At 45.9% G+C, this 115,343-nt stretch carries 108 protein-coding genes and 1 tRNA gene (1 of these 109 running past the window's edge); 70 read left to right on the forward strand and 39 right to left on the reverse strand.

The genetic code is table 11. The features are described 5' to 3' along the window. Positions 1 to 155: 155 nt before the first annotated feature. The 14 genes from ACO0KV_RS03930 to ACO0KV_RS03995 all read right to left on the reverse strand — a co-directional run bounded on the left by ACO0KV_RS03930 (position 156) and on the right by ACO0KV_RS03995 (position 15,269). Positions 156 to 1,718 (reverse strand): DHA2 family efflux MFS transporter permease subunit, encoded by a 1,563-nt coding sequence (locus tag ACO0KV_RS03930; RefSeq protein ID WP_423040101.1) that lies wholly within the window; start codon positions 1,716 to 1,718, stop codon positions 156 to 158. Continuing rightward, a complete protein-coding gene (locus tag ACO0KV_RS03935) occupies positions 1,718 to 2,947 on the reverse strand; it encodes an efflux RND transporter periplasmic adaptor subunit (RefSeq protein WP_423040103.1) in 1,230 nt (409 codons plus the stop codon). Before ACO0KV_RS03935 ends, ACO0KV_RS03930 begins: the two co-directional genes overlap by 1 nt. Further along, positions 2,947 to 4,467, reverse strand: a complete 1,521-nt coding sequence (locus ACO0KV_RS03940) for an efflux transporter outer membrane subunit (protein WP_423040105.1) — start codon at positions 4,465 to 4,467, stop codon at positions 2,947 to 2,949. The genes ACO0KV_RS03935 and ACO0KV_RS03940 overlap by 1 nt, the downstream gene beginning before the upstream one ends. Before the next feature lie 56 nt (positions 4,468 to 4,523). Then, on the reverse strand, positions 4,524 to 4,994 hold the full coding sequence (locus tag ACO0KV_RS03945) for a MarR family winged helix-turn-helix transcriptional regulator (protein ID WP_423040107.1): 471 nt from the start codon (positions 4,992 to 4,994) through the stop codon (positions 4,524 to 4,526). Positions 4,995 to 5,112: 118 nt separating this feature from the next. Then, positions 5,113 to 6,846: a PhoH family protein gene (locus ACO0KV_RS03950; RefSeq protein ID WP_423040109.1), complete on the reverse strand. Its 1,734-nt coding sequence runs from the start codon at positions 6,844 to 6,846 to the stop codon at positions 5,113 to 5,115. 116 nt (positions 6,847 to 6,962) lie between these two features. Continuing rightward, the gene (locus tag ACO0KV_RS03955; RefSeq protein WP_423040111.1) at positions 6,963 to 7,439 is read right to left on the reverse strand and encodes a peroxiredoxin; all 477 of its coding nucleotides are present in this window, start codon (positions 7,437 to 7,439) and stop codon (positions 6,963 to 6,965) included. A 44-nt stretch (positions 7,440 to 7,483) separates the two neighbouring features. Next, the gene (locus ACO0KV_RS03960) at positions 7,484 to 8,419 is read right to left on the reverse strand and encodes a polysaccharide deacetylase family protein (RefSeq protein WP_423040113.1); all 936 of its coding nucleotides are present in this window, start codon (positions 8,417 to 8,419) and stop codon (positions 7,484 to 7,486) included. Between the two features lie 26 nt (positions 8,420 to 8,445). After that, complete coding sequence (locus ACO0KV_RS03965; RefSeq protein ID WP_423040115.1) at positions 8,446 to 9,486, reverse strand: bifunctional UDP-4-keto-pentose/UDP-xylose synthase; 1,041 nt, start codon at positions 9,484 to 9,486, stop codon at positions 8,446 to 8,448. A 61-nt stretch (positions 9,487 to 9,547) separates the two neighbouring features. After that, on the reverse strand, positions 9,548 to 10,468 hold the full coding sequence (locus ACO0KV_RS03970; RefSeq protein ID WP_423040117.1) for a formyltransferase: 921 nt from the start codon (positions 10,466 to 10,468) through the stop codon (positions 9,548 to 9,550). Between the two features lie 46 nt (positions 10,469 to 10,514). After that, on the reverse strand, positions 10,515 to 11,480 hold the full coding sequence (locus ACO0KV_RS03975; RefSeq protein WP_423040119.1) for a glycosyltransferase: 966 nt from the start codon (positions 11,478 to 11,480) through the stop codon (positions 10,515 to 10,517). An 18-nt stretch (positions 11,481 to 11,498) separates the two neighbouring features. Next, positions 11,499 to 12,626 (reverse strand): DegT/DnrJ/EryC1/StrS family aminotransferase, encoded by a 1,128-nt coding sequence (locus ACO0KV_RS03980; protein ID WP_423040121.1) that lies wholly within the window; start codon positions 12,624 to 12,626, stop codon positions 11,499 to 11,501. 180 nt (positions 12,627 to 12,806) lie between these two features. Further along, on the reverse strand, positions 12,807 to 13,178 hold the full coding sequence (locus tag ACO0KV_RS03985) for an EamA family transporter (RefSeq protein ID WP_423040123.1): 372 nt from the start codon (positions 13,176 to 13,178) through the stop codon (positions 12,807 to 12,809). A gap of 13 nt (positions 13,179 to 13,191) precedes the next feature. Further along, positions 13,192 to 14,895 (reverse strand): glycosyltransferase family 39 protein, encoded by a 1,704-nt coding sequence (locus ACO0KV_RS03990; protein ID WP_423040125.1) that lies wholly within the window; start codon positions 14,893 to 14,895, stop codon positions 13,192 to 13,194. Then, on the reverse strand, positions 14,892 to 15,269 hold the full coding sequence (locus tag ACO0KV_RS03995) for an Mth938-like domain-containing protein (protein ID WP_423040127.1): 378 nt from the start codon (positions 15,267 to 15,269) through the stop codon (positions 14,892 to 14,894). The genes ACO0KV_RS03990 and ACO0KV_RS03995 overlap by 4 nt, the downstream gene beginning before the upstream one ends. A gap of 416 nt (positions 15,270 to 15,685) precedes the next feature. Here ACO0KV_RS03995 and ACO0KV_RS04000 point away from each other — a divergent pair, with 416 nt between their 5' ends. The 3 genes from ACO0KV_RS04000 (at position 15,686) to ACO0KV_RS04010 (ending at position 19,687) form a co-directional block, all read left to right on the forward strand. Next, positions 15,686 to 16,915, forward strand: a complete 1,230-nt coding sequence (locus ACO0KV_RS04000) for a pyridoxal phosphate-dependent aminotransferase (protein ID WP_423040129.1) — start codon at positions 15,686 to 15,688, stop codon at positions 16,913 to 16,915. Positions 16,916 to 16,938: 23 nt separating this feature from the next. Continuing rightward, positions 16,939 to 18,249, forward strand: coding sequence for a homoserine dehydrogenase (locus tag ACO0KV_RS04005; RefSeq protein ID WP_423040131.1), 1,311 nt, complete (start codon positions 16,939 to 16,941; stop codon positions 18,247 to 18,249). Positions 18,250 to 18,442: 193 nt separating this feature from the next. Continuing rightward, positions 18,443 to 19,687, forward strand: coding sequence for an MFS transporter (locus ACO0KV_RS04010; RefSeq protein WP_423040133.1), 1,245 nt, complete (start codon positions 18,443 to 18,445; stop codon positions 19,685 to 19,687). Between the two features lie 13 nt (positions 19,688 to 19,700). On the opposite strand, the gene ACO0KV_RS04015 is transcribed toward ACO0KV_RS04010, so the two are convergent. From ACO0KV_RS04015 to ACO0KV_RS04025, 3 genes are read right to left on the reverse strand one after another with little or no spacing between them, the layout of a single operon-like run. Further along, positions 19,701 to 20,444, reverse strand: coding sequence for an NRDE family protein (locus tag ACO0KV_RS04015; protein WP_423040135.1), 744 nt, complete (start codon positions 20,442 to 20,444; stop codon positions 19,701 to 19,703). Continuing rightward, positions 20,435 to 20,722, reverse strand: a complete 288-nt coding sequence (locus ACO0KV_RS04020; protein ID WP_423040137.1) for a DUF4936 family protein — start codon at positions 20,720 to 20,722, stop codon at positions 20,435 to 20,437. Before ACO0KV_RS04020 ends, ACO0KV_RS04015 begins: the two co-directional genes overlap by 10 nt. Before the next feature lie 59 nt (positions 20,723 to 20,781). Further along, entirely contained in the window at positions 20,782 to 21,807 is a 1,026-nt protein-coding gene (locus ACO0KV_RS04025) for a YgfZ/GcvT domain-containing protein (RefSeq protein ID WP_423040139.1), read from the reverse strand. A gap of 515 nt (positions 21,808 to 22,322) precedes the next feature. On the opposite strand from ACO0KV_RS04025, the gene mltG reads away from it, so the two are divergent. The 16 genes from mltG (at position 22,323) to ACO0KV_RS04105 (ending at position 40,765) form a co-directional block, all read left to right on the forward strand. Next, entirely contained in the window at positions 22,323 to 23,309 is a 987-nt protein-coding gene (gene mltG, locus ACO0KV_RS04030; RefSeq protein ID WP_423040141.1) for an endolytic transglycosylase MltG, read from the forward strand. 23 nt (positions 23,310 to 23,332) lie between these two features. Beyond that, positions 23,333 to 23,977, forward strand: coding sequence for a dTMP kinase (tmk, locus tag ACO0KV_RS04035; protein ID WP_423040144.1), 645 nt, complete (start codon positions 23,333 to 23,335; stop codon positions 23,975 to 23,977). Then, positions 23,977 to 25,011, forward strand: coding sequence for a DNA polymerase III subunit delta' (gene holB / locus ACO0KV_RS04040; protein ID WP_423040146.1), 1,035 nt, complete (start codon positions 23,977 to 23,979; stop codon positions 25,009 to 25,011). Before tmk ends, holB begins: the two co-directional genes overlap by 1 nt. A 17-nt stretch (positions 25,012 to 25,028) precedes the next feature. Further along, complete coding sequence (locus tag ACO0KV_RS04045; RefSeq protein ID WP_423040148.1) at positions 25,029 to 25,409, forward strand: PilZ domain-containing protein; 381 nt, start codon at positions 25,029 to 25,031, stop codon at positions 25,407 to 25,409. A 6-nt stretch (positions 25,410 to 25,415) separates the two neighbouring features. Continuing rightward, complete coding sequence (locus ACO0KV_RS04050) at positions 25,416 to 25,919, forward strand: GNAT family N-acetyltransferase (protein WP_423040150.1); 504 nt, start codon at positions 25,416 to 25,418, stop codon at positions 25,917 to 25,919. 180 nt (positions 25,920 to 26,099) lie between these two features. Beyond that, positions 26,100 to 27,026: a 23S rRNA (adenine(2030)-N(6))-methyltransferase RlmJ gene (locus ACO0KV_RS04055; RefSeq protein ID WP_423040152.1), complete on the forward strand. Its 927-nt coding sequence runs from the start codon at positions 26,100 to 26,102 to the stop codon at positions 27,024 to 27,026. Between the two features lie 352 nt (positions 27,027 to 27,378). After that, positions 27,379 to 29,031, forward strand: a complete 1,653-nt coding sequence (locus tag ACO0KV_RS04060; RefSeq protein WP_423040154.1) for a 3-(methylthio)propionyl-CoA ligase — start codon at positions 27,379 to 27,381, stop codon at positions 29,029 to 29,031. 200 nt (positions 29,032 to 29,231) lie between these two features. Further along, positions 29,232 to 30,467, forward strand: a complete 1,236-nt coding sequence (locus tag ACO0KV_RS04065) for a branched-chain amino acid ABC transporter substrate-binding protein (protein WP_423040156.1) — start codon at positions 29,232 to 29,234, stop codon at positions 30,465 to 30,467. A 205-nt stretch (positions 30,468 to 30,672) separates the two neighbouring features. After that, a complete protein-coding gene (locus tag ACO0KV_RS04070; protein ID WP_423040158.1) occupies positions 30,673 to 31,620 on the forward strand; it encodes a branched-chain amino acid ABC transporter permease in 948 nt (315 codons plus the stop codon). A 3-nt stretch (positions 31,621 to 31,623) separates the two neighbouring features. Further along, the gene (locus ACO0KV_RS04075; protein WP_423040160.1) at positions 31,624 to 32,910 is read left to right on the forward strand and encodes a branched-chain amino acid ABC transporter permease; all 1,287 of its coding nucleotides are present in this window, start codon (positions 31,624 to 31,626) and stop codon (positions 32,908 to 32,910) included. Then, complete coding sequence (locus tag ACO0KV_RS04080) at positions 32,907 to 33,674, forward strand: ABC transporter ATP-binding protein (RefSeq protein ID WP_423040162.1); 768 nt, start codon at positions 32,907 to 32,909, stop codon at positions 33,672 to 33,674. The genes ACO0KV_RS04075 and ACO0KV_RS04080 overlap by 4 nt, the downstream gene beginning before the upstream one ends. Next, complete coding sequence (locus tag ACO0KV_RS04085; RefSeq protein WP_423040163.1) at positions 33,671 to 34,384, forward strand: ABC transporter ATP-binding protein; 714 nt, start codon at positions 33,671 to 33,673, stop codon at positions 34,382 to 34,384. The genes ACO0KV_RS04080 and ACO0KV_RS04085 overlap by 4 nt, the downstream gene beginning before the upstream one ends. 308 nt (positions 34,385 to 34,692) lie before the next feature. Next, positions 34,693 to 36,771, forward strand: coding sequence for a 3-hydroxyacyl-CoA dehydrogenase NAD-binding domain-containing protein (locus ACO0KV_RS04090; RefSeq protein WP_423040164.1), 2,079 nt, complete (start codon positions 34,693 to 34,695; stop codon positions 36,769 to 36,771). Positions 36,772 to 36,993: 222 nt separating this feature from the next. Continuing rightward, positions 36,994 to 37,677 (forward strand): GAF domain-containing protein, encoded by a 684-nt coding sequence (locus ACO0KV_RS04095; RefSeq protein ID WP_423040166.1) that lies wholly within the window; start codon positions 36,994 to 36,996, stop codon positions 37,675 to 37,677. Positions 37,678 to 37,725: 48 nt separating this feature from the next. Next, a complete protein-coding gene (locus tag ACO0KV_RS04100) occupies positions 37,726 to 38,976 on the forward strand; it encodes a voltage-gated chloride channel family protein (RefSeq protein WP_423040168.1) in 1,251 nt (416 codons plus the stop codon). A gap of 187 nt (positions 38,977 to 39,163) precedes the next feature. After that, complete coding sequence (locus tag ACO0KV_RS04105; protein ID WP_423040170.1) at positions 39,164 to 40,765, forward strand: ABC-F family ATPase; 1,602 nt, start codon at positions 39,164 to 39,166, stop codon at positions 40,763 to 40,765. Between the two features lie 59 nt (positions 40,766 to 40,824). Here the strand turns inward: ACO0KV_RS04105 and ACO0KV_RS04110 are convergent, their stop codons facing one another. The 4 genes from ACO0KV_RS04110 to ACO0KV_RS04125 form a co-directional block, all read right to left on the reverse strand. Next, entirely contained in the window at positions 40,825 to 41,433 is a 609-nt protein-coding gene (locus tag ACO0KV_RS04110) for a hypothetical protein (protein WP_423040172.1), read from the reverse strand. A 389-nt stretch (positions 41,434 to 41,822) separates the two neighbouring features. Beyond that, positions 41,823 to 43,712, reverse strand: coding sequence for a ferrous iron transporter B (gene feoB, locus ACO0KV_RS04115; protein WP_423040174.1), 1,890 nt, complete (start codon positions 43,710 to 43,712; stop codon positions 41,823 to 41,825). Beyond that, the gene (locus ACO0KV_RS04120; RefSeq protein ID WP_423040176.1) at positions 43,712 to 44,005 is read right to left on the reverse strand and encodes a FeoA family protein; all 294 of its coding nucleotides are present in this window, start codon (positions 44,003 to 44,005) and stop codon (positions 43,712 to 43,714) included. Before ACO0KV_RS04120 ends, feoB begins: the two co-directional genes overlap by 1 nt. A gap of 173 nt (positions 44,006 to 44,178) precedes the next feature. After that, positions 44,179 to 45,273, reverse strand: coding sequence for a DNA-binding protein (locus ACO0KV_RS04125; protein WP_423040178.1), 1,095 nt, complete (start codon positions 45,271 to 45,273; stop codon positions 44,179 to 44,181). 258 nt (positions 45,274 to 45,531) lie between these two features. On the opposite strand from ACO0KV_RS04125, the gene ACO0KV_RS04130 reads away from it, so the two are divergent. The 7 genes from ACO0KV_RS04130 (at position 45,532) to ACO0KV_RS04160 (ending at position 53,468) form a co-directional block, all read left to right on the forward strand. After that, a complete protein-coding gene (locus tag ACO0KV_RS04130) occupies positions 45,532 to 46,542 on the forward strand; it encodes a site-specific integrase (protein ID WP_423040180.1) in 1,011 nt (336 codons plus the stop codon). Positions 46,543 to 46,919: 377 nt separating this feature from the next. Continuing rightward, positions 46,920 to 47,465, forward strand: coding sequence for a GspH/FimT family pseudopilin (locus tag ACO0KV_RS04135; RefSeq protein ID WP_423040182.1), 546 nt, complete (start codon positions 46,920 to 46,922; stop codon positions 47,463 to 47,465). Beyond that, positions 47,462 to 48,061: a type IV pilus modification protein PilV gene (pilV, locus tag ACO0KV_RS04140; protein WP_423040184.1), complete on the forward strand. Its 600-nt coding sequence runs from the start codon at positions 47,462 to 47,464 to the stop codon at positions 48,059 to 48,061. The genes ACO0KV_RS04135 and pilV overlap by 4 nt, the downstream gene beginning before the upstream one ends. Positions 48,062 to 48,079: 18 nt before the next feature. After that, positions 48,080 to 48,976 (forward strand): PilW family protein, encoded by an 897-nt coding sequence (locus ACO0KV_RS04145; RefSeq protein ID WP_423040186.1) that lies wholly within the window; start codon positions 48,080 to 48,082, stop codon positions 48,974 to 48,976. Positions 48,977 to 48,978: 2 nt separating this feature from the next. Continuing rightward, positions 48,979 to 49,644, forward strand: coding sequence for a pilus assembly PilX family protein (locus ACO0KV_RS04150; protein WP_423040188.1), 666 nt, complete (start codon positions 48,979 to 48,981; stop codon positions 49,642 to 49,644). A gap of 13 nt (positions 49,645 to 49,657) precedes the next feature. Further along, a complete protein-coding gene (locus ACO0KV_RS04155) occupies positions 49,658 to 52,993 on the forward strand; it encodes a pilus assembly protein (RefSeq protein ID WP_423040190.1) in 3,336 nt (1,111 codons plus the stop codon). A gap of 34 nt (positions 52,994 to 53,027) precedes the next feature. Next, entirely contained in the window at positions 53,028 to 53,468 is a 441-nt protein-coding gene (locus ACO0KV_RS04160; protein WP_423040192.1) for a type IV pilin protein, read from the forward strand. A 92-nt stretch (positions 53,469 to 53,560) separates the two neighbouring features. On the opposite strand, the gene ACO0KV_RS04165 is transcribed toward ACO0KV_RS04160, so the two are convergent. Further along, entirely contained in the window at positions 53,561 to 54,136 is a 576-nt protein-coding gene (locus ACO0KV_RS04165) for an SAM-dependent methyltransferase (RefSeq protein ID WP_423040194.1), read from the reverse strand. Between the two features lie 310 nt (positions 54,137 to 54,446). On the opposite strand from ACO0KV_RS04165, the gene ACO0KV_RS04170 reads away from it, so the two are divergent. The 5 genes from ACO0KV_RS04170 (at position 54,447) to ACO0KV_RS04190 (ending at position 58,105) form a co-directional block, all read left to right on the forward strand. Further along, a complete protein-coding gene (locus ACO0KV_RS04170) occupies positions 54,447 to 54,926 on the forward strand; it encodes an FKBP-type peptidyl-prolyl cis-trans isomerase (RefSeq protein ID WP_423040196.1) in 480 nt (159 codons plus the stop codon). A 222-nt stretch (positions 54,927 to 55,148) separates the two neighbouring features. Next, positions 55,149 to 55,427: a DnaJ domain-containing protein gene (locus tag ACO0KV_RS04175; protein WP_422998658.1), complete on the forward strand. Its 279-nt coding sequence runs from the start codon at positions 55,149 to 55,151 to the stop codon at positions 55,425 to 55,427. After that, a complete protein-coding gene (locus ACO0KV_RS04180) occupies positions 55,424 to 56,020 on the forward strand; it encodes a hypothetical protein (protein ID WP_423040198.1) in 597 nt (198 codons plus the stop codon). The genes ACO0KV_RS04175 and ACO0KV_RS04180 overlap by 4 nt, the downstream gene beginning before the upstream one ends. Positions 56,021 to 56,028: 8 nt before the next feature. Then, positions 56,029 to 56,787 (forward strand): hypothetical protein, encoded by a 759-nt coding sequence (locus ACO0KV_RS04185; protein ID WP_423040200.1) that lies wholly within the window; start codon positions 56,029 to 56,031, stop codon positions 56,785 to 56,787. Positions 56,788 to 56,881: 94 nt separating this feature from the next. Continuing rightward, the gene (locus ACO0KV_RS04190) at positions 56,882 to 58,105 is read left to right on the forward strand and encodes a hypothetical protein (protein ID WP_423040201.1); all 1,224 of its coding nucleotides are present in this window, start codon (positions 56,882 to 56,884) and stop codon (positions 58,103 to 58,105) included. Positions 58,106 to 58,220: 115 nt separating this feature from the next. Here the strand turns inward: ACO0KV_RS04190 and ACO0KV_RS04195 are convergent, their stop codons facing one another. The 3 genes from ACO0KV_RS04195 to ACO0KV_RS04205 form a co-directional block, all read right to left on the reverse strand. Then, the gene (locus ACO0KV_RS04195; protein ID WP_423040203.1) at positions 58,221 to 59,381 is read right to left on the reverse strand and encodes an iron-containing alcohol dehydrogenase; all 1,161 of its coding nucleotides are present in this window, start codon (positions 59,379 to 59,381) and stop codon (positions 58,221 to 58,223) included. 100 nt (positions 59,382 to 59,481) lie between these two features. Continuing rightward, positions 59,482 to 60,237 (reverse strand): SAM-dependent methyltransferase, encoded by a 756-nt coding sequence (locus ACO0KV_RS04200; protein ID WP_423040205.1) that lies wholly within the window; start codon positions 60,235 to 60,237, stop codon positions 59,482 to 59,484. A 96-nt stretch (positions 60,238 to 60,333) separates the two neighbouring features. Then, a complete protein-coding gene (locus ACO0KV_RS04205; protein WP_423040207.1) occupies positions 60,334 to 60,945 on the reverse strand; it encodes a Maf family nucleotide pyrophosphatase in 612 nt (203 codons plus the stop codon). Positions 60,946 to 61,085: 140 nt separating this feature from the next. Here ACO0KV_RS04205 and ACO0KV_RS04210 point away from each other — a divergent pair, with 140 nt between their 5' ends. The 16 genes from ACO0KV_RS04210 to ACO0KV_RS04285 all read left to right on the forward strand — a co-directional run bounded on the left by ACO0KV_RS04210 (position 61,086) and on the right by ACO0KV_RS04285 (position 73,931). Continuing rightward, positions 61,086 to 61,610 (forward strand): YceD family protein, encoded by a 525-nt coding sequence (locus ACO0KV_RS04210; protein WP_423040209.1) that lies wholly within the window; start codon positions 61,086 to 61,088, stop codon positions 61,608 to 61,610. A 124-nt stretch (positions 61,611 to 61,734) separates the two neighbouring features. After that, positions 61,735 to 61,917: a 50S ribosomal protein L32 gene (rpmF, locus tag ACO0KV_RS04215; RefSeq protein WP_162018712.1), complete on the forward strand. Its 183-nt coding sequence runs from the start codon at positions 61,735 to 61,737 to the stop codon at positions 61,915 to 61,917. A gap of 247 nt (positions 61,918 to 62,164) precedes the next feature. Beyond that, positions 62,165 to 63,241 (forward strand): phosphate acyltransferase PlsX, encoded by a 1,077-nt coding sequence (plsX, locus tag ACO0KV_RS04220; RefSeq protein WP_423040211.1) that lies wholly within the window; start codon positions 62,165 to 62,167, stop codon positions 63,239 to 63,241. Next, positions 63,238 to 64,224 carry a beta-ketoacyl-ACP synthase III gene (locus ACO0KV_RS04225; RefSeq protein ID WP_423040213.1) on the forward strand — a complete coding sequence of 329 codons (987 nt, stop codon included), beginning with the start codon at positions 63,238 to 63,240 and terminating at the stop codon, positions 64,222 to 64,224. Before plsX ends, ACO0KV_RS04225 begins: the two co-directional genes overlap by 4 nt. A 30-nt stretch (positions 64,225 to 64,254) precedes the next feature. Then, a complete protein-coding gene (gene fabD / locus ACO0KV_RS04230; protein ID WP_423040215.1) occupies positions 64,255 to 65,187 on the forward strand; it encodes an ACP S-malonyltransferase in 933 nt (310 codons plus the stop codon). After that, entirely contained in the window at positions 65,184 to 65,936 is a 753-nt protein-coding gene (gene fabG / locus ACO0KV_RS04235) for a 3-oxoacyl-ACP reductase FabG (RefSeq protein ID WP_423040217.1), read from the forward strand. The genes fabD and fabG overlap by 4 nt, the downstream gene beginning before the upstream one ends. A 149-nt stretch (positions 65,937 to 66,085) precedes the next feature. Then, positions 66,086 to 66,325 carry an acyl carrier protein gene (gene acpP / locus ACO0KV_RS04240; RefSeq protein WP_423040218.1) on the forward strand — a complete coding sequence of 80 codons (240 nt, stop codon included), beginning with the start codon at positions 66,086 to 66,088 and terminating at the stop codon, positions 66,323 to 66,325. Between the two features lie 35 nt (positions 66,326 to 66,360). Beyond that, positions 66,361 to 67,602, forward strand: coding sequence for a beta-ketoacyl-ACP synthase II (gene fabF, locus ACO0KV_RS04245; RefSeq protein WP_423040220.1), 1,242 nt, complete (start codon positions 66,361 to 66,363; stop codon positions 67,600 to 67,602). Positions 67,603 to 67,674: 72 nt separating this feature from the next. Beyond that, positions 67,675 to 68,172 (forward strand): protein YgfX, encoded by a 498-nt coding sequence (locus ACO0KV_RS04250; RefSeq protein ID WP_423040221.1) that lies wholly within the window; start codon positions 67,675 to 67,677, stop codon positions 68,170 to 68,172. 98 nt (positions 68,173 to 68,270) lie between these two features. Beyond that, a complete protein-coding gene (gene rpoE / locus ACO0KV_RS04255; RefSeq protein WP_423040223.1) occupies positions 68,271 to 68,873 on the forward strand; it encodes an RNA polymerase sigma factor RpoE in 603 nt (200 codons plus the stop codon). Between the two features lie 41 nt (positions 68,874 to 68,914). Further along, positions 68,915 to 69,601 carry a sigma-E factor negative regulatory protein gene (locus ACO0KV_RS04260; RefSeq protein WP_423040225.1) on the forward strand — a complete coding sequence of 229 codons (687 nt, stop codon included), beginning with the start codon at positions 68,915 to 68,917 and terminating at the stop codon, positions 69,599 to 69,601. 5 nt (positions 69,602 to 69,606) lie between these two features. Further along, the gene (locus ACO0KV_RS04265; RefSeq protein WP_423040227.1) at positions 69,607 to 70,623 is read left to right on the forward strand and encodes a MucB/RseB C-terminal domain-containing protein; all 1,017 of its coding nucleotides are present in this window, start codon (positions 69,607 to 69,609) and stop codon (positions 70,621 to 70,623) included. A gap of 42 nt (positions 70,624 to 70,665) precedes the next feature. After that, positions 70,666 to 72,135: a DegQ family serine endoprotease gene (locus tag ACO0KV_RS04270; protein ID WP_423040229.1), complete on the forward strand. Its 1,470-nt coding sequence runs from the start codon at positions 70,666 to 70,668 to the stop codon at positions 72,133 to 72,135. A 140-nt stretch (positions 72,136 to 72,275) separates the two neighbouring features. Beyond that, positions 72,276 to 72,527 (forward strand): glutaredoxin family protein, encoded by a 252-nt coding sequence (locus ACO0KV_RS04275; RefSeq protein ID WP_423040231.1) that lies wholly within the window; start codon positions 72,276 to 72,278, stop codon positions 72,525 to 72,527. Position 72,528: 1 nt separating this feature from the next. Then, the gene (gene rnhB / locus ACO0KV_RS04280; RefSeq protein ID WP_423040233.1) at positions 72,529 to 73,125 is read left to right on the forward strand and encodes a ribonuclease HII; all 597 of its coding nucleotides are present in this window, start codon (positions 72,529 to 72,531) and stop codon (positions 73,123 to 73,125) included. Then, positions 73,122 to 73,931 (forward strand): TrmH family RNA methyltransferase, encoded by an 810-nt coding sequence (locus ACO0KV_RS04285; protein ID WP_423040235.1) that lies wholly within the window; start codon positions 73,122 to 73,124, stop codon positions 73,929 to 73,931. The genes rnhB and ACO0KV_RS04285 overlap by 4 nt, the downstream gene beginning before the upstream one ends. Before the next feature lie 96 nt (positions 73,932 to 74,027). On the opposite strand, the gene ppsR is transcribed toward ACO0KV_RS04285, so the two are convergent. After that, positions 74,028 to 74,876 carry a posphoenolpyruvate synthetase regulatory kinase/phosphorylase PpsR gene (gene ppsR / locus ACO0KV_RS04290; RefSeq protein WP_423040237.1) on the reverse strand — a complete coding sequence of 283 codons (849 nt, stop codon included), beginning with the start codon at positions 74,874 to 74,876 and terminating at the stop codon, positions 74,028 to 74,030. A 439-nt stretch (positions 74,877 to 75,315) separates the two neighbouring features. On the opposite strand from ppsR, the gene ppsA reads away from it, so the two are divergent. The 4 genes from ppsA (at position 75,316) to ACO0KV_RS04310 (ending at position 79,733) form a co-directional block, all read left to right on the forward strand. After that, positions 75,316 to 77,733, forward strand: coding sequence for a phosphoenolpyruvate synthase (ppsA, locus tag ACO0KV_RS04295; protein WP_423040239.1), 2,418 nt, complete (start codon positions 75,316 to 75,318; stop codon positions 77,731 to 77,733). A gap of 266 nt (positions 77,734 to 77,999) precedes the next feature. Continuing rightward, a complete protein-coding gene (locus ACO0KV_RS04300) occupies positions 78,000 to 78,479 on the forward strand; it encodes a hypothetical protein (RefSeq protein ID WP_423040241.1) in 480 nt (159 codons plus the stop codon). A 61-nt stretch (positions 78,480 to 78,540) separates the two neighbouring features. Continuing rightward, complete coding sequence (locus ACO0KV_RS04305) at positions 78,541 to 79,263, forward strand: kelch repeat-containing protein (RefSeq protein ID WP_423040243.1); 723 nt, start codon at positions 78,541 to 78,543, stop codon at positions 79,261 to 79,263. 95 nt (positions 79,264 to 79,358) lie between these two features. Continuing rightward, positions 79,359 to 79,733 carry a galactose oxidase early set domain-containing protein gene (locus tag ACO0KV_RS04310; protein ID WP_423040245.1) on the forward strand — a complete coding sequence of 125 codons (375 nt, stop codon included), beginning with the start codon at positions 79,359 to 79,361 and terminating at the stop codon, positions 79,731 to 79,733. Positions 79,734 to 79,946: 213 nt separating this feature from the next. On the opposite strand, the gene ACO0KV_RS04315 is transcribed toward ACO0KV_RS04310, so the two are convergent. Next, complete coding sequence (locus ACO0KV_RS04315; RefSeq protein WP_423040247.1) at positions 79,947 to 81,416, reverse strand: pyridoxal phosphate-dependent decarboxylase family protein; 1,470 nt, start codon at positions 81,414 to 81,416, stop codon at positions 79,947 to 79,949. Positions 81,417 to 82,381: 965 nt separating this feature from the next. On the opposite strand from ACO0KV_RS04315, the gene ACO0KV_RS04320 reads away from it, so the two are divergent. Then, positions 82,382 to 83,146, forward strand: coding sequence for a hypothetical protein (locus ACO0KV_RS04320; RefSeq protein WP_423040249.1), 765 nt, complete (start codon positions 82,382 to 82,384; stop codon positions 83,144 to 83,146). Between the two features lie 339 nt (positions 83,147 to 83,485). Here ACO0KV_RS04320 and ACO0KV_RS04325 read toward each other — a convergent pair whose 3' ends face one another. Next, on the reverse strand, positions 83,486 to 83,929 hold the full coding sequence (locus ACO0KV_RS04325) for a hypothetical protein (protein WP_423040251.1): 444 nt from the start codon (positions 83,927 to 83,929) through the stop codon (positions 83,486 to 83,488). A 29-nt stretch (positions 83,930 to 83,958) separates the two neighbouring features. Continuing rightward, positions 83,959 to 84,480, reverse strand: a complete 522-nt coding sequence (locus ACO0KV_RS04330) for a hypothetical protein (RefSeq protein WP_423040253.1) — start codon at positions 84,478 to 84,480, stop codon at positions 83,959 to 83,961. Between the two features lie 666 nt (positions 84,481 to 85,146). Here ACO0KV_RS04330 and ACO0KV_RS04335 point away from each other — a divergent pair. Then, positions 85,147 to 85,875, forward strand: coding sequence for a hypothetical protein (locus ACO0KV_RS04335; RefSeq protein WP_423040255.1), 729 nt, complete (start codon positions 85,147 to 85,149; stop codon positions 85,873 to 85,875). A 192-nt stretch (positions 85,876 to 86,067) separates the two neighbouring features. On the opposite strand, the gene ACO0KV_RS04340 is transcribed toward ACO0KV_RS04335, so the two are convergent. The 4 genes from ACO0KV_RS04340 to ispD all read right to left on the reverse strand — a co-directional run bounded on the left by ACO0KV_RS04340 (position 86,068) and on the right by ispD (position 88,437). After that, positions 86,068 to 86,589 carry a DUF4124 domain-containing protein gene (locus ACO0KV_RS04340; RefSeq protein ID WP_423040257.1) on the reverse strand — a complete coding sequence of 174 codons (522 nt, stop codon included), beginning with the start codon at positions 86,587 to 86,589 and terminating at the stop codon, positions 86,068 to 86,070. A 98-nt stretch (positions 86,590 to 86,687) separates the two neighbouring features. Next, positions 86,688 to 86,960, reverse strand: a complete 273-nt coding sequence (locus tag ACO0KV_RS04345) for a DUF4404 family protein (RefSeq protein ID WP_423040259.1) — start codon at positions 86,958 to 86,960, stop codon at positions 86,688 to 86,690. 211 nt (positions 86,961 to 87,171) lie between these two features. Then, on the reverse strand, positions 87,172 to 87,672 hold the full coding sequence (gene ispF / locus ACO0KV_RS04350) for a 2-C-methyl-D-erythritol 2,4-cyclodiphosphate synthase (protein ID WP_423040261.1): 501 nt from the start codon (positions 87,670 to 87,672) through the stop codon (positions 87,172 to 87,174). 60 nt (positions 87,673 to 87,732) lie between these two features. Further along, complete coding sequence (ispD, locus tag ACO0KV_RS04355; RefSeq protein WP_423040263.1) at positions 87,733 to 88,437, reverse strand: 2-C-methyl-D-erythritol 4-phosphate cytidylyltransferase; 705 nt, start codon at positions 88,435 to 88,437, stop codon at positions 87,733 to 87,735. A 128-nt stretch (positions 88,438 to 88,565) separates the two neighbouring features. Between ispD and mfd the strand changes: the two genes are divergently transcribed. From mfd to ACO0KV_RS04375, 4 genes are all read left to right on the forward strand, one after another. Further along, positions 88,566 to 91,997, forward strand: coding sequence for a transcription-repair coupling factor (gene mfd / locus ACO0KV_RS04360; protein WP_423040265.1), 3,432 nt, complete (start codon positions 88,566 to 88,568; stop codon positions 91,995 to 91,997). A 53-nt stretch (positions 91,998 to 92,050) separates the two neighbouring features. Then, positions 92,051 to 92,911, forward strand: coding sequence for a phosphoserine phosphatase SerB (serB, locus tag ACO0KV_RS04365; RefSeq protein WP_423040267.1), 861 nt, complete (start codon positions 92,051 to 92,053; stop codon positions 92,909 to 92,911). Positions 92,912 to 93,122: 211 nt separating this feature from the next. Continuing rightward, entirely contained in the window at positions 93,123 to 94,199 is a 1,077-nt protein-coding gene (locus ACO0KV_RS04370; RefSeq protein WP_423040269.1) for a phosphotransferase family protein, read from the forward strand. Between the two features lie 112 nt (positions 94,200 to 94,311). Then, a complete protein-coding gene (locus ACO0KV_RS04375) occupies positions 94,312 to 95,571 on the forward strand; it encodes an acyl-CoA dehydrogenase family protein (protein WP_423040271.1) in 1,260 nt (419 codons plus the stop codon). A 96-nt stretch (positions 95,572 to 95,667) separates the two neighbouring features. On the opposite strand, the gene ACO0KV_RS04380 is transcribed toward ACO0KV_RS04375, so the two are convergent. Beyond that, a complete protein-coding gene (locus tag ACO0KV_RS04380; protein ID WP_423040273.1) occupies positions 95,668 to 96,525 on the reverse strand; it encodes a DMT family transporter in 858 nt (285 codons plus the stop codon). Between the two features lie 172 nt (positions 96,526 to 96,697). Between ACO0KV_RS04380 and ACO0KV_RS04385 the strand changes: the two genes are divergently transcribed. From ACO0KV_RS04385 to ACO0KV_RS04415, 7 genes are all read left to right on the forward strand, one after another. Then, complete coding sequence (locus tag ACO0KV_RS04385) at positions 96,698 to 97,390, forward strand: glutathione binding-like protein (protein WP_423040275.1); 693 nt, start codon at positions 96,698 to 96,700, stop codon at positions 97,388 to 97,390. Between the two features lie 135 nt (positions 97,391 to 97,525). Next, positions 97,526 to 98,752, forward strand: a complete 1,227-nt coding sequence (locus ACO0KV_RS04390) for a DUF2863 family protein (protein WP_423040277.1) — start codon at positions 97,526 to 97,528, stop codon at positions 98,750 to 98,752. A 291-nt stretch (positions 98,753 to 99,043) separates the two neighbouring features. Further along, positions 99,044 to 100,234 carry an acyl-CoA dehydrogenase family protein gene (locus ACO0KV_RS04395; protein WP_423040279.1) on the forward strand — a complete coding sequence of 397 codons (1,191 nt, stop codon included), beginning with the start codon at positions 99,044 to 99,046 and terminating at the stop codon, positions 100,232 to 100,234. 10 nt (positions 100,235 to 100,244) lie between these two features. Next, positions 100,245 to 101,384, forward strand: coding sequence for an acyl-CoA dehydrogenase family protein (locus ACO0KV_RS04400; protein WP_423040281.1), 1,140 nt, complete (start codon positions 100,245 to 100,247; stop codon positions 101,382 to 101,384). A 65-nt stretch (positions 101,385 to 101,449) separates the two neighbouring features. Next, positions 101,450 to 101,914 (forward strand): MaoC family dehydratase, encoded by a 465-nt coding sequence (locus tag ACO0KV_RS04405; protein ID WP_423040283.1) that lies wholly within the window; start codon positions 101,450 to 101,452, stop codon positions 101,912 to 101,914. 9 nt (positions 101,915 to 101,923) lie between these two features. Further along, positions 101,924 to 102,376 carry a MaoC family dehydratase gene (locus tag ACO0KV_RS04410; RefSeq protein WP_423040285.1) on the forward strand — a complete coding sequence of 151 codons (453 nt, stop codon included), beginning with the start codon at positions 101,924 to 101,926 and terminating at the stop codon, positions 102,374 to 102,376. A 333-nt stretch (positions 102,377 to 102,709) separates the two neighbouring features. Continuing rightward, positions 102,710 to 104,008 (forward strand): MFS transporter, encoded by a 1,299-nt coding sequence (locus ACO0KV_RS04415; RefSeq protein ID WP_423040287.1) that lies wholly within the window; start codon positions 102,710 to 102,712, stop codon positions 104,006 to 104,008. A gap of 94 nt (positions 104,009 to 104,102) precedes the next feature. On the opposite strand, the gene ACO0KV_RS04420 is transcribed toward ACO0KV_RS04415, so the two are convergent. Further along, positions 104,103 to 104,567, reverse strand: coding sequence for a CYTH domain-containing protein (locus tag ACO0KV_RS04420; protein WP_423040289.1), 465 nt, complete (start codon positions 104,565 to 104,567; stop codon positions 104,103 to 104,105). A 173-nt stretch (positions 104,568 to 104,740) separates the two neighbouring features. Further along, positions 104,741 to 105,868 carry a M14 family metallopeptidase gene (locus ACO0KV_RS04425; RefSeq protein WP_423040291.1) on the reverse strand — a complete coding sequence of 376 codons (1,128 nt, stop codon included), beginning with the start codon at positions 105,866 to 105,868 and terminating at the stop codon, positions 104,741 to 104,743. 337 nt (positions 105,869 to 106,205) lie between these two features. On the opposite strand from ACO0KV_RS04425, the gene ACO0KV_RS04430 reads away from it, so the two are divergent. Continuing rightward, positions 106,206 to 106,282, forward strand: a tRNA-Pro gene (locus ACO0KV_RS04430). Positions 106,283 to 106,544: 262 nt separating this feature from the next. Here ACO0KV_RS04430 and ACO0KV_RS04435 read toward each other — a convergent pair. Then, positions 106,545 to 107,264: an IS6 family transposase gene (locus ACO0KV_RS04435; RefSeq protein ID WP_423040293.1), complete on the reverse strand. Its 720-nt coding sequence runs from the start codon at positions 107,262 to 107,264 to the stop codon at positions 106,545 to 106,547. 314 nt (positions 107,265 to 107,578) lie between these two features. Between ACO0KV_RS04435 and arsA the strand changes: the two genes are divergently transcribed. Both arsA and ACO0KV_RS04445 read left to right on the forward strand, forming a co-directional pair. Then, entirely contained in the window at positions 107,579 to 109,348 is a 1,770-nt protein-coding gene (gene arsA / locus ACO0KV_RS04440) for an arsenical pump-driving ATPase (protein ID WP_423040295.1), read from the forward strand. A 34-nt stretch (positions 109,349 to 109,382) separates the two neighbouring features. Beyond that, on the forward strand, positions 109,383 to 110,534 hold the full coding sequence (locus ACO0KV_RS04445; RefSeq protein ID WP_423040297.1) for a hypothetical protein: 1,152 nt from the start codon (positions 109,383 to 109,385) through the stop codon (positions 110,532 to 110,534). Positions 110,535 to 110,629: 95 nt separating this feature from the next. Here ACO0KV_RS04445 and arsH read toward each other — a convergent pair whose 3' ends face one another. Continuing rightward, positions 110,630 to 111,385 carry an arsenical resistance protein ArsH gene (gene arsH, locus ACO0KV_RS04450; RefSeq protein ID WP_423040301.1) on the reverse strand — a complete coding sequence of 252 codons (756 nt, stop codon included), beginning with the start codon at positions 111,383 to 111,385 and terminating at the stop codon, positions 110,630 to 110,632. 545 nt (positions 111,386 to 111,930) lie between these two features. On the opposite strand from arsH, the gene ACO0KV_RS04455 reads away from it, so the two are divergent. The 3 genes from ACO0KV_RS04455 to ACO0KV_RS04465 all read left to right on the forward strand — a co-directional run bounded on the left by ACO0KV_RS04455 (position 111,931) and on the right by ACO0KV_RS04465 (position 114,589). Further along, positions 111,931 to 112,518, forward strand: a complete 588-nt coding sequence (locus tag ACO0KV_RS04455) for a DUF4399 domain-containing protein (protein ID WP_423040303.1) — start codon at positions 111,931 to 111,933, stop codon at positions 112,516 to 112,518. 445 nt (positions 112,519 to 112,963) lie between these two features. Continuing rightward, a complete protein-coding gene (locus ACO0KV_RS04460) occupies positions 112,964 to 114,160 on the forward strand; it encodes a hypothetical protein (protein ID WP_423040305.1) in 1,197 nt (398 codons plus the stop codon). 15 nt (positions 114,161 to 114,175) lie between these two features. Further along, on the forward strand, positions 114,176 to 114,589 hold the full coding sequence (locus ACO0KV_RS04465) for a hypothetical protein (protein WP_423040307.1): 414 nt from the start codon (positions 114,176 to 114,178) through the stop codon (positions 114,587 to 114,589). A gap of 277 nt (positions 114,590 to 114,866) precedes the next feature. On the opposite strand, the gene fabR is transcribed toward ACO0KV_RS04465, so the two are convergent. Continuing rightward, positions 114,867 to 115,343, reverse strand: the 3' portion of a protein-coding gene (gene fabR / locus ACO0KV_RS04470; protein ID WP_423040309.1) for an HTH-type transcriptional repressor FabR. The gene runs 177 nt beyond the window's last position; the window shows 477 of its 654 coding nt (coding positions 178-654); its start codon lies beyond the right edge, outside the window; it ends in the stop codon at positions 114,867 to 114,869.

Below are 115,343 nucleotides of genomic sequence, written 5' to 3' on the forward strand. Positions count from 1 at the left end.
TTTTCTGTCCCATACCCCGATCAATGTACGCCCTAACCACCTTAATTCGAAATTCCTTTGTATATTTGGTCATAAAAAATGCCCCCGAAAAATTTGGAACAATGTCCAACTTTTCGGGGGCACTTCATATTCGATCACCCCTTTTTTTTGAGTACTTAGTGCGCGCCGCCCGCGTCAATAGGGGCAGAAGATTTTTTCGGTTTAGTGAGCCAAACAAAGCCAATCAGTCCTAAAAACATAAAGGCGGCGAGATAAAAAATATCCGTAGCTGCCATGGTGCTTGCCTGCACCGAAATGACCCGATCAATTACTGCGTAAGCGCCAGATTCTGGTATGCCTTGTTGCCCGAGAGATTGCACCGTCTGCACAAATGCAGGAAAGCTGCTACCGGTGCTCTCAGTGATTTGGGCGTGATGTAAAGTGCTACGACTATCCCATAGGGTGGTCATAATCGACGCCCCCATACCGCCACACATAATCCTTACGAAATTTGACAATCCTGAAGCTGCTGGAATTCTGTCTGGCTTTAGACCCGACAGGATGATGGAGGTCAGCGGAATAAAGAACATTGACATTGCCGCACCTTGTATCAAGGTTGGAATCAACAAGCTAATGGTATCGACGTCCGTCGTAAATCTGGCCCTCAGGAAAAACACCAGTGCAAACAGAATAAACGCCGTTGACGCAACTTTTCTGGCATCAACCTTAGGTAAAGTTTTACCGATCACTGGTGACAGAATAATCGCAAAAATACCAACCGGCGCCATAATTTTACCGGCTTCCGTCGCTGTGTATGACAACTGTGTTTGTAACCATAGCGGCATGATGACCAGGCTGCCGAAGAATAAGCCATAACCGATTGAAATGGCTAATACGCCAGCAGAAAAGTTCCTCCCACTAAACAGTGTAAGATCAACTACCGGATGTTCCTGACCTCGTTCCCAAATAATAAAGTAGATCAGACCAACAACTGCAACGACCGTTAACAGGATGATTTCGCCAGAATTGAACCAGTCTAATTCTTTTCCTTTATCTAGCATAATCTGCAATGAGCCGACCCAGATCACCAATAAGAATAGTCCCACCTTATCAATAGGCAGAATTCTGATTTGAGACTCCCGCGTCTTGTAAAGAGCCCACGTCGCATATGCGGTAAACAAACCAACCGGTACGTTGATATAAAAAATCCACGGCCAAGAGTAATTGTCGGAGATCCATCCGCCAAGTAGAGGCCCCATAATTGGTGCAACTAGCGTTGTCATCCCCCATAGGGCAAGCGCCATTGAACTCTTTGAGGGCTTATAACTACCCAAGAGGAGCGACTGCGATAATGGAATCATTGGTCCAGCGACGGCACCTTGCAAAACACGCGCCGCAATCAGCATTTCGATATTCGGAGCCATCCCGCATAACCATGAGGAAAATACGAAAAGCAGGATGGAAGTCATGAATAACCGGACCTGACCAAATTGCATCGTAAGCCATCCGGTGAGGGGCACTGAGATCGCGTTGGCAACTGCGAAAGACGTAATAACCCAGGTTCCTTGCTGTGGGGAGACGCCTAGATTGCCTGAAATGGCAGGAATCGACACGTTGGCAATCGACGAATCTAGCACGTTCATAAACGTGGCAAGAGACAGTACTATGGTCCCTAATGCCAGTTTGGCACCCTCCAGAGGAGGGTGAGGTGCATTCGGCGTACTTTTTCCAGAGCTCATTACTTCGCCTTTGGTGAAGCTGCTGTTGTTGCCAGATTTGCATTGATGATCTGTGCAATACGCTGATCAGCATCTTTGGCCGCTTGTTCAAAAACGGTTGTCTGATAAACGGGTGTATCACCCACTTTTGGTGTAGCAGCGATAGGTGCGCCTTGTTGCTGTGAGATATTTACCTGTACCTGCATCGAAACACCAATGCGTAATGGGTGCTCAGATAATTCTTTTGGATCAAGTGAGATCCGGACTGGGACCCTTTGAACAACTTTAATCCAGTTGCCACTAGCATTTTGTGCTGGCAACAAAGCAAACGCAGAACCTGTGCCAGCCGACATGCCTAACACTTTGCCGTGAAATTCTACATCACTACCGTACAAATCAGAGTGTAAAACGACATCTTGTCCAATGCGCATGTGAGCTAACTGTACTTCTTTGAAATTGGCATCGACCCATAATGAGTTGAGTGGCACGATCGACAGTAGTGGGGTTCCAGGGGCAATGCGTTGACCAACCTGTACTGCGCGTTTAGCGATGTAACCAGTTAACGGCGCTGGTAAATTAGTACGGCTGTAAGTCAGCATCGCTTCGCGTAACTTGGATGCTGCACGCAGCACGTTAGGATGTTGTGTGACGTTTGTGTTTTCCGTCAATGCATGATTGGACGCTAATTGTTCGCGAGCGGCAATCAGGGCTGCTTCCGCAGTTTTGAGTGTGCTGCGGGCATGTTCCAATTCTTCAGAAGAGATTGCACCAGTACTTAGGAGCTGTTGACGGCGTGCCAGATCGGACTTGGCGCGGTCGACATCAGTATTGCGTAGGTCAATATTTGCTTGCAAGCTTGCATTGTTGGCAAACAGCACCTTCACTTCACGTACCGTTTGCGCTAATTGTGCTTCTGCTTGATCAAGAGTGACCTTCGCATCAGTTTTGTCCAGATCAATCAGTGGTTTTCCGGCTTGCACCAGATCTGTGTCGTCAGCATGAATAGCGACCACGGTCCCCGCGACCTGCGGCGTAACCTGAACTACGTTGCCAGCGGCATAGGCGTCTTCCGTATGTTCATAATGGCTTCCTACGAGTGTCCACCAAACTCCATAAACGATAATGGCGAGCACAAGTAACGTCGTAACGATGATCAATAATCCACGACGCTTATTGGAATCCGGCGCGGCTTCGATCGTCGGTGCAGTTGAGGATGGAGTATTTTGTGTATGTTGAGATGGAGCGTTCATTACGCTGCCTCCGGTTTGTTAGATGCAGGGGTTGCTGGGGTCGTTTGAGAATTGATTTGGTCGGTTTTGCTGTCGTAGCCACCACCAAGCGCCTTAATGAGGTTGAGGTGGCTCTCGGCACGACGGAAGGTAATATCAATGGTTTGTTTTTGCTGTGTGAGCAGGGCGCTTTCAGCCGATAATACTGGCAACATATTGGCAGTGCCCGCTTTCTGGCGCTGCTGAGCTAGTTGCAAATTAATCTTTGTTGCTTGTTCAGCCTTGCCCTGCTCATTGAGCTCAATTTCACTGGCTTTGATTGTTTGGATCTGATCAGCCACGTCATGTAAAGCATCGGTCAGACTTTGGTTGTACGTAGCTACCGCCACATCGTAGCCAGCAACTTTATTTTTCAATTGGGCGCGAAGGCGACCACCTTCAAACACCGGCAGGTGTATTGAGGGGCCTGCACCAACGATCAGGCTGCTGCTTTTAAACAAACGCTCAAGTCCGGCACCAGGGCCGATATCTGAAAGTCCTGCGAAACCAATGATATTGATGTTTGGATAAAACTGGGTTTTTGCTGCTTCAATATCACCTTGACTCGCTTCAACGCGCCAACGCGCTGCCACGATATCCGGACGCCGACTAATGAGCTCTAGGGGGAGATTTTCGGGTAGCTGAGTGTTCTGCGTTGGATGATATTGCGGACGGGGGATCATTAATCCTTGCGTCGGATCTTGTCCCATGAGCGCAGCTAGTTGGTTGCGCGTCAGTGCAATGGCAGATTCCCAAGACGAAATGTCATTTTTTAACGCGGAAACCTGAATCAGTCCTTGCTGGATGTCAGACTTGGTGTCTAGGCCTGCTTTGACCCGTTGGGCAATCAATGCATCGAATTTTTCGCGCACAGCTAATTGCTGTTTGCTTAGATCGAGTTGTGCATATTGACGGGCGAGTTGTACCCAGCTGCGTGCAACAGCGTTACTGAGCATCAGGCGCGCGCTTTGCTGCTCAGCCGCAGCGACTTGCTCCTGAGAGAGTGCACTACGCATTTCTGCTTTGTGCTTGCCCCAAAAGTCGACATCATATGAAGCGCTGAGCGTTAGTTCATTATCTGAATAGTAATTTCCAGCCAGCGGCGGCGGAATCAGACCATTTTCAGTGAAACGCTGATACGTATTTTCAAAACCAGCATTGACACTTGGTAATCTGTTGGCGCCGACATAATCACTGGCGGCGCGTGCCGCGTTGATTCTCGCAGCCGCGACCTGTAACGATGGACTATTTGTTAACGCGTTATCAATTAAGTCCTGCAGATCTTTTCCACCGATTTTTTTTGCCCATTGATTGTCTGGCCATTGACCTTTTTGTTGACCGTAGATGTCGATATTTGCAGCCTGAGATAAAGAATTGAGTTTAGCGCTGCTTTCGATTCCGCTAAAACTGACGCAACCGCTTAACATGGCAAAGGTGACAGCGCTGACAGCAAACCGCAGCAAACCGTGCGAATTTAATTGATGTTTATATTTTGGCTTCATATTGGATCATTCAACATTCAAATGTTGATGTTAAATTAATTGTCGGAGCAACGATGTTAGCGTGTTTCTAATAACCCACGATTTGCGAGCAGTTTTCTTAATAAACATTTTAGAAAACCAATTTCTTCTTGAGTAAAACCAGTGAACCCGATATCTAGTACTTCTCTGTAAATAGCGGGCAGTTTCTGCGCCAGCGCTTTTCCTTTCATGGTCAACTCAAGCTTATTGAGGCGTTTGTCGCTTGGATCAGTAATCCGCTCAATGAACCCTTTCGATTCCAACTTATCTAGAGTGCGTTTCATTGCGGCGGAGTCTATATAAAGATCACGGGACAACTCCGCTGCCGTGTTGCACTTTCCGATTGACAGCATCATAAAGACGCTGCCCTGAGAGTGAGTAATGTCCAAGGAACGAAGTGATTCGTCCACTCCTCGGGAAATCATGGTTCGTGATCTTGCGAGTAAATAGCCAACGCTATCTTCGACCTGGGTCACATCAAACGGTAAAGGAGGAATATCAACATTCATAAATACAAATTAATCGTTGCCTAGGCAATAGTCTACAACAGCTAATTTTTTTTTGCTGAACGTAAAAAAAGCGCTGCAATGCAGCGCTTTTGGTGATGATTAAAGCTTCGTTGTGTCGTTATAAAATTTCACTTGCGTGATCTGCCAAGCGAGAGCGTTCTCCTCTTGCGAGAGTCACATGGCCACTGTGTGCCCATCCCTTGAAACGATCAACGACATAGGTTAAGCCACTGGAGCCTTCTGTGAGATAAGGCGTGTCAATCTGGGCAATGTTACCTAGGCAGATGATCTTGGTGCCTGGGCCTGCACGTGTGACGAGTGTTTTAACTTGTTTTGGCGTCAAATTTTGCGCTTCATCAATAATCAAAAACTTATTGACAAAGGTGCGGCCGCGCATAAAGTTCAGCGATTTAATCTTGATTTTGGAACGAATCAGATCTTGCGTTGCTGCTCTTCCCCAATCGCCCGCATCATTGTCGGATTTGTTTAGTACCTCAAGGTTGTCGTCGAATGCCCCCATCCAAGGAGACATTTTTTCTTCTTCCGTACCTGGTAAGAAACCAATGTCTTCACCGACTGGCACCGTCACGCGGGTGACGATGATTTCATTGTAGGTTTTAGTTTCTAGTACTTGCGCTAAACCAGCTGCCAGCGCGAGCAACGTTTTTCCTGTGCCAGCCTGACCCAGCAAGGTCACGAAATCGCATTCAGGATCCATTAAGAGATTGAGCGCAAAATTCTGTTCGCGATTGCGGGATGTAATACCCCAGACGCTATGCTTGATATGGCCGTAGTCACGCAAGGTTTGCAATACGGCCGTTTTGCCATTGATCTGGCGTACTTGACCATAAAACGATGCTTCGCCATTTTTTGGTTCTAGGTAGACGAATTGATTCACCAACAAGCTAGGAATGATTGGACCCGTGATACGATAAAAAGTGCTACTCAGCCCATTTTTATTCTCTTGCCAGGTCTCGATCCCTTTGCCGTGCTTATTCCAGAAGTCATCCGGTAACTGAACGATGCCGGAGTAGAGGAGGTCGGAGTCTTCCAGTACGTGATCATTGAAATAGTCTTCTGCAGGTAAGCCCATTGCACGCGCCTTAATGCGCATGTTGATGTCTTTGGAGACTAAAACAATTGGGCGTCCAGGGAATTCGTTTTCCAGCGCGCGTACGACGGCAAGAATTTGATTGTCTGCTTTGCCCTGTGGCAGCCCCGCTGGTAACGTGCCTATTTGTAATTTAGTCTGAAAATACAGATGGCCGCCAGCGTCCTTGTTGCCCAATTTGGAAAGCGCAATACCTTTTTCAATGTCTTGGTGAGAAATGTCACCAACCAGTGCATCCAGTGAGCGTGAAACCTGACGGGCATTACGTGCGACTTCAGACATCCCTTTCTTATGGTCGTCCAGCTCTTCCAATGTAATCATTGGCAGATAGACGTCATGCTCCTCAAAACGGAATAAGGATGTTGGATCGTGCATTAATACGTTCGTATCGAGTACGAAAAGTTTAGTGACGCCCGACTTATCGGCGGCACGACTCGTGCCAGACTTGTTTGGATTTGGAGTGAGTTTGTTTTTTGCTGCTGCTACGATCGCAGGTGCGATTGCAGATGATGTGCTCACTGTGGCGACTGGTTTTTCGGTAACAGTCGGTACATGCTTAGCGATCTCCGTGGAGGTGGCGACCGCCTGTTTCTTTCTCGGCGTGCTTGCAGCGTTATCTGCTTTAGTTTTTTCAGGCAATGCAGCTTTAAGCGCTTTGGTGGGCTTGCCTTTTTCTGCTTTCGGATATTCTTTTGGCGAAAGCAAAGCGGCGGGTTTTGTCGGCATTTTTGGCAATGGCATAAAAACCTCAATCAAAAAGTGAGAGCTAAAAAAATTAAAAGCCGCTATGGCATTACCAGCATGAAGCTGGCTTTGCCATGGGCGGCTTTATTCAATATAAATTCTGGCGAGTTCAATTAGGTTTGGGCGCTCACAAATTCAAGTACGTCATCAACGTGTCCTGCTACTTTGACGCCTCTCCATTCTTTCACCAATCTACCCGTGACGTCAATCACAAACGTGCTACGTTCCACGCCGCGAACTTGTTTTCCGTACATATTCTTCATCTTCATGACATTGAACATGGTGCAGAGGGTCTCATCTGGGTCTGAAATAAGTTCAAAAGGTAGTGCCAGTTTATTTTTAAAACCTTCGTGAGAACGAAGGCTATCGCGGCTTACACCAAAAACAACCGTATTTTTCTCTAGGAACTGCGGATGTAATTCACGGAAAGCGATGCTTTCTGTAGTACAACCCGGAGTGTTGTCTTTTGGGTAAAAATAGATGACGATATTCTTGCCAGCGTATTCTTGTAGTTCAAATGCTTTGCCGCCGGTCATGGTGGCAGAAAAATCCGGTACTAAACAATTCAACGCAGAAGGGGTATCAGCCACTGTGATCTCCTTGATTATAGAGTGGAGAACTCGCTGCTCACCGTTCAGACCAGGGCGACCAGCTCTCCGGAACGTCCTGGTAAACTAGCCCAGGACAGCGAATGTACAGGTAAATCGGTGTTTTGAATGGTCTCGTAATAGGATGCCATTGAGAGACATTGATATCCTTGTTCACGCCAACCAATCAGCAATTCTTCGAATATGGGGGCGAGTTTCTGCCCTTCAAGTTCAGCATGCAGAGTAAACACATGATCTCTAGGGTCTTTTGTCAGGCTAAGGATGTGTGCAGCGATATTCGAGGTAGTAATCTCTTTGCCTGCCACCGTACGACCCAGCAATTCGTCGAGCGTTGGAAGGGTGGTCGGCATCTGAATGCACGAACAAACCTTTTCTCCGATTTTCAGCCGGTACGGACCGTAGGCAACGTCTGCAAGACTTCCATTGTCATTGAGCATGGCGCGTCCATCAGAGGCGTATTGCATGTCAAACTGATCTAGTTGCTCGAAAGCGTACTGGTTCATTTGCCAGCCAGCGGCACCATGCGTTTTTGGCGCAAAGCCAAAAATCTGCTTGAACTTTGCATTCGCCTGTTGCAACTGGTGTTGCGTCCATTCTGCGCCACGTTGACGGACATTGTCCTGCCAGACGACGTGATCCCATGTGTGAATGCCACATTCGAAACCTGCGTCCTGAACAGCGCGCATTTCAGTCACACACGATCCAATATCTGGCGCAGGCAACAGAACCCCATACATCAGGGTCTTAAAGCCGTAATGTTCAACGACCGAAGTGCGGGAAACTTTCTGAAAGAAACCTGGCCTGAAGGCCCTGCGCAATGCCCAGCCGGTGTGGTCTTTGCCTAACGAGAATAGGAAAGTAGCACCAGCTTGGTGTCGTTTTAAAAGGCGCACCAGATTTGGTACGCCTTCTTTTGTGCCGCGAAATGTATCGACATCAATCTTTAATACGATAGAAGGCATGTATGATTTATTGTTGTCGATACCAATTAATCCATCAGCGCGCGGGCTTCAGCAACTTGTGAGCGATACGCATCAAAAATATTGCGCATTGTATCTTTCATTGTTGTTACTGGTTTCCAGCCGAGCTCTTCGCATGTGTTTGTGATTTTTGGAACACGGTTCTGAACGTCTTGGTAGCCTTTGCCGTAGTAAGCTGCAGAAGTTGTTTCTGTCAGTTGTACCTTTTTAACGGATTCTGCGTATTCAGGATATTCAGTCGCCAGATCGAGCATCATGTGCGCCAACTCACGGATAGAGAAATTGTTGGTCGGATTGCCGATGTTGTAGATTTTGCCGGAAGCGATACCATCTTTGTTATCGATGATGCGCATCAGAGCGTCGATACCGTCATCGATGTAAGTGAAAGCACGTTTTTGCGCGCCGCCATCGACCAGGGAGATGTTCTCGCCGCGAACGATATGGCCGAAGAACTGCGTCACAACACGTGAGCTGCCTTCTTTTGGTGTGTTGATGTTGTCTAGGCCAGCACCGATCCAGTTGAATGGACGGAACAAGGTGAAGTTTAAGCCTTCCATGCCATAACCCCAGATCACGCGATCCATCAGTTGTTTCGCGCAAGAGTAGATCCAGCGCGGTTTATTGATTGGGCCGCAGATCAGTTCGGATTCTTCTGGGTCAAATTCTTCATCGTGGCACATGCCATAGACTTCAGAAGTAGATGGGAAAACCAGATGCTTGCCATACTTGGCTGCAGAGCGGACGATTGGCAAGTTCGCTTCGAAATCGAGTTCGAAAACGCGCAATGGTTGTTTAACGTAAGTGGATGGTGTTGCGATGGCAACCAATGGCAAAATGACATCGCATTTTTTAACATGATACTCAACCCATTCTTTATTGATGGTAATGTCACCTTCAAAAAAGTGCATACGTGGATGGTTGATCATGTCGCCTAAACGCTCGGTTTGCATGTCCATGCCATAGACTTCCCAGTCAGTGGTTTCGAGAATGCGTTTGGACAAGTGGTGACCGATAAAACCGTTCACGCCGAGAATGAGGACTTTTTTCATGGTGAGTTCTTCTTAAGTAAATGTTGATTGCTGTAATGCGTTGACGTTGGTGTTTTTGCTGTTATCCAGCTACGTGTGTCAATTGCTGCAATTCTTCTGCTGAGACGATGTTGCCATCACAGCGTAATTCGATTATTCGCAGTGCACGACCATCGCCGCACACACCGTAAATGACATTATCTACTACATGTAAGCCTGTCGGCAAATTTGCGGCGGATAAATCTGACAAACGTGCTTTTTCGATAATAAAATGATATCCGAATTGCTCAAAAAAGGCACCTGGATAGGGTGGTGCAACTGCGCGATGCAAGTTGTACACTTGATTTGCGCTCTGAGACCAGTCAATGCGACCATCCTCTGGCTTACGACCACCAAAATAGCTACCATTCGCCAGATCATTTGGTAATGGCGTGAATGTGCCACTCATGAGCTGCGGCAAAGCATGCCACAATGTTTGCTCTGCAGCAACTGTTAGCTTGCCAAAAACTTCGAATGCAGTGTCGTCTGCCAAGATTGGGACGGACGTTTGCGCAATAATTGCCCCGGCATCCGGCTTTGCAGCCATCTCGTGCAGCGTTGCGCCGGTTTCTGTTTCTCCATGTAAAACCGCCCAGTTGACTGGCACGCGTCCGCGGTATTTCGGCAGCAGAGAGCCATGCAAATTGTAGGCACCCCTTTTAGCTAACGCAAGTAAGCTCACTGGCAGCATGTGTCTGTAGTAGAAACTAAAAATAAAGTCCGGTCCGATTGCTGCTACTTTGGCAGCGAGTTCTGGTGTTGATGGATCACTTGGGGTGACTGTTTCGATACCATGTTCTTTACACAAAGCGGCTACTGAGTCGAACCAGATCGTTTCTGCTGGGTTGTCTTCATGGGTTACCACCAACTTGATCTGAATACCTCGGGCAAGTAATGTCTTAATGCAGCGGACGCCGACGTTATGGTAGGCAAATACGACAGCAGATACGGGGGGGAGATTCATGAATTATTCTTTAAAAAAGTATTTGGTCGTGATATGAGTTTGCTGATCAGCCTTTTTCTGGCTGATCATCGCTCAGATCTTGCAAAATCGTCTGTACGACGTAGCGAGGTCGGCCACGGACTTGCTGGTAAATACGTCCGACGTATTCTCCGAGCAATCCAATACCAAAAAGAATGACGCCCATCATAAAGAAAGCAATCGCAAATAGCGTGAATAATCCCTCTGCTTCTGCGCCGAAAATAAAACGACGAATTAACAGTAAGCCGACCAGACCACCTGATAGAATTGACAACACCATACCTAGCATTGAAAACCATTGTAATGGCATGATGGAAAAACCAGTCATCAGGTCAAAATTGAGACGGATCAGGCTGTAAATCGAATATTTCGATTCGCCAGCCGAGCGTTCTTCATGCTCTACGGTAATTTCTGTTGGCTTACGTGAAAATGTGTATGCAAGGGCTGGGACGAAGGTGTTGACCTCGCTGCACTGGTTCATCAAATCAATAACATTGCGGCCATACGCGCGCAGCATGTTGCCTTGGTCGGTGATTTTAATGCGCGTAATTTTCTCACGGAAGCGATTCATCGCCTTTGAAGCATAAGTCCGCCATGCGCTATCTTGCCGTTTGCGGCGAATAGAGCCAACGTAATCGTAGCCTTCGCGCATTTTGTCTACCAGAGCGCCAATTTCCTCAGGCGGGTTTTGGAGATCCGCGTCCAGTGTGACGACGATCTCTCCACGTGTTGCCTCAAACCCGGCCAGTATGGCCATATGCTGACCATAATTGCCATTGAATAAAACGACCCTAGTTACGTCTGGACGCAAACGGAACTGATCGGATAAGATCAGTGCCGTGTTGTCGCGACTACCGTCATTAACAAAGACGATTTCGTAGCTGACACCGCGTGCGGCCAGCGCGTCGAGCGCAGGATAGAGTCGCGCAAAAAGCTTCGCGAGACCAGCTTCTTCATTGTAGACAGGGATGACGACGGAGAGTTCGGGTTTCATTATATGGGCTTGCAAATTTCAAAGAAGGCGGGATTTTACCGCAGACACGACTCTTTCGACATCTTCCTTTGTCATTGACGGAAACAAAGGTAAGGTGACGATCTGTTTACCGATGCGTTCAGCGATTGGAAACATGCCATCTGTAAAGCCGCGTTCTCGGTAGTAGGTGAATAAATGGATAGCGCGGTAGTGGTAGCCTAGACCAATCTTTACATCCAGCATTTGCTGCATAAAAGTCGCACGATCAATTCGCTCAGGTAAGACAAGGTGGAACATGTGCCAGTTTGAGTTTTCAAAGTCAGCTACAGGTAATTCCGCACCAGATTGTGCTTCAAAATCAGTACCGAATTGTTCAAAATAATATTTTGCTAATTCAAGACGTTTGGCATTAAATTCTGGCAAACGTTTCATTTGTCCCAGCCCGATCGCTCCGGCGATATCCGTCATATTGAATTTACCGCCAAGGACATCTACATCGATGCCGTCGAGACCGCTACGAGTAACGCCTTGCAAACGATATTTTTCAGCAAGACGGACTTCTTCTGCATTATTCAACACCAGACAGCCACCTTCACCAGTCATGATGTTTTTATTGACCTGAAAACTGAAAGAAACGAAGTCACCAAACGAACCAATGCGTTTTCCATTCCAGCTAGATCCAATTGCTTGCGCAGCATCTTCAATGACACGCAAATTGTATTTCGCAGCGATCTCGTAGAGCTTGTCCATGTTGCAGGGCAGTCCGCACATGTGCACTGGGATAATCGCTTTCGTACGTGGCGTAATGACGGCCTCGACTTTTGCCAGATCAATGTTGTGCGTCTTTGGGTCGATATCAGCGAAGACGGGTGTGGCGCCTGTTTCAATGATCACATTTGCGGTCGCTACCCAAGAATTTGGAGTCGTGATGACTTCGTCACCTGCTCCAATACCCGCAACGCGCAACGCAATTTCCATTGTGCACGTACCGGAATTAAATGTACGAACTGGACGGCCACCGAAATATTCTGACAATTGTGCTTCTAACGCCTGTACTTTAGGGCCGCTTGTCATCCAGCCAGAGCGCATCACGTCCGCAACGGCGGCGATGGTCTCTTCATCCATGGTAGGTTTAGTGAAAGGCAAAAATGCTAATGCGTCGCTCATAACTTTCCTTATTTGCTTATGTCCTGTGCACAGCGGGGGCGCATGGGAACTGGTTAATTCGTTTAGTTCTAACTCGTTTCCTTTCCTTGACTACACATTGCAAGGTAGGAAAAGTCAGGTATTTTTAAATCTCAATTGCAACGGGTTTTCGGTGTAGATTAACCCTTTATGGCTACTTTTTTAGCTTTTTACAAGCAGTACGACACCGGAGATGATGACGCAAATTGCCAAAATCCGTTGCATCGATAAGACTTCTCCGAGAAAATACCAAGCTCCAACCGCCGCGACAATATAGCCAATAGACAGCATCGGGTAGGCAATGGAGACATCAACGCGCGACAGTCCGATAATCCACACTACAACAGAAATGACATAGCAGGTTAGACCGCCAATAATTGGTAACTGTGTTGCTAATTGCAATCCAATCGAAAACCAATTTTCTGCATTTAAATGAATAGCGCCGACTGCTTTAGTGCCAGCTTTTAATAGAACTTGCGCGACGGCATTAAGTAAAATGCCAGTGAGAATAAAGCCAAAAGTAGTGAGATTCATGATCGGAATAGTCTTATTGTTGTGAGTTAGGCGTCAGCGTAGCGATGATTACCCGCCTAGGATCTTGTCCAATAACCCGCATTGGCAAATGTCGCTGCTGAAAGTCTTGGTAGATGTCGGTGCGTACGATGGCGACGGCTGATTCATGATTAGCCTGATGTTTTAGCCATTGCTGTACAAAATCATTCCGCTTAGGAATCCACAATTCTGGTTGTTGCTCTAAGCCGAATTCCATTTCGTCTGGAAATTCAACCAAAGTCATCGTCCGTTGCAGATAAAACGGTAGGGCTTGTTCGTAACGTCCGACTGCATAAATTGGTGTCGTCGGCGTCTTCAATTCTGCCTTAATCGCGGTAACGTGAGAGATACCAGCAATATATTGACCAAACGGATTGTGTCCCAAGAATGCCACTTGTCCAGCAAGAAAGCCGCCGAAAGCCAAGCATAGAATGGCAATATCTTTACCAGACTTTTCTCTTCCGGCGAAAACCCACGCGCTAACTCCGCCAATGACGGCGATAGCACTTGCCGTCGCAATCCATGGGGCAGCATTGGCGTAGAGTGGGATATCATAAGCATCTTTACCCAAGTGGGCAATTTTACTGATGCTCGCCAGACCAATGACGCCTAATAGACCTAATAAACCAGCAGCGAGTTTGAGTGCATTTGGCTTGCAGTTCTCAATGTAGACGGCGATCATCAGAGCCAATGCTGGGAAAATTGGCAGAATATAGCCGGGTAATTTTGAGTGGGAAATGCTAAAAAAGAAAAAGAAAAAAACCGCCCAGATCAATAACATGGTCAGCGGTTGAAATCCGCTTTTCTTCTCTTTAATCCCTGTCCATATACCCTGAAGCAGCAATCCTAACCACGGAACAATACCAAGGACTAAGAATGGAAAAAAGTAATACCACACCCCTGAGCGATGATGAACATCGCTAGTGAATCGCTGGAAGTGTTCGTGAATAAAGAAAAAATGCGGATGTTCTGGGTTGCGTATGGCAATCAGAATGAACCATGGTGCTGTGATTGCGAAAAAAAGCAGGAGTCCTCGACCAAAATACAAACGTGTCCAAAGTAACCAGTCACGTGTGACCAACGTGTAAATAACCAGAACAGTCCCCGGCAACACAAAACCAATTAAACCTTTAGACATCGTTGCCAAGGCCATTCCTGCCCAGCACACTAGCATGGCATTGCGTCGATCTGACGCGCTAAGCGATTCGTGCTGACTCAGTAATAAGCCGCACATGGTGATCGCCAGCATACCGGACAACCCCATATCTAAAGAGTTGACGTGTCCCATCCCAGCCCAGTAAAAACTGGAGCCAAGGACGATGGCCGCGATCGTACCAATCCGAGCGCTAAAAATCTTACGGCCAGTATAAGCAACAGAAAAAACGCCAATTAAGCCACATAAACCAGTCCATAGCCTAGCCTGCCAGTCCCCTAAGCCGAAAGCGGCAAAGGTAAGGGCGTTCATCCAGTTTTGCAGAGGCGGCTTTTCAAAGTATTTAATGCCGTTTAAACGCAGCGTGACCCAATCCCCAGTTGCTAGCATTTCGCGCGCCATTTCTGCGTAGCGACCTTCATCTGTCGGAACGAGGGTTCGTGCACCAAGCATATAAAACCAGATACATAAAAAACTGATAGCGACAGTCCAGAGTATTGTTGGCGAGTCAAGTGGAAGTGACGTCGATTTATTTGTCTGGCTCATGCAGTTTCCATCACTAGGGCGAGTGCCACTTTGCGACCTTCGGCCATCAAAATATTGTAGGTACGGCAGGCTGCCTGATTATCCATACATTCAACACCAATCCGGCGTGACGTGAGGGCCGCGATCAGTCTTGGGTGAATAAATTTCTGTTTATTGCCTGTCCCAAGAATGACGACGTCTGGTTGGGTTTGTTCAATCTGGGTAAAGTGGTCGGTTGTCAGCGTTTCAAAGCTGATGATCGGCCATTCAATAGGCTTCGTTTCTGGGAGTACGATCAGACTATGCTTAAACGTCACCGCGTTAATTTCTACGCTGTCGGTTTCGTAGCCTGTAATGGTTTGATACTGTTGTGTTTGCGTTGAGTGCAACTTCATAATTCTGGCTCTATGCTAAGTAATGTGCCTTGCGAGTGCGGCATTGTAACTTTTTTTCTGCGATTGCCAAGCAACGGGTACGCAAACGTTGCGACTGAAAGCAGTCAAAATGCCGATTTTCAACAAATTTATTGCGTTGATCTATTAATTGCGGATGTTGTTATATGTCGCTTACCACTTGCAATCAACATAAACCAACACGCAATTCGGGCTCTTTATGCGCTATCAATATAAGTTTATAGCCTAAAAGCATAATGTTTCGTCAAAATTGCGTTTGAAAGAGAAATATTCCCAAAACAATTTGATTAAACAGCATTCCTTGTGCAAAATGCTTTGTTCGGCAGTGCAGCATACTTGTAGCGTTGTCTCTTGTAGTCTGACTATTGACATGCCCAATGATAAGAAGGAATCTGCTAGTGCGACCTATACAAAAATCACAAAAATTAGCTGACGTTTGTTATGACATTCGTGGTCCTGTGCTCGAAAAAGCCAAACAGATGGAAGACGAGGGTCATAAGATCATTAAATTAAACATCGGTAACCTAGCGGTGTTTAATTTCGATCCGCCAGACGAAATTGTGCAAGATATGATTCGCAATATGCATAATGCTGCTGGTTACACTGATTCCAAAGGCATGTTTGCTCCGCGTAAAGCAATTATGCATTACACCCAGGAAAAGAGAATTCATGGTGTAACGATCGAGGACATCTACATCGGTAATGGTGCCTCTGAATTAATTGTGATGGGGATGAATGCACTTCTCAATAATGGCGATGAAGTACTAGTTCCTGCTCCTGACTATCCTTTGTGGACGGCAGCGGTGAGCCTATCAGGGGGGAAGCCTGTACATTATGTTTGCGACGAGACTGCAGACTGGATGCCTGATATTGAAGATATCAAAAGTAAAATCACGCCAAACACAAAAGCGATTGTTGTCATTAATCCTAATAATCCGACGGGTGCTCTGTATCCGGTGTCCGTGTTACAGCAAATTGTCGAATTGGCCCGTCAGCATCAGCTCATCGTATTCGCTGATGAAATTTACGATAAAACGTTGTACGATGAAGCAGAGCATGTATCGATCGCCTCACTGGCAGATGACGTATTATTTTTGACATTAAACGGTTTGTCTAAGAATTATCGTTCATGCGGTTACCGCGCAGGTTGGATGGTGATCTCTGGTGAAAAACGGCATGCCAGAGACTATATCGAAGGGTTGAATATGTTAGCCTCGATGCGTCTGTGCGCGAATGCTCCTGGACAATTTGCAATTCAGACTGCCTTGGGCGGTTATCAGAGTATCCAAGACCTCGTTGGTCCTGGAGGTCGCTTGCTTAAGCAGCGTGATCTCGCCCATAAACTGCTGACGGCGATCCCTGGTGTCACTTGCGTGAAGCCCAAAGCGGCGTTGTATATGTTTCCGAAACTGGATCCAGAGATCTACCCGATTAAGGACGACCAGGAATTTATTCACGAGCTATTAACCGAGCAACGTGTTTTATTGGTACAAGGAACAGGTTTTAACTGGATCAAACCTGATCATTTTAGGGTGGTTTTCCTGCCAAATACGGATGATTTGACTGAGGCATTTGGCCGTATCGATCACTTTCTTGAGAGTTATCGAAAGCGCCACGGCACTAATTAATTTAATTTTACTGTTTAAAAGATATGAAACCAATCAAAGTAGGTCTGTTAGGCATAGGCACTGTCGGTACCGGCACCTTCAATGTATTAAAGCGGAATCAGGAAGAGATTATTCGCCGCGCCGGACGCCCGATTGAGATTGTGATGGTCGCAGCCCGAAATGTAGAGCGTGCACGCGGTATCGTTGGCGATGCCGTCGACGTGGTGAGCGATCCGATGCTGGTCGTTAATCACCCTGATATTGACATCGTTGTTGAAGTGATCGGTGGCTGTGGTATTGCTAAAGATCTGGTGTTGCAGGCGATCGCGAATGGCAAACATGTCATTACAGCCAACAAGGCACTGCTGGCAATTCATGGTAATGAAGTATTCTCTGCCGCCCTCGATAAAGGTGTGATGGTGGCGTTTGAGGCGGCTGTTGCCGGTGGCATTCCTATTATTAAGGCGTTACGTGAGGGGTTGACTGCAAATCGTATTGAATGGATCGCCGGGATCATCAATGGTACGACTAATTTCATTTTGTCGGAAATGCGCGATAAGGGTCTAGATTTTGCGACTGTGTTAAAACAAGCGCAGGAGTTGGGGTATGCTGAGGCTGATCCAACATTTGACATCGAAGGTGTTGATGCGGGTCATAAAGCAACAATCATGGCGTCGATTGCCTTCGGTGTGCCAATGCAGTTTGATAAGGCTCATGTTGAGGGTATTACAAAATTAGAAGCCAATGACATTCGCTACGCTGAAGAGCTCGGGTATCGCATCAAGTTGCTGGGTATTGCCAAGCGCACCGTCGATGGAATTGAACTTCGCATCCATCCGACATTGATTCCGGCTAAGCGACTCATCGCGAATGTTGAAGGCGCGATGAATGCGGTGTTGGTTCAGGGCGACGCAGTAGGGGCGACGTTGTATTATGGTAAAGGTGCAGGCTCTGAGCCAACAGCTTCCGCAGTGATTGCTGATCTGGTCGATATCACTCGACTAGCGACCGCCGATCCTGAGCATCGTGTACCGCATTTGGCATTCCAGCCCGGTTCTATCAGTGATTTACCGATTTTGCCGATGTCAGAGATAGTTACAAGTTATTATCTGCGCATGCATGTCGAAGACAGGCCGGGCGTATTAGCCGATGTAACCCGTATCTTGGCTGATTTAAATATCTCTATTGATGCGATGCTGCAAAAAGAACCTGGTGATGGTGAAACCCGTACTGATATCATTATTTTGACTCATCAGACGAAAGAGAAAAATATTGTTGCCGCCATAGAGAAGATTGAAGGTTTGCCAGCAATTTTTGGACAGGTAACAAAGTTACGTCTAGAAGAATTAAGCTAATTTATTGCATCGATTTAGCTCAAGGTATTAGATCAGTGGTTTATGTTGATATCCACGGAACCGATCTCTACACATAGTTATCGCAAGAAAACAAAAAAAGCGCGTTCATGGAATAATGAATGCGCTTTTTTTATACCCACTTATTTTTTTCTGCCGTTTGGCGATAGCAGCATTCCTTTGAAGGCATTTGGCAATGACTCAGTTGACGTTTTCACGTTTATTAGCTTACGGCCTGCTTGCTTTTCCGCTGGCGTTTGTCGCATTGCCCATTTACGTCTATGTCCCACAGTTTTATGCTGAACGTTTTGGCATCTCCTTAAGTTATATCGGAAGTGCGCTATTGATCTCGCGTGTTGCGGATGCTTTTTTTGATCCCTATATTGGCGGGTTGATTGACAAGCGTCCACAAGGGCAGGGTTATGCACGCTATATCATTTACGCAATCCCCCTTTTAATTGTGGGTTTTGGTGCACTATTTCATCCGCCTGAACTCAAAGGCGTGATGATTTTTATCTGGTTTTTCGTATCATTGGTTATCGTGTATGCGGGATTTAGTTTGGCAAGCATTGCATACCAGTCTTGGGGCGCTGCGCTGACACAATTACCCGGACAGCGATTGCGCCTGACTTCGGTCCGTGAGTGCTGCGGCTTGTTCGGTGTGTTAAGTGCAGCATTAATGGGGCAGCTTTTAAATTTTACGTGGCTTACTTGGATGCTGACGATTGGCCTTATTGTGGGGGTAGCTTGTTTGTTGCGATGGACGCCTGTAATCCGACATCAAAAGATGTCGGAGGGGCCTTCGTTGCGTTGGGTTGTGATGTTTGCCAATCCAGTATTTCGTAGTTTATTTGTTGTATTTGTTTTCAACGGTATTGCGGCAGCGATACCTGCTACCTTATTTTTGTTTTTCACGAAAGACCAACTTCATCTTGAGACTCAATCAGGCTATTTACTCCTGATTTACTTTCTTGCTGCGGCTTTTTCTATGCCTTTCTGGACGTTGGTTGCTAAACGTACTTCTGAGCGTGATGCATGGTTGCTCTCCATGTTAATGACAATCATCAGTTTTATTTGGGTTTTTAATTTGCAGGCCGATGCATTGATTGGCTTTAGTGCTATATGTGTGTTGACCGGATTTTCGTTGGGTGCAGATTTGGCGCTACCACCCGCATTGCTTGCTGCAGTAATACATCGTGCTGGACATAGCGAACGCTATGAGGGGAGTTATTTTGGTGTATGGAGTTGGGCCGGTAAAATGAATCTGGCGTTAGCTGCCGGATTGTCATTGCCATTGCTCGATGCATTAGGTTACCAACCCGGAACCACATCGCAAAGTGGCCTCCACGCATTGAGCTATGCGTATGCAATTCTTCCATGTGGATTGAAATGCGTTGCTGCTTGGCTTCTTTGGCGTTCGCCAATCAGAACAGTCAATTAATCGCAGGGTTGTTCTATCGAAGAATTTTTTCTTCAAACTCAGCAGGATGATGCGCATGAATTTTGAGTAATGTGGAAACGCGAGTTCCATATCCTTCGGATATGATGCAAGGCGAAGAGAGCAAACGTTCCATTTCAAAAGAAACGCCAGTGTCTGGTAGACGACAATCTGGCGCTTGGGTTGTATTTGCAAGCATCTCAAAGAAGGCATCTTCTGGCGCGAGCTGACAAATTAAACTGGCAAATTCTGCCTTGGTTCGAACGACTTTATGCCAGCAGGTATCGAGTGCCGCATTTGAGACGCCATAAATACCAGGTGCCAGCGGAACACCATTTTTAGGGTTATCCAGATGGCGGTTGGAATACCAGATTAAATCATGTTGGTCGCCGACCAGTAAATTAAATCCGTTGTAATCGTCTACTTGCCCTTTGAGTTCGTTGACGTAATCTTGTGCCGACAAATCAGAGCGCAAATAGTTTGCTACTAATTCTCCACGAGACGGTGCATCTTCCCGTTTTTCTGAGGGTGCGCGAACGTTAGTAATTGCAGCAAATTTTTTAGCTGGTGAGCCATCTCGAGTACTTTGAATGCCCAGCCAAGTGCCGCCTGATTGCAGATCTCGCCCTGCATAAATCTGTGGAGCATCTGACCACCATGCTGCGGGACTTGCTGGGCGGTCATAAAATTCATCTCGGTTTGCAGCAACTACTAATGGACTGCAAGGGAGTAATTTCCAGGCAAAGACAATCAGGCACATACATCTACATTCAAAAAATATTCTATATGACGTTCACTGTACTGCAAATTTAGCAACGTCGTTTGGGATATCGCTACGTCGAGCAATTCCTTGAAATTGTGCGGTACGTTTTTATAAGTCTCCATCCACGTATGCAGCCCATCGGTCGCTTTAGGGCGCCTCTCGAGCGATGTCAATATGAGTCCGACGGAGTGCAACGCCTTCAGTAATAGCTGTTCCGCTGCAATAATTGCATCTTCATTTTCTATCGTGGCTTTAAAATAAATATAGCAATTCATACGTTTTATTTCGGACCATATCTCTGAAATTCAAGATGGAGCGTTTGGAAATACCTTATTTAGCGTGTGATATCGGTAATTTCGTACGGTAATGGAAGGAGTTGCACCAATGGTCCGTCCACGGCACCACAGTGTACGCCACCGTGTTCTTGATCTGCCAGACTCATTTCTACGAGCGCTAGACTATTGTTATCATCGATACTTGCGACGTTGACAATCATGCCGCAGGGTTGTTCAGGATTATCCTCTTTGAATAGTTCTATACTCTCAGTCAATCCGCTTGCTTGGATAGTGGCCAGCGCCATCCGGCGCTTCAGCTTTCCGAGATATTGGCTGCGTGCGACGATCTCTTGTCCTGGGTAGCAGCCTTTTCTGAAATTGACGCCGCCGATCAGTTCAAAGTTAATCATTTGAGGCACAAATTTTTCTTGTGTCCGAGCTGTGACGCAAGGAATGCCTGCTTTTATTTCAGCAAGTTGCCAATCCCTCGGATTGGTCGGCTGGAGCGTCTCAGTCAGTTTTTTCCAGATGTGCTCGGCTTGTTGTTTAGGGCATATCCACTGGTATCTGTCTGCCTGATGTTCTGAATGAAAACGAATCAGCGTGCCATAGCCATTACTGATGGTCGTATTTTCTGCCGACGGTAATTCTGGGAACCACGCAGAAATAGCAGCGATCGACTGCGCTCCACCAATGGCAAAAGTGACCTGTGATTTACTCATGTCAGCGATCTTCACTTTTGCTCTTAGAACAAACATGCTTAACCTTTTTTGAATCGTCGGCAGCAGTTCGTTTGGAAGCTGAACGACAATACCTTCGTCCGTTTTCCAATACAGTAAACTTGCCAACATACGACCTTTTGCTGTGCAATACGCTGCGCGGCGTGCAACCTCGGAGGTGAGGTGTTCAACATCGTTGCTTAGTTGGTTATGTAAAAACGTTGCTGCATCTTCACCTGTAACAAGCATAAGGCCACCTTGTGCTAGCGCAGTGACGTAGCCAGTTTCAAAAAAAGGCATATTCCATACTGAGGGCAGACCATTCAGTGACTCTACAAATCCTGGCATTTGATCTTGTTCAATCATTACTTGTGACATAGCTTGAGAAACTTTCTATTCATACGACTTACACAATGTCGCCTCGAGGGTAGCGTCACCCGCGCTACAGTGACGCGCAACGGAGGGATACTTATGCATAAGCCCCTATTTAACTTCCTTGGCTTAAGCTTATAGCAAATATTCATTGTTCGCTTGCTCTGAAAATAAGCAATTAACTCTGAACTACTACAATATTTAGTCAACGAGGACGGTGTTTTGCCTAAGTCCTTTAATTTAGTGACGTGATGGCCTTACAATAGGCGACTCACATCGCATGATGTGAATTATAGTAGCGACTGAATAAATTCGCTGATTCCTATTTTGCAATATTGTCTAAATATATCATTTACTTGATAAACTACGCATTATCTAATGAAAGATCAAATAGCTACGTCGCTGATGACAATCTGATGAACAAGGGCTGAAAGATTTTGTTAGCGCGACATCTTTCACTCATATCAAATAATCCCCCAAACCTAAAAAACAAAAAAACACCTTAGGCTATGAGTCTGATTAGAAATTTTATTATATTGTTAGTCTTATTCGCCATTGCGAGTATCAGCGGCCTCTTCTATTGGGCAGGTCAGCCAATGGACACGGATGGCAAACCAGTTGATTTCACGATTAAGCCAGGGAGCAGCGTCCGAAGTGCAAGCCGGCAGATTCAGGAGGCTGGAGTGCCTGCTCCGGCATTTTTTTTCGAGCTATTGGCGCGTGCAACGGGGAAAGCTAACAAATTAAAGGCTGGTTCCTACGAGCTTTTACCCGAGAAGACGCCATATCAATTGCTGGATAAAATTGTGAACGGCGAATTTTCGCAGGGGGCAGTAGTCGTTATTGAAGGGTGGACCTTTGCGCAAATGCGAAAGGCCGTTGATAGCAATCCCGATATCAAGCATGATACAAAACTTCTGTCAGATGCCGAATTAATGAAGAAAATCAACTCGGAAAAAAATACGCCCGAAGGTCTTTTTTTTCCGGATACTTATTTATTTCCGAAGGGTAGTAGCGATTTACAGGTGTTTCAGCAAGCCTATGTTGCTCAAGTGAAAAAATTGAATGAGGCATGGCAAAGTCGCGCTGAAGGTCTACCATATAAAAATAGCTACGAAGCGCTAATTATGGCCTCAATTATCGAAAAAGAAACTGGACAAAAAGCAGAGCGTTCGATGATTTCTGCGGTTTTTACGAATCGTTTGAGGACTGGTATGTTGCTACAAACAGATCCGACCGTAATTTATGGACTGGGCGAACGCTATCAAGGAAAAATTCACAAAAAGGATTTGTTGGCGGATACACCTTACAACACATACACTCGCGCCGGCTTACCCCCGACACCGATTGCGTTGCCGGGACTTGCCTCCTTGATGGCCGCGTTAAATCCTGCAAAAAGCGATGCGCTCTATTTTGTGGCTCGAGGTGACGGTACAAGCGTTTTCTCAGATAATCTGAATGATCACAATCGCGCAGTAAATAAGTATCAACGCTAAAAGAGTATTGAACAAAGATAAGTATGAAACCTACAGCAAAATTTATCAGCTTTGAAGGCATTGACGGCGCCGGAAAATCAACTCACATCGCCTATGTTGCTCAACGTTTGCAGGCGGCTTTGGTAGCGCATCAGGTACAAGTAGTTTGTTCTCGTGAACCTGGTGGAACGCCACTTGGTGAAACCTTGCGCGAAGTCCTGTTGCAACAGAAAATGCATCTGGAAACTGAAGCGCTGTTAATGTTTGCAGTTCGCCGAGAACACATAGCACAACTGATCGAACCAGCATTGTCGCGTGGTGACTGGGTTATTTCTGATCGCTTCACTGACGCAAGCTTCGCCTACCAAGGAGGAGGGCGTCACCTGTCAATCGAGAAGTTGAGTATTTTGGAGCAATGGGTGCATCCTCATCTGCAACCTGATCTGACATTGTTATTTGACGTGCCACTGGACGTAGCGAGAGCACGCCTCGATGCAACCCGACAACTGGATAAATTCGAGCGAGAAAAAGCAGAATTTTTCTTTGATACTCGCACTGAGTATTTAAGGCGTGCCGCTGAATTTCCTCAACGTTTTCGGATTATTGATTCGACGCAAAGTATTGAGATCATTCGTAAAGAACTTGATGTGTTGATCGATGAATTGCTAACCAACGCATTGGCATCGTGATGAGTAATCCTTTATTTGCCTGGCAAACTTCAGCATGGGATTATTTTCAGTCACTGCGTGATCGTATGCCTCATGCCTTTTTACTATATGGCCCGCAGGGAATAGGTAAATCACTTTTTGCAGAACACATGGCGCAATCGCTGTTATGTGAGCGACCTGATGCGCATGGACATGCGTGTCAGGCTTGTGGGTCCTGCGGTTGGTTTTTACAATACAGCCATCCTGACTACCGTCGGGTGCGTCCCGAACTGCTTGATGAAGAGGATGCTTCCTCCGTAGAGGCAGATGTTGAGGCAGCAACGAAAACAAGTAAGGCAAGTAAGGCACCATCAAAAGAAATTGTGATTAATCAGATCCGTGGTCTTTCCGATTTCATGAATATATCAACGCACCGCCAAGGTCGCCGGGTCATCGTGCTATATCCTGCTGAAGCATTGAATATTCCAGCCGCAAACGCACTGTTAAAGTCCCTCGAAGAACCTAGTGCTAATACTGTTTTTATTTTGGTCAGCAATAGTCTGGACAAGCTGCTGCCAACGATTTTGTCACGGTGTCATAAATTTGCGCTCGCGATGCCAGAACGTGATCAGGCGCTTGCCTGGTTGCAGGCACAGGGGGTAAAAGACCCCGATGTATGGCTTGCGCAGCAGGGCGGCGCACCACTGGCTGCTTTAGATATGTCTCAATCGGATAATCGCGGTGAGTTGGATGATTTTCTGCGCCAGTTGAGTAAGCCTAGTGCAGATGCTAGCCTTAAATTGGCGGATAAAATGCAGAAAATGGAAATAATAACGACCGTCGCATGGATGCAGCGTTGGTTATACGATCTATTTTCTTATAAACAAGCAGCAAGAATCCGGTATTATCCTCGCTATGAACGAGAAATAAAGGCATTAGCTGTTCGTGTTGATATGAATTCTTTGTTGAGAATTATTAAAAATACGAATGAGCGTCAGGCAATTGCGAGTCATCCATTGTCGGCCAAGTTATTTTTAGAAGATATGTTGCTAGAGTATTCTGCACTCTTTGCATAACCCCGCGGAAACACAAAATGTCCGATTTATCATCAGATTCAGGTATCACTAATGCACCAAATCGTCCGTCGGTTTTATCGTTGGCGATTAAAGAAAAAGCAGCCTTGTTTGCTGCCTATATGCCATATTTAAAGAATGGCGGTATTTTTGTCCCAACCAACAAGAGTTATCGTTTGGGTGAGGAGATTTATCTGATTCTCACGTTACTTGATGATCCTGCTAAATATCCTATCGCGGGTAAAGTTGCTTGGATTACGCCAGCTGGTGCAGGTAATAATAAAACACAGGGTATTGGAGTGCATTTTCCCGACGACGAAAGCGGTAAGCGCATACGTTTAAGGGTTGAAGAAGCACTGGGAACTGCATTGCGCTCTAGCAGGGCAACACATACAATTTAAGATACAATGGCACACGATTTTTCTTACCGAATCGCTAGATTCGACGACTTACCACAAATTGTTGCAATTTATAATTCAACAATCGCATCCCGTCAGGTTACTGCAGACACTGAGCCTGTTTCCGTTGAATCAAGACACGCTTGGTTTAATGAGCACACACCGGAGCGTCGACCGCTTTGGGTGAGCGAATCTAATGGTAAAATCACGGGTTGGCTGTCCTTTTCTAATTTTTATGGTCGTCCTGCCTATGCTGGCACCGCAGAATTATCCATTTATCTGCACGAGGATGCGCGTGGACAGGGGCTGGGTCGGCGATTCCTGACGCTGGCCATTGAACATGCGCCAAAAATTGGAGTGCATACCTTGTTGGGTTTTATTTTTGGTCATAACACCCCAAGTCTCAAGTTATTCGAAGCATTCGATTTTACAACGTGGGCAAACATGCCTCGTGTTGCCACATTGGATGGCATCGAGCGGGATTTAATTATCCTCGGGAAACGCATCGATTAAGTTTGATTTATACATAATAAGAAATAGGTTGCTCATCAGCGCTATTATTATGTGAAGACAGCGAGGCAAGAAGCCTGCCATCCTGTTCCACAGTTGTGCCTGATGCTCTCTATGGATCTTTACCATTATTTTGGCAACTTGCGATGGCAAGTTGCCTTTCATTTTTATAGGAATTTCATCATGCTCAGCTATCGCCATGGCTTCCATGCCGGCAATCACGCCGACGTGCTCAAACACTTTGTGCTAATTCAGTTGTTGCAGTACATGAATCAAAAAGATGCTGCATACACTTACGTGGACACGCACTCGGGTGCAGGCTTGTATTCGCTTGATAGTGGCTATGCAAGTAAAAATGCTGAATTTGAAACGGGTATTGCACCTTTGTGGGATAAAAAGGATCTGCCTCCCGCGCTTGCGGAATATCTCGATTTGGTCAAAGCGTTGAATCCAAGCGGTAAGATGCGTTATTACCCAGGTTCGCCTTACTGTGCAGATAAAATAATGCGGGACCAGGATCGCTTACGCTTGTTTGAGTTGCATTCAAGTGAAATTAAAATTCTGAGTGAAAACTTCAGGAAGTTGGATGCACATGCGGCGGAGCAGGGGCAACGTCCTACCGTACGTGGTAAAAGAGTCATCATTTCTGATGCTGATGGTTTTGAGAGTCTGAAAGCACTTTTGCCGCCACCATCGCGCCGTGGGTTGGTCTTGATTGATCCACCATATGAAGTCAAAGATGATTACCGTCGTGTGAAAGTCGCTCTTGAGGACGCTCTTAAACGTTTCCCGACAGGAACGTATGCGGTTTGGTATCCGGTATTAAATCGACAAGAATCACGACAATTACCTGAGAAGCTAAAACGTCTCCCGAGCAAAGATTGGTTGAATGTAACTTTGTCGATCAGTGGTCCGACGCCGGATGGATTTGGTTTGTGTAGCAGTGGTATGTTTATTTTAAATCCACCATGGACGTTGATGGCGACCTTGAAAGAGGTAATGCCGTATCTCGTCGCCGCACTCGGAACAGATAAAGATGCGAACTTTATTCTTGAATCTGGTGCACCAGTGACTGGTGCAGGCACTAATTTAAGACCTAAACGTGTATAAATAGTTTTGTTTATTTGCATCATTAATATCAGATGCACAACATAAGGGCCAAACGTAATCAATATCGTTTGGCCCTTATTTTTTACCTTTATTTTGTTCGTGTGTGACAAATAAGAGAACTTTCTTTAATGTTTTTTGCGCAACGCAGCAGATTGAAGATCCTTGAATTACCTACGAATTGTTAGTTAATAGTTGAAATTTGCAGTGTAAATGATGCGTCGCGGTAGAAATAGTGATTGACGAATTAGAACGGTCGTACAAAAATCGACTAACTACTCTAATTTAGCGGTTGGGTTGGCTATAGAGCAACACAAGTAAATCATTTCTTCAAGTAAATATTTAAGGAGCGCACATGTCAGGTTATGCAATGAGTCCGGTGTTAGGTCAGATGATGAACAAACCTATGCTGATCTCCAGCATTATTGAACATGCAGATCGCTATTTTGGCAAAAATGAAATTGTATCTCGTCGTGTTGAAGGTGATATACATCGGTATAACTATTCAGAATGTCATCGACGCGCAAAACGTTTAGCGAATGCATTAAAAAAATTAGAAATCAAGCTGGGCGACAGAATTGCAACGCTTGCTTGGAACGGCTATCGCCACTTGGAAATATATTATGCTGTCTCAGGTTCTGGCGCCGTGCTGCATACAGTCAATCCTCGTCTACATCCAGAGCAGATTGAGTACATTGTCAATCACGCTGACGATCAATATCTGTTCTTTGATATCACCTTCTTGCCCATCATTCAGGCGATTGCTCCTCATTGTCCGAACGTCAAGGCGTTTATTATGATGTGTGACCATGATCGTTTGCCATCTGACAGTGGTATAAAGAATCTTTGGTGCTATGAAGATTTAATTGCAGAGAATTCTGACGAATTTGTCTGGCCTGAGTTTGACGAGAACGCCGCTTCCAGTTTGTGCTACACCTCCGGCACAACAGGTCATCCTAAAGGTGCGCTGTATTCTCATCGTTCAACGATCTTGCATTCTTATGCTTCTGCATTGCCTGATGGTCTGAATGTTTCTGCTCGTGATTCTATCTTGCCGGTTGTGCCAATGTTTCATGTGAACGCATGGGGGTTGCCATATTCTGCTCCATTGACCGGCGCGAAATTAGTTTTTCCTGGTCCTCATCTTGATGGTAAGTCACTCTATGAATTGTTTGAGCAAGAAAAGGTGACATTCTCCGCAGGTGTTCCAACGGTCTGGTTGGGTCTACTGACTTATGTGGCACAAAACAATTTGAAATTTTCCAGTTTTAAACGCACTGTGATTGGTGGTTCAGCCTGTCCACCAGCAATGATGCGTACCCTGCGCCGGACCTACGGCGTTGAAGTCGTCCATGCGTGGGGCATGACAGAAATGTCGCCGCTAGGTACCGCTAGTACGCTGCTATCTCGGCACAGTGACCTGAGTGAAGATGAGAAAGAAGTAATCCTGGCAAAGCAGGGCCATGTACTTTACGGCGTCGACATGAAAATTGTCGATGATGCTGGCAATGAGTTGCCATGGGATGGGAAGACTTATGGTAATTTGTTAGTGAAGGGGCCATGGATCATTGCCTCGTATTACAAAGCTGAAGGTGGTGATGTGCTTCAAGATGGCTGGTTCCCAACTGGTGACGTTGCGACGATTGATACTGATGGGTATATGCAGATTACTGACCGCAGCAAGGATGTGATTAAGTCCGGCGGCGAGTGGATCGGTTCGATAGATCTTGAAAATGTAGCCGTATCCCACCCAGCCGTATTACAAGCAGCTTGTATTGGTGTATTCCATCCTAAATGGGATGAGCGTCCACTGTTGTTAGTCGTCAAAAAGCCAGGTGCTGAGGTGTCAAAAGAGGAGCTTCTTGCGTATTTTGAGGGTAGAGTTGCCAAATGGTGGACGCCTGATGACATCGTCTTTATCGAGGCGTTGCCGGTTGGTGCCACTGGAAAAATTTTAAAAAATAAATTAAGAGATCAGTTTAAAGATCATCAGTTACCAACGGCATAAGCAGTTTCGTTGCACATGTAATGAGAGCGGCCCCAGTCAGACACGTTTTTTCTGGCGCCATTTTTTCAGACATTCAATGCGAAGGACCAGTCAGAAATTCAAAAAAAAAGTTATTCCAACAGGTCAGCATCATTTTAGGTTTCAAGTAGTTCGGTAGGGTAAGTACAGATTTCCACAAAAAAATAATTGGAGAGAGACAAATGAAATTCCCACTACGTGCATCCGTCGTTGCAGTCGCCTTTACTATCGTTGCTCCGCTTGCTGGGGCAGAGACTATCAAAATTGCTTACATTGATCCTTTATCTGGTCCATTTGCGCCAGTTGGACAAAATATTCTGAACTCGTTTCAATTCATCGCAGCCAAAGCCAACGCCGAGAAATGGGCAGGCAACAATACCTTTGAAGTCGATGGGTTTGATAATAAAGGCAGCCCTCAGGAGTCACTGAATGTCTTGAAAGCAGTTATTGATAAGGGGTACCGTTATATTACACAAGGCAATGGTTCAGGGGTGGGGCTTGCATTATTGGATGCGGTCAATAAATACAATGAGCGCAATCCTGGAAAAGAAATCGTATTTTTGAATCATGCTGCAGTCGATCCAGATATGACCAATAGCAAGTGTAGCTTCTGGCACTTCAGGTTTGATGCCAATTCAGACATGAAGATGGAAGCACTGACCAGCTATCTTGCAAACGATAAAAATATCAAAAAAGTCTACATCATTGGTCAAAATTACTCATTTGGTCACCAGGTCACAAGAGCAGCTAAAGAATATCTTGGCAGAAAGCGGCCTGATATTCAGATCGTCGGGGATGACTTGCATCCGATTGGCCAGGTAAAAGATTTTTCTCCGTATATAGCAAAGATTAAGGCGTCTGGCGCAGATACTGTTATCACCGGTAACTGGGGCGCTGATTTAGCTTTGCTCATCAAGGCAGCTAAAGATGCAGATCTGAAGGCGAACTTCTTCACCTATTACGGATCAACGACTGGTGTACCAACAGCCATGGGCGCTGCGGGTATGGATAAAGTGAAATACGTCGCCTATTGGAATACCAATAACGAAGGGTTTGTTGGTAAAGATATCGTTCAGGGATTTAAGACCAAGTACAAGGACGATTATTATTCCATGGCAACTTATTCCATTTTGACTGCGATGGCACAGGCGGTAAAGCAAACGAAATCAGTGGATCCGGTCAAAGTTGCTTTTGCACTCGAAGGTGCTAACTTTAAGAGCCTCAATGGTGACGTGAGCATGCGTAAAATGGATCACCAGTTGCAGCAACCGCTATACATCGCTACCTGGGTTAAAACAAATGGTAAAGATGTGTTGTTTGATCAGGAAAATACGGGCTTGGGTTGGAGAACGGACGTGAAGATTGATTCTTACGTTGCATCTCAACCTTCGTCTTGCCAAATGAAGAGACCTGGATAATTTTTCAAAGAGTGGCTCTGATCGGTTCAGATGCTGCTCTTTTTTATTTTTAAAATTAGTACGGTCGTGCATTTGTTTTCTTCATAGGGCGTTTGCGAAAGTTTTGTTTCTAGTAAGTCTATTTTCGGCAGCATGAACATAAAGTGTAGCGTGCACATTGCCAGGAAACTGACGCAAATGTCCTGACAAAAAAGGAATATTCATTTTGGAATTTACACTGATTACCTTGCTCAATGGTGTGAGCTATGGTTTGTTATTATTCATGCTCTCTTCTGGTCTGACGCTGATCTTTAGCATGATGGGTGTGCTTAACTTTGCGCATGCCAGTTTTTATATGATCGGTGCCTACTTTGCAGCCATGCTGAGTGCTCATTTCGGATTTTGGACTGCGCTCGTTGCGGCACCCTTGCTGGTTGGTGTCCTTGGAGCGTTAGTGGAGCGCTATGGACTCAGGACCGTTCATAAATATGGGCATATTCCCGAACTGCTATTTACCTTTGGACTTTCGTATGTGATTGTTGAAGTTGTCCAGTTGATTTGGGGCAGGGCAAGCATTCCTTATCCAATTCCCGCGAGTCTCGATGGGCCCCTATTCACGCTCTACACCACGACATTCCCCATCTATCGCGGATTTATTATGTTGGTGGCAGTAGCAATGCTGATTTCAATCTACCTCTTGCTGACCAAAACAAGAATAGGACTGATTATTCAGGCAGCACTGACTCACCCAGATGCTGTAGAAGCACTGGGTCACAATGTCCCACGGGTCTTTATGCTTGTGTTTGGTGGTGGTTGTGCGTTAGCCGGCCTTGCTGGTGTCGTAGGCGGCAATGCCTTTGTGACGGAACCCGGCATGGCGGCAACACTAGGAAGCATTATCTTTGTTGTGGTCGTTGTTGGCGGGATGGGTTCGCTAGCAGGCGCATTTGTGGCTTCGCTGCTGATTGGCATTTTGCAGACGTTTGCAGTTGCGTTGGACTATTCTTTATCGACTGTTTTACAGATGGTTGGTGTTGTAATGAATGTCAGTTCTCCGCTTTACGCGTTGTTTAGTTTAACTATTTCACAAATTGCCCCCGTGATGCCGTATTTCTTGCTGGTATTGATTCTGATATTCAGACCGCGTGGCTTGTTAGGAACGAGGGAGGGATAAGGAATGAAAACCAATCAAATTGTAAACCGATCATCTGCGAGCAGATGGGTAACTTGGTCAGCGTTTGCTGTTTTGCTGATCATTGCTCCAAAAATTTTTCATCAGGGCGCGTCCTTATCCTTGCTATCGCAGATAGGCACATTGATGATTTTTGGGCTGTCGTTCAATATGCTGCTAGGACAGGGAGGGATGCTTTCTTTTGGCCATGCAGTATATTCAGGCTTAGGTGCATTTTTTGCCATTCATGCGATGAACCTCGCTGCTGATGGAAGCTTTTCTATTCCAGTAACCCTGATTCCACTGGTTGGCGGAATAGCAGGTATGTTTTTTGGCGTTCTTTTTGGTTATGTGACGACAAAAAAATCCGGCACCACTTTTTCCATGATTACGCTTGGTATGGTTGAGTTGGTGTTTGCATCATCGTTGATGTTCCCTAAATTCTTTGGGGGTGAGGGTGGTATTTCGACTAATCGTGTTATCGGTAAGGCATTCTTTGGGATTACCTATGGGCCGCAGATAGAAGTCTATTATCTGATTGCATTCTGGTTGTTCATTTGCACCATTGCGATGTTTGCTTTTACGCATACGCCACTGGGTCGGATGATTAATGCGGTCAGAGATAATCCTGAACGGGCAGAGTTTATTGGTTACGACACCCAATGGGTACGCTATCTGACGCTAATTTTGTCGGCATTTTTCGCTGGTATCGCTGGTGGATTATCGGCGATCAATTTTGAAATCGTTACGGCTGAAAATGTCAGTGCGATACGTTCCGGTGCGGTTCTGCTCTTTAGTTTTATTGGCGGTATTGGGTACTTTTTTGGCCCGTTGATCGGCGCAGTCGTTGGCGTATTTCTGACCGTGATGTTGTCGGACTTTACTAAAGCGTGGCAATTATATCTGGGGATATTTTTTATTCTGATCGTGATGTATGCGCCAGGTGGATTAGCAGGTATTTGGGTGGCTAACTATCGTATGGTTAAGTTTGGAAAGCTGCGCCAGATTTGGCCTTCGCTCTGGAAAATGATTTTATCTGGTTTGCTCATTTTTTCAGGATTGGTGTTATCGATTGAAATGCTTTATCGACGCTCTCTCGGTTTGGATCAAGGGCCAGAGGTCACTCTCTTTGGTATAGCGTTTAATTGTCTGGCCAATAGTTCGTGGCTCATTGCGGGCGCACTTTGCCTTGCAGGAATTGGAATTTTTTCTGTGTCTAGGGCTGCTTTTACGTCTGTATGGAACAGCGCAGTCTCTGAGATCGAGTCAGCCATTTTAAAGGGATACGAATGAGTCAGTTTTCGCTTGAATTAAAAGATGTCCGTAAAAGCTTCGGTTCAGCAGAGATTATTCGTGGCGCGAATTTGCAAGTAACAAAAGGTGAGCGAGTCGCCATCATCGGTCCAAATGGCGCTGGTAAATCTACGTTGTTTAATTTGATTTCTGGCCGATTTGGCATTAGTTCCGGAGATATTTTACTTAATGATGCGAGTATTAGAGGGCTGCAACCCTATGAAATTAATCGTCGGGGGTTGTCTCGTAGCTTCCAGATTACGAATATCTTTCACCGTCTTAGTGTCTACGAAAACCTGCGTTGTGCAGTCTTATGGTCGCTTGGCTACCAATATTCTTTCTGGCATCGACTCAATGGTCTTAAGGATGTGCACGAAAGAGCCTTGGCAATTATGGAAGAGATCGGGCTCTACGCACGGAGGGATGTAACTGCTGGTTTGCTCACTTATGCCGAACAGCGTGCGCTGGAAATCGGTATTACGGTAGCAGGTGGCGCCGAAGTAATTTTGTTAGACGAACCTACTGCGGGGATGAGTCGCTCAGAGTCTGACGCAGCGGTTGAGTTGATTCGGAAAATGACGGTCAACAAGACCTTACTAATGGTGGAACATGATATGAGTGTGGTGTTTGGATTGGCAGATAAAATCGCCGTTGTGGTGTACGGAGAGGTGATCGCTTGTGATACTCCTCAGAATATTCGTCACAACCAAGCGGTAAAAGATGCCTATCTCGGTGGGCATGCACCGGTGGAGAATGCAGCATGACTATCCTTCTCGATGTCCAGGATTTGCATGCCTTTTATGGTAAGAGTCATGTTTTGCATGGCGTCAACCTGCAAGTACATGATAAAGAAATTGTCAGTTTGCTGGGGCGCAACGGTGTTGGTCGCTCTACGACCGTTAAGGCGATCATGGGGCAGGTGCAGACACAAGGTTCAATCCGATTTAAGTCTGAACAGATCGCCGGCTTGAAAGCTTATCAAGTGGCGTATAAAGGGATTGGTTATGTTCCAGAGAATCGCGATATCTTCCCGACGCTAACTGTTGAGCAAAATCTGCTCTTAGGGGAAAAGTCTGGGCGCGACAAGTCTTTGCCTTCACGTTGGTCAATTGATGATATGTATCAGATGTTTCCACGCCTGAGAGAACGTCGCAATACCATGGCTGGTGTGATGTCGGGCGGCGAGCAGCAGATGCTAACCCTGTGCCGAACGCTGATGGGCGACCCTGATCTGATCATGATTGATGAGCCGACAGAAGGTTTGGCGCCAATGATCGTGCAATTGGTGGCGGATTATTTGGAAGAATTACGCCGGAGGGGTATTTCCGTGCTGTTGGTAGAGCAAAAACTGGCGATTGCTTTGCAAATCTCGCAGCGGGTCTACGTGATGGGGCATGGCAGCATTGTTTTTGAAGGCACACCAGAGGAATTGATGGCCAATACTAAAATACGGCAGGAATGGCTGGAGGTATAGTCCATTTTTTGTCTAAGGAGAACGTCGTAAGGCTAATTCAGCTTGCGATGTTTATCAATGGCAAAGCTACATGGTGATCGCTTTCAGCGACATTGTTGGGTAAGTTTTCATTATTTACCCACTTTTTTCAAATAAAATAATACGATCGTACTATTTTTAGGTTATAGTAAAACTTGATGTGGAAACTCCACCTCGTCGTGATTGCTATGACAATACGCAGCTACACACAATGCAACGTAATGATCTGACACCGATCAGTGAATAAACTAACTAAGTAGTTCAATCGTAATCAAACCTTAGGAAGAGACATGAGCGCAGAATACAAAGCAGAGGGTAATATAGCTTTCATTACCCTAAATAATCCACCGGTCAATGGATTAGGTTTTGCCACCAGACATGCCATTGTTGAAGGCATGAAGCTGGCGTTAAACGACAGTGCCATTACCGCTATTATCATTACTGGTGCAGGGAAAGCTTTCTCTGGTGGTGCTGATATTAAAGAATTTAACTCACCGAAAGCCTTCGCTGAGCCTAGCTTACATACTGTGATCAATGTCATTGAGTCCTCAGAAAAGCCGGTGATCGCTGCGATTCATAGCGTTTGCATGGGCGGTGGACTTGAGTTGGCGCTTGGCTGTCACTACCGCGTTGCGAGCGCTGGAGCGCAAATCGCATTGCCAGAAGTTAAATTGGGTATTTTGCCTGGCGCTGGCGGTACCCAGCGCTTACCTCGAGTCGTTGGCCTCGAGTTGGCGCTCAATATGATCGTATCAGGAACGCCAATTGCGTCCGAGAAACTGGCAAAGACAGCCTTGTTTAACGAGATCGCTGAAGGTGATTTGATGCAAGCGGCGACAGCTTTTGCAAATAAAGTAGCTAGCGTACGTCCATTACCAAAAGTGCGTGACATCAAGATTGATTATCCGAACTACGAAGCCTTTTTGCAATTCTCACGTAACACAGTACGCGCTATGTCTGGACCGTTCCCAGCGCCGTTAAAATGCGTTGAGGCTGTTGCCGCTTCGGTGACGAAGAAATTCGATGACGGCATGAAAATTGAGCGCGAGTTGTTCCTTGAGCTGGTTCAGTCAACCGAATCCAAAGCACTGCGTCACGCTTTTTTTGGTGAGCGTGCAGCAAGCAAATTACCGGATGTACCTGACGATACGCCAGTACGCCCAGTCAAGTTAGTTGCTGTGATCGGTGCTGGTACGATGGGCGGCGGAATTGCGATGAACTTTGCTAATGCGGGTATCCCTGTCAAAATTCTGGAAATGAAACAGGAAGCGTTAGACAAAGGTCTGGCGACAATTCGTAAAAATTACGAAAATACCTTCAAAAAAGGCAAACTGACGCAAGAAAAATTTGAGCAGCGCGTGTCGTTAATCACTGGCACATTGTCTTATGAAGAAATCGGACAGGCAGATTTAGTTATTGAGGCTGTATTTGAAGACATGGGTGTGAAGGAGCAAGTTTTCAAAAAGCTTGATGAAGTCATGAAGCCTGGTGCAATTCTAGCCTCCAATACATCTACCTTAGACGTTGATCAAATTGCAGACTTCACAAAACGTCCACAAGATGTCGTCGGAACACATTTCTTTAGTCCAGCTAATGTGATGAAGCTGTTAGAGATCGTACGTGGCAAAAAGACGGCGAACGATGTTCTCGCAACAGTGTTGGGTATTTCCAAGAAGATCAAAAAGACAGGTGTTGTCTCTGGTGTTTGCGACGGCTTCATTGGTAATCGCATGATTGAACAGTACAGTCGTCAGGCTGGTTTCTTGTTGGAAGAAGGTTGCACTCCTGAGCAAGTCGATAAAGCTGTTGAAAAACTTGGCTTTGCGATGGGACCATTCCGTATGGGTGATTTGGCAGGGAATGATATTGGCTGGTATATCCGTAAACGTCGTTACGTAGAAAAACCACATATTACCTACTCCAAAACTGCAGATCTGTTGTGCGAGTTGGGGCGTTTCGGTCAAAAAACAGGCGCTGGCTGGTATGACTATAAACCAGGCGATCGCAAAGCATATCCATCAGCTATCGTCAATGACATGATCGTTAAGCATTCTGCCGATCTGGGTATTGAACGCCGAAAAATTTCTGACCAGGAAATTGTCGAGCGCCTCATCTATGCGTTGGTGAATGAAGCTGCTTATATTCTAGAAGAAGGCATTGCAACTCGTGCATCAGATATCGATATGGTTTATCTGACGGGCTACGGTTTTCCACTTCATACAGGTGGTCCAATGTTCTATGCGGACACTGTTGGCTTGCCTAACGTGGTCATGGCAATGGCTAAATATGCCAAGGGTCGTCATGGAGATGCGTGGAAGCCTGCGCCACTCCTGGCAAAATTGGCAGAAGAAGGAAAAACCTTCAACTGATTCACCCAAGCATTTCACCGTTCGTTTTAACGCAGCTCAGTCTCTGAGCTGCGTTTTTTATTTCAGCCGTGTTTCCGCACGTGATCGTAGACCTCAGCATTATTGAAAGGAATGTAGGCAGGTAGCAGCACGTCATTATCTCTCACCGAACTTGGTTGCTTTTGCCTGACGGCGTACCGTGGTTCTGCTAAACTCGTTGGCATTTTTATAGTCGGATGTTTTATGTTAATTGACCAGTATATTTCTCTGAGTGGCGTTGAGCTTGTTGATTTGCCAAGCAATTTTTTTTCAGTGATTGAAGATTATCAGCGTGAACTTTCTACGATGAATGATAATTCTCATGCTGAGATTAAATGGCAATATCAAGTGCCAGAGTTGGGTGAAGGCGGATCTTGCTCGTTGTTTGATCAACTATCAGAACAACCCTATGATTTAACGGCGATATTGGGTGGGATGTCCGAATTCAACGCCAAGCTTCTGAAGCAGGTTACTGCGATTGTTGATTTTTACCAAAAATCCAGCGGTAGCCAATGGTTTGGTGTGTACCAGAAGCGTATTAACCAAGCGGGTGACACAGTCCTCGTTAAGTTGGCTTATTACGGTGCACCATCTCGCGCAGAGTTTCCTTTGACGCAAGCGTTTGCTGCGATGAGCAATAACAGCACTGTTGGCCTATCCGGTAAGGCGCGGATTATTAATGATGTTGGCCTCTATTTGTCTGCTGGTGGGGAATATTACACCTGTGATCCTAAAGTGCAATCGGAAGCCTGTTTGCCGTTATTTTCTGATGATGGCGAGCTAGTTGGTATTGTCGACTCAGAAGCTTTCGCAAAAAATGTCTTTATTGGAAATGAGTTGGCGTTACTGCTGTCAGTTGCCGTAAAGTTAGGCTCTGTTCTTCGTTAAATTTCACATTATGTCGCGCTAATATGTGCCATTGCTGATTGGGTGTAAATGGAAAATTCAGAAGATGTCGATCGCCATCTACTGGTGATGTATTTAATTAAATGGCTGCCTCTCGCTGCGATTGTTGCATTACTCGCGGGTACAGCATCTGCATTTTTTTTATTTGCACTTGAATGGGTAACGACAACACGTATCGCGCATCAAGAATTGATTTTACTGCTTCCGCTGGCTGGTTTTTTTGTCGGATGGCTATATCTCCGTTTTGGTGCGCGTGTCGAGGCAGGAAATAATTTGCTAATCGACGAAATTCATGACCCTCAAAAGGTCATTCCGTTGCGCATGGCGCCTTTGGTGCTGGCAGGAACCCTTATTTCACACCTTTTCGGCGCCTCCGTTGGACGTGAAGGAACAGCGGTCCAAATGGGCGGGGCTTTAGCGGATCAACTTACCCATCTCTTTAAATTAAAACGACAAGACCGACGAATTTTATTAATGGCAGGCATCAGTGCTGGTTTCGCTTCGGTATTTGGCACTCCTTTGGCAGGGGCAATCTTTGGGCTTGAGGTTTTGTCCGTTGGGCGTTTACGCTTTGATTCGCTTCTGCCGTGTCTTGTGGCGGCGATTGTTGCAGACAGGGTGGGGCTGTTACTAGGTGTTCACCATACCACTTATCATATTGGTGTGATTCCTGCATTTTCGTTTTCGATTTTTCTGGTAATTATTCTGGCTGGGGCAGTTTTCGGTCTCGCTGGCCGCGTATTTGCTGGCGCTACGCACCGCTTGAGTGCGTGGATGAAGGTCAAAGTACGCTACGCACCATTCCGACCACTTTTGGGTGGGGTAGTAATTGCGGCCGCAGTTTATGCGTTAGGGGCTGAGCGCTACATTGGCCTTGGAATTCCGGGGATTGTTGAGGCGTTCTTGCATCCAGTGCAAAGTGATGATTTTGTTTGGAAGGCCATATTTACTATTGCGTCTCTGGGTTCGGGTTTTAAGGGAGGGGAGGTGACGCCTCTTTTTTATATCGGCGCAACTTTAGGTAATGCCTTAGCAGCGATGTTGAATTTACCTTTTGCATTTCTTGCTGGATTAGGATTTGTCGCCGTGTTTGCAGGTGCGGCAAATACCCCAATCGCCTCGACTTTTATGGCAATAGAGCTTTTTGGTGCTGATGTAGCGGTGTTTGCTGCGGTGGCCTGTGTCATGAGTTATCTATTCTCTGGCGATACGGGTATCTATCGGGCGCAACGAAAAAAGACGGGTAAACATCGCTTTTTTAATGAGCAAGAAAAAAGTTAGCACTATCAATAGGATGCTTTCAATGGTGGTTTTAACTAAAAGTATATTTTTATTATCCCTATTGCATTAATGTTGACCATGCGAGAGCGATCTAAATTTACTTAGTTGCCTTTGGGCGTCAAAGTTTTAGCTGGATGCGATGTTATAATGTAAGGTTAATTCATATCATTATCGCAAAAGGTTTTCTGTGCTATCAACCGCTAACATCACGATGCAGTTCGGCCCTAAGCCGCTGTTTGAGAATATTTCCGTCAAATTTGGCGAAGGCAACCGCTATGGCCTGATCGGTGCCAATGGTTGTGGTAAATCCACTTTTATGAAAATCCTGGGTGGCGATCTTGACCAGTCCTCAGGTACAGTCATGCTGGACCAGAACGAGCGTCTGGGTAAGTTGCGTCAGGATCAGTTTGCGTTCGAAGATATGCGTGTCTTGGACGTTGTTATGATGGGGCACACTGAAATGTGGGCGGCAATGGCTGAGCGTGATGCGATCTACGCAAATCCAGAGGCGACGGACGACGATTATATGAAGGCCGCCGATCTTGAGGCTAAATTTGCTGAATACGATGGCTATACTGCTGAGGCGCGCGCGGGTGAGTTGTTGCTGGGCGTGGGCATTCCTACCGAGCAGCATCAAGGCACAATGAGCGCAGTGGCACCTGGCTGGAAACTGCGGGTATTGCTGGCGCAGGCACTGTTCTCTAACCCAGACATTTTATTGCTCGACGAACCGACCAATAACCTTGACATTAATACTATTCGTTGGCTGGAAGATGTGCTTAATCAGCGTAATTCCACAATGATTATTATTTCCCATGATCGCCATTTCCTCAATCAGGTTTGCACGCATATGGCTGATATGGATTACGGTACGCTAAAAATCTACCCAGGCAATTATGATGATTATATGCTCGCGTCGTCGCAAGCTCGTGCGCAGCAATTAGCAAATAATGCTAAAGCGAAAGAGAAAGTCGCTGAATTACAAGATTTTGTTCGTCGCTTCTCAGCGAATAAATCAAAAGCGCGTCAGGCGACATCTCGTGCTAAGCAAATTGAAAAAATTAAGATCGAAGATTTTAAGCCGTCTAGCCGCCAGAATCCATTTGTTCGTTTCGATGGTGAAAAGAAATTACACCGCCTTGCTGTCGAAGTTCAGGGTATCTCCAAGTCCTACGATCGCACTCTATTCAAGAACGTTGAATTGATGGTTGAGGCGGGAGAGCGCATTGCGATCATTGGTTCTAACGGTATCGGCAAAACAACCCTGTTGCGCTGCATTGGCGGTGCGGACATCGCTGGCTTGAGTGCTGATAAAGGCAATGTGAAATGGGCGGAGAACGCGAACGCCGGTTACATGCCGCAGGATCCTACTGAGGAGTTTGCCGTCGATAAGAATTTGACGGACTGGATTGGTCAATGGACCCAAGAGGGTGATGATGATCAAGCCGTGCGCTCGATTCTTGGCCGTTTGCTATTTGGCGGTGATGACGTCAAGAAATCAGTTAAAGTTCTGTCGGGTGGTGAGAAGGGGCGGATGATGTACGGCAAGTTGATGCTAGGCCGCCATAACGTGTTGTTGCTTGACGAGCCAACAAATCACATGGATATGGAATCAATTGAGTCCTTGAATATCGCGTTAGAGAAATACGCTGGTACGCTCGTATTTGTTTCACATGACCGCGAGTTTGTTTCGTCTTTGGCAAATCGTATTCTGGAAATCAAAGAAAATGAAATTATTGATTTCCGTGGTAGCTACGAAGAATACCTGACTAGCCAAGGCATTGAATAATAACTGTCTTGAAAACGATAAAACCCGGAGAGATCCGGGTTTTATTTTGTCAACAATGCCTATTCGTCATCCAATGTCGTAATTCTTGTTAAACTATCGTATCGTGCTTTGTCACTTTCGTAAAATAAGAGATCAAGTTTGTCTCTTAAGCCTCGAGCAATTTCCCGACCTTTTGACTTTAAAACTGCTTCGAGATATGGTTGCCTTAGTGCTTTCAGATCGTCAATATTCTTCGTCCGTTCTACTTTTAGTTGTAAAGTAAAACCCCTCAAACCGAGGTTGCTCTTGATTGTTTCATTGTAGAAATGATAGAGCAGTTGAAACTGCTCCGTCCGCAACTTCTCAATTTCCTCTTCAGCGAGATCTAAGTTGTTTAATGGATTGCCTATGTCGATATCTGGCGCCACAGTCAACATCTCATTGTCAGTCGTTGCTTTTTTTGGGGGGGCTTCAGGGGGCGTAACAGCAGTAATTAATTCCAGATTAATCAGCTCTCTGAAATTTGTTTCATTCAGGCCAATCGAAGCAAGCTTGTTAAGTAGCTGTATTGCATTTTGCTTTCCGTCCACCATTACTAATAAGGTGCGAAGCCTATTGGCAAGCTGATGCTTTCTGGTTGCTATCTCTTCGCGTCCCTTTTCTGTTTTGTCGTAAACGTAGCTAAGCATGTTCTATGGCGACCTTGAGTGTTGTCTATAAGCCAGAATTGCATTCCGGTAATCGGACAAAAGCATACAACAGCTTAGAGAGACAGGCTATAGGTTAATTAATATTAAATCCTCACTTTGCAGATCGATAAGTCATGATCTGTGAATGAAGTGAATTGGCTTTACATCTATCTGGCGATTATTAACTGTTTGTGCGTCGCAACTATTGCAAGAGGATGAGCAGGAAGAAGCACATTTTTTAACTGTGCTCTCAAAGTATTTTGCTAATTGCGGATGTGTTGCTAATAGTTGTAGCCTGATTTTTTCTTTTAGTTTATTGGGCATCCACTTTAAAACTAAATATATTGCTGCGAAGATTAAAATCGATATGGTTATCGCTGTTTGCATTTTCATGCTCCTGTGAAAAATCTTGCGACCTGGTATGTGATCAGTGATGCTACATAGGCTAATCCAAATAGGTAACCTGCCATCAATACCGGATAACGCATTGTGTTTGTCTCACGTTTAACAACGCTGAGCGTGGCGATGCATTGTGGCGCGAACACGTACCAGGCAAGTAACGAAAGGGCTGTTGGTAGGCTCCATGAATGCGAGATGAGCGGCTCAAGAGAGTGACTCAATTCTTCTCCAGTCTGAGATAAGGCATAGACCGTTCCTAATGCAGCTACAGCGACTTCTCGAGCGGCCAATCCAGGGACAAGTGCAATACAAATCTGCCAGTTAAAGCCGATTGGTGCAAATAAATACTCGAGTAACCGTCCAAGATAGCCAGCAAAACTATAGTAAATTGCTGGTTGTGTTGCATTTTCCGGTGCGCCGGGTACGCTACTTAAAAACCATAACAACACCATAAGCGACAAAATAATAGTGCCCACACGTGTCACAAAAATTTTTATCCGTTCCCATAAACCTAATAGCAAATTACGAGAATTCGGCCAGCGGTAGTCTGGCAATTCGAGCATTAATGGATGCTGTTCTGCTTTTCCCCATAACCGTTTGAACACAAGTGCGACGAGCATGGCAGAGATGATTCCGGCTATATACAAAATAAATAGCACTAGTCCTTGTAAGCTCATAACGCCTAAAACAGTGCGTTCTGGGATGAACGCCGCAATGATCAGCGCATACACAGGTAAACGCGCAGAGCAGGTCATGAGTGGCGCGATCATGATTGTCACCAATCGGTCGCGTGGATTTTGAATTGTCCGTGTCGCCATGATCCCAGGAATGGCACAAGCGAAGCTGGACAACAACGGAATAAATGCGCGACCTGATAAGCCAACTTTACCCATAATGCGATCAAGTAAAAAAGCAGCGCGCGGCAGGTAACCTGAGTCTTCCATGACTAAAATGAAGAAGAACAAAATCACAATTTGCGGTAAGAACACCAGAACGCTACCTGCTCCCCCAATGACTCCTTTGACCAGTAAGCCTTGTAACATCCCTGGGGACATTGATGATTCCAGTTTTCCGCCGATACTATCCATGGCGTCTTTAATGAAATCCATTGGCGGTTGTGCCCAGGTAAAGACTGCTTGGAACACTAAAAACATGAGCACTGCAAATATTACTGGACCAAGTAAAGGGTGTAGGAGATAGTTATCGATCCTGAAACTGAATGGCAATGGCTGAGCGCCGCCCTCCGCCGGCGTTTTGACGCAAGCTTTGAGAATCGCATTGACACTTGCTTGAATGTCTTCCGGTGTATGTTGATCTAATTCAATAACGCGAGAGGGCAAATTTTCTGGCAAATTCAGCGCCAAAATTTCCATTTCTTCGAGAAGTTTATCCACGCCCTTGGCGTCAACGGCGATCGTTTCAATTACCGGAAAACCAAGCTCGGCTTGCAGGGTGTGGATGTCAATAATGATATGGCGTTTTTTTGCCAAATCCATCATATTAACCGCAAGGATGAGAGGTATCTTAAGAGCCTTGAGCTCCAGTGCGAGTCGCAAGCCGCGTTTTAAATTGGTTGCGTCCACAACACATAGCACAGCGTCAGGTCGTGCCTCGTTAGCGCGAACGCCCGTGACGACTTCTTCGGTGATTTTCTCGTCAGGAGTAAGCGCCCTTAGGCTGTAAGTGCCGGGCAAATCAAGTACATTCCATTGTCTGCCATTGGCGGCCGTGAACTTGCCTTCTTTGCGCTCAATCGTTACGCCTGCATAGTTAGCAACTTTTTGCCTTGCGCCGGTAAGGCGGTTGAAGAGAGCGGTTTTGCCGCAATTAGGGTTTCCGACTAATGCAATGCGTGGAGAAAAAAGAGTGTTGACTGTCATTAATGTTGTCCAAGCGTTGTTACGCTGATTAAGGCTGCTTCAAAGTTGCGTAACGCAAACGTCGATTGCCCGATCCGCACGGCAATCGGCTCTCCGCCAAAGTAGCCCTTATGCAATATGGTCAACTCTTCGCCTTGAACAAACCCTAGCTCTTTCAGTCGCCGTGAAATATCTGTCAGGCTGCTGTCATGTTGACTATTTTGCGATGAAACGGCACTGACCACTGCTTTGTCGCCGACTTTCAGTTGATTTAATGTTATTGCGGATGCCTGACAAGTGGATAACTTATCCATGGATAGTGACTTTTAAAATTCCAGTTGAGAAAGAATTGCGAAATTAAGAGGCTTTTGCAATTCTAAATGATAATGAGAATATATATCAATATGACTCAGCATACAATTGATATCGGTCATGAGACTAGTATATTTCCCAGCTGTTGATGGCACGAAATGGGTGGCCCTTCGAACTATCTCGCTTGGATTGTTTGTTGAGGTGCTTGTGGCGGTGGCGTGGTGCTGTCGTCGATTTTGTCGGTTGTAGTGCTTCGAGATTCTTGATTTTGAAGAATACTCGCGAGTAGATATAACTTCTCTCGTTCGTCGTTTGCGTCTTTCTCTTGAAGTAAGGCGAGTTGTTTCGACATACTTTCATGTGCTTGAAGTGAGACGGCGAGTTGAATCTTGGCTTCTTGTAGACTCTGTTGTGCTGCGTGTAATTGAATTGATAGCTCGCTATTCATACGATTAGCTTCTTCGAGCTTAAAAAGTGTTTTTGTATAACTTGTATCGAGATTCGATAATTCATTTAGTTGTACTTGTGCGATCTCTTTCATTTTTGCTTGCGTGGATTCGAGATGGTGAATCTCGGTTTTTAACTGCGCGGCTTCAGTTTGGTTTGTGGCGTTCAAGGTATGAATGTGCCGCAATTCATTTTCAAGCCGCGAAATTTTTGCCTCAAATAAGCGCCTATCGTCATTCCGCTGCTCGGCACTCGCTTCTTGGAAGTGCTCAAATTGAGTGCGTGCCGAGTGAAGTTGGTGATGTAGCGCGTCAAGTTGTTTTTCATTATCTGCTAATCGATTTTTCATGCCTTGGTTGTCACTCTCGGCTGATGACGCCTTCAGCTTACTTTGATGTAATTGCTGATCAAGCATCTGATTATTCTTTAATTGCTCTGTTACTTGTTTCTGTAGTAACTGCTTCGCCGCTTCAAGTGCGGCAATTTGATCAGATTGGGTGATGAGCTGACTATCTTTGCTGCTTAACTGCTGCTCGCAGTGTATTTGCGTTTCTTTGATGGTGTTTTCCGCCTCAGTCTTGATGAGTTCGTACACCACCCTTATTGCATTGACGACTGATTGCGGGAGACCGGAATCAGATGTTGCCATTTCTTCAGTATGCTCTTCTTTCCATTGCTTAAGCATGGGCGCGATAGTGCTTTTGCTACCGGTGTTGCCGAGGATTATCCGCACGCGATCAACGGTTGGCATTTCCCCAGATTGACGAATTTGTTCTGCAGCTCTCACAACATCAGAGTAAAGAATTCCTGCTCTTGCCATCATTGCCTCAAATAAGATTATTAATTACGTATTACGTAATATTACATTAAAAACTAATTTTAATAAAATTTAAAATTTAATTTTATAACATTCGATAATGTATATTATCGAATGTTATGATGGATGGTCTTTTGGCTACTCGGTTATCCATTACACTTATACTTGTTTGCGTTCTGATCTTCATTGATCAAGGGCGCGGTGAAAATTGAGGCGGCAGAAAAGAAGTCGCTATGTGAGACGCACTTTATTACGTAGAGCTACATGAAATCATTGATAAAAAAACCTGTCATCGACCAGTTGATTAATTTTGAGCAATTAACTACCGATGCCGTGCGACCGAGTTCTTTGGTGGTAGATTCGATTCGGTTACAAAGGGAATTTATTTCTGCTGCCACGTCAGAAAATACCCGCCGCGCATATCGGTCCGCAGTGAGGCATTTTTTGGACTGGGGTGGCAATCTTCCCGCAGATGAATCAATCATCGTGAATTACCTTTTGAGTTTTTCTGATTCGCTCAATCCGAGAACCTTGAGTCTTAAAATAACGGCGCTCTCACAATGGCATCGTCACCAAGGATTCTCGGATCCCTGTGCGGCGCCCCATGTAAGGAAGGTTCTTTTGGGTATCTCACGTTCTCGCGGTCGCCCTGCAGAAAAGGCTGCGGCTCTATTGTTGGAGGATGTGGAAAAAATCGTAACATTCCAGCAGCAAGATATCTCACTCAAGGCTTTACGCGATTGTGCTTTGTTGCAAATCGGTTTCTTTGGCGGTTTTCGGCGGTCTGAGCTAGTCAGTTTGAAGGTGGAGAATCTTGCCTGGCAGAAGGAGGGTCTATTAATTCACTTGCCCAGATCGAAGACGGATCAAACGGGGCGCGGTATCAGTAAGGCGATTCCTTATGGTGGTGGCATTTGTTGCCCTGCCTTAGCGTTAAAAAAATGGCTTAATTCCGCAAAAATCCATAATGGCTCCATATTTAGGAGTGTTAATAGATGGGGTGCTGTGGCTATGGATGGAATTAACGCTGCGAGTGTCAATGCAATTCTCGTACACTGGGCAAGTAGGGTGGGGATCTCACATGTATCGGAAATTAGCAGCCATAGCCTAAGGCGGGGGATGGCGACAAGTGCTTATCGGTCGGGTGCAAGTCTGCGCGACATTAAACGTCAGGGAGGATGGCGTTTCGATGGGACGGTTCAGGGTTACATTGATGATGCAGATCGCTTTACTGAGAATGCGTTGACTGGGCTTCTTAAAACCAAAACGACTTGAATCATTCCTAAGGTAGCGCCCTTCTTTGTTGCCATGATTGTGTTTTGAATATGCGACTTGATCTCATGCGTTTTTCTGAAAATGCTTCCTTAATCTACTTACTGAATTGAGTCTTCGACATATTTTTAATATTCACTTGAGAAAGTTGCATTAAGTAAATAAACTTTAAAAGCATTGTAAAATTTTACGCTGCTGATCCCGAACCTATATCTTTTCAAGTTAAGTGAATATAAGCTAACGGCGCTGTAGGTAATTGTCTTTTGGTAAATAAAATAATTATTCGGGATGATGTTTCAGCATTTTAGGCATTGTAGCTATATGAGCCTTCGGAATTTTTAGTTATATAAACAATATTCAGTATTTTGTGGGCAGTGTTAATGCGAAACAGAAATCAGGTTTTACGTCAGGTCGGTTTTTCGATCATGGAGCTGGTAATGGTGATGGCGATCGCGGGTATTCTCGTTGCTATTGTTGTCCCAAGTTTTAAAACGGCGATTCAATCGGCTGCAACCACACGTGAAATTAACGCATTTGTGGGTGATCTTGGCTTTGCCAGAGCGGAAGCAATTAAAGAGGGGGTGCCAATGACGATGTGCGCTTCAACTAACGGAACGACATGTTCGGGGGCCAATAACTGGCAAACTGGATGGATCATTTATCCCAATCCAGGTTTGACCAGCAAGACGATCGTCCCACTTAGAAAGCAAGGCGCGTTCACTTCCACTGATACGTTCAAGGCAGATAACGCTAATACGTTTGCTATTAATTTCTCGATTGAGGGTTTTACGATGTCGTTACTTGCGAATCCGGTGACTTTTATACTGCAAACTGCTCCAGTGACGGCGTCGTTGACGAAATGCGTTGCCATTAATATTGCCGGACGTCATGTCAACCAAAAATCTGGAACGGGGAATTGCCCATGAATAGTCGAAATACGTCTCGTCGGATGGTTAATCAAGGATTTACCTTGTTTGAAGTCTTGGTGGCGATGATCGTTTGTGCCGTTGGCTTGCTCGGGCTTGCCAAAATGGCCGCGTTAGCGGTATCGACAACACAAAATGCAGGTTCTCGTTCGTTGATTGCAGTCCAAATGGAAAGCCTCGCTTCTATGATGCACGCCAACCCCACTTTTTGGCAGCCAGCTAGTTTGCCATCTTCTACGGTGCCGTCTTTTAAAGCGACCGGGACGACGATCACTGACAGCACTGGAACGTACACATCACCTCCTTCTACCGGTTGTGTAGCGCCGACTACTTGTACGCCGGCGCAATTAGCTGCCGTTGATGTGAATAAGTGGGTTGCCGATATGAATAATCAATTTCCAAGCTACACAGCAACAATCACTTGCCCCACTGTTGCCGCAGTACAGATTAATTCAACGACAACAGCTCCTGGTGTAATTGACTGCTCAATTAATGTCACGTGGTCGGAGAAGCAAATTGCCTTGCAAGCGAATGCTGCCGCAGGGTCTGCTGCGCAAATTACGACGCAGTCTTACAGCGTCTACGTAAAACCATGACAATGCAATGATAAGCCCATGAAATACTCATCTCCAACAGCTTCAGTTTGTGATCTTTCCTCCGTAAAACAAAGGAGACAGGGCGGCTTTACACTGGTTGAACTGATGATCGCAATCACGGTCACTTTGATATTGGTTGCTGGTATTGTCGGCATGATTTTTAGTTTGACAAATAGTTTCTCCACGCAGGATGCGCTGACCCAGATCCAGGAAAACGAACGTTTTTCTCTTTCTGTTTTGGACTCTACTATTCGGAATGCGGGCTATTTTCCTGGTGCTGAGACATTTACTAGCCCAAGCGGCGCATCATTTAGTACACCTGCCGGAGGACAATTAAGTGCCTATCCTGCAACGACGGTGAAGAATTCTGACGGCACTGTTTTTTCTGCTGGGCAATTAATTGTTGGCACTACAAATGCCGGTGGCAGTGATACGATTAACGTGAGGGTAGTAGCGCCTGCAGGTGGGACGATTACAAACTGTCAGGGTGACTTAAACACAACGAATGCCGCGATTGTGTGGACAAGTAGTCTTTCGATTAATGCATCCAATCAGTTGGTTTGTACCGTGAGTACCAATGGTGGCGCGCCTGGGACGGCAACAATACTCGCCGATAACGTCTCATTAATGAAGATAGTCTACGGATTGCAGACCCAAGTACCAAATTGCCGTTCACCTCAGCAAGCACCAGCACTTAATGTTGATGCATATATTGACGCTTCTGGGTTGTCGGCCCCTCAAACTCCGCAATCTTGCTGGGCACTTGGCTATGTAACGCCAATTAACTGGATGTATGTGATGTCGGTTCAAGTCACGTTGACATTTGTTAATACGGTTGTGACAAATCCGAGCGCAGCCACGCCAGTGACGCTAACGCCGATTGTCCATACTATTTATATGATGAATGTGACTTGATTGTGAATACTACGCTTATTTTTTCAGAAACCATCTCTAGAATTTCTGTCGGACGGCAATTCTCAAGACATAAAGGAATTGCCCTTGTTACTGCGCTGTTAATCCTTGTCGTGCTAACTCTCATTGGTTTGACGATGTTCCGAGGCTTTGGGTTGCAACAAAAAATTGCAGGCAATACGCGCGAAAAAGAACGCGCATACCAAGCCGCACAAAATGCGCTTGAGTATGGTGAGTGGTGGTTGGTCAACGGAACGCAAGGTACCTCGCGACCTGGCTCTGGTACGACATGTGCAAGTGCGCAATCAACTGCAATTAACGCCCAGTCATCGATGCTTGTGTGCTCAAATGCGTTGGCCACGCCAAGTGACCCAACGTCGTGGCCTGCTATGCTGAGTTATACGCCTCCACCTATGATAGTAAGCGCAGGTGGCGGCTCAACGACAGATGCGTTTAATAACACCGATATCAATTACAACCAAGCGCCGGGGATCTATATTAATTTTCAGAACCGAGTGATTGATTCTCGCGGTAATACGACAAATGTCTACACCGTTACTGCGGTAGGCTTTGGTGGAAGTAAGAATTCTACCTCGGTTGTGCAAAGTGTTTATTCAGTCACGGTTGGTGGCAAAATTACCCCTCTTTCGTCTGACCCAATCAATAATTGATAGGCAGGTAAATATGATGATGTTAAATAAGCAACTAAAATTATGCCTGTTTGGCTTGACAAGCTTAACGGTAGTGAACGGCGTTAGTGCCCAGCAAGTTGTCAGTGATACGTTGACTGGTGCGTCTTCTTCTATGACGTGGCAAACATTTGGCGACACTTGTTTAACTGCGGGTGATGGATCCAAAAGTACTATCCCCGCATGTACATCTAAGAATGTGAATACGGGATTGGCGCATGTAGGAGGTGTTTCTGGTGCTCTGCCTGACCCTGTGGGGCAGGGCGCCCTGCGTCTGACGAATGGTGGTGCTGATACGACGCGTAGTGGGCAAATTATTTCCACTGCACCGTTTGGTACCACGCAAGGTGTGCAAGTGACATTTACGACGGTCACCTATGGTGGTAACGGCTATACGAACGCAAGTAGCCAGAAATCAGGCGCAGATGGTCTCGCGTTTTTTCTGGTTGATGGTAGTTATCTCACAACACCCGCATCTAATATGATCTTGGGGTCGCCGGGTGGTAGTCTTGGTTATAGCTGCTCAAATGGCAATGCGCCATACCAAGGCACAAATGGAGGATACCTAGCAGTAGCGATTGACGAGTTCGGTAACTTTTCAAATAAAAATGATAGCACCTCTACCGGTAATACTTATGCAACACCTGGTGCGATTGTTGTTCGTGGTGCGGGTAGTGTTTATTATCCCTCGTTGAACAAGCTATTGCCTACGTACTACCCCTCAGGATTAAGTGCTTCTCAACAGCAGCAAGCTGTGATTAACACGTGTAAATCGGGATTTTACCAATATTGGAACGGCGGTGGATGGACTCAGTCTACGTATGCGGCACCGGATTATAAGCTCCTCGTCAATCCGCCTACGGTGCTGCCAACAGGCGTCACTATTTACAGTCAGGAAACAACAAGCGTCTCAACTTCAAAACGTGGTTTAGCAACACCGATTACTTATGCGTTAAAAATTACGCAAGACGGCTATTTGACTTTATCTTATAGTTACAATGGTGGTGTTACTACTCCAGTCATTACTAACCAAAATATTCAGGCAAATAATGGCAACGTTCCATCTACACTGTTATTCGGCTTTACGGCAGGTACGGGTGGTGGTTCTAATGTGCATGAAATTACCTGCTTTAAGGCGGCACAGATCCAGAGTGCGGGTGACTCTGCGGGTACAAGTGGCCAGAAGGCGGCAATTGTAACTTCTACCTCCGAAATCTTTTTGGCGTATTACCACGTATTAAACTGGTGGGGTCAATTGACGGCCTCGACGATTACTACAAATGCCGATGGAACTGTAACGATCAATAATCAAACCCCAGTCTGGGATGCCAATTGTGTGCTGACAGGGTGCTCGTCGCCAGCTGTTTCAGCTGAATTATCTACTGCACGAAATATCATTAGCTGGAACCCCGCTGCTAAAGCAGGGATTAAATTCCAATTCGGAAGTTTGAATTCAACGCAGGCGTCGGCAATTGGTGGTTCTGGGTCAGGGGCGGACACAGGCGCAAACCGTGTTTTATATCTGAGAGGAGATAGAACAAATGAAATCACCACAGGTGGTCCTTATCGTGCGCGAACAGGTGTGCTGGGTGATGTGATTAACTCAAGCCCTGTGTATGTCTCAGCGCCCAGCATTCCTACCGTTTTACCGACTAAGGACGCGTTATATAGTAACGCTTTAGCGGGGTACAGCACATACCCCACATTTGCAAATAGTTATGCCTCACGCACTAGTGTGGTTTATGTCGGAGCAAACGATGGCATGGTTCATGGTTTTCGGACGGGAGGCTCGACGGATGATGGTAAAGAAGTGATCGCGTATATGCCCGATGCCATCGTGAATACGATTCATTCTTCTACCCTAGCGCTTGACTATTCTTCGCCAAGCTATGCACATAATTTTTACGTTGATGCGACGCCTGGGGCTGGCAGTTTGTATTACGCAGGCGCATGGCATACGTGGCTGGTTGGCGGGTTGGGGGCAGGCGGCAATACGAATGGAGCGATTGGTGATACGAAGACTTCAGGTAATGGCGTAATTTATGGCTTGGATATTACGGACCCTCGTCAGTTCCTGGAATCGAATGCGGCAAGTCTTGTTATTGGAGAGTGGACCTCGTCGACTATTGCGTGCGTCAATGATGCTAAATGCAACTTGAAGCTTGGGAATCTTTACGGTACGCCAATTGTGCGCTTGTTACATGATGGAAATTGGGCAGTGATTTTTGGAAATGGACGTAATAGTACCAATGGTACAGCGGGTATTTTTATCATGACCATTAATCAAACTACAGGCGCGATCACCTTCAACTTTTACGACACAAAATCTGGAAGCACTAGTAACATCAACTGGATTGATTACGCGACTTCCGCAGACTTGGATAGCGATGGCGTTGTGGATTATGTCTATGCTGGGGATGCTTATGGTCAAATCTGGCGTTTAGATTTAACTAGTAATGATTCTACCAAGTGGGCTATGGGTGCAAAACCGATTTTTACGACCCCAAGTGGGCAGCCAATTACAACGAGGGTGTTAGTGAGTTCTTCGCAGCAATCTAAAGGTTACGCACGTATTATTCTCAATTTTGGAACTGGTGTTCAGTTTCCGCAGACGCTGACGAGTGCAGCAACATATGCAAGTGGCACCCAGGCGCTTTATGGTATTTGGGACTGGGATATGAATGGATGGAACTCGATCAGCGGCTATGATTATGCGACGCTCACAAGCCCACAATCAATCACGACAACTAATCTGCAGCAGCAAACGATCACAACCTATAGTGGAGGTACCGGTGGTGTCTCTGGATATAGAACGGTGACCCAAAATCCAGTTTGCTGGGCGGGATCGACTACTTGTTCAAGTACGACCAATAATCAATTCGGATGGCAGATGTCGTTACCAAATAGTGGGGAGCAAATTATTTATAGCCCGGTTATTCAAAATGGTGGATTGTTTGTCAATACAATGATCCCAGCAGTCAATCAGGTATTGACGTGCTCTACACAACCCGCCTCGGGCTTTACAATGTCACTCGCGCCTGACACGGGTGGCGCGCCAGTGTCATCGTATTTTGCTTCTGCTGCACTTTCTGCTGGTATTACTGCACCTTCAGGTGCGGTGATTGCCGGTTTGGGTTTGAGTGGTACAGGAACTCCATCCTTTGTCACCACTACAGGAAAATCTGGAAGTTCTGGAAGTACTGGTTCAACTGGATCTGTCTCGCAGCAAGCGATGGTTCAGCAAAATACGACTGGTACTGGGAGTGCAACCCTCATTGATCAAGCAGGCTCATCCACCGGTAAGAGATTGACTTGGGTGAAGCTGCGTTGAATTTGATCTTTAATTTGAATGTACTGGAACAGCAATGAAACAAAAAATAAATGTATATCAAAACCAAGGCTTTACACTAATTGAGCTTATCGTAGCCGTTGCCATCGTTGGTATCCTCTCGGCGGTAGCACTTCCTGCATATAACACGTCAATCATGAAAGGCCGACGCGTGGATGCAAAGAATGCCGTTCTCGATCTGGCCGCGCGTGAGGAAAAATATTTCTCGACAAACAACACCTATACCAATGATCTGAGCAAGTTGGGTGTTAGTTCGACGGCGGGAGCGACAACTGTGCCAGTGATGTCAGGAAATAAGAGCTACTACACACTGAGTGTACCTACGCAGACTGCGAGCACTTATACAATCAATGCTGCGCCTAGTGGTGCGCAATCCAGCGACACGTGTGGTACGTATGTTGTCGATTATTTAGGGACACAATCGAACCTTAATGCGACCTCAACAGGATGTTGGTAATTGATTAGGGGTAGCAAGAACCTTGATTGATATCGAAACCGAATTTTTCTGTCATTGATTGGTGGTCAATGCACAGCAATTTTTCGGTAAGGTCAATTAAATGGCAGATGGAAGGGAGGAACTTCCCCAGCCAGTGCCGAAGAATGTGCTGATAAGCCTTCTCCGGCACGTATCAATGGATCAGCATACTCGTAAACATTCGGACATGTCGTCTCTGCCATCAGTGCTTTGGCGATGGTGACTTTCCACGCATCAACACCCGCAGCCTGAAACTGGCACACCAGATACCTAGCACTACCGCCAAAATAATCAACAATTAGACCTGGCAGATGATCCGCCTCACCATTGATGAGGCGTTGAGGCTCAGTTGGAGAGCTATTGTCGATCTGTGGCTTTGCTAGTGCCATCTTAATCCGACGTTTTATCATTGCATGGTCAACTGCTTCCTTTTCATCCAATGTCCACACTCTGGCTCGGATCTGCGACTTTGGACTCCAGGCGGCCCTAGCGAGAAATTGGCCTGAAGATGAGCGAATCATTGCAGTCCCGCCAATCTTGATTCGTTCTTCGAATTTTCCATCGATTCTAGCAATGGCAGAAAGGTAAATCCAGGGCTGTCCAGCCAGAATCGCTTTTTCTTTACCTTGTTTAATTGTAATGATGAGCATTGTCTGTTCCTGTCTGGCCATTGAATTGAAGGTTGCGGAATATACCTTGTTTGGGAGATTATTTGTTTCTTTTTTTCTGGTTTGTAGCGCGAAGATGAGAGAAATGTGTGTGTCTGCTACAATAGCAGCCCAAGTTCTGAATGTGACGGTGTTGTAATTAGCATTACATTAACGAATATCTGTAGGAAATAAGCTTTGGCCTCTTGCTGGAATTTTTTTTCAGATAGGAAAGAAGCCATTTTTGTAGACCTTTGCGCGTTGTGCAATATCAATCACTTTCAATAACCCAATTTTAATTTTATCTATCATTATGCAAATCACACCAAATTCAGTTGTCAGCCTTAACTACGCAATGTTTAATGCCGAAGGTGACGTTATTGATCGGAACCAAGACCCTATCGTTTATTTGCATGGTGGTTACGACAATATCTTGCCAGCGGTAGAAGCAGCTCTTGATGGCAAATCTGTCGGCGATAAAGTCTCGGTAACATTGACACCAGAAGAAGGCTTTGGTGAATTTGATCCACAATTCGTTCGCCAGGAAGACGTAGGATTGTTCCCGCCAGATATCGAAGTAGGGATGATGTTTGAAACACGTGATCCAGAAACGGAAGAAACGATGCAATTCCGCGTAACTGCAATTGATGCTGGTGTTGTGACAGTCGATGGCAATCATCCATTGGCAGGCATGACAATTCGTTTTGATGCAGAAGTATTAGAAATTCGTGAAGCGAGTGACGAAGAGGTCGTCCACGGTCACGTCCATGGCGAGCATGGGCATCAGCATTAATATTGCCATTTTTCGCCTGATCAGTTGGTGGTTACATGGTAGAAGTGAAGCAATCACTTCTATGCCGACGATCAGGTGATGTCAAAAAATATCGCTGTATAACGCTTAATGCATAAAGCTGATATTGATTGTTGAAGTGGTTGTTATTCTTTCAACTCATGCGGTGCTTGCGGCAAATGCGTTAATGCAGCGCAGAATTCCGTTAATTTTTTCAAAGAGTCTATGAAAGATTACTACGTCATTCTGGGTATCGCGCCAAATGCGACCTTAGCCGATATTAAGAAAGCCTTTCGTCAGAAAGCTGCCGAGTTCCATCCAGATCGAAATACATCGGAACTGGCACCGGAAAAGTTTCATGCAGTGAAAGAAGCCTATGACATTTTGTCAGACGATGCGGCTCGCACTGCCTACGACGAAAATCGTCGTAGGAATTTACTAGATTCGCCGTTGGAAACAGCGACAGAGATCTGGAAGCATTATTTATCAGGAGTATTGAAGTGAAATTGTCACGTTTTTTTGAAGACTTGACTTCGGTTTACAATGCCGAAATTGAAGATTTGAAATCTGATTCAGAAGGTAAAAATATCCTCAAGGCCAGATTGCGGGAAAAAGCAGAACAATTGCCGCTGTTATTGCCTATGATGAGTAGTAACCCTGAGATGCTGGCTTCAGCGTTTCATTCGGGATTTATCTTCATGAACCCGTTGGTCATGGAAACCCTGAGTACGAAAGAAGAGCTCAAGCTGCCTTCTTGGAAAAGCTTGCAAGCAGGGGTGAAGCTCGAACCGTGGGCTGAACCATTGAGTAAAATCGTACTCAATGCTGAAGGTGGTGAGCGGTTTATGGTGATTGCTGCTGCTCTTGAATATTTGAATCGTGGCCTACGAGCGCGCAAACATAGTGCGACAAACACGTTGGAAGATGACGAAGATACTGATGCGAATGAAGAAGCCGAAGAACTCAGAGAAAGCGGCGATCTTGATGGCAATTATGGACGTCATGGTCGCGATGATGGGGATGATGGCGATGATTATGATCTTGATGAGGCTGGTGCCGATTGGCTCGCTGAACAAGGCTTCGACCGCAAAGATTAAGGAAAATTATGACTTTACCTGCATTAATTGAAGCGCAAAATCTGATTTTGGCTGGAGATATCGCTGGTGCAGAATTTGCTCTGGCGAATATTGCTGAGACGCAGGGCGATAAGGCGCTGGTCGCTGCATTGGATGATTTTCCATCAAAGGATTTACTGGCGATCATTCGTGAATACGACGCCTCAAAAGAATCCCTTGTCAATTTATTGGTAACGCCAGAACAGTTTGCTCAAGCGGTTGTTCTGGAACGCCGTTATGGTGATCAAACGCACGAGCAACTGCGTGGCATGGTCAACTCGGTGATTTTTCGGGAGGGGGCTGATCCAGCGGAATTTTTGTACGAGATTGCAGAGGTCGACGGTGGCTATGATGCGTTGGTTGACTACCTTCTTGATCGTACGCAGATGGTTGAGCATTTCTATCGCTACGCTACATTTGATCTGTATGAATACGGTGATGCCCGTACTCAGGCGCAAGAAGATGATTTGATGAACCTAGATCGCGATACGGAAAGTCTCGCTTCGCCGCTTGATATGGCAAACCTGGAAGATCATGACTGGATGCAGGTGACGTATATTTTGCGTTATGAGCTACCAGAGATTTTCCGCGAAGTGCTAATGAAGCTGCGTGCACGCTATAAAGCCTACCTGGCTAACTTGCAATCTGACGATTTAGAGGGCGGTGAATCAGAGGCAGAGGAAGAAGAACGTCCAAAAAATAATGACGATGGCGACGATAAGGATGATGACGAAGAGTCCGCCTTATAAGTTATTGCCGCTGTGCTAAAGAGATGCAGAGCGTTCGTTGCGTTCTGCATTTTTTATTTGTTGTCGCTGAAAATTTTATACGAGTAGAGGTCCTATGTCCGAATCCCAATACGATATTGCCCTGATCGATAACCGTCCCTTTTTTGAAACTGCTTTGCGCCATGGTGTGCAAAGGGCGATTATTCCTAGTAGTAAGATTGCAGCCATTGAAGCGGAAGCGCCCAAAGGCATGGTGCAGATCGCAGACACCTTTGGTAGTAAATATTTGCGTCCAGAGATCGAAGCGGCGCGCAAACGTATCGTGAACTTGGCTAGCCTGTACCTGATCGAGACATCACGCGGTGATCTGGATGTCGCTGCCAAATTGATTCGAGATAACACGTTCCTGACTCTCTCCCGAGGCGGCTCAGGTCTGCTTAAAACTTTATTCTCTTTGCCTGAATATGCACTACTCGGTCGCGAGGCAAAAGGGCGGGTAGAGGATTTTTTGGAAGCGTGGTCGCTAAAAGAAAAACCGCATGAGTATAGGAATACACTTGAGCACCGACAGCTCAATGCCCTCGAAATCGAAGCGGGGTATTGGTTTGGCGACTATCTTGGAATATCAACAGAAAGTCTCAAAGAGGAAGATGCAGAAGCGGTGGCCGTGATCCGCTCAGCGTTGCTTGTGATGATATTCGGAGGTCCTGAAGACAATCTGGCAAATCAGCTTGAATTTGCGACACTCTTGGAATCTGTGCGTACCATGCCTGCGATAAAACGTAATAAGGCGATTGAGAGCATCGATTTATCAGACATCCCTGAGAAATTTTTGTCCCTTGTTGAGCGGATTGTCAGTGAGATGAAAGAGCACGACATGCCAGTGTTGCAAGATAAGAAATTATCTTTGGATCGCTTAGTGTTTAGCCTGAAAGACAAATATTATCTGGGTGATCATGAGATCGAGGATACGTCGGAATATGATGCCTTAGTGTCAAAAGAGTGGAGTCGTCTGACGAAGGGTAAGACCGATGTTGATTCGCTGATGACTCTATTTTTGTGCATCTGTGCTGGCGTGCCACCGAAAACAACCATGACTGAAAAAATCGCAAAGAGTATCGTCAAACAGTTTAGAAAAGATGGTTTTACTCCAGATCTTGCCACTAATTGGATTAAGGAAGCGGCCCCACATGAAAAGCAAGAGGGTTTATTAGAAGATTGGGTTAATTTCATTGAAGAAGCTAATACCTATCTGTTAGATGATTGGGACACAACCTATAGTGGCGCGATGCGTTTTCTTGCGTTGCACTGTCATGTGCAGAAGCCTACTGTCAAGTAAATGACAAGTAAGCGACAAATTCACAAAAAGTACGCTACTTGGACTGATGAGGGAGCAATAAAAAATCCGGCAAATAGTGAGCCGGATTTTTGGGTGCTACGTTGAATGACGATGATTACAGGCTGAGTTCTAATACTCGTCGGCTCACATCTAAAGTTACATCGCGTTTTTCACCGAGGGCTACCATGCGATGGGTTTCTAGCGCAGCAAGAATAGGGTCAATGCTGCTGGCGTTGAGTGCGTAGTCACTCAAGCGGGTTTTGACTCCCATCTGCTCAAAGAAGTCTTGTGTGCGGCTAATCGCCAGTTCAATACGTGCATCTTCATCACCGTCGTGCAAATCCCAAACGCGCTCAGCGTATTGCAGTAGTTTTGCACGCTTTGACTCTTTACGGACGCGCAACATGCTAGGTAAGACGATAGCAAGTGTTTGGGCATGATCGATGCCATGTAAAGCCGTTAGCTCATGACCGATCATGTGCGTTGCCCAATCCTGTGGTACGCCGACGGAAATCAGGCCGTTGAGTGCCATCGTTGCGCACCACATTAAATTGGCGCGAACATCGTAGTCCTGAGGATTCTTCAGTGCTTTTGGACCTTCTTCGATCAGCGTTCGCAACAAGCCTTCGGCAAATCTGTCCTGAACGGGCGAGTTGACCGGATAGGTCATATACTGCTCCATCACGTGAACAAAGGCATCGACGGCGCCGTTACCGATTTGCCGGACGGGTAAGGTGTATGTTTTCGTCGGGTCCAAGACTGAGAATTTTGGGTAGCAATGAGGGCTGGAGAAAGCCATTTTTGCCTTGATTGATTTACGTGTCACAACTGCGCCTGAATTCATCTCGGAGCCTGTTGCTGGTAAAGTCAGCACGCTACCGAATGGCATCGCTTTCTTAACGTTGCTGCCACGTTTTTCAAGAATAGCCCACGGATCATCGCCTTCAAATAGCGCTGCGGCCGCGATAAACTTCGTACCATCGATGACCGACCCACCACCTACAGCTAGTAGGAAGTCGATTTGTCCTTGTTTGATGACCTCAACGGCATGCATAAGTGTTTCGTAGCTTGGATTTGGTTCGATACCAGTAAATTCTGTCACCGAACGCGTTCCTAATGCTGTAATAACTTCATCAAAAACACCGTTTTGCTTGATGCTACCACCGCCATAAAGCAATAACACCTTGGCATTTTCTGGAATTACTTTGTTCAAGTCAGCAATACGACCTTGGCCAAACAGGATGTGTGTAGGATTATAAAAATCAAAATTCAGCATATGTATTTTCCTCCAAAAAATACATAGTAGCTGAAATTTAAAAAACTAACCGACCGTTCGAAAAATGATGTTTTTTGAAAGTTTCATCAAGAAGTCAGAATTAATGGCCTAGGAACAAGAACACCGTTGGTTTTTTGTGGAAATCTGGAAGCTGATTGGTAGTAATACGTTTTTTCCATTCGTTGGCTGTCCGTGTCTGGATAGACTCGCTTGGAAGGCTAAGGTCGGTTGCAACACAAATCAGCGTACCAGGATTGCAGTGATTGGCTAGCGCCTCCAGCATTGCAGTATTGCGATACGGAGTTTCGATCAATAATTGGGTTTGTTTCTCTTTTCTGGAGCGGTCCTCCAGCTCTTTGATTCGTTTAGCTCTCTGCACTGCGTCTGTCGGCAAGTAGCCATGAAAAGCAAAACTCTGACCATTCAAGCCGCTACCCATCAAGCCAAGCAGCAACGATGACGGCCCCACTAATGGGCGCACTGTGATGCCTTTTTGGTGCGCTAGACGCACGAGGTTGGCCCCGGGATCAGCGACTGCCGGAACGCCAGCTTCTGAAATGAGCCCAACGTCATGCCCTTGCAGAAGCGGTTGCAGCAATCCTTCAAGAGCCTTTTCCGGCGTGTTAATGTTTAGCTCACTGATCTGGATTTCTTGCATCGCAAGTTTAAGTGGGTGATGCTGACCCAGAAACTTTAAATAAGCGCGCGTTGTCTTGGCATTCTCTGCCACGAAATAGCTTAATTGTGCCGACATCGATTGCACTGTGTCGGGAATGATTTTTGCCAGCAAGCCCTCTTGCTGTCCTTCGTAGTAACCGAGGGTGTTGGGAATAAGGAAAAGTGTGCCGGTAGTCATTGTTTTAATCTTAAATACTGGGTGGTGTATGAGTTGTTGGTTGCTATTTTCTCACGATAGGCGGAAGGTGCACGCGTAAAAAATCACATGCCCCTATCAATTGAAAAAACTGATGCCCGCATTACGAAGCATATCCGTCAATGCGATGAGTGGTAATCCAGTCAATGCCGTTGGGTCAGTACTTTCAATGGACGATAAAATAGTGATCCCTAATGCTTCATTTTTTGCGCTACCAGCACAATCGTAGGGCTGTTCAATGCGTAAATAAGCGTCTAGTTCAGCATCACACAAATCGCGGAAGCGGACGACGGTTCTGACTTCCTGAATCTGGATTGGGCGGGCAGCATGTGGTCGCGTATCCAGTAAACATAATGCGGTATGAAAAATTACCTCTCGGCCACGCATCAACTGTAACTGTCTCAATGCATTTTCATGGTTGCCTGGCTTGCCTATCTGTAGCTTGTCAAGGGTGGCAACCTGGTCGGAACCAATGATCAACGCTGGCATCCGTTTTGCATGGCTAGAAGCGATTGCCTCTGCTTTTAGACGTGCTAGTCGCAACGCGGTTGCAGGTGGGGTTTCCCTTTGAAGCGGCGACTCATCAATATCGGGTGAGATCGAAGAAAAGGGTAGTTGCAGACGGCGAAGTAGCTCAGCGCGATAGGTGGAACTGGATGCTAAAATAATATCCGGATTGTTATTCGTCATAGATAAAGGCTTGATCGGGGTGGTAATTTTGCTGTAAATTGCGTTTTTGACTTGTTTTCGTCTAAAAAGTGCGCCTAAGCCTTTGACTAACAAGGGCGAGTGCTGTTATTATCGCAGGTTTTCTGGGTTCAAATAATCCTATGCAAGCTTTTGTGATTGATGCCTTCACCTTTTGTCGTCTCGAAGAGCAGCGTTCCGGTAGCATTCCGGTAGCAGATTTGTCCCGTCTTTCAGAAGAAAGTGCCAACACAGAAGGTGTGTTGAACTGGGCGTTGACTGGTGGGAAAGACAAGTTTGGTCACGCAGAGCTAAGATTGACGGTGGCTGGCAGCGTAAATTTGATGTGTCAGCGTTGCCTTACACCATTTGCATTTGAGATTGACTCAGAATCAGTATTGATACTCGCCAAAAACGAAGAAAATGCCGACGAAATTGACGCATTGCTCGAAGATGACGAGATCGATGTTGTAGTAGGTAGTAAAACATTCGACGTCATAGCTTTGATCGAGGATGAGGCGCTACTCGCAATACCCCAATCGCCCAAACATGCAGTATGCCCAGATGTACCATTGGCTTCAGCAGATTCTACTGCACGGGTTGACGCAGAAAGCAGTGAAAAAGTATCTCCTTTCGCTGTGCTGAAGAAGATAAGTGGGCGTACCTAGTGGCATTATTCTGAAAAAACACTCAGGTCGAAGTATTGTTAGGGATTCTTGGTTGGTGATGTTCGCACTCTTCAGCCAGGTGTGTAAATTTTTAGAAACATTTTTTGAAGTATTAGGAGTTATCATGGCAGTTCAGCAAAACAAAAAATCCCCATCCAAGCGTGGCATGCACCGTTCCCACGATTTCCTCACTGCACCACAGTTAGGTATCGAGCCAACAACTGGTGAAACACATCTGCGTCACCACATCAGCCCAAATGGCTTTTACCGTGGTCGTAAAGTATTGAAAACTAAAAACGACGAGTAATCTCGTTTTTTAGTAAAAAAGCGGCGTTGTAAGTCTTTGACTTGACGCCGCTTTTTTTACGCCTGCAATTTTGAAGAGGTAAGCGTCTTTAGAGTTTTGCGGATGAAGTTTCATGTTGATTTTTTGATCTGAATCGATAAAAACGCAGTTTTTTTCTAATTTCATTACTTAATAGCAATGAAAATAACTGAAAAACTCCTCTAATTTGGTACACTAGCTGTTTCGTATAGAAGTTTCGTAACACCACATGACAATAAAAATTTCCATAGACTGCATGGGCGGCGATCACGGACCAGCAGTTACCGTGGCGGCGGCGGTTGCCTTCGCAAATCGTGAGCCGGATGTCGAATTTCTATTGGTAGGGCTTGAGGATCAAATCCAAGTTGAACTGAAAAAAAATCATGCTAGCCAGCACCCAAGAATAAAAATCATTCACGCCTCCGAGGTGGTGGAGATGGATGATCCTCTCGAGGTTGCTCTGCGCCGCAAAAAAGATTCGTCGATGCGCGTTGCGGTTACGCAAGTCAAGGATGGTCATGCGCAGGCATGCGTATCCGCAGGTAATACTGGGGCCTTAATGGCGGTGTCCCGTTATGTGCTCAAGACAATGCATGGCGTCGATCGCCCAGCGATTTTCGGTATGTTGCCGAATCAAAAAAACAAACCAACCTATATGCTCGACTTAGGCGCTAACGTTGACTGTGAGCCGGTGCATCTTCATCAATTTGCAATTATGGGTTCGGTACTGGTTTCTGCGCTTGAAGGAAGAGAAAAGCCAAGTATTGGTTTATTGAACGTCGGTGAAGAAGACATTAAAGGAAATGATGTCGTTAAACGTACAGCACAATTGTTGCGTGCCGATCATGAGCGTGGCCTGTTAAATTTTTACGGGAATGTCGAGGGAAATGATATTTTTAAGGGGACGACAGATATCGTCGTTTGCGATGGCTTCGTTGGCAACGTTACCCTAAAAGCAGCCGAAGGCATGGGGCGCTTTGTTAAGACGACGCTCACGGAAGCGTTTAAGAGCAGCCCCCTAAACATGCTCGGTGCCATTATTGCTCGAGGTGCACTCAAGTCTATTTCACGCACCATGAATCCTTCTAACTACAACGGCGGTAGCTTGCTTGGTTTGCGGGGAATTGTCTTTAAGAGTCATGGCGGCGCAGACAAATACAGCTACGAATGGGCGATCCAGCGCGCCTTTGATGCTGCAAAAAATGACGTGTTAAAGCGGATTTCAACTTCGATGGCGATTTTGATGCCAGTGGCAGACACGGTTGCGCCAAATCACAATGACCAAACAGCACAGAAGATCGCATGACTTTTTTTAGCAAAATTATAGGTACTGGCAGTTATCTGCCTCCCAGAAAAGTAAGTAACCAAGACCTCGCTAATCAACTCGCTGCAAAAGGGATCGAAACCTCTGACGAGTGGATTGTCTCTCGCAGTGGGATTTCATTCCGTCATTATGTGGACGAAGGTGTCAATTCCAGCGATCTTGCTGTTGCCGCTGCCAAACAGGCTTTGAGTGCAGCGAAGATGCAGCCGAATGATATCGATATGATCATTCTGGCGACATCGACCCCTGATTTTATCGGTGGATTTCCTAGTACTGCTTGTATTGTTCAAAATAAGCTTGAGGTCAAAAATGGTGCGGCTGCGATGGATGTGCAAGCTGTTTGCAGTGGATTTATCTACGCCATGTCAATTGCTGACAGCATGATTAAGTCCGGCTCACATAAAAATGTGCTGGTGATTGGTGCGGAAGTATTTTCACGCATTCTGAATTTTGAAGATCGTACAACCTGCGTGTTATTTGGTGATGGTGCGGGTGCTGTTGTCATGTCGCGCTCGGAAACCCCAGGCGTTTTGGCCACAAAGTTGCACGCGGACGGTAGTTATGCAGATATTTTGTGTGTACCAGGCCAAGTGCAGAACAATGCAATTGCAGGAAGCGGATTTCTGCATATGGATGGACAGGCAGTTTTCAAGTTGGCGGTATCTGTTCTTGAAAAAGTCGCAAATGAAGCATTGGAAATAGCTGGTTTGCGGGCTGAAGAGATCGACTGGCTGATTCCGCATCAGGCCAATATTCGCATCATGCAAAGCACGGCAAAGAAAATGCGTTTACCTATGGAAAAGCTGGTTGTGACAGTCGATCACCACGGCAATACTTCGGCGGCTTCTATTCCGTTGGCGTTAGATCAAGCCGTTCGTGATGGTCGGGTTCAGGCTGGGCATAAGATTTTATTAGAAGGTGTTGGTGGCGGATTTACCTGGGGTGCCGCTATCGTTCAAATGTAAACTGAAATAACCCAAGAGAGATATAAAAACATGACCCAATTTGCATTTGTTTTTCCCGGCCAGGGTTCCCAGGCCATCGGGATGCTTAATGGTTTCGCTGATAATGCGATCGTTCAACAAACAGTTGCAGAAGCATCAGACGCGCTGCATTTTGATCTGGCCAAGTTGATTTCTGAAGGCCCAAAAGAAGAGTTGGACCTGACAACCAATACGCAGCCAGTCATGTTGACGGCGGCCGTTGCTTGTTATCGCGCATGGATCGCTGCAGGTGGTGCGGCACCTAAAGTTGTAGCAGGTCATAGTTTAGGTGAATATTCAGCGCTCGTTGCAGCTGGCGTCATCGCTTTTAAAGATGCGGTGCCACTGGTTCGCTTCCGTGCGCAGGCAATGCAGGAAGCGGTGCCAGTCGGGCAGGGTGGTATGGCTGCTATTTTAGGTTTGTCTGATGAAGATGTTGCTGCAGCTTGTCGTGAAGCGTCAACTGAAGGTGTTGTCGAAGCGGTTAATTTCAACGCGCCATCACAAGTTGTTATCGCCGGAGCCAAGGTGGCCGTGGAACGCGCTTGCGAAATAGCGAAGGCTAAAGGTGCAAAGCGCGCCCTGATACTGCCGGTATCTGCGCCGTTCCACTCTTCGTTACTCAAGCCAGCATCAGATCGATTGCGTGAGTATCTCGCTGGCGTTTCGTTTTCGGCGCCAGCTATTCCTTTAATTAATAACGTCGATGTCGCAATTGCTCTGGATCCAGCGTCAATTAAGGATGCTTTAGTGCGGCAGGCAGCTAGCCCTGTTCGATGGGTTGAAACAATCCGCGAAATACAAGCAACTGGTATCACTCACGTGATTGAGTGTGGCCCAGGCAAAGTCTTGGCTGGTTTAACTAAACGAATCCATGGTGATTTGATTGGTGAGGCCTTATTTGATACAGCAAGCTTAGATAAAGTATTGGAACTCTTGAAATGAATAAACCATTAGCAAATCAAGTTGCCCTTGTTACTGGCGCGTCACGTGGCATTGGTAAGGCTATCGCTGTGGCATTAGCTGCAGCAGGTGCAAAAGTAATCGGTACCGCGACCACGGAGGGAGGGGCAGAAGCGATTTCTGCCTATCTGGCGGAAGTTGGTGCAGATGCAGGTAAAGGCATTGCATTTAATGTCAACGATGTTGAGCGTTGCGGTACGTTGGTCGAAGAAATTCAGAAAGAGTTCGGTAGCTTGTCTATTCTTGTTAATAATGCCGGCATTACGCAGGATCAGCTTGCAATGCGCATGAAAGAAGATGATTGGGATAATGTTATTTCTACCAACCTGAATTCTGTTGCTCGCTTATCACGCGCAGTGTTGCGTGGCATGATGAAGGCGAAACATGGGCGTATTATCAATATCACGTCCGTTGTCGGCTCCTCCGGCAACCCGGGTCAAATGAATTATGCGGCAGCAAAAGCTGGTGTGGCTGGCATGAGCCGTGCTTTAGCCAGAGAAATTGGCAGTCGCAATATTACTGTTAACTGTATCGCCCCCGGTTTCATCGATACCGATATGACGAAGGCGCTGACTGAAGAGCAGAAGGCCGCTATTTTGGTGCAAATCCCAATGGCTAAGTTGGGTCGGCCTGAGGATATTGCTGCGGCAACGGTATTTTTAGCATCTCCGGATGCAGGTTATATTACTGGTACGACGCTCCATGTAAATGGTGGCATGTATTTGGTGTAGTTTTTTTGTTGTTAATTGCGCGCAATTTCACCGAAATTAGCCGGAGTTATTGCTGCAAAATGAGTGCTTGCTTTTTTTAGGTACAAACCTGCTAAAATGCGCGCACTTTCTGTAGGCCCTTATTTTTGATTTTTTCACTGGAGATACAAATGTCCGATATCGAACAACGCGTTAAGAAAATTGTTGCTGAACAACTGGGTGTTGCTGAAGCAGACATCAAAGCTGAATCCTCTTTCGTCGATGATTTAGGTGCAGATTCCTTAGACACAGTTGAGTTGGTAATGGCCCTCGAAGACGAATTCGAAATGGAAATTCCTGATGATCAGGCTGAAAAAATCACCACTGTGCAATTAGCTATCGATTACGCTACTGCACACGTTAAGGCATAATTCAGTTACCTCGTTTTCAAATCCAGGAGAAACGCTTGAGTAGTTCGCTTAAACGTCGTGTCGTCGTAACCGGATTGGGTTGCATCTCGCCAGTCGGCAATACCGTTGCCACCGCTTGGGAAGCAATTAAAGCCGGACAGTCTGGTATAGCTACGATCACCAAATTTGATGCAACTCCTTTCTCCACGCACTTTGCTGGAGAAGTGAAGGGGTTCAATGTCGAGGAATACATTCCGGCAAAAGAAGCCCGTAACATGGATACCTTCATCCACTACGGTATTGCTGCTGGGGTGCAGGCGTTTCAGGATAGCGGCTTAACCGTTACCGAAGAAAATTCCGAGCGTATCGGCGTTATCGTTGGTTCCGGGATTGGTGGCTTGCCACTAATCGAGGCAACGAAAGAAACTCTGATTGAGCGTGGCCCACGCCGTATCAGTCCTTTCTTTGTGCCAGCATCTATTATCAATATGATTTCCGGTCACTTGTCGATCAAATTTGGGCTAAAAGGCCCAAACTTGGCGATTGTGACTGCGTGTACCACTGGCTTGCATTGCCTAGGATCAGCTGCTCGTATGATCGAGTACGGTGATGCCGACGTGATGATTGCCGGCGGTGCTGAGTCAACGATCTCTCCATTGGGATTGGGTGGCTTTGCTTCTGCACGTGCTTTGTCTTCCAGAAACGATGATCCGACTACGGCATCCCGTCCTTGGGACAAAGATCGCGACGGTTTTGTACTCGGTGAAGGGGCTGGCGTAATGGTCCTTGAAGAGTATGAGCACGCAAAAGCACGCGGCGCAAAGATTTATGCTGAAATTACTGGTTTTGGCATGAGCGGCGACGCTTATCATATTACGTCTCCAAGTATGGATGGACCACGTCGTTCTATGGTGAATGCATTGAAAAATGCAGGAATCAATGCTGATCAGATCAATTATCTGAACGCACACGGCACGTCCACGCCACTTGGTGATAAAAATGAGACTGATGCGATCAAAGCTGCATTCGGTGATGTCGCATACAAGTTAACAGTTAATTCGACCAAGTCGATGACTGGGCATTTATTAGGTGGTGCAGGTGGATTAGAATCTCTGTTCACAGTATTGGCTGTGTATAATCAGGTTTCTCCTCCAACGATTAATATTTTCAATCAAGATCCTGAGTGTGATTTGGACTACTGCGCAAACACAGCCCGAGACATGAAGATTGATTTTGCTATGAAAAATTCGTTTGGTTTCGGCGGAACGAATGGCACTCTGATTTTTGCTAAGGTATAAGCAAGTCTAGAATAGTATGCAAAAAGAAGGCACTTCGTTTCTTTTGAAGCGAAGTGCCTTTATTTTTTTACAATGATTACGTTGTCGGTCACACTAAGAGCCTCCAAACTATTGCTTGTTGCTACATTGGCGATGGCATTCTTGGCAAGCTATGCCGTCTGGGTTTTTCTCGATACGATGTTGAGGGAGGAGATCAATCCGCAAGTAGCGCTAACGCTGAGTTTGATCTGCTTATGTTGCTTGATTTTTGTATGCATTTGGCGTTGGAAGAAATTTTCCATTACAAGTCTTGATATTGCTGCTGATGGTAACTTGATTTTGCGTCAGCGGATTGCTCGTCACACGACCAAAAGTGAAGAAATTAGGTTGGGTGAGGGGGCTGTAATATGGCCTGCCATGATGGTTTTGCATTTTCTCACTAGAGACAATACGAAAATTTCTTTCGTGTTGTTACCTGATAGCACAATTCCATCTAGCTTCCAACGCTTGCGCGTCAGCCTTCTTTGGTTGCGCCGACACCAAATGAGCAGTGGATTGAAGAAAAAAGAGCTTGGTGGGAACTTAAATTAAACAAATCACTCTACCTTGTAGGTGAATGATGATTTTTTGCATTTTAACCTCGGAATAACTTTATAAAATAGCGTTTTGGCAAAAAACAGGATGATTGAGTGACGACAGAGCGCGAGATAGATCAAATATTGGTCGAACGCGTGCAGCGTGGTGATAAAAAGGCATTCGAGCTTCTGGTTTCCAAATATCAACGGAAACTGATGAGGCTCGTGTCTCGGCTCGTCTACGATCAAGCTGAGGCAGAGGATGTTGTTCAAGAGGCGTTTATAAAAGCCTATCGCGCATTACCAAATTTTCGCGGTGAAGCGGCTTTTTATACTTGGCTTTATCGTATTGGGATTAATACCGCAAAAAATTATCTCGTTACCCAGGGCAGAAGAGCACCGACGTCAACGGAAAATGATGTGGAAGAGGCGGAAGGTTTTTCTGATGCTGACGGTCTTAGAGATATTAATACGCCAGAGTCACTGCTGGCGAGCAAGCAGATTGCAGCAACAGTTAATGCGGCGATGTCAGCTTTGCCGGAAGAATTACGTAACGCCATTACCCTGAGAGAGATTGAGGGTCTGAGTTATGACGAAATTGCAGAAGTAATGTTGTGCCCGATTGGTACGGTTAGAAGCAGAATATTCCGGGCACGAGAGGCCATTGCAGAACGGTTACGACCTATTTTGGGAACTTCCTCAGAACACCGCTGGTGAAGCACCTGATATAAACATATTGAACAAAACTCGCAGTACCCATGGCAAACAAAATGATGAACGATACCTTGAAGCGCGAAAACATATCAGCATTAGTTGATGGCGAACTGAATAACGGCGAACTAGAACTGGTACTGAAGCAACTCCTGTCTGATAAGGAAGATGATGTGTGGAATACCTATCACTTGATTGGTGATGTGGTACGTTCTGACGACCTAGCTGCGCCGTTAAGCTCAGGCTTTACACAACGTTTCGCAGAGAAGTTTGCTGCTGAACCGCTATTGTTGATGCCCGAAAAACATGTGAAAGTTTTTCCTGAAAAATCCTCAGCACAGAGAGTTCGCCAGTATTTGCGTACCTATCTGACAGTTGCCAGTGTTGCAGCGGCGGCTGTATTTGCCTTCATGTTCGGACCACTAGTTTCACAATTTGGCCAAGATAAATATGTCTCGACCCAGCTAAGTAAAGCGCCTGTGATGCAATCCGAGGTTCAGTTAGTTTCGGCATCAAACGCCACTGACAACACGTTGCTCGCAACCGCAGAGGATTCATCAACAGACGAGAAAGTTCAGATGAACACACCTGCCAAAGAGGCGGCCATCGAAATGATGCGAGATCCGCGTATTGATAGTTATTTAATTGCCCACCAACGTTTTTCTCCAGCAATTAGCAATGCCGCTCAATACGTGACGCAGGCAAATACTGCAACGACCGCGTCAGGGAAATAAGAATTATGCAGGTTAATCGTTTTCAACTCTCATTTTTAGTGATGTATCTTGGCATCGGCAATATCTCTGCATTTGCAAGCGGGCCAAGTAACACGACAGACGAGAAGCTGGAAGTGCAAAGTCTGATAAAGATGATTCAATCGGCACCACAAAAATTGAACTATTCTGGTACATTCGTCTATCAACAAGCCAGTCAAATCCGAACATCGAAAATAACGCATCATGTCGATGCTAATGGTGAGCTAGAAAAATTAGAAATACTCGACGGCAACTCCCGAGAATATGTTCGCAAGAATGATGAGGTTTCTTGCTATTTGCCAGACAGTAAAACCGTTCAGGTAGAAAAAGATGTGACGCAAGAAGTTTTTCCAGCGCTCTTGGCGCGTCATGCAACCCAGTTACCCGACTTTTATACTTTCAAAAAAGGTGAGGTCAGTCGCGTCGCTGGTTTGGAGTGTCAGACTTATGTTATGTCGCCAAGAGATGGCGCTCGTTACGGCTACCGATTGTGTGTTGAAAAACAGTCCGGTCTGTTATTGCGCGCACAAACTGTCAATAACCATGATGAAGTCATTGAGCAGATAGCTTTTACGCAGTTGAAATTAGGCGACATAGACAAAAATAAAATCAAGCCAAGTTTTCAAAATTTATCTCAGTGGCACATTGAAAATCTTACGGTGCAATCCAATATCAGTTCAGGTTGGATCGTCAAATCACTGCCGGCGGGATTTGTCAAAACCAAGGAATTGAAGCGCGTGATCAGTGCGCCACCTTCAATTCCTTCTGGCAGAAAGCCACCGAACTCGCACCAGGTAATTCAGATGATTTTCTCCGACGGTATGGCGGCGATCTCCGTATTTATTGAACCAAATATGGAGCAGCACTCAGAGGGTAGTCTGCAGCAAGGTGCAATGACGATAATGACAAAGCGTCAGGGTGATTATTGGCTAACAGTTGTTGGGGAAGTGCCGGCAAACGCGATTCGACAAGTAGTGAATTCCATTGAATTTAAGCCTAAATAAAATATCCACGTAACATTTCAGGTAATAAAAGTGAGTAAGACCATGAAAAAAATAGAATATTTTCCCTCCAAAAAAATATTGAGCAGTTTAATCCTTGGTGTCTGTGTCGCTATTTCTACCTCGGGTGCAGTTGGCGCGAACCCTGTGGCGCAGGCGGCTCCAGTTGTCGCGGGTTTGCCGGATTTTACAGATCTAGTTGATAAAGTAGGGCCATCTGTTGTCAATATTCGTACGACAGAAAAGGCACAACAATCCCAGGCCGACGCGGGTTCTGACGATCAGCAAATGCAAGAGTTCTTTCAGCGTTTCTTTGGTATGCCGATGCCGCGTCAGGCGCCAGCGCCGAAAAATCGTAAATCAGTACCTCAGCAACAAGAAGAGATCCCTCGTGGTGTTGGCTCTGGATTCATTATTTCTCAAGACGGATACGTTCTTACCAATGCTCACGTTGTTGATGGCGCATCAGATATCTATGTCAAATTAACCGATAAACGCGAGTTTAAAGCCAAGGTTATTGGCATTGATAAACGCACGGACGTTGCTTTAATTAAAATTGAAGGAGCTAAATTACCAAAAGCAACGATTGGTGATTCCGACAAAATCCGAGCAGGTGAATGGGTCATCGCAATTGGTTCACCTTTTGAACTTGAAAATACGGTGACGGCTGGGATTATTTCGGCAAAAGCACGTGATACGGGTGAATACCTACCGTTAATTCAGACCGATGTTGCTGTCAATCCCGGTAACTCTGGCGGCCCGCTGATCAATATGAGAGGCGAAGTGATCGGTATTAATTCTCAGATCTACAGCCGATCTGGCGGCTACATGGGTATTTCCTTTGCTGTACCTATCGACGAAGCGATGCGTGTTGCAGATCAATTAAAATCAGCAGGTAAAGTTACACGTGGTCGTATTGGCGTTCAGATTGGTGAAGTATCTAAAGAAGTTGCTGAATCCATTGGTCTGGCAAAAGCAGAAGGCGCTGCTGTTGTCCGGATCGAACCAGGTTCCCCTGCAGAAAAGGCGGGCATTCAGGATGGTGACGTTATTCTGAAGTTCAATGGCCAAGCAATTTCTAAATCTTCCGATTTGCCAAGAATCGTTGGTGCGATCAAACCAGGTTCTAAAGCCGTGATTACAATCTGGCGTAAAGGTGCGTTGCGTGAATTGCCAATTTCTGTCGCTGAGATGGAAACCGAAAAAAATGCACCAAAAGCAGATAAAAAAGCCAAACAGTCTAATGTGTTGGGTATTTATGCTAACGATCTCAATGATGCGCAGAAAAAAGAATTGCCGGGCGGTGGTGTGGTCATTGAGTCTGTCGATGGTCCAGCAGCAGCGGTTGGTTTACTGGCGGGGGATGTGATTCTGACACTTAATAACGTTGACGTCAAAGACGTTAAACAATTTACCGCTATGGTTGCAAAATTAGACGGAAAAAAAGCGGTTGCATTGTTGGTACGTCGCGGTGAGATTTCACAGTTTATTTTGGTTAAACCACAAGCGCAATAATCTGCGCCTTCATTTCGGCTAAAATCTGACGACGGCTGCGCCAGGGTATGTAACTCTGGCGCAGCTTTTTTATTTGGCTTATGATTTAAGAGTTGTGCGCAGGACTTATAATTGGCGCCTTATTTATAAAGGCATTCATTATGATTGCATTTACGCTTTACTCGCGGAGTTACTGCCACCTGTGTGATGACATGCTTGAGCAACTTCAGGCTTATACCTCAGATTTTCAATTTACTGTCGAAATGATTGATGTCGATGCTGATACCGAATTAATAAATCTATACGACGAATTGGTTCCCGTATTGATTGGCAAAAAACAGGGGCAGCCCGAGCAAAAAATCTGTCATTATTTTTTAGATCCAATTGCCTTGAAGGCATTTTTTCAGGGTTGATATGCAAGAAAGTTTGAGTTTGTTTGATTACGATGGTGAAATTATCTGTGGCGTCGACGAGGCCGGAAGAGGGCCACTCGCGGGTCCAGTAATGGCCGCCGCAGTCATTCTTGATCCTAGGAGACCAATAATAGGTTTGCGCGACTCCAAAAAATTATCAGAAGCAAAACGCGAAGCACTGGCAATTGAAATCAAGCACCATGCGCTTGCTTGGGCTATCGCACAGTGCTCAGAGCAAGAGATTGACGAATTAAATATTCTCCAGGCAACGATGCTTGCTATGCGTCGTGCCGTAGAGTCGTTATCAGTCACGCCGACCTTAGCCCTCATCGATGGTAATCGTTGCCCAATTATGTCGGTACGCTCAGAGGCGATTGTGAAAGGCGATGATAAGGTTGCAGCGATCTCAGCTGCCTCAATTCTGGCGAAAACCGCGCGTGATCATGCACTTTACGAACTGCATCGTCAGTATCCGCAATATGCATTGGATCAACATAAAGGATATCCAACCGCGCTCCATCTGGAACGCTTGTGGGAGCATGGCGTTGCGCCATTTCACCGTAAGACCTATGCGCCTGTAAAGGCCTTGTTAAAATGAAATTAATTACATCGCGTGATAACGCACAATACAAAGAACTGAAACAACTTGCGACCAGCTCCCAAGTGAGGCGCAAGTCTGGTCGTACCTTGCTTGATGGCGTTCATTTATGTCAAGCCTTCTTTCAGCATATCGGTGAGCCTGAAATGTGTATCGTTTCTGAATCAGCGACAACTGATCATGAGGTCAACGCATTAATTGCACAATGCGAACAACGTGCAGTGCTTTGCATCAGCTTGCCAGATAACTTATATCAGACCGTCAGTCAGGTCGAGAATGGTGTTGGTATCTTGTTTTTGATCGCTACGCCTACGCCCATGCTACCAGCACACATCACTGAAACCTCAGTTGCACTTGATAATTTGCAAGATCCAGGTAACCTTGGGTCTATCTTGCGAAGTGCGGCCGCTGCAGGGGTGAAAAATGTGTTTTGTAGTTCAGGAACGGTACTGGCTTGGTCACCGAAAGTGATGCGTGCTGGCATGGGGGCACATTTTCTGTTGAATATTTATGAAAACGTTGATCTAGCTAAAGTGCTCAAAGATGGCAAAGTCCCTATTCTAGCCACAAGCTCACACACCACCAGAACGATTTATCAGTCAGATCTGAGCGACTCTGTTATTTGGTTATTTGGTCATGAGGGGCAGGGCGTTTCTGATGAGTTGATGTCACTCGCGACGGAAACGGTAACGATTCCGCAACAAGCCGCTATTGAGTCGTTGAATGTTGCCGCAAGTGCTGCGATTTGTTTTTTTGAGCAAGTACGCCAACAATTAAACACAGCTTCGTCCATTAACAGCCAATGATCACCAGGATGAGGAGTATTTTCCTCATCCTTTTTTACGCAAACGTCTTGTTTGACCTTAGAAAGCAATTGGTCAAGGTGTCGGATAATCTCTGGATTAATAGATTTTAATATCCGCTTTAATCTCTTGCAGAATCGTCGTAGAAATCTCTTCGATTGACTTCGCTGTTGATGACAACCAGCGTATTCCCTCGCGTTTCATCATTGCTTCCGCCTCATTGACTTCGTAGCGACAGTTTTCTATTGATGCGTATTTACTTCCAGGGCGACGCTCATTCCTAATTTCGGACAAACGCTCAGGCGCAATGCTCAGGCCAAACATCTTGCTTCTAAACTCGGGAAGTACGGAGGGTAATTTTCCACGTTCAAAGTCATCGGGAATCAGTGGGTAGTTAGCAGCCTTAATGCCGTACTGCATGGCAAGATATAAGCTTGTTGGTGTTTTTCCTGATCGGGAAACGCCAACCAGAATCACATCGGCGGTTGAGAGATTTTTATTGGATTGGCCGTCATCATGAGCTAATGAGAAGTTGATCGCTTCAATCCGGTTTTTATATTCTTCTGAATCAGCAATGTTGTGACTGCGACCTATCGTATGCGTTGATTTAACGCCTAATTCCTGTTCCAACGGCGCAACAAATGTTTGGATTAAATCCATATGAAGACCTTTGGACTTAAACACGATCGATGCCAATTCTGTTTTAACTAGTGTTGAAAACACAATTGGTCGCGCGCCATCTTGCACAAATGCATCATTTATTCGACGAACAGCGTCGTGTGCCTTATCTACCGTGTCGATAAATGGCAGACGGATTTGCCTGAATTTCAGATCAAATTGGGTTAATACAGAATGTCCGAAAGTTTCTGCCGTAATTCCTGTGCCATCTGAGACAAAGAACACGGTACGATTGGCTTTAGGTAGCGCTGGTGCAAGAGAGTCTGGCATGTTTATTTGTTAACTATGTAAAAAAGAAATGGATGAAAATTGCATGAGGATCGACGTATTATTCACGACATCTGGTTTGTCACGATAAGAATTTGGGCAATACAGTTTCGTCCAAGCTAGGAACTGCGATCAGCAAGACGGGTGATGGGTCTTAGCGAGTGTAGCAAACACGCTACAACCGCGATTTTTCGCTAGGGCTCACTATAATATTTATTTGCAGATAATTAACAGGCTTTCAGGTGAAAGATTTTTTCATATAGATGAAATAAAAAAGAAGTTAAATTCTTCTCGCACATAGATAAATTATGCATGACACAATGTAAAATGCTGCAACAGCACGGCACGCGTCGGTTCGCATCAAGAATAACAAAAAAATAGTGATAGACGAAGCAGTAAGCAGTGATTAGTACAGATTTCTTACCATCAAAAAGAGGTTGTTATGTCCAACGCAGCAAATACTGAAGCAACTTACGTTGCATCATTTGAGCATCTACGAATGACGGATGTTGAATCCGTCGGCGGAAAGAATGCATCTTTAGGCGAAATGATTAGTCAGCTCGCTACTGCAGGCGTTCGTGTTCCTGGTGGCTTTGCTACCACAGCACAAGCGTTTCGCGACTTTTTAGCGCATAGTGAAAATGGTGGCTTGTCGTTAGCACAGCGTATCGCTGATCGTCTGGTAAACTTGGATATTGACGACGTGAAAGAACTGGCGAGAGCCGGTGCAGAAATTCGTCAATGGATCATCGACACGCCATTTCAGTCACGTTTGCAAAAAGAAATTGAAGAGTTTTATAACAAACTGGTTGCAGACTCTACAGCAGAAATGTCATTTGCGGTTCGTTCTTCAGCAACGGCAGAAGACTTGCCTGATGCATCGTTTGCTGGTCAGCAAGAAACTTTCCTGAACGTTGTTGGTATTGATAATGTTCTTGAAGCCATGAAGCACGTGTTTGCTTCTCTTTACAATGATCGCGCTATTTCCTATCGCGTTCACAAAGGCTTCACACATGCAGAAGTGGCTTTGTCCGCTGGCGTTCAACGCATGGTTCGTTCTGATCTGGGCGCTGCAGGTGTGATGTTCACGATCGATACAGAATCTGGCTTCAAGGATGTGGTATTCATCACCTCCAGCTACGGTCTTGGTGAGACAGTGGTGCAGGGCGCTGTGAATCCTGACGAATTCTACGTTCACAAGCCAATGTTGGAGCTCGGCAAATTACCTGTCATCCGCCGTAACATCGGTTCAAAACTGATCAAGATGGAATTTACTGGCGAAGCCAAAGCAGGTCGTTCAGTTAAGACCGTGGATGTGCCAGTCGAAATGCGTAATCGTTACTCGTTGACTGATACCGAAGTCGTTGAACTGGCTAAATATGCTGTCATCATTGAAAAGCATTATGGCCGTCCAATGGATATCGAATGGGGCAAAGATGGTCGCGATGGTAAGCTGTACATTCTGCAAGCACGTCCAGAAACAGTTAAATCACAACAAAAAGCGACTGATGCACAACAACGTTTCAAACTCAAAGGTAGTGGCACCGTTTTAACATCTGGCCGCGCTATCGGTCAAAAAATCGGTGCAGGTCGTGTGCGTGTCATTAACGATCCATCAGAAATGGAGCGCGTACAACCAGGTGATGTTCTGGTCGCAGATATGACTGACCCTAACTGGGAACCAGTCATGAAACGCGCAGCAGCTATTGTCACAAACCGCGGTGGCCGTACTTGCCACGCTGCAATTATCGCGCGTGAGTTAGGTGTGCCAGCTGTTGTTGGCTGCGGTGATGCAACCGATCTTCTGAAAGACGGCACATTGGTTACGGTGTCTTGCGCAGAAGGTGACGAAGGTAAGATCTATGATGGCTTGTTAGAAACTGAAGTCACAGAAGAAGTTCGTGGCGAACTGCCAAAATTACCATTGAAGATTATGCTCAACGTAGGCAATCCTCAGTTAGCATTTGATTTCCAATCTGTACCAAACGAAGGTGTTGGTCTGGCCCGTCTGGAATTCATTATCAATAATAATATTGGCGTACATCCAAAAGCGATTTTAGAATATCCAAATATTGACCCAGATCTGAAAAAAGCAGTTGAGTCTGTTGCGCGTGGTCATGCATCTCCACGCGCTTTCTACGTTGACAAATTAGCTGAAGGCATAGCAACGATTGCAGCCGCATTCTGGCCGAAAAAAGTCATCGTTCGATTGTCTGATTTTAAATCTAACGAATACAAAAAACTGATTGGTGGTTCACGCTACGAACCAGATGAAGAAAATCCAATGCTAGGCTTCCGAGGCGCGGCGCGTTATCTGGCAGCAGATTTTGCGGAATCCTTTGAAATGGAATGCCAGGCAATGAAACGTGTCCGTAACGACATGGGGCTGACTAACGTTGAAATCATGGTGCCGTTCGTTCGTACGCTGGGCCAGGCAGAAAAAGTCGTTAACCTGCTGGCTAAAAATGGACTGAAACGTGGCGAAAACGGCTTACGTCTGATTATGATGTGCGAAGTGCCATCCAATGCAATTTTGGCTGAAGAATTCTTGCAACACTTCGACGGTTTTTCTATCGGCTCTAACGATCTGACACAGCTGACGCTGGGTCTGGACCGTGACTCAGGTATGGAATTGCTGGCAGCAGACTTTGATGAACGCGATCCAGCTGTGCGCGCGTTGTTGTCCAAAGTTATCGCCGCTTGCACGAAGTTGAACAAGTACGTTGGTATTTGCGGTCAGGGTCCTTCGGATCACCCTGATTTTGCAGAATGGCTGATGAAAGAAGGCATTGAGTCAATTTCTCTCAATCCTGATTCAGTTATTGACACATGGCAAAAACTGGCAGCTGTCAGTAAGTAAGTAAGTAAGTAAGTAAGTCTTCAATATTTCTTTCATTACCGTTGATGACGTAATGCGTCGGCGATCATGAATAGATAGCACAAAATAAAGCGAGATCGTTAGTTTGACGATCTCGCTTTATTCTTTTCTACAGCAAGCAATAAACATCTGAAAGATGTTTATTGCTTGCTGGTAATTCGAATCAGATGTTTGCAAATATCGCTCCTCTGCGCGTCAAATCCTGTGTATACCTCGTTAAGGCGCTTAATTAACTAAACTTCACAAAGTTGTTATTAACTGGATTTGTTACAGATCAGGGTAATACTTATGGTCCCTTTGAAAACGCGACCAGTTTTAATGCGGTGAGCTGCAATCAGGCGGGTGCAACCTGCACTGGTTTTCAAGAAACACTAAAACGAGGAAGTACATTCAGAGGGCTCTTTGGTGGGACTGGATGGTACATTGATCATATTCACTTGGTTGATACAATCGCTGGCGGTGAAGGCGGGATAGACAACACTGTTTCATTTAATGATCAGGCTATTAGTGGTGGTCAAGTACTTGGATTCCAAGTTTGTACTGGTTCTGTCGCCTTAAATAATCTCAGTTTCTGGAACGGGATAACATTAGTGACTGGCATCAAGACAATCACCGACAAAAGCTCGCTGCCGATGTATGGTAGCGGAATGGGAACCTGTACTTATACCGCCCTCAATCCAGGTGAGTATGTGACACGCATTTTCGGGGGGCGCATACTAGACGATTGATCAGCTTGGCTTTATTGCTAACACTGGACGACAACTCGGGCCATGGGGCAACATATCGCGGATGCCGAATTTTGTGATTGATAATCCCAATAGTTCTGGATTCTATGGGTTCTCTGGTTTGCAAAGCGCATCAGTCCTTAATCAAATCGATTTTTCAACGAATACAGCGCTAATCACACCCATTATCCGGTCAGCCCCAACGGCATCTGCAATCAATGATGGCTGGTGGGACAGCCTTCAAGACTGGCACATCATTCCTGTTCATACAATCGTGTTAAGCGATGGACGTGTACTGAGTTATGGTACAGATGGTGCTGGTACGCAAAGCGGTCGTTGGAATGACGACGTCTGGAACCCTGCAAATGGCAACTCATTGGTTTCTAGTCATCAGTTTTTACCAAGTTCAACGACCACCGATTTGTTTTGTGGCGCACAGTCGATTTTACCAGGCATTGGTAAAGTACTTCTTTCTGGTGGTGATAATCGATATACAGGCACCTACAATAGCGGTACCAGAGATGTTAATATTTTTGACCCTGTCAGCAATCAATTGACTAAGCAAGCGTCGATGTCTTCAGCGCGGTGGTACAACACTCAAGTCACACTCCCTGACGGACGAGTCCTAAGTGTTGCTGGAGAAGATGAAAACAAAAATCCCTCCAACTCTTCGGAAATTTTCGACCCAGTCACAGGGAAATGGGCAACATTAAGCGGGTTAACAGGGCCTGATCTGATTGGTCGTTATTATCCACGGATATTTGTCTTGCCGGACTGTGGCGCTTAGCCGCAAAAGAAGATTTACCACGGCTTTATCACAATAATACATTTTTATTGCCGGATGGACGGGTTGTTTCTACAGGGGGAGGTGCTCCTGGGCCCTTGGTTAACACTAACGCTCAAGCTTATTCTCCTTACTATTCGTTTCAGAAAAATGGCAATGGAAAGTTAGCGCCACGTCCTTTAATTAGTTCTCAACCGATATCGACGAAAGTCTCATGGGATAGCAATCTTAGTATTGAAGTCGCATCAGGACAGCCATTGCAACGGATTACGATAGTACGTAATACTGCAAGTACCCAGTCGTGGAACGTTGATCAGCGCTTCATTGAATTAGCTTTTTCAACTACAAACGGAAAACTTTCAGTGAAAATGCCGACTAATGCTAATGTCGCACCACCAGGTTTCTACTGGCTTTTTGTGATTGACAGTAAAGGGGTACCTTCTGTTGGGCAAAGTATCAGGCTAGGAATATGATTTAGCTCTTTCGCTTGTTCAGACTTCATACAATGGTTGAACAGGATGGATAAACTAAGATAAAAAAGAGGTCACTTCAGAAGTGACCTCTTTTTTGCAAGCATAGCTAATGTACGCCGTTATCTGTTTATCAGAACCTTAACTACGCCAGCGCTAGGCTAAATAGGTCCAGTTCAATTTATAGAGTGAATGAATACCCAACGAGCAAACTGCTTAAGCGTAGCAGACTGGGTTATCTAGCTCTACCAGACTTTGAGCAACCTCACGAATGGTTGCAAGGAGATATTCAATTGATGCCTCACATTTACGGTGGTTAATGATGCAGGCCCGCAAAACAAATTCATCGTTAAGTTTGGTGCCTGTAATAAATATTCTCCCATCCGCTTCTAAAGCAACGATCAGATTCTGATTAATCTCAGTAATCGCATTGGCAGTCAGGTTAACGCCAATATAGCGGAAGCAAACAATCCCTAAATCACTTTTTGATTTTAGTTCAAAATCATCAGATTCATTGATTAGTTTTTCAAGGTAACGAGCGAGATTAATATCTTTCTGCATCATGGCTTGCATCTGTTCGAAGCCATAGGCTTTCAGCGACATCCATACTTTAAATGCTTTTGCATTTCTCGATAATTGAAAATAATGTTCATTAAATTCAACCCGATCGTCTTTTTTTTCAAAAGAAGTATCGAGGTAATCCGCTTGTTTAAAATACGCTTCGCGTAATAGGTCCCAGTTGCGTACTAGCGTACAACCAACTTCAAACGGTTGGTATAACCATTTGTGATAATCAACCCCAATCGAATCAGCAAGCTGCATGCCGGCATATTTATCTTTCAGATCGGGCAGGGAGGCAACTAGTCCCCCATATGCACCATCGATATGGAACCACATGTCGTATTTTTTTGCGAGAACCGAGAGTCCCGTCAGGTCATCGATCGCCCCAGTATTTACCGTGCCTGCATTGCCTACGATACAAAACGGTTTAAAGCCTAATGCGATGTCTGCGAGAATTTTCTCCTCCAGTGCAACCAGATTAATCGTAAAATCGTCGTTGACGCGAACTCGACGTAAATGATTTGAACCGATACCCAATATCGCAACGCTTTTGTCTGTGCAATTATGGGTTTCAGTGGAACAGTAAACGGTGAAAGGTGTAACTCCAAAAAGCCCATATTTATTAATATTTTGCTTTCTAAAGAAAATATTTCGGGCAACAGTGAGGCCAGCAAGAGTCGCTGCAGAGCCACCGCTGACCATCACTCCACCGGCATCTGGAGTGAAGCCCACCATTTCTGTGGTCCATTTAACGACCCGTTTTTCGATCTCCGTCATCACAGGAGACATGTGCCACTTAGTGACATTTTGATTGATGGTTGATGCCAGAAAATCAGCAACTGTCGATATTTGGTTCCCGCCTGACACCACATAGCCATACATGTTCGGACCGAAATTGCCGTTAGCGTTTTCTAATACTTTCTCTTTCACGTCGTCAAGCAGTTTGATCGGATCCATCCCATGTTGGGGTAAAGGCTCATTGAACCATGCTTCTATTTCTTTTTGTTTTGCACTACAAAAACCAGGTTGTTCTTTATTCTTTGCGTATTGATTCAGGATGATTGAATTTGTCTTTTGTAGGATTGATTCGAATTCTTTATTACTGTAATCAAGAGTACTTGCCATAAAAAATTTCCTCGAATAAGAGTCTGCCGTTGTGCGGAGGTCTGACGTTGTACCTTTGCTGCTGATTGTTATTTGCGCTCAGATAACGTCAGTATTTTTGGTCGTTTAACTATGCAAAAATACAATGCTGTAACGATATTTATAGCTTGATTTCACGTCGTTAAGTGTCATACCGTAACGTACTGGAAATGCAGGTGCAAGAAATTACCAACTAAGTCAAAAAAAACGTGTTGTAAATCGCCGAACTTATTCGCCAGAAAGCGATGTGCGAAGTCAATAAAGCTACTTGGGCTTTCAATCTCTTACAGTGATTTCGGCGCGCAAGATCATCGACCAATGCGTGCTCTGATAATTTATTTTCTTTCTATTTCTCTGGTTTCTTGCGCAGAGGTAGCACCAATACCCACGCCTGATAATATCGTTGCTCCCGATTTCCATCTTCCGGACAAAGCAAAACGAATTGTGACTCTTCCAATCGAGACAAACACAGCAGCGTTTCTGGAAGACACCGAAATCGTTATCAAACAACTGTATCTTGACCTCAGCAACAACGGATGCAGATATGTTTTGCTTGATAACGAGAACTATCACCAAATCTGGTCAGAGGAGGTGTCCGCAGTGGGTGGGCTTTTCGATAGGACGACTGGCGCATATCGTAAGCAGGCGTATATGCACGCAATCTCCTCAATGGTGCGCCGAATCGCTATTGATACAGATTGTTCTTTAGTGCTTGCGCCTAGTTTTGCGCCGAGATCGCTTTTTCTTTCTACTAGAAAATTGGGGGGTAAGCGAGGAGGAGGGGGCTCATCTGGCATGCATAGGGTTATGTTTACGACGATTCCATTGAAACATCAATTATCCCGAACACTTAACGGTTATTGAATGAAGCTGGCAATATATTTTTATCACTTACATGTAAAAAAGAATAGTTAAAATGATAAAATAAATTCTCACGAGGGAATTTTATGAAAAAAATACACGTAGCATCCATTGTCTTGGCATTTTCTTTATCAGCTTGTGGTGGTTCTAGCAGTTCAACGAGTACATCGGCAACGCCAAACAATCCGCAATCAACAGCAACGGCTGAAGGTTTTTGGTCTGGCACAACAAATACTGGCAGAAGCATATCTGGCTTAGTATTGGATGACGGAACTACGTGGTTCATCTACACCAGCGCGACAAACAATCAGTTGATTGCCGGTGCTATTGAAGGAAACGGCGTCTCCAACAATGGCTCATTCACTAGCACAAACTCAGTTGATTTTAACTTGGAGGGCGCCGGAGTCCGCACGGCCACAGTTTCTGCAAGTTACACGCCAAAACAAACTTTAACTGGCACGGTAAGCTATCCAAGCGCTGGTAATCTTACATTTACATCAACCTATGATGCAAGTTACGAAACGACGCCAAATCTGGCCTTGCTTGTTGGAAACTACAGTGGTGTTTCAGCGGTAAAAGCGGGAACTGAAGCTGGTGTTGCATCTGTCGACGCAAATGGAAATTTCCAGTCCACAGGAACCAGTGGCTGCAAATCATCAGGAACAATCAGTCCTCATAAAAAAGGGAATGTCTATAATTTAACACTTCAGTACGGCCCTTCACCTTGTGCAACACCTGGTGGCACGGTAACTGGAGTTGTTTTCTACCAAGCCACTACATCCCAACTGTTTGGCCTTGCGATCAATGCGACAAGAGATAATGGCCTAATTTTTTTAGGTAAAAAAATATAATAGTATGATTCATACAGCACACTAGTTTGTTGATGTATATCTCGAATTACTGGTGTGTTTCCGAAGTCGTATTTTTCCTAAAATACAGACAAAAGTACGTCTGTATGATGTTGTTAATGGCATTTTGCAAGGTCAGCCTTTAGATTTGACGCCTGTTTCTCAGTCTAAAATGAAATCCTTAATTTTACATAATATAAATTATGCGAAATAATAATATGATTTAGTTGAGATAAAAAACTATACATCTTCATACCCATGAAATAAGAATCGATCAAAAAATAATGGACACCCACAGGTGTCCATTATTACGGTATACCGCGATTATTAATCGCAAGTTTATTACTTAACGCAAGCTTTTCCGTGGTCAGCGTGGCTGCCGGCAGCTTTGGCTTCGGCTTCAGTCATGTAAGAGCCTTCTTTGGTTTTGCCATAAAATGCAGTACCTTCGCAATGGTATACCTTCGTTTTAGTGTTCACCCACACTTTACCTGCACCGCCACCTGCAGCTGCGGCTACTGGAGCTGACGGAGCGACTGCTTTTGCGGCTGCAACAGGAGCGACAGGTGCAGCGGGTGCGGCCGCTGGTGCTTCAGCAGCGGCCCATTGTTTTACACCTTTGTGTCCAGAACACGCGCCTTTTTTACTTGCGCCAGAATAAGCTGTGCCATCGTTACAAGTCGCTGAGACGGTTGTCGCAGCATCAGCAGCCATCGCTACGTTAATAAACGCTGCAGAACCAGCAACAGAAAAAACGCATGCCAACATCATTGATTTGATTTTCATTTTCACACTCTCTCTTTTTGGGTTAAAAACTAACTGCCTTTTTGTGCATCGGCCATTTTGGACAACGCAATTGTTAAAGCCGCTCCGCCGAGCGTCTTAATCAATCCTGAATGCTGGGCGTAAAAATCGCTCATGTGTTCTACAATCCCCGCATCCTGCTGATGAGCGTGTTCTGCAAGTTGTTGTACTTGCTCTGGCGAAATTTGCGCTGCTTGTTCTGGCGTCACTGACGTAGTTGCACCGCCAAGTTGCGTTAATAGGTTACTTAAAGCGCTTCCGCCAGCGCCCCCTTCTATCGCACTTAATACCTGAGGCCCCATACTACTTAGCAAGTGATTCAGCATCCCTGCTTGCTGGTCAGCGTTCCCTTGTCCGAAGAGCTGCCCCGCCATTTGAGCGAAAGGCGCTGTCTGATCAGAGTGAAACATTGTGGCTAAGCCTTGGCTAAGTAACTCTGCAGGAGAGCCTTGCGCTATTTGATCGAACTGATGTTCAACGGGATTAGCCCCACCAATAACTTCTTGTAACAAATTTCCCAAACCAAATCCCATAATCCGCTCCAATCAAATGATCTTAATCACAAAAAGGACAGACCAAATCGGTCTGTTTTCATCTCGTATTTTGTCGAGATAAATCACAGTATATTTTAGAAAATATTATTCAGGAGGCAATTTGCCTAAATTAACAATTTAATATTTCCACGTGGAAATATTAAAAGTCTTTTGGAGGGATATTTTTCTTGAAATGGATGCTAATGAACGAGTTTTAGTATAAGTAGCCCGATTTTTCGCATGAAAAAATTGTAACTAGTTGAAAGTAGTAATCTCCTTCGCTCTCGTTTATTCAATGCACTACTTATCCAATAAGGTGTTTAGTCGAGGGTTTAGCATTCGAAATCAGTTATCCATGTAACGCGATGAACTGGGTAGTGAAGCGCGCCTGCCGCCCTTTTTAATTTTAATTCGATGAATAAGCCTATTTTTTGCCCTCTATTCTTGCGCTCATAAATTGCGCCAATTCAAATAAAGGATATCTGGATGTTTTATGAACGACTCTTTACCTAAATTTACTTATTTATAACCCTTCTTTACAAGTTGCCGCATAAGAATAGCTTCTCCAAGACCGTTTTGGAAATAGTTGACCCTAGCACTTTGTGTTTTCTTGTTATTTTTTTGTTATGAATCTGACTTTTATCGAATCATTTTAGGAGGTTAAAAATGAGCATCAGCTCTATTTCAAGCAATAGCTTTTCTATTGCACATCTGGGGCATTTGAGCTCCAGCGGACAGTCGAGTAGCACGTCATCAAGCAGTGACGTTGAAGGCATGCCACCGCCGCCGTCAGGAGGTGGTTTCTTGGATGCAGTCGCTAAGGCCTTGTCGCAAATTGGTGCGTCAAGTCAATCAAGTTCGACGTCTGGGACAAGCGCTAGCACTAGCTCAGACTCTTCCACTGATGGTACTTCCAGTACGACGACAGCCGATCCAGTGCAGGCCCTGGCGACCTTTATGCAGAGCTTAATGTCTGCCCTGCATTCTCAGACATCGCAATCGACTAATGGTCAATCAGATTCATCGAATAGCAATAGCAGCACGGTATCTTCCACTTCAAGTAGTTCTGCTACATCTAGTACCTCAACGACGGGCTATGGAAATCATGGCGGCCCTGGAAAACTGGAAGCAGATCTAAAGAGTCTGATTCAGGAGTTGTCCAATGCTGCCCCCTCCAACTCATCAACATCGACAACGGCATCAACGTCTGCAACCTCTAGTAGCTCAACTGAGGCATCTCTTAAACAGAATTTTCAGACGTTGCTAAGTTCCTTGGGTATTTCGAGTAGTAGTAGTAGTAGTAGCAGTGCTACGCTGACGAACTTTCTGCAATCGCTACAAAGTGACCTTCAGAGTGCAGGTAGTTCAGGAAATGTGGTGAATACGACTGCATGATGAACAGTTAAATGGTGTTCATTGATCGAGGAAACTTACATTCTTAGCGTGGAGTTTCTTCGCTTTCACTTTTTTTGGGGGGCGATCAATTGTTCGTCACTGGTACTTCGATTGATATCCGCTTGCAGAAGCGCGTCGTTCAGCAGAACATCTTCTAAGAAATAGCAATAAAGTTAAGAGATGGATTCAACTTTATCGATTTGAAAATCGGTACTCTTCAGCCTCACGTTGCATGGCGCGTCTTTCCCCAATGGCCTGCTGAAGTTCTTGTGTAGTGAGAGGTATATTTTGGCGTTGAAGCTGTGCAACCGAGTTGGGATTGCTGCAGTCCATGCCATGATTCGCTTCGCAATTGGCGATGAGTTGCTTGGTATAGGCAGGATTCTTTGTATTGGAGGCGGATGAAGATGTTTGCCGGTTCAGCTGAAGTTGTGCAGTTTGTTCCCGCTCACGCTGCCTTTGTTTAAAGGCCTCGTTTTCTTTTGCCCAATCTTTTGGCTCTGCGATAGATAAGGTGGGTTTTATCTTTAGTTGTAGTGTTTGTTCTTTTTGGCCGGCGAATGCGCAAGGGACATCGCTGAATGAAATTTTTCCATTCTGAGTCGTACATTTATACACTTGGGACTGAGAATCACGAATGAATACAAAGGACTGTAGCACTACTAGTCCTGCAAAAAAAAAGATGTTTTTCAGTCGGAAACGATAATTGGGCATCGAGCACCTCAAGGCTATGTGATCAATGGCTCAGATCAAAAATAAACTTGGCCACCTCGGATTTAAGCGAGGTGTTCCATGACATGATGCCCTTACTATTAGACACCAATTTTTGCCAGCATTGAAGCAAGTTCGCGTAAGACAGGTTCTAATTTTGGATGTTCCGCTGCAAATTTTGCAGACAGGGACACAGACCGCTCGCTTAATGCGGCGTAGACCGGATCATCATGCTCCTGATCGGACGATAACACTTGATGAATGTCTTTATTCAAATTGTGAAGAAGACTTTTTAACTCGCCGTCGACTTCGCCTGCACCTGCTAATTCGGTATGTAACTGCGTCAACAATTGCTTAACGTGTTCTTGGTTCATGGTATCCCTTTGCTAATTGATATGACGATATCAATTTCCTGATTAAAAGTATAGGTTCAAAACCAGATTGTATTGTTGTTAAATATCAATTATCGTAAATTATAAGACGTCTCGGAATATATCGGATCGCGGTACATCATAGCGATGAAGACATTAAAGTGGCACTGAAATGCATTGTCTTCTGCCACGATTTCGCCGATCTCCTTGAACCTTAAGCCTCAATCTTGAACACAAGCACGACTGCTTCTGCCGCGATCCCCTCTTCCCTTCCCAGATAACCAAGTTTTTCATTGGTTTTTGCCTTGATGTTAACTTGTGATGCGTCAATTTGCAGATCTTCAGCGATATGTTGCACCATCTTTGGAATATGCGGTGCCATCTTTGGCGCCTGCGCAATAATCGTTGCGTCCAAATTACCGATTGCATAGCCAGCTTCACCCAAGCGCTTTGCTGCTTCGCGTAGCAATACTCTGGAATCTGCGCCAGAAAAACGGACGTCTGTATCTGGAAAATGACGTCCAATGTCTCCAAGTGCTGCAGAGCCAAAAATCGCGTCAGTAATCGCGTGTAATAACACGTCGGCATCAGAATGACCTAATAATCCTGTTGTGTGGGGAATATCAACACCACCGATTATGAGCTTACGCCCTGATACCAGCGCGTGGCAGTCGTAACCTTGTCCAATTCTGAATGGCGGGATCTTATTCTTCATCGTTTTCTTTCGTCTTATTTTGTATATTTTTGAGTATTTTTGATGGGTCTTAACGTATGTTTATTTTGTTGCCGTCAGATAGCGCTTTGCCTGTTCGAGGTCTGCTGGAAGCGTTACCTTTAAATTACAAGCATGGCCTTCTATTAACAGTGGACTGTGTCCGGCAGCTTCAATTGCACTGGCTTCATCAGTCACCTGATCCGCAGCGTCTAATGCATCACATAGCATCTTGAAACGAAACATTTGCGGCGTCTGAGCCAGCCATAAGCCATCGCGAGAAATAGTCTGCACTTTACCGTCAATGACTCTCTTCATCGTGTCGACGACGGGCATTGCGAGTAGACCACCGATCTCATGCCGGCCTACTTTAGAGAGGAGTTTCTGGAGTAGTTCAGCGGTTAGCCCAGGGCGCGCAGCATCATGAACTAACACCCAGTCTTGATGATCTGAATGAGATGAAATGGCTTCCAATCCTTGCCGGACCGTGTCACGTCTTGTTGCGCCGCCACACTTTAGGACGGTTAATCCAGGGGCTTTTAGCAAAAAGTCATCTACAAATCCATCCTCATGGCTCACAACGACGTATGTGTGTGCTATCGCTGAAAAATTCAGAAATGCATTCACTGTATGCTGTAAAAGGGATTGTCCATTGATTGTTAAATATTGCTTTGGTGTACTACTTCCCATGCGACTGCCAACACCCGCGGCAGGAATAAGCGCAATATAACGTGGCGTGTGTAACGCTTGTTCAGTATTTTCTTGCATACATCTTTTTCAGGCGTCCTGATGAGAACAGGCCATTCGTTTATAATAAGCTCTCATTTTAACCGTGTATTTCAATCTGTACGCGGTTCCTTCAGCTGGTTTTACGGTATCTTCAATTTTCAGCAGCGATGTCATTCGATTTCAAGAAATCTTTAGCAAAACCCGGTCATAGACTGGTTCTACCGACCTTACATGGTTCCGCAGACGCTTTTGCGCTTGCCCAGGCAGCCACAGAACTCAAAGCTGATAAGCGGATGTTGACGGTTTTCGTCGCCAGTCCGGGTGATGCGCAAAGATTACGCGACGAGATTCCCTGGTTTAACCCAGAACTGCGTTGCCACCTGTTGCCCGATTGGGAAACCTTGCCTTATGACGCGTTTTCCCCGCATCAGGACTTGGTCTCGGAACGGTTGGCGAGTTTGCATGAAATCCAGAATGGCAATTGTGATGTGCTGTTAGCTCCAGCAACGACCGCTTTGTTGCGGATGGCACCACCCTCATTTTTAGCCGCCTATACGTTCTTCTTTAAAAAAGGAGACACGCTTGATGAGGCAAAACTCAAATCGCAATTGACGCTTGCTGGTTACAGTCATGTGAGTCAAGTCATGTCACCCGGTGAATATTCGGTACGCGGTGGCTTGATTGACTTGTTTCCGATGGGTTCAGCATTGCCATATCGCTTGGATTTGTTTGGCGATACCATTGAAACTATCCGTACTTTTGATGCCGATACCCAGCGCTCGCTCTATCCTGTTCCTGAGGTCCGCTTGCTGCCAGGGCGTGAATTTCCTATGGATGAGCCTGCACGTGTCGCTTTTCGGAGCCGTTGGCGCGAGACGTTTGAAGGTGATCCATCCCGCTCTTCGATTTATAAGGATATTGGCAATGGTATCGCGTCAGCAGGTATTGAATACTATCTGCCGTTATTTTTCGAGCAAGCAGCAACGTTGTTTGACTACCTGCCTAAGAATCCACATTTTGCGTTGGTGGGTAATATTGAAGAAACAATCCAGCGGTTCTGGGTCGATACCCGTTCTCGCTATCAATTCCTGAAAGCCGACAGAGAACGCCCAGTTTTGCCGCCAGAAACCGTATTTTTGCGCGACGAAGACTTCTTTTCTGCACTTAAATCGCAAGCGCGCTGGGTGATCGCCAATGCTGATAAGGCGACCGGGGCCTCTGAGGCGTCGAGTTTTTTACCCGATATTGCGGTCAATCGTCGCGCTGACGATCCGCTTACTCATCTGCGCTCCTTTTTGTTGCAGACAGATAAACGCGTCATGATTTGCGCTGAAACCCTCGGACGGCGTGAAACCTTACAACAGTATTTTAATGAATATACGATTTCGTTAACGCTGTGCGATGGTTACACAGATTTTGTGACTGCCAGTGCTAAGTTAATGCTTGGTGTTGCGCCCTTACATGCAGGGTTTATCCTTGATGATGGGATCGCGTTCGTTACTGAAGCAGAGCTCTATGCTGGAAGTGGCAAACGTATTGGTCGTAAAAAGCAGGAAGCTGTCACGCAAGTCGAGCACATGGTGCGTGATCTGTCAGAGCTCAAAATTGGTGACCCTGTCGTACACAGCAATCATGGTATCGGTCGCTACATGGGCCTCATCAGTATGGATCTGGGTGAAGGTGATACGGAATTTTTGCATCTTGAATATGCAAAAGAGACGAAACTTTACGTACCCGTATCGCAGTTGCACGTGATATCACGCTATTCCGGTGCATCACCGGAGGATGCACCATTGCATTCACTTGGTTCTGGTCAGTGGGAAAAAGCCAAGAAAAAAGCTGCACAACAAATTCGGGATACAGCCGCTGAGCTGCTCAATCTTTATGCACGCCGCGCTGCACGACAAGGGCATGCCTTTGAATATTCGTCTAAGGATTATGAGGCGTTTGCAGAAAGTTTTGGTTTTGAAGAGACCCCAGATCAGGCTGCTGCAATCACTGCAGTGATCGGCGACATGACCTCTGGCAAACCAATGGACCGTTTGATTTGCGGCGACGTTGGTTTTGGTAAAACCGAAGTCGCTTTACGTGCTGCGTTCGTTGCTGTGATGGGCGGCAAACAAGTCGCCATCTTGGCGCCAACCACCCTCCTCGCTGAGCAACATGCGCAAACTTTCGCTGATCGTTTCGCCAACTGGCCAGTAAAAATCGCTGAGTTATCCCGTTTCCGTTCAGGCAAAGAAATCAATCTGGCGATCAAAGGCATGGGTGACGGTACTGTTGATATTGTTATCGGCACACATAAGCTGTTATCGGATGACGTTAAATTTTCGCGTCTTGGTCTGGTGATTATCGACGAAGAACATCGTTTTGGTGTTCGCCAGAAAGAAGCACTGAAGTCCCTGCGTGCCGAGGTTGATGTTCTAACTTTAACGGCAACCCCGATCCCTCGTACCTTAGGTATGGCGTTAGAAGGCTTGCGCGATTTCTCTATCATCGCTACTGCACCACAGAAACGTCTGGCAATTAAGACCTTTGTTCGCAGTGAAGATAACTCTGTCATCCGCGAAGCGTGTCTGCGTGAACTGAAACGCGGTGGACAAGTGTATTTCCTGCACAACGAGGTGGAAACGATTGAAAACCGTAAGGCAATGTTAGAGGCCTTACTACCTGAAGCACGCGTCGTGGTGGCTCATGGTCAGATGCATGAACGAGATCTTGAAAAAGTGATGCGTGATTTTGTGGCTCAACGGCATAACATCTTACTCTGTACAACGATTATTGAAACCGGTATTGACGTCCCTACTGCCAACACAATCATCATGCATAGAGCTGATAAGTTTGGATTGGCACAGTTACATCAGTTGCGCGGCCGGGTTGGACGTTCTCATCATCAGGCTTATGCCTATCTGCTTGTACATGATGTCCAGGGTCTGACTAAACAAGCAAACCGACGTCTGGAAGCAATTCAGCAAATGGAAGAATTGGGTAGTGGCTTCTATCTGGCGATGCACGATCTCGAAATTCGCGGTGCTGGCGAGGTGTTGGGCGATAATCAATCTGGTGAAATGCACGAAATCGGCTTCCAGATGTACTCTGATATGCTCAACGAAGCGGTGCGAGCCCTGAAAAATGGCAAAGAGCCTGATCTAGCGGCACCATTGTCATCGACCACAGAGATTAATCTCCACATTCCGGCATTATTGCCCAATGATTTCTGCGGTGATGTTCACGAGCGGCTTTCTATTTATAAGCGTCTGGCGAATTGCTCGAAAGCTAGTGCTATTGATGATATGCAAGAAGAAATGATTGATCGTTTTGGTAAGCTGCCTGAACAAGTCCAGTCATTATTGGAAACCCACCGTCTGCGTGTCGCGGCGAAACCGCTAGGAATTATAAAAATTGACGTACATAGTGAGGCCGCTAGCCTGCAATTTGAGCCCAAACCACCGATTGATGCTATGCGCATTATTGAACTAGTGCAAAAAAATAAACACATCAGACTTAATGGCCAAGATAAATTGCGTATCACTGCGACTATGCCAGATCTGGCCAGTCGGGTTTTGCAGATAAAATCCACATTAAAAGCATTACAGTAATTCGATACTTATTTAGCCCAAGCTTAACCGTAATTGAACACCATGAATAACCCATGACTACTCAACAGATCATCATACAATCTCTACATCAGATTGATCAGCATCACCCTGACTTTCAACAACTAGTGGCATTAAGTCAATGCGATAGTGTCACACAAATCAACGGGCAAGTGCTCAAGCTCGAGGGGGTGACGCGCTCCGCTGAGGCTTTGGAACAGATGCAACGCGTCTGTTTTGGGGCGCAATGGGATCTAACCGCATTGTCCTCGCCGTTGTCATTGAGCGATTTTAAGCTTGTCGCTATGGACATGGATTCCACCCTGATTACCATCGAATGTATTGATGAGATTGCCGACATGCAGGGTCTCAAACCTGAGGTCGCAGAGATTACAGAAGCTGCGATGCGCGGCGAGCTGGAGTTTCAGGAAAGTCTGATACGCCGCGTTGCACTACTTAAAGGCCTAGATGCCAGTGCGCTTGAACGCGTATTTGAAGAGAGGTTAGAGCTCTCATTAGGTGCCGCGACGATGCTCAAGGCAGTTCAGGCTGCGGGCTTGAAAACATTGTTAGTATCTGGTGGATTTACATTCTTTACGGACCGTATGAAATCGATGTTGAATCTGGATTACAGCCATTCAAACGTCCTTGAAATTGAAAATGGTAAATTAACTGGTAAAGTGATTGGTACCATTGTTGACGCTACAGAGAAACAAAGGACCGTCGAGCGTGTCTGTGCTGAACTTGGGATTTCACCACGCCAGGCAATCGTCATGGGTGATGGTGCCAATGATCTCAAAATGATGCAAATATCTGGGTTGTCTGTCGCCTTCAGAGCGAAGCCGGTTGTCAGGGCGCAAGCGCATGTCGCCTTGAACTTTGTGGGGCTCGACGGCGTTCTCAATTTGATGCAGTAGTGTCTTTGTAACGATAAACCAAGATGTAATCCTTTCATTAATGAAGAAAATGGCTACCCGATGATGTCCGGTAGCCATTTTTTCATCTATAACCCCAATCAAATAAAATAGTACGGACGTTCGATTATATGAGTTAAAATAGTTCAAATGCCCTCACCTCTGGCACTGAGGGTACTATCACACACCATACGCAAAAAGCGAGGAGACATCGATGTTTGAAGAATTTATGGGGACCATGCCGGTTGCAGAACGTCAGAAATTTGATCTTGGCACGCTGGCCGATTATATGCGACAGCATGTCGAAGGTTTTGAAGCGGCCATGGTCGACAAACTGGTGGTGACGCAGTTTAAAGGCGGTCAATCTAATCCAACATTCAAACTCAGTGCTGGAGACCAGCATTACGTGATGCGTGCTAAACCAGGTCCGGTCGCTAAACTATTGCAATCCGCCCACGCGATCGAACGCGAATTCAAGGTCATGGATGCGTTAAATAAAGCGGGCTTTCCTGCAGCAAAGCAGTACGCTTTATGTGCCAATGAAGATGTCATCGGTCGCGCTTTTTACATCATGGAATTCGTCGATGGCCGTGTTTTATGGGATCAGTCGTTACCCGGAATGACGCCAAGTGAACGTGCTGACATTTATGATGAAATGAATCGCGTTATCGCTCAGTTACACACGATTGACTACGCTGCGATCGGTTTGGCAGATTATGGCAAACCGGGTAATTATTTTGCTCGGCAGATTGATCGCTGGACGAAGCAGTATCGCGCTTCCGAGACTGAAAAAATTGAAGCGATGGATAATCTGATTGCATGGTTGCCACACCATATTCCGGAGGGTGACGATACAAGCATTGTTCATGGTGATTACCGCCTTGATAATATGATGTTTCACCCAACTGAGCCGCGTATTCTGGCGGTTTTGGACTGGGAATTATCGACGCTGGGGCATCCGCTAGCTGATTTTTCTTATCATTGCATGAGCTGGCATGTCACCCCGGGGCAATTCCGCGGCATTAAGGGCATTGACTACAAAGCCTTAGGGATCCCGAGCGAAGAAGAGTATATCGCTAAGTATTGTCAACGCACTGGCAAAACGATTCGCCCTGAAGATTTCAATTTTTACTTGGCATATAACATGTTCCGTATGGCTGGTATTTTGCAAGGAATCATGAAGCGCTACGTTGATGGCACAGCCTCAAGTGCGCAAGCAAAAAAATCAGGCGAAGCAGCCAGACCGATGGCGGAACTTGGTTGGAGTTACGTCAACAAAACAATGCGCTAACGCTTAGGACTTTACGCATTTTAAAAGAATATTTCTATTGCTAGTCGCTGTTTTATTTTCATCGTTTTTCAAAAAAGATCATTAAAGATCTGAACACCTTACCGGAGACAATATGGAATTCGAATACTCAGAACGCTGCAAGGCTTTACAGGCAAAATTATTACGCTTTATGGATGAGCATATTTATCCAAATGAAAAAGCCTACAAAGAAGAAATTGACCGTAACGGTACCGATAAAGGAAACCGTTGGCTGGCGACACAGATTATTGAAGATCTGAAACCTAAAGCGCGTGAACAAGGTTTGTGGAATCTTTTTTTACCAAAATCAGTGCGCGCACCAGAGGGCTTATCTAATCTTGATTACGCCCCCTTATGCGAAATCATGGGGCGCGTTAGTTGGGCGCCAGAAGTGTTTAATTGCTCTGCGCCTGACACAGGCAACATGGAGACGATAGAGCGTTACGGTGCCGAAGAACACAAGAAACAATGGCTGGAGCCGTTATTGCGCGGTGAAATCCGCTCTGCGTTTGCGATGACAGAACCAGGTGTCGCCTCCTCTGACGCCACCAATATTGAAACCAGAATTGACCGCGATGGTGATCATTATGTGATTAACGGGCATAAATGGTGGATTTCTGGCGCGGGTGATCCACGTTGCGCCGTCTATATCCTGATGGGTAAAACGGATTTCAATGCAGCCCGTCATTCGCAACAGTCGATGATATTGGTCGATGCGAAAACGCCTGGCATCACCATTAAACGTCCCCTGCCCGTCTTTGGTTATGACGATGCGCCGCATGGCCATTGCGAAATCTTGTTTGAAAATGTGCGTGTCCCAGCTAGCAATATTTTACTCGGTGAAGGTCGCGGGTTTGAAATTGCTCAAGGTCGTCTCGGGCCTGGCCGCATCCATCACTGCATGCGTGCTATCGGTGTTGCAGAACGCGCGTTGGAATTAATGTGCAAACGCCTCAACAGTCGGACTGCGTTTGGTAAGAAAATTTCTGAACAAAGTATCTGGCGCGAGCGTATTGCCGAATCACGGATTCAGATCGATACCGCCCGTTTGTTGACACTCAAAGCGGCGTACATGATGGATACCGTCGGCAACAAACATGCACAAGCCGAAATCGCCATGATCAAAGTGCTGGCACCAAATGTAACCCAGCAGGTGTTGGATTGGGCAATTCAGGCACATGGCGCGGGTGGTGTTTCTGGCGACTTCCCGCTGGCAGCACAATGGGCAGGCAATCGCACGTTGCGTTTGGCTGACGGTCCGGATGAAGTGCATCGTAACGCAATCGCTAAATTAGAGCTGGCTAAACATATCAGTCTGAACGAAGATTTAGGCTTGCCTATTACGCGTTCTTAACTCGTCGTTTCTGATCTTTACGTTGCATATGTAATGACAACTTAAAAAAAACGGTGATGTTTCACCGTTTTTTTATTTTAGCTAGATGATTAGTTATTAATTCAGCAGATCTGACGCATGTTGTGAGCCGAGATAACCAGCAAACGTTGTAGTCAGCAAGACGATCGCTGCACCAGCGATGTTTTGCATAGACACATGCTCTCCCAGAACAACATAAGCCAACACCATCCCATAGACTGGCTCCAATGCTGCAGTGACACTAACCAAGCTTGCAGAGAGCTGCTTGAGACTAAAGGCAAACAAGCTGTGCGATAGCGCAGTGAAAACGATGCCTAGGGTAGCAAGCAGGAGCCAAGTCAATAAACTGACGCTGGCCAGTTCTTGTTGATACAAAACCAAAGGCGTTAATAATAGACAGGCGGCACTGTTTTGCACAAAAGCGATCTGCATCGAAGAAGCCCTTCGGGATTGACCACGATTACTTAAAGTCAGCAACGCAAAGGACAATCCAGAAAGCGCCCCCATTGCTATCGCTCTCAAAGAGCCATCTTGCCAGGTCGCATCACTGACCATCACGATCAGACCGACAACAACCAGAAATGCAATCAGAAGATCCCTCCGCTGGCGTCTTTGCTTGAAAAACCACGGTTCTAAAATCGCGACAAAAACAGGAAAGGTCGCAAACCCCATCAAGCCAAATGCCACAGACGCATAGGTAAGCGAGGCAAAAAAAGTCAGCCAATGAACAGCCAACAATCCGCCACTAAGCAACAATTCCAGCCAGTTATCCGACAATCTGAGATCCTTCCAGTGTACGAAGGGGAGTAGGCTCAGTGCAGCAAAAAAAGTGCGCCCAAATACAAGGCTGAGGGACGTCAATGCAATATATTTTCCAAATACACCCGCGGCACCAAATAGCAGTACCGCAAGATGCAAGGCGACAAAAGAACGCAAACGTGATGACACCATAATTGATAAAAAATTGTCGTGACAGGCCTATGGTAACTTGAGTAGCTTGAAAAGCGACAAGAAAATGATTTTAAGATTTAAGGAAACCCTGCAAAATTGTTGAAATCTCTGCATAATGAGATTTCGTATTTTTATTCACCTTTTGAAGAGGACCGTAATGATCGACGTCTATTCCTGGCCTACCCCAAATGGTCACAAAGTACACATTATGCTCGAAGAATGTGGTCTGGATTATCGTGCGATTCCGATTGATATCGGTGCTGGTGATCAGTTCACCTCAGAATTTTTATCGATTTCACCTAATAATAAGATTCCGGCGATCGTTGATTCCGATGGTCCAGACGGCAAACCTATCTCCTTGTTCGAGTCTGGCGCAATTTTGATCTATCTCGCTGGTAAAACAGGCTTATTTCTCGGCAATTCAGATCGTGAAAAATTCAATACCTTGCAGTGGCTTATGTTCCAAATGGGGGGCGTGGGACCAATGCTCGGTCAGGCACATCATTTCCGTATTTACGCACCGACCAAGATTGACTATGCCGTTGATCGCTATACCAATGAGGCAAAACGTCTTTATGGTGTGATTGACCGCCAACTTGCCAAAACTCCCTATCTGGCCGGTGATGAATATACGATTGCCGATATCGCGACCTTTCCATGGACCCGCTCATTTGCGAACCAAGGCATTGACTGGGCAGACTTCCCTAATGCTAAACGCTGGTTTGACGAAATCAGTTCCCGCCCTGCAGTGGAGCGCGGTGTGAAAGTGTTAGCTGATTTGCGCAAACCACTCACTGATGACAAAGCAAAAGACATTCTGTTTGGGAGCAGTCAATATCAAAAAAGATAAAGTACAGACCGCGCCCAGACGTCGCTCGGTCTCGGTGAGGCATGCTGCTGAAGCGATTAACCTCACCTTTTAGGTATCAAAGCATCGGACAATTGTTCGTTTTTTATCGTTCATCAACACTTGACAGAGAACTTTATGCGCCGACCTCTCAAACGTAATCGATTAAAGCTGGCGGCAGAAAGTCAACGACTGGTTAATCTCTCGCTGGCCGTCGCACAATCCGCAAGTCGTGTTGAAGACTTGTCTTGGCAAGACAAGTTAGATGTCTATGTTTCAAAAAACCTCAAGCAACATCACCAGGAGATCTTGGATGCTGCTGCTGAGAACCTGTTTGCTGCGCATCCCAATGGCTACGAGGTACTGGTCGAAACACTGGAAACCATTAGCACTTGTGCGACCTTTGAGATTCAAGGGAAACAATTTTGCGCACTCCTGATTGCGGCACCAATCCTTGCGTGGACGCGCTTTGAAATCGCCTCAGGTGCTATTCCTGCTGAAACTTTATCGACTCTCACCGAGCACGCAGTAACTAGCTTGCTGGCGAATGATACGCAATTGCGGTTGCTACCAAGTTTATATTCTATCGATCAGCTCCCGCGCAACCATAGCGAGACGTTTGCATTGCTGGAGCGCCAGGCATTGGCATTATTAAAAAATGGACCACCTCCAGTTGAGGCAGAGCGTGCGCAAACGGTGCCTTTTCTTGCCGATATTCGTTATCTACTCGGTGTAGTCACTGTTCCAATCAATGCGCCACTATTTCAATGGCAGATTCTGGACGCACCCTATGATTGTTCCAAGGCGAAAAATGCAGCGCTTGAAGAATGGCAACGCCAGGCCGAGCCCTTACTTAAACATCTTCTGCCTGGTTGCGGTATTGATTTATTGCTACCCGAGGCGTATTACACCGCCTGCCGCGAAGCAGATATAAGAATTCGGCCCGCATCTATCCGTTCGGCGGTTTTTTATCTGACCCAAAGTCTGGGTAAGGAAGCAGCCGACATTGAGGTTGTCATCGCGGCATGTGGAGTGCAAGAAACACCAGGACAAATCGATGAATTCCGGATCAGCTTCTGCTTACTTGACGCGCCTGAAGTTATCTACGGGGTAGTTTGGCCACTTTATCAGGCAGAAGATCAGATTGCGGCACTCGGTGTCGATGAAAACGGCAAAATGAATGGTGATATCACTGAAATTTTGTTGGAATGTGGTATCACGAGCATCACACCATTAGAAGAAATCTTCGCGATGGAGTTCTGTGATGACTGTGGCACACCGCTATTTGCCGACCGTGAGGCGGAATTGGTTCATGCTGAAATGCCAGAGGATGTGTTAAGTCCTGGTACAGCGCATTTTCATTAGATTTTCAATCAGTTGAAATGGATTGAAATAGGTTGAAATAGGTTGAAATTCAAAACAAAGTCTCGTGATGACCCATTAACAGTCCTCACGAGACTTTTTTATGAACTGTGTGCATCGCCAATGAAGATGAATCTCCCCAAATTGAAAATTCGTTGTACAATAGTTCTGAACGGTCGTGCTTTTTTAGTTTTGCTCTTGTGAGAAACCAAAAAAATAAGCAGGAATGGCTTCATCGCCTAGCTATGTTTCTCTCAAGTTGCCAACCAACAGGCGTATATTTCAGGAGACAATATGGATTTGAACTACACAGCGGAAGACTTAACATTCCGCGATCACGTACGTAATTATCTGGAGACCCACCTGCCCGCTGATCTGCAGCACAAGGTGCGTAACCATAAGAGAATGTCTCGCGAAGATTTTGTTCGCTGGCACAAAATTCTTGCCAAACAAGGTTGGGTTGCCACTGGCTGGCCAACCACCTATGGCGGTACAGGCTGGACCCCGACCCAAAGACATATTTTCGAAGAAGAATGCGCTCGCGCGGGCACACCGCCGATCTTGCCATTTGGCGTCAACATGGTCGCCCCTGTCATTATGGCTTTCGGTAATCAGGCGCAAAAAGACTACTACTTGCCGCGTATTCTTAGCTGCGAAGACTGGTGGTGCCAAGGTTACTCTGAACCAGGCTCAGGCTCAGATTTGGCATCACTCAAAACACGTGCTGAACGTCAGGGTGACTTTTACATCGTTAACGGCCAAAAAACCTGGACGACGCTCGCCCAGCACGCAGATATGATTTTCTGTCTGGTGCGTACAGATCCGGCTGCGCGTAAGCAAGAAGGCATCTCATTTTTGCTCATTGACATGAAAACGCCGGGCATCACAGTACGTCCGATTATCATGCTTGATGAAGACCATGAAGTGAATGAAGTCTTCTTCGATAATGTGAAGGTGCCAGTTCAGAACCTGATTGGTGAAGAGAATAAAGGCTGGACGTACGCCAAGTATCTCTTGGGTCACGAGCGTACTAACATTGCGGCGGTTGGCCGTGCCAAGCGCGAATTATTATTTTTAAAACGCATCGCTGGCGAGCATCAAAAAAATGGTAAGCCAATGATTGACGACACGATCTTTGCGCATAAAGTCGCTAGCTTAGAAATTGAATTGATGGCATTGGAAATCACTGTGTTACGCGTGATCTCGCAGGATAGTGGTCGACCAGGTCCTGAAGCTTCCTTACTCAAAATCAAAGGCACTGAAATCCAACAACGCTTAACCGAGCTGATGTTGGAAGCCGTTGGACCTTACGGTTTGCCGTTTGATCCTGATTTCCTTGAAGGTGAAACAGAACATAGTCTCGTGAGTGACGATGACGCAGCTGCGTTGGCGTCGTATTACTTCAACTACCGTAAAACATCTATTTACGGTGGTTCAAATGAGATTCAAAAAAATATCATTACCCAAATGATTTTAGGACTGTGAGGAAAAGGCAATGGACTTCAATTTAACGCAAGAACAACAACAATTCGCTGAAGCTATTCGCCGTTGGGCTGAAAAAGATTATGGCTTCGAGCAGCGCAAACATATTATTTCTTCAGCCGAAGGCGTTTCAAAAAAAGCGTGGTCTGAATTAGCTGAACTCGGCGCTACTGCCCTACCGATTCCAGAAGATCAAGGTGGTTTTAATGGCTCTGCCGTAGACATGATGGTCGTTATGCAGGAATTGGGGCGTAGTCTGGTCATTGAGCCCTATTTCGCGACGATGGTTGCAGCGGAGTGTTTAAAACAATCTAAAGCACACTTCGATGTCCTTGAGCAAGTTGCTGCCGGCGAAAAACAATTAGCCGTTGCTTTGGACGAAAAACAGTCCCGCTACGATTTGTTCGATATCACCACGACAGCCACAGCCAATCAGGATGGTTTTGTCATCAACGGAACGAAGACCGTCGTACTCCATGGTGCACAGGCAGATATGTTGATCGTTTCAGCGCGGTCGAGTGGTAATCAACGTGATAAATCTGGGATTCATTTATTTCTGGTTGATGCAAAAAGCGCCGGTGTCCATAGGACTGATTATCGTACGATTGATGGTTATAGGGCTGCTGATATCCGTTTTGACAAGGTACAAGTTGCACCGATTAATCTCTTGGGCGACGAAAATAAGGGCTGGGATCTCCTTGATGCGACGGGCGACTATGGCGTTTCACTTCTTTGCTCAGAAGCGATCGGGCTGATGGAGGCTATTAATGCTGCCACCCTCGATTATTTGAAAACACGCCAACAATTTGGTGTGCCGATTGGTAAGTTCCAGGTTCTTCAGCATCGCATGGCTGACATGTTTATGGAAATGGAACAGGCACGTTCGATGGCGACGCTTGCTGCAGTAAAAGTATCTTCCCCGAATACAGAAGAAAGAAGACGTACTTTATCTGCCGCTAAAGCACGTATCGGACAAGCTGCACGCTATATCGGTCAGCAAGCAGTTCAATTACATGGTGGCATGGGTGTTACAAATGAGCTTCCCGTTGCGCACATGTTTAAACGTCTGACAACCATCGAGTTGTCATTTGGTGACACTGATCACCATTTGGCGCGATTTGTCGCACAACCAGACTTTAAAGTCAGCGCTTAAGTTACTTATTTCTATCCCGGCCAAATGTTCAATTTTCCGGGATTTTTTTTTGATTGGACGTCGTTATGACAGAAAAAAAATTTACGTGGTACTTCGAAGATTTTGTTCCTGGTCAGGTCATCCAGCTAGGACAGCGCACCGTCACTGAAGAAGAAATCATTACGTTTGCCACCCAGTTTGATCCACAATCGTTTCATATCGATAAAGAAGCAGCCAAAAATTCAATCTTTGGCAACGTCATCGCCAGCGGATGGCATACATGCAGCATGATTATGCGTATGGTTGTTGACGGTTTTTTAGCGGATTCTTCGAGCATGGGTTCACCGGGCTTGGATGAAGTGCGATGGCTTCTGCCCGTCAGACCAGGCGATACTCTGACGGTGACAGCGGAAACAACCGGCAGCAAACCTTCGACGTCTAAACCAGATCGCGGTGTGATCAACACGCTCTGGAAGGCAGTCAACCAACATGGTCAAGTCGTGTGTACCATTCATGGTATGGGCATGTTTGGTCGTCGCCCACAAGCTTAAGGAATGATGATGCGTGAAATTCATAGCCTGCAAGAACTCAAAGATCTCATTGGTCAGCATGTTGCCTCCTCTGACTGGATTGAAATCAGCCAAGAGCGCGTCAACATGTTTGCTGAAGCGACGGGAGACCATCAATGGATCCATATTGATGTCGAACGTGCGCGTAAAGAGTCGCCATTTGGTGCGCCGATCGCTCATGGTTTTTTGACATTATCATTGCTGCCTGCATTGATGCAAAAAGCAATGCACCTGACCTACGTCAAAATGGGGGTGAACTATGGCCTCAACAAGGTCAGATTCCCCTCCCCCGTACTCGTCGGCAGCCGCCTGAGAGCGCACATGAAACTCTTAAGCGTTGAAGATATCAAGGATGGTGCGCAAATGACCTGGGAAGTGACTATTGAACGTGAAGGCGCCGAAAAACCAGTTTGTGTCGCTGAGTCTGTCTCTCGCTGCTATTGATTGGCTGAAATTGAACTGACACATGAGCATCACATCATGGCATAGCGAAATCTACAAGATCGCTATGCCTTTTTTTTATGGAAGTGCCTACCCTCTCCCTCGGTTAAACCGTTTGTTTAGTAAGTCAGCCCATTTTTTTGCACAGCAACTTGTGATATTGCGTTATGAGTTGATACATTCAGATGCACAGGAATCTATATACTTTGGCAACGCTAGTGTCATGGTGTTATTTTATCACCGACCTCTTGCGATAGTAGCGACAATAAAGAGTGTTCAATACCGCGTTTCAATCGGCGCTGACCATTGACTGCTCCGTTTTCATCATCATTAACAATGACAACTATGACGATCTCCTCAGCTCAACCCAGCTCCAAATTAGCCACTGTATTGCGGGTCACCAGTGGCAATTTCATGGAGATGTTTGATTTTTTTCTGTTCGGCTTCTATGCCACGTATATTTCTAAAGCATTTTTTCCTGCTGGTGATGAGTTTGCATCTCTGATGCTGACTTTTATGACTTTCGGCGCTGGATTTCTGATGCGTCCCTTGGGCGCGATTTTTTTAGGTGCTTATGTTGACAGGGTTGGACGTCGTCAGGGGTTGATCGTGACGCTGGCACTCATGGCACTAGGGACTGTCCTGATTGCTTGCGTACCGGGATTTAGTACCATCGGTTATCTGGCGCCATTCCTAGTGTTGGTGGGTCGTTTGCTTCAAGGTTTTTCAGCTGGTGTAGAACTGGGTGGCGTCTCAGTGTATCTGGCTGAAATGGCGACACCTGGTCGCAAAGGATTTTATGTCAGTTGGCAATCTGCCAGTCAGCAAGTAGCGATTATCTTTGCTGCGGCGATTGGTTATGCACTCAATAAAATATTGCCGACAGAAGAAGTGGCTCAATGGGGTTGGCGTATTCCGTTTTTTATTGGCTGTACGATTGTTCCGGTACTCTTTGTGATTCGTCGCTCTCTGCAAGAGACTGAAGAGTTTATGCAAAGAAAACACCGTCCCGATGCGCGTGAAATTTTTCAATCAATGCTCAAAAACTGGGGCCTAGTGATCTGCGGCATGTTGTTGGTATCGATGACGACCGTGTCGTTTTATCTTATCACCGTCTATACACCAACCTTCGGTAAAAGCGTTTTGAAGTTATCTACTACCGATAGCCTTATCGTTACGCTGTGCATTGGTGTCTCCAACTTTTTCTGGCTTCCAGTGATGGGCAGTTTGTCTGATAAGATCGGTCGTAAGCCACTGTTACTTGCATTTACTACCTTGACGATATTAACTGCTTACCCTGTCGTGAGCTGGCTGACTGGTAGCCCTTCATTCGAAAGAATGCTCATCGCTGAACTGTGGCTTTCCTTCTTGTATGCCAGTTACAACGGCGCCATGGTCGTTGCGCTGACAGAAGTGATGCCGGTGGAAGTACGGACAGCTGGGTTCTCGTTAGCCTATAGTCTTGCGACTGCCATTTTTGGTGGATTCACCCCAGCGATCGCTACCTGGTTGATTGAGGTGACTAATGACAAGGCGGCACCTGGTTTGTGGATGTCATTTGCGGCAATCTGCGGTCTGATTGCTACCTTAATTTTGTACCGCAAAGCGGCCAATCGTGGTGTCAGCGCGGTTTAATTAGCTCAATGAGACGCTGAAATAGAACACGAGATCTGCTTTCTTCATGAAAGGCAGATCTCGTTGCAATTAACCCCGCAGTAACTTGATGAATTCACCAATCCTTAAATGGATGCGTCAATAAATTCGCATTGGCGTAGCGTCGGTCGTGACTGACGTCTTCCCCTAGCCAGTGAGGATGGTTAAACTCAACGTCATCCGAAGGCAATTCAATTTCGGCCACCACCAAACCAGCATTTGCCCCTAAAAAAGCATCAATTTCCCAGGTCAAGCCATCCATTGGCAGCCGGTAGCGGTATTTTTCTATCAACGGTTGTTGGCAAACGGTATCCAATAATTCTTGCGCTTCGCTCAGTGGAATCGGGTAATTCCACTCCCCACAAGTAATCCCAATCGATAGCCCTTTAATCGTTAAGGTAGCTGCGTCACCTTCAATCCGGACGCGCACAATACGTCCTGGTGTTGAGCTAATATACCCCTGCTTTAAATAGCTACCGATTGCGTCGACTTTCCAGTCATTATTGACGACTAAAAACTTCCGTTCAATCTCAATGCCCATTGCTTTTTCCTTTATTGTTTTTTGTTGTGCAAGTATCCGATAGTCGCCATCAAGTTTCAATCATGTGGACCGCTTCAGGCATAAATAAAAAGGGTGCTGACATCATCAGCACCCTCAAAATTGAAAGCTTCAGATCGCAGAATACCCCCCCGATCTCTCGTTGCAAGCGGATGTTATTTAGAAATTAACGATGTCAACATCGGTTGCAACATCGCTTCTCCTAATTTTGCACTGCGCGCTCCATTCCAGCCGACTTCTGCATCTGGCAAATTATCATTGTCTTTAAATGGCAATTCCAGCGTCAGTGAAACACATTTAAACGTATGCCCGATGTATTTGGAGGCCAATTTTAAGACATCTTCATTGTATTTCGATGCGGCATAACCAATTTCAGTCTGGAAATCTGGGCTGGCAGCACAGAAACTGTCGACAAAACTCTGCTGTTCACGTGCTTGTTGCTCCGTAAACCCAGCCAGCATTTCGCTGCCCGCAACAAAGACATATGGCAATGCTTCATCACCATGGATATCCAAGAAAAGATCACAACCAGTTTCGTGAATTTTATTTTTTACATGGAACACTTCAGGGCTGGTTTCCAGGGAAGGTGTCATCCACTCGCGGTTCAGATTGGCGCCAGCAGCATTTGTTCTTAAATTGCCGCGGTAGGAACCATCCGGATTCATGTTTGGGACAACATATAAAACGGCATTGTCTAAAATACGGCGCGCAATTGGATTAGATGGATCAAGTAACGCATCCAACAAACCTTCGACCAACCACTCGGCCATGGTTTCTCCGGGATGTTGACGAGCGATAATCCAGACTTTCTTTTCAGCATCGGGATCGCCAACAACTACCATGTTCAAGTCCCGACCATCGACGGTATTACCCAGATCGACCACACGCGCCAGCGGCGAATGCTCGACACTGCCCAGCAATGCCAGATGACGTTCCCAGCTGTATGGCTCAAAATAGGCGTAGTACACGCTATCGCATTCCGGCGTATGACGAATTGTCATCACGTCACCATCAAATTCCGTCTCAACGCGGAACCAAGTTTCTCTGTCATAGCTTGCGACAGCGCGATAGTTTTCCCATCCTTTGGCATACGTGGCTTTACCCGCATTCAAAATGCGCATTACCGCCTGCTCACCACGCGCACCTTGCAACCGAAAATGAAACCACTGCCAGATATCTGCGTGGGAATCCTTACGCAGATTTAGTTCAATTTCCCCCGCCCGCTCTGCTTTAACAACATCGATGGCGCCAGCATCAAAATTTTGGCTGATTTTAATTATCATAGTATCTAATGTTTTTTCAGAGAACATACAAAATTTTTCTATAATGACGCGACGGCATCGCCTAACGACCGACACAAACGCGCTGTTCTGAAAACAGAAAAAAGTATTGTACAAGCCCAGTTTTATTCTTACCGCAACCACAATTGGCCCCTATTAGCCTCCATTGCGCATCACGACCTTGAATCTGTATTTTCACCGCTTTTGATGAAATATGAAAATATTTTAGTCACGTTTTTAAAAATATAATATGGTATTTTTTCATAAATGACATCTAACTGAATGTTCAAACCAGAGGCATGGTAAAAATAGCTTTAATGCACTATAATATTTCGCTCGTCGGGGCGTAGCGCAGCCTGGTAGCGTACATGCATGGGGTGCATGGGGTCGTGTGTTCGAATCACACCGTCCCGACCAATAAAATCAAAGACTTAGGCCAATCAGCAGATTGGCCTTTTTGCTTCTTAGGGGATTTACCCCAACATTTACCCCTACAGTTTTCTTTACTAGAATTTACCCCTCAACGTACGTTAGGTAGCCTCTTGTCGTTCAAACGAGCGAGTGAATGTTTTGTGCGAGATACCGTTTGAATCATTTCCCTTGAAGATCGCGATGGGCTTTTTTGGGTTGTGTCGCAATAAGGTAGAACGGACAAAAAATGCGGCGAGGGTTCGGAAAATTAAAAAGCTAAACTATAAAACTGTTCAGTTTTGGACAAAGGCTGACCTTTGGAGGCAGGTATCATTTGCCCTTTGTGAATCATATGCATGGTTTCAATACCCGCAATGATAGCCTGTGCACAATGAAAATTTTTGAACCCCATCATGGGACCGGTTATTCGCTTGATAGCCCGATGGTCTTGCTCGACCATGTTATTCAGATATTTGCTCTGGCGCATCTGAATGTCAGCGCCGGTGTCAGCGATGATACTGAGGATGGCTGCGGTATTGGCGCCGCTTTTATCAATCGTGATTGAATCAGGTAAATCGTGTTGTCCAATAGCACGCTCAAAGAAGCGACGCGCAGCAGCCAGATCGCGTTTGGCAGTGAGCAGAAAATCGATGGTTTGTCCTTCACGGTCAACGGCTCGGTACAAATATTTCCATTGACCCTTCACCTTGATATACGTCTCATCCATGCGCCAACTCCGACCTACGGAACGCTTACGTGAACGAAATATCTTGGCCAGCACAGGCAACATCTTCACAGCCCAGCGATGTACCGTGGCGTGATCAACGACAACGCCGCGTTCTTGCATTATTTCTTCAATGTGACGAAAACTCAACGGGTATGCCACGTACCATCGCACACAAAGCATCATGACTTCCAACGGATAATGCAGTCGTTTAAGAACCTTGCAGAGGGTATTTTTGATGAGGCTTTTGCGAAAATCGTCCATACCAAACTTTACCAGATCCGCTTATTGCGACACAACCGACGCGTCGGCTATGATATGGACCTTTGTGGCAAAGCTATTCTTTTGAGCGTCTTCTTTGTGTTGAGACTTACCTTTCACGTCATATCTTCACATTACAGTTGCCTGTCCAATTTGCTCAATGTGATCGACTAATTTTTGTTCTCCCTCAATAAAGTGGGAAAAACGACAATACTCTCGCTCAGTAAGCATAGGATATAGAGAGGCGTCAACGTCTTTAAATAGAAGGGGCACGATTGCGCCAGTCAGCACCAATGTATAAGCAACCAAGGATAGATATGCACTTCCTCAATCAGTCTCCACGTTTTATGTTCTTTACTGGCAAAGGTGGTGTCGGCAAAACGTCCATAGCGTGCGCAACGGCAATTTATTTGGCAGCGCAAAATAAACGTGTTCTATTAGTAAGTACAGACCCCGCATCCAACGTAGGACAAGTCTTCGGCGTCAACATCGGTAATACAATCACTGCAATTCCAGCGGTATCTCGGCTGTTTGCACTGGAAATCGACCCGCAGGCCGCGGCGCAAGTCTATCGAGACAGAATCGTTGGGCCGGTACGTGGAGTGCTGCCGGATACTGTTGTCAAAAGCATTGAAGAACAGTTGTCGGGCGCGTGTACGACGGAGATAGCCGCATTTGATGAGTTCACTGGGCTGCTGACCAATGACGCCCTCAAAAAAGAATACGACCATATCATTTTTGATACTGCGCCAACGGGTCATACGATACGGTTACTAAAGCTACCTGGTGCATGGAGCAGCTTTTTAGAAGAAGGAAAAGGTGATGCCTCTTGCTTGGGACCGTTGGCAGGACTAGAAAAACAACGCAGTCAGTATTTAGCTGCCGTTGAAGCATTAGCCGACCCACTCCACACGCGTTTAATTTTGGTGGCACGGCCTCAAGAATCAACCTTGCGTGAAGTGGCCCGCACGCATGATGAATTAGCGACGATCGGACTGACTCAGCAATATCTTGTGATTAATGGTGTCTTACCCCAAAGTGCCACTGGAACTGATCCGTTAGCACAAGCGATCTACGCGCGCGAACAGCAAGCGCTCGCTGATATTCCAGCCAAATTGCGCTCTTTGCCTTGCGACTACATTTTGCTCAAAGCGTTTAATTTATTTGGCTTAGACGCGTTAAAACATTTATTTATTGAATCGCCACTATCAGCAATATCTTCCTCTGAAAGCGCTATCGACCTTCACGCACCAAGTCTTTCTCAACTGGTTGATGACATCGCTGCCGACGAGCACGGCTTAGTAATGCTCATGGGTAAAGGTGGTGTCGGTAAAACGACATTAGCGGCAGCTATTGCCGTTGAATTGGCTCATCGTGGATTATCGGTACATCTCACCACCTCCGATCCCGCCGCACATCTTTCTGAGACTCTGAATGGAACGCTAGACAATCTCACGATAAGCCGCATTGATCCCCCGACAGCAACTGAACTTTACCGGAAACACATCATGCAAACCAAGGGAGCAAAATTGGATGCCCAAGGTAAAGCATTGCTAGAAGAAGATTTACGCTCTCCATGTACAGAAGAAATCGCTGTATTCCAAGCGTTTTCCAAAGTAATCAGAGAAGCCGGTAAAAAATTTGTTGTCATGGATACGGCTCCGACTGGACATACTTTGCTATTGCTTGACGCTACTGGAGCATATCATCGAGAAATTGCGCGTCAAATGGAAGACAAAGGCATGCATTTCCTCACGCCAATGATGCAATTACAAGACCCCAAACAGACCAAGGTTCTGATAGTGACACTAGCGGAAACCACGCCGGTACTGGAGGCGGCCAACCTGCAAGCGGATCTTCGTCGCGCTGGAATCGAACCATGGGCATGGGTGATTAATAATAGTATTGCCGCAGCACAACCTGCATCGCCATTTCTGTTACGCCGCGCAGAAAATGAGGTCAAAGAAATTACCGCAGTGACCCAAGTTTATGCAAGCCGCTACGCGATCGTGGCATTGCAGACGGAAGAACCAGTTGGCGTTGATCGTCTAATGAAACTCGCAGAGCATGTTTGTAATCACTTATAATCTTCTGACATTAAAAAATACTCAAGGGGATAAAGTGCAAAACGAAGCTAACAACGAAAAATCGCAAGAACAAGGTGGTTCGGCTGGTGTACGCGGCGGCCATCCAGGGAGCGACACCGCGGTCATCGCGGATGTTGCTCCTCCCCCTGCCGTCGAGATCAATGGTATTGTCAGAAAACTGGCCAAGACGGCGCAACGGCCCAAGCCGCTCGCCCGACCAGAGTTGAAGATTGTAACGCCCGGAAAAGAACTTCCGGTGCCACCATCTGCAATGAGCTTACGTGCAAAATGCCCACCTGTTCTCGATCAAGATCCGATTGAATCATGCGCTGCCTTTGCCTTTACGAGCGCATTACGCTTTCTTCATCTACGCGATGGTTTGGATGAGCCTTTGTCGCCACTATTCTGTTATTACGCAACGCGCGTCCTTACAGAAGGCGAACAAACCAGCGATGATTCAGGGTGCAAGGCGGATGCCGTTGTCGAGGCACTCGAAAAATTTGGCGCGTGCGTCGAGAGTGCTTGGCCATACGATACGAGCAAGTTTTCGATCACTCCGCCCACAACCGCATTCGACGACGCCGCAACTCGGAAGCTGACCAAGGCTTACCGCGTAACGACACTCAGGGCAATGAAGGTGTCGATTGCCGATGGTTATCCCGTACCCGTTGCTTTTCCCGTTGCGCGATCCGTGGGCTATGGCGACGACGCTGTTCTTTCGCCTACATGGCGCACTGGCCGTTTCCCGATACCGACCTCCGCACCTGGTGATGCAACTGCAGGTTCGTCAGGTGGTTCAGCTGGTTCTAGCGGTGGCACAGGGGGAGCAGCCGGACGAGAGGCTGGCTCCGGTGGAGGTGCTGTTGGTGCATCGGGCGTTGCGGCTGGTTATGCCGGTGGCCCGGTAAACGACAGCTTCCGTTTTGCGCCGCAATCACCTGTTTCGGATCCTGCAGATGGTTATCACTTCGTGCTGGCGATTGGCTATGATGACGCGACCGGTTTAGTGGAGATCGAAAATTCCTGGGGTAACACGTTCGGCGATCAGGGCTACGGTTACCTGCCTTATGCGTTCTTCGGGCCGACGCAAGATACGCTTATTTCTGATAAAAGCGTACTTGCCGAAGACCCGTGGACACTGCGCCATCAAGCAGACGAAGTACACCACACAGTAACTGTGAAGTAAAAAATTCAAGTCGCGTCACTATTTATCTAAAACGGAGACCGAATTCGAACAAGCTCTTTTTAGGTCAGGATGCTGACTGATCGGGGAGCTTGTGTTTATATTGATCGTTGATTTACTCGCTTTGATAAGGCTTCTGCCGTTTCCTTACGTTCACTGTAACGATCAACCAGATATGGTGAAACATCCCGGGTCAGCAGCGTAAATTTCATCAACTCTTCCATGACATCGACTACCCGATCATAGTAAGCAGAAGGCTTCATCCGCCCAGCATCATCAAATTCCAAAAAGGCTTTTGGTACTGATGATTGATTGGGAATGGTGATCATGCGCATCCACCGACCCAAGATGCGCAATTGGTTGACGGCATTAAACGATTGCGAGCCGCCCGAAACTTCCATGACTGCCAGTGTTTTACCTTGTGTTGGACGCACAGCACCGACCGATAGAGGAATCCAATCGATTTGTGCCTTCATAATGCCCGTCATTGCGCCATGACGTTCAGGCGAACACCACACCATGCCTTCTGCCCACAAGGCCAACTCGCGCAACTCTTTGACTTTTGGATGGTCTTCTGGGGCGCCATCAGGGAGCGGTAAATCTTGTGGATGAAAGATTTTTACCTCACCACCCATTGCCGTTAATAAACGACCAGCTTCGATTGTCAACAGCTTGCTGTACGAACGTTCGCGTAGTGAGCCATACAGCAATAAAAATCGTGGTGCATGTGTCGACACCGTTGCAGATATTAGTTGTGTCGTGTCAGGTACTTGAAATAAATCGGCCTGAAGATTCGGTAAGTCAGTGAGATTGTGTGGCACGGTTGCCCTCGCTCTTGATAACTTTTTCGCCATCCTCTCTGGATAACTCTCCAAGTTGTGGCAACGGTAACATCGTATAAAAGATCGTCATTTCCATTTTTTAGCCTTCAATTATTGTAATGTTTCAGCATTTTCGGGATAACCGAATGCAATAAATGACAGGTTCGCTAATCATGCCACACGCTATTGTAACGCCAGCAAAGGCTGTGCTGATTTGAATAACGATCTACGGCAATGTTTCTGATGGAAGCAATTTCTTTAGCTATATCTCAGAAAGCGGAACCTGACTTCCTGTAGGTTGATCGACATTTCATCATAGTGACACCGTAAAGGACAAACTTTTAACGGGAAATAATCGTGACACGGCAGAATTTAAGACTGAAACAGTTAACGAGGTCACTGAGCATGAGCGGGGTGTTGACGATGAATCGGCGTGCCCTGCTAAAAACCGAATAAAAGCGCACAATAGAGGTACCCACCGCCTTTAAACACGCCGCGCGCTTTAAAAAATGCCGCTACGCTGATGACATAGGAAAAAATCCTACAGTCCAATTGATCAATCGAGGATGCCACATTGATTGATTAATATTCAAATTGCTAACTTAAAAAATGAGAGAAATTACATGCTTGAATTAAAGAAGATTTCAATGAAAGACTATGTTGCTCTGGCCATGTTGTTTGGCACTGGTTTGCTAGTGAATCCAGTTTTTTCTGGCGAGACCAACTCAAACAGTACCGGAGTCGATACCGAGACGATTATTAGTAGTACTGGTGCGATTGATCGCACTCGACCTTTTCCGATCGGAGATCAACGTGAATATTTCACCAATATCAAGGACGGCGATAAGGTCAAGTCGCCTTTCCGGGTTTCATTTTCAGTGTCTGGAATTGGGGTTTCTCCGGTAGCAGCAGGCAAGATTTCCGGTACAGGTCACCATCATATTTTGATTGATATGCCCTTCCCTTTAGACATCAAAGCCCCTATTCCTTTTGATCGTTCTGATGAATTTTTGCATCAACATTACAAGCATTTTGGGAAAGGTGAAACCGAAGCGGTTTTGAATCTACCCATCGGGAAGCATACCTTGCAGTTGCTATTTGCAGATGAAAAGCATATTCCTTATTACATACGAAGCAATATGGTCAACATCGAAGTGATTAAGTAAGTGCTCGATAAATAAGTCCTAGAAAACGGCTTGCCACAAAAAACCCTCATGTGAGCGCACTGTATGCGTAGATCAAACGCGATATCCAGAACGTTTGGTGGTGACGGCAATGCTGTGGCGATGCTGCTGTGATGGGCAATATTGGGTGACCTTTTTTTCTGTTCGATTGGACAATTTTCAGCCAAATGAATGTCTTTTTTTAGCGACGAAATTGTAAGTAAACGTGAAATTTGTTGCCGCATTCGGCGTATGATCTATTTGCACAAGGCAAGTTAAACGAGCTTTAAAATTGTCATTTTTTAGAGGGAGATAATCCAAAAAGCTGAAAGTAAACGAAGCAGTTAATACTATATCCAAAGGTATTTTTTAGAGTTTCTGTACTGAAATTAGTTCTTATAAGAAATAACTCAAGCAGTTAAACTATATCAACTTTCAAGGAGATAGCATGACAATAAAACCTTATATAGCGTTGCTGGCAATGTCTGCCGCTGTTTCGACTGCATGGGCCGATGACGACTCGCGCTTTACGATTAGCGGTTTTGGTACTGCAGCATTAACCGCAACGAATACTTCTGACGCAGAATTTGCTCGCCCGAATCAGGCCGCAGGCGTAACAACGAGCCCAAGAACAGGCCCTGATTCTAATTTTGGTATTCAGCTTACTGCTAAGGCGACCGATTGGTTGTCGTTTACAGGTCAAGGCTTGGTACGTAAAAATGTCACTGATAATTTTGGCGCTGAATTGGCATGGGCATTCGCTAAAGCAAAGGTATCAGATAACTTAAGCTTTCGTGTTGGACGAGTGGGTTTGCCGGTTTATATGATTTCCGATTATCGGAACGTCGGTTACGCAAACACAATGATACGTCCTCCTGTTGAGATGTACACGCAGGTGCCTATGGAAAGTCTTGATGGTGCTGACGTTGTTTATCAAAATTCATTTGGTGAAACCTCGATTACTGCACAATTTGCATACGGAAAAACAGATAGTGATAACTATGCTGGTTTTACCGCCAAGTTACGCAATATGAGTAGCATCAATTTGGTCGCTGAAAATGGACCTTTTACGTTCCGTTTTGGACGCGTAGATGCGAAATTGACTATCGATGATTATTCGGGTCTGAACACGATTGTCGGTGCATTGACCAAATATGGTTTTTCTTCAATAGCAAACAACATGGTCGTCAATGATACCAAAGCGTCGTTCACGTCCGTTGGCTTGGGTGTGGATTGGAAAAATATCGTTGTACAAGCTGAGTATGGCAAACGTAAAACTGCCAGCATCGCTGTACCAGATACCACCTCCTGGTACACCATGGTTGGATATCGTATTGGACAATTTTTGCCCTACGTGAACCATGCTTCTGCAACGCAAGATAGCGCCAGAACTGTCGCCGGATTGCCAACTACGGGGCCTTTGCAAGTATTGGCCATTGGCGCCAATAGCGTCGCGTCCGCAGCCCCGTTGCAAACTAGCAATAGTATCGGTGTACGCTGGGATTTTAATAAATCCGCTGCTTTGAAAGTGCAAATTGATCGTATGTCTCCTGGCGCTGGCTCAAATGGTACATTTATCAATGTAAAACCAGGATTTACAGGACCGGTAACAGTGTATGCGGCCGGAATCGATTTTGTATTCTGATGAGAGGAAAAGACGATGAAAAATTTAATTAAAAAAATCACTTTTGCCCTCGGATTGAGTTCTTTTGCAATCGCAGTGAATGCAGCTGAACTTGTCGTCATTGTGAATCCAACAAATCCAGCGACGTCAATGACGTCGGCACAAGCTTCGCAGTTTTTTTTAGGCAAATCACCGATGTTTACGCCGGTAGATCAAGCTGAGAGTTCGCCTCTGCGTGCTGAGTTTTACAAAAAAATATGTGACAAAGATCCGTCAGAAGTGAAAGCTATTTGGTCTAAATTAGTTTTTACGGGTAAAGCTAGCGCACCCAAGGAATATCATTCAAATGCGGAAGTGAAGAAAGCGATTGCAGCTAATCCAACTGGTATCGGTTATATAGAAGTGTCAGCGGTAGATTCTTCAGTGAAGGTAATTACTGCCTTGCATTGACGAGTAACCATAAAAAATAAGAGTGGAGATTAGAAGGTGCAATTCAAATTGCACCTTTTTTATGTCAGTGTCACATACCGCTATCTGTCAACGCATCAGATTTTCTGCTCTCCATTCAACAGCAGAATGTCATTAGTGCAGTCTTTTGAGAGCTTGAGTCATGTTTCTCAGGCCTCCTCATGTAATCACGTGCCGCTTCAACCCTGTCATTAATTCGCATCGGTAGTTGGCAATGCCCCAAACTGGATTGAACTATTTTTTGCGACAGCAGGCCTGTTTAATGGGCGCCCTTTTCCTGCCAATTGCCAGCACCTAGTAGGATCACGTGGAGCTGCTGCACGAAGTTTTCCTCCATTTCACCCTCAAGAAGTGGCTGGCCAGGCGGCAAGTCAAGGATGTCAGTGGCAGCAGCCAACATGGTCATAACGATCAGGCCACATACCATTTGCAGCCGCGGTGTGGGTAGATCATGGTAGTGTCCCAGCGCACGCATGTCTTGTGCCATTTCATTAGTGAAGTGGGTCACATCAGTACGAATCGCCAGACGCAGAATGCGGCTACCGCCGGCGCGCTCAGTAGCTATAAACTGGAACTGCAGCCGATTCGCCTTGACGTAATCCAGATAAACGCGCACCGACCGGCGCAGCATAGAACCGCGCGACACGTCAATTTGTCGAGCTTCTCGCAATAGGCGTCGCAGTGTGATGCCAGTTTCAACCACAAGCTCCAACCCTAGTTCGTCTGTATTGCGAAA

The sequence above is a fragment of the Undibacterium sp. RuRC25W genome (assembly GCF_049339825.1).
Classification (GTDB): domain Bacteria; phylum Pseudomonadota; class Gammaproteobacteria; order Burkholderiales; family Burkholderiaceae_D; genus Undibacterium.

Excerpts from the sequence above, each read along its gene's own strand:
- ACO0KV_RS03935 (WP_423040103.1), bottom strand. The coding sequence starts at position 2,947 with ATGAACGCTCCATCTCAACATACACAAAATACTCCATCCTCAACTGCA.
- ACO0KV_RS04405 (WP_423040283.1), top strand. The coding sequence starts at position 101,450 with ATGACAGAAAAAAAATTTACGTGGTACTTCGAAGATTTTGTTCCTGGT.
- ACO0KV_RS04205 (WP_423040207.1), bottom strand. The coding sequence starts at position 60,945 with ATGACGAATAACAATCCGGATATTATTTTAGCATCCAGTTCCACCTAT.
- ACO0KV_RS04190 (WP_423040201.1), top strand. The coding sequence starts at position 56,882 with ATGTCCGAATCCCAATACGATATTGCCCTGATCGATAACCGTCCCTTT.
- ACO0KV_RS03930 (WP_423040101.1), bottom strand. The coding sequence starts at position 1,718 with ATGAGCTCTGGAAAAAGTACGCCGAATGCACCTCACCCTCCTCTGGAG.
- ACO0KV_RS04175 (WP_422998658.1), top strand. The coding sequence starts at position 55,149 with ATGAAAGATTACTACGTCATTCTGGGTATCGCGCCAAATGCGACCTTA.
- fabG (WP_423040217.1), top strand. The coding sequence starts at position 65,184 with ATGAATAAACCATTAGCAAATCAAGTTGCCCTTGTTACTGGCGCGTCA.
- ACO0KV_RS04075 (WP_423040160.1), top strand. The coding sequence starts at position 31,624 with ATGAAAACCAATCAAATTGTAAACCGATCATCTGCGAGCAGATGGGTA.
- ACO0KV_RS04335 (WP_423040255.1), top strand. The coding sequence starts at position 85,147 with ATGAGCATCAGCTCTATTTCAAGCAATAGCTTTTCTATTGCACATCTG.
- ACO0KV_RS04090 (WP_423040164.1), top strand. The coding sequence starts at position 34,693 with ATGAGCGCAGAATACAAAGCAGAGGGTAATATAGCTTTCATTACCCTA.
- ACO0KV_RS04130 (WP_423040180.1), top strand. The coding sequence starts at position 45,532 with ATGAAATCATTGATAAAAAAACCTGTCATCGACCAGTTGATTAATTTT.
- ispF (WP_423040261.1), bottom strand. The coding sequence starts at position 87,672 with ATGAAGAATAAGATCCCGCCATTCAGAATTGGACAAGGTTACGACTGC.
- ACO0KV_RS04020 (WP_423040137.1), bottom strand. The coding sequence starts at position 20,722 with ATGAATTGCTATATTTATTTTAAAGCCACGATAGAAAATGAAGATGCA.
- ACO0KV_RS03975 (WP_423040119.1), bottom strand. The coding sequence starts at position 11,480 with ATGAAACCCGAACTCTCCGTCGTCATCCCTGTCTACAATGAAGAAGCT.
- ACO0KV_RS04155 (WP_423040190.1), top strand. The coding sequence starts at position 49,658 with ATGATGATGTTAAATAAGCAACTAAAATTATGCCTGTTTGGCTTGACA.
- ACO0KV_RS04010 (WP_423040133.1), top strand. The coding sequence starts at position 18,443 with ATGACTCAGTTGACGTTTTCACGTTTATTAGCTTACGGCCTGCTTGCT.
- ACO0KV_RS04425 (WP_423040291.1), bottom strand. The coding sequence starts at position 105,868 with ATGATAATTAAAATCAGCCAAAATTTTGATGCTGGCGCCATCGATGTT.
- acpP (WP_423040218.1), top strand. The coding sequence starts at position 66,086 with ATGTCCGATATCGAACAACGCGTTAAGAAAATTGTTGCTGAACAACTG.
- ACO0KV_RS04305 (WP_423040243.1), top strand. The coding sequence starts at position 78,541 with ATGCCGAATTTTGTGATTGATAATCCCAATAGTTCTGGATTCTATGGG.
- ACO0KV_RS04165 (WP_423040194.1), bottom strand. The coding sequence starts at position 54,136 with ATGCTCATCATTACAATTAAACAAGGTAAAGAAAAAGCGATTCTGGCT.
- ACO0KV_RS04385 (WP_423040275.1), top strand. The coding sequence starts at position 96,698 with ATGATCGACGTCTATTCCTGGCCTACCCCAAATGGTCACAAAGTACAC.
- ACO0KV_RS04390 (WP_423040277.1), top strand. The coding sequence starts at position 97,526 with ATGCGCCGACCTCTCAAACGTAATCGATTAAAGCTGGCGGCAGAAAGT.
- ACO0KV_RS04340 (WP_423040257.1), bottom strand. The coding sequence starts at position 86,589 with ATGCCCAATTATCGTTTCCGACTGAAAAACATCTTTTTTTTTGCAGGA.
- ACO0KV_RS04145 (WP_423040186.1), top strand. The coding sequence starts at position 48,080 with ATGAAATACTCATCTCCAACAGCTTCAGTTTGTGATCTTTCCTCCGTA.
- ACO0KV_RS04420 (WP_423040289.1), bottom strand. The coding sequence starts at position 104,567 with ATGGGCATTGAGATTGAACGGAAGTTTTTAGTCGTCAATAATGACTGG.
- ACO0KV_RS04015 (WP_423040135.1), bottom strand. The coding sequence starts at position 20,444 with ATGTGCCTGATTGTCTTTGCCTGGAAATTACTCCCTTGCAGTCCATTA.
- ACO0KV_RS03945 (WP_423040107.1), bottom strand. The coding sequence starts at position 4,994 with ATGAATGTTGATATTCCTCCTTTACCGTTTGATGTGACCCAGGTCGAA.
- ACO0KV_RS04415 (WP_423040287.1), top strand. The coding sequence starts at position 102,710 with ATGACAACTATGACGATCTCCTCAGCTCAACCCAGCTCCAAATTAGCC.
- ACO0KV_RS04160 (WP_423040192.1), top strand. The coding sequence starts at position 53,028 with ATGAAACAAAAAATAAATGTATATCAAAACCAAGGCTTTACACTAATT.
- ACO0KV_RS04330 (WP_423040253.1), bottom strand. The coding sequence starts at position 84,480 with ATGGGATTTGGTTTGGGAAATTTGTTACAAGAAGTTATTGGTGGGGCT.
- ACO0KV_RS04395 (WP_423040279.1), top strand. The coding sequence starts at position 99,044 with ATGGATTTGAACTACACAGCGGAAGACTTAACATTCCGCGATCACGTA.
- ACO0KV_RS04375 (WP_423040271.1), top strand. The coding sequence starts at position 94,312 with ATGGAATTCGAATACTCAGAACGCTGCAAGGCTTTACAGGCAAAATTA.
- ACO0KV_RS04270 (WP_423040229.1), top strand. The coding sequence starts at position 70,666 with ATGAAAAAAATAGAATATTTTCCCTCCAAAAAAATATTGAGCAGTTTA.
- ACO0KV_RS03985 (WP_423040123.1), bottom strand. The coding sequence starts at position 13,178 with ATGAATCTCACTACTTTTGGCTTTATTCTCACTGGCATTTTACTTAAT.
- ACO0KV_RS03965 (WP_423040115.1), bottom strand. The coding sequence starts at position 9,486 with ATGAAAAAAGTCCTCATTCTCGGCGTGAACGGTTTTATCGGTCACCAC.
- ACO0KV_RS04315 (WP_423040247.1), bottom strand. The coding sequence starts at position 81,416 with ATGGCAAGTACTCTTGATTACAGTAATAAAGAATTCGAATCAATCCTA.
- ACO0KV_RS04045 (WP_423040148.1), top strand. The coding sequence starts at position 25,029 with ATGTCCGATTTATCATCAGATTCAGGTATCACTAATGCACCAAATCGT.
- rnhB (WP_423040233.1), top strand. The coding sequence starts at position 72,529 with ATGCAAGAAAGTTTGAGTTTGTTTGATTACGATGGTGAAATTATCTGT.
- ACO0KV_RS04225 (WP_423040213.1), top strand. The coding sequence starts at position 63,238 with ATGACTTTTTTTAGCAAAATTATAGGTACTGGCAGTTATCTGCCTCCC.
- ACO0KV_RS04325 (WP_423040251.1), bottom strand. The coding sequence starts at position 83,929 with ATGAAAATCAAATCAATGATGTTGGCATGCGTTTTTTCTGTTGCTGGT.
- ACO0KV_RS04320 (WP_423040249.1), top strand. The coding sequence starts at position 82,382 with ATGAAAAAAATACACGTAGCATCCATTGTCTTGGCATTTTCTTTATCA.
- mltG (WP_423040141.1), top strand. The coding sequence starts at position 22,323 with ATGAGTCTGATTAGAAATTTTATTATATTGTTAGTCTTATTCGCCATT.
- ACO0KV_RS04435 (WP_423040293.1), bottom strand. The coding sequence starts at position 107,264 with ATGGACGATTTTCGCAAAAGCCTCATCAAAAATACCCTCTGCAAGGTT.
- ACO0KV_RS04065 (WP_423040156.1), top strand. The coding sequence starts at position 29,232 with ATGAAATTCCCACTACGTGCATCCGTCGTTGCAGTCGCCTTTACTATC.
- ACO0KV_RS04370 (WP_423040269.1), top strand. The coding sequence starts at position 93,123 with ATGTTTGAAGAATTTATGGGGACCATGCCGGTTGCAGAACGTCAGAAA.
- ACO0KV_RS04410 (WP_423040285.1), top strand. The coding sequence starts at position 101,924 with ATGCGTGAAATTCATAGCCTGCAAGAACTCAAAGATCTCATTGGTCAG.
- ispD (WP_423040263.1), bottom strand. The coding sequence starts at position 88,437 with ATGCAAGAAAATACTGAACAAGCGTTACACACGCCACGTTATATTGCG.
- ACO0KV_RS04250 (WP_423040221.1), top strand. The coding sequence starts at position 67,675 with ATGATTACGTTGTCGGTCACACTAAGAGCCTCCAAACTATTGCTTGTT.
- ACO0KV_RS04260 (WP_423040225.1), top strand. The coding sequence starts at position 68,915 with ATGGCAAACAAAATGATGAACGATACCTTGAAGCGCGAAAACATATCA.
- ACO0KV_RS04275 (WP_423040231.1), top strand. The coding sequence starts at position 72,276 with ATGATTGCATTTACGCTTTACTCGCGGAGTTACTGCCACCTGTGTGAT.
- ACO0KV_RS03980 (WP_423040121.1), bottom strand. The coding sequence starts at position 12,626 with ATGAGCGACGCATTAGCATTTTTGCCTTTCACTAAACCTACCATGGAT.
- ACO0KV_RS04085 (WP_423040163.1), top strand. The coding sequence starts at position 33,671 with ATGACTATCCTTCTCGATGTCCAGGATTTGCATGCCTTTTATGGTAAG.
- mfd (WP_423040265.1), top strand. The coding sequence starts at position 88,566 with ATGTCATTCGATTTCAAGAAATCTTTAGCAAAACCCGGTCATAGACTG.
- ACO0KV_RS03950 (WP_423040109.1), bottom strand. The coding sequence starts at position 6,846 with ATGCCATTGCCAAAAATGCCGACAAAACCCGCCGCTTTGCTTTCGCCA.
- ACO0KV_RS04345 (WP_423040259.1), bottom strand. The coding sequence starts at position 86,960 with ATGAACCAAGAACACGTTAAGCAATTGTTGACGCAGTTACATACCGAA.
- tmk (WP_423040144.1), top strand. The coding sequence starts at position 23,333 with ATGAAACCTACAGCAAAATTTATCAGCTTTGAAGGCATTGACGGCGCC.
- ACO0KV_RS03960 (WP_423040113.1), bottom strand. The coding sequence starts at position 8,419 with ATGCCTTCTATCGTATTAAAGATTGATGTCGATACATTTCGCGGCACA.
- ACO0KV_RS04400 (WP_423040281.1), top strand. The coding sequence starts at position 100,245 with ATGGACTTCAATTTAACGCAAGAACAACAACAATTCGCTGAAGCTATT.
- ACO0KV_RS03995 (WP_423040127.1), bottom strand. The coding sequence starts at position 15,269 with ATGAAGTTGCACTCAACGCAAACACAACAGTATCAAACCATTACAGGC.
- holB (WP_423040146.1), top strand. The coding sequence starts at position 23,977 with ATGAGTAATCCTTTATTTGCCTGGCAAACTTCAGCATGGGATTATTTT.
- arsH (WP_423040301.1), bottom strand. The coding sequence starts at position 111,385 with ATGGCGAAAAAGTTATCAAGAGCGAGGGCAACCGTGCCACACAATCTC.
- ACO0KV_RS04095 (WP_423040166.1), top strand. The coding sequence starts at position 36,994 with ATGTTAATTGACCAGTATATTTCTCTGAGTGGCGTTGAGCTTGTTGAT.
- ACO0KV_RS04465 (WP_423040307.1), top strand. The coding sequence starts at position 114,176 with ATGAAAAATTTAATTAAAAAAATCACTTTTGCCCTCGGATTGAGTTCT.
- ACO0KV_RS03990 (WP_423040125.1), bottom strand. The coding sequence starts at position 14,895 with ATGAGCCAGACAAATAAATCGACGTCACTTCCACTTGACTCGCCAACA.
- ACO0KV_RS04055 (WP_423040152.1), top strand. The coding sequence starts at position 26,100 with ATGCTCAGCTATCGCCATGGCTTCCATGCCGGCAATCACGCCGACGTG.
- ACO0KV_RS04210 (WP_423040209.1), top strand. The coding sequence starts at position 61,086 with ATGCAAGCTTTTGTGATTGATGCCTTCACCTTTTGTCGTCTCGAAGAG.
- ACO0KV_RS04125 (WP_423040178.1), bottom strand. The coding sequence starts at position 45,273 with ATGATGGCAAGAGCAGGAATTCTTTACTCTGATGTTGTGAGAGCTGCA.
- ACO0KV_RS04120 (WP_423040176.1), bottom strand. The coding sequence starts at position 44,005 with ATGGATAAGTTATCCACTTGTCAGGCATCCGCAATAACATTAAATCAA.
- ACO0KV_RS04050 (WP_423040150.1), top strand. The coding sequence starts at position 25,416 with ATGGCACACGATTTTTCTTACCGAATCGCTAGATTCGACGACTTACCA.
- ACO0KV_RS04185 (WP_423040200.1), top strand. The coding sequence starts at position 56,029 with ATGACTTTACCTGCATTAATTGAAGCGCAAAATCTGATTTTGGCTGGA.
- ACO0KV_RS04005 (WP_423040131.1), top strand. The coding sequence starts at position 16,939 with ATGAAACCAATCAAAGTAGGTCTGTTAGGCATAGGCACTGTCGGTACC.
- ACO0KV_RS04080 (WP_423040162.1), top strand. The coding sequence starts at position 32,907 with ATGAGTCAGTTTTCGCTTGAATTAAAAGATGTCCGTAAAAGCTTCGGT.
- ACO0KV_RS04170 (WP_423040196.1), top strand. The coding sequence starts at position 54,447 with ATGCAAATCACACCAAATTCAGTTGTCAGCCTTAACTACGCAATGTTT.
- ACO0KV_RS04265 (WP_423040227.1), top strand. The coding sequence starts at position 69,607 with ATGCAGGTTAATCGTTTTCAACTCTCATTTTTAGTGATGTATCTTGGC.
- ACO0KV_RS03940 (WP_423040105.1), bottom strand. The coding sequence starts at position 4,467 with ATGAAGCCAAAATATAAACATCAATTAAATTCGCACGGTTTGCTGCGG.
- ACO0KV_RS04025 (WP_423040139.1), bottom strand. The coding sequence starts at position 21,807 with ATGATTGAACAAGATCAAATGCCAGGATTTGTAGAGTCACTGAATGGT.
- ACO0KV_RS04200 (WP_423040205.1), bottom strand. The coding sequence starts at position 60,237 with ATGACTACCGGCACACTTTTCCTTATTCCCAACACCCTCGGTTACTAC.
- plsX (WP_423040211.1), top strand. The coding sequence starts at position 62,165 with ATGACAATAAAAATTTCCATAGACTGCATGGGCGGCGATCACGGACCA.
- arsA (WP_423040295.1), top strand. The coding sequence starts at position 107,579 with ATGCACTTCCTCAATCAGTCTCCACGTTTTATGTTCTTTACTGGCAAA.
- rpmF (WP_162018712.1), top strand. The coding sequence starts at position 61,735 with ATGGCAGTTCAGCAAAACAAAAAATCCCCATCCAAGCGTGGCATGCAC.
- ACO0KV_RS04135 (WP_423040182.1), top strand. The coding sequence starts at position 46,920 with ATGCGAAACAGAAATCAGGTTTTACGTCAGGTCGGTTTTTCGATCATG.
- ACO0KV_RS04195 (WP_423040203.1), bottom strand. The coding sequence starts at position 59,381 with ATGCTGAATTTTGATTTTTATAATCCTACACACATCCTGTTTGGCCAA.
- ppsR (WP_423040237.1), bottom strand. The coding sequence starts at position 74,876 with ATGCCAGACTCTCTTGCACCAGCGCTACCTAAAGCCAATCGTACCGTG.
- fabD (WP_423040215.1), top strand. The coding sequence starts at position 64,255 with ATGACCCAATTTGCATTTGTTTTTCCCGGCCAGGGTTCCCAGGCCATC.
- serB (WP_423040267.1), top strand. The coding sequence starts at position 92,051 with ATGACTACTCAACAGATCATCATACAATCTCTACATCAGATTGATCAG.
- ACO0KV_RS04110 (WP_423040172.1), bottom strand. The coding sequence starts at position 41,433 with ATGCTTAGCTACGTTTACGACAAAACAGAAAAGGGACGCGAAGAGATA.
- ACO0KV_RS04285 (WP_423040235.1), top strand. The coding sequence starts at position 73,122 with ATGAAATTAATTACATCGCGTGATAACGCACAATACAAAGAACTGAAA.
- ACO0KV_RS04460 (WP_423040305.1), top strand. The coding sequence starts at position 112,964 with ATGACAATAAAACCTTATATAGCGTTGCTGGCAATGTCTGCCGCTGTT.
- feoB (WP_423040174.1), bottom strand. The coding sequence starts at position 43,712 with ATGACAGTCAACACTCTTTTTTCTCCACGCATTGCATTAGTCGGAAAC.
- ACO0KV_RS04100 (WP_423040168.1), top strand. The coding sequence starts at position 37,726 with ATGGAAAATTCAGAAGATGTCGATCGCCATCTACTGGTGATGTATTTA.
- ACO0KV_RS03970 (WP_423040117.1), bottom strand. The coding sequence starts at position 10,468 with ATGAATCTCCCCCCCGTATCTGCTGTCGTATTTGCCTACCATAACGTC.
- ACO0KV_RS04060 (WP_423040154.1), top strand. The coding sequence starts at position 27,379 with ATGTCAGGTTATGCAATGAGTCCGGTGTTAGGTCAGATGATGAACAAA.
- pilV (WP_423040184.1), top strand. The coding sequence starts at position 47,462 with ATGAATAGTCGAAATACGTCTCGTCGGATGGTTAATCAAGGATTTACC.
- ppsA (WP_423040239.1), top strand. The coding sequence starts at position 75,316 with ATGTCCAACGCAGCAAATACTGAAGCAACTTACGTTGCATCATTTGAG.